We start from the raw sequence: 112,986 nt of genomic DNA, 5'->3' as shown, positions 1-112,986 counted from the left end.
TCATCAACCGGTACGCGCGCGACAAGAAGCTTCTGCGCGAGAAGGACGACAACCTCACGGGTGACGACATCCGCGAGGGTCTGACCGCGATCATCTCGGTCAAGCTGGGCGAGCCCCAGTTCGAGGGCCAGACCAAGACCAAGCTGGGCAACACGGAGGCGAAGACCTTCGTGCAGAAGGTCGCCCACGAGCACCTGAGCGACTGGCTGGACCGCAACCCGAACGAGGCCTCGGACATCATCCGCAAGTCGATCCAGGCGGCCACCGCGCGCGTGGCGGCCCGCAAGGCCCGCGACCTGACCCGCCGCAAGGGCCTCCTGGAGTCCGCGTCGCTGCCGGGCAAGCTCTCCGACTGCCAGTCGAACGACCCCACCCAGTGCGAGATCTTCATCGTCGAGGGTGACTCCGCCGGCGGCTCGGCCAAGTCGGGCCGCAACCCGCAGTACCAGGCGATCCTCCCGATCCGAGGCAAGATCCTCAACGTCGAGAAGGCACGGATCGACAAGATCCTGCAGAACCAGGAGATCCAGGCGCTGATCTCCGCGTTCGGCACCGGTGTGCACGAGGACTTCGACATCTCGAAGCTCCGCTATCACAAGATCATCCTGATGGCGGACGCCGACGTCGACGGCCAGCACATCAACACGCTGCTGCTGACGTTCCTGTTCCGCTTCATGCGGCCACTGGTCGAAGCGGGACACGTCTTCCTGTCGCGTCCGCCGCTGTACAAGATCAAGTGGGGTCGGGACGACTTCGAGTACGCGTACTCGGACCGTGAGCGCGACGCGCTGATCGAGCTGGGCCGCCGCAACGGCAAGCGGATCAAGGACGACTCGGTGCAGCGCTTCAAGGGTCTCGGCGAGATGAACGCGGAGGAACTGCGCATCACCACCATGGACGTGGACCACCGCGTCCTCGGCCAGGTCACCCTCGACGACGCCGCGCAGGCCGACGACCTCTTCTCGGTCCTCATGGGCGAGGACGTCGAGGCGCGCCGTGCGTTCATCCAGCGCAACGCCAAGGACGTCCGGTTCCTCGACATCTGAGTCGGTCTCAGCTGACCGCACCAGAAAGGATCTTCACCAGCAATGGCCGACGAGAACACCCCAGTAACTCCTGACGAGGGCGCCGAGGCCACCCTGCGTGTCGAGCCCGTCGGGCTCGAGACGGAGATGCAGCGCTCGTACCTCGACTACGCGATGTCCGTCATCGTCTCGCGTGCGCTCCCCGACGTGCGTGACGGCCTCAAGCCCGTGCACCGCCGCGTCCTGTACGCGATGTACGACGGCGGCTACCGGCCCGAGAAGGGCTTCTACAAGTGCGCCCGCGTCGTCGGCGACGTCATGGGCAACTACCACCCGCACGGCGACTCCTCGATCTACGACGCGCTGGTCCGCCTCGCGCAGCCGTGGTCGATGCGGATGCCGCTGGTGGACTCCAACGGCAACTTCGGCTCCCCGGGCAACGACCCCGCGGCCGCCATGCGCTACACCGAGTGCAAGATGGCGCCGCTGTCCATGGAGATGGTCCGCGACATCGACGAGGAGACCGTCGACTTCACGGACAACTACGACGGCCGCTCCCAGGAGCCGACGGTCCTGCCGTCCCGCTTCCCGAACCTGCTGATCAACGGTTCGGCCGGTATCGCGGTCGGCATGGCGACCAACATCCCGCCGCACAACCTCCGCGAGGTCGCGGCGGGCGCCCAGTGGTACCTGGAGAACCCCGAGGCCTCGCACGAGGAGCTGCTGGACGCCCTCATCGAGCGCATCAAGGGCCCCGACTTCCCGACGGGTGCCCTCGTGGTGGGCCGCAAGGGCATCGAGGAGGCCTACCGCACCGGCCGCGGCTCGATCACCATGCGGGCGGTCGTCGAGGTCGAGGAGATCCAGAACCGCCAGTGCCTGGTGGTCACCGAGCTGCCGTACCAGGTCAATCCCGACAACCTCGCGCAGAAGATCGCCGACCTGGTGAAGGACGGCAAGATCGGCGGCATCGCGGACGTCCGCGACGAGACGTCGTCCCGCACCGGCCAGCGCCTGGTCATCGTGCTCAAGCGGGACGCGGTCGCCAAGGTCGTCCTGAACAACCTGTACAAGCACACCGACCTGCAGACGAACTTCGGCGCCAACATGCTGGCGCTCGTCGACGGCGTGCCGCGCACCCTCTCGCTGGACGCGTTCATCCGCCACTGGGTGGCCCACCAGCTCGAGGTCATCGTCCGCCGTACGCGCTTCCGGCTGCGCAAGGCCGAGGAGCGTGCGCACATCCTGCGCGGTCTGCTCAAGGCCCTGGACGCCATCGACGAGGTCATCGCGCTGATCCGGCGCAGCGACACGGTCGAGATCGCGCGCGACGGTCTGATGAACCTCCTGGAGATCGACGAGATCCAGGCGAACGCCATCCTCGAGATGCAGCTGCGGCGTCTGGCCGCCCTGGAGCGCCAGAAGATCGTCCAGGAGCACGACGAACTCCAGACGAAGATCACCGAGTACAACGGGATCCTGGCTTCGCCGGTCCGCCAGCGCGGCATCATCAGCGAGGAACTCGCCGCGATCGTCGAGAAGTACGGCGACGACCGCCGCAGCCAACTGGTGCCCTTCGACGGTGACATGTCCATCGAGGACCTCATCGCCGAGGAGGACATCGTCGTCACCGTCACCCGCGGCGGTTACATCAAGCGCACGAAGACCGACGACTACCGCGCACAGAAGCGCGGCGGCAAGGGCGTGCGCGGCACGAAGCTCAAGGAAGACGACATCGTCGACCACTTCTTCGTGTCGACGACGCACCACTGGCTGCTGTTCTTCACCAACAAGGGCCGTGTCTACCGCGCCAAGGCCTATGAGCTGCCCGACGCCGGCCGGGACGCCCGCGGCCAGCACGTCGCGAACCTGCTCGCCTTCCAGCCGGACGAGTCGATCGCCGAGATCCTGGCGATCCGCGACTACGAGGCCGCGCCGTACCTGGTGCTCGCAACCAAGGGCGGTCTGGTCAAGAAGACGCCTCTGAAGGATTACGATTCGCCCCGCTCCGGCGGCGTCATCGCGATCAACCTTCGGGAGACCGAGAACGGTTCTGATGACGAACTGATCGGGGCCGAGCTCGTTTCGCCTGACGACGATCTGCTTCTGATCAGCAAGAAGGCACAGTCGATCCGGTTCACCGCGACCGACGAGTCCCTGCGCCCGATGGGGCGCGCCACCTCCGGTGTGAAGGGGATGAGTTTCCGCGGGGGAGACGAGCTTCTCTCGATGAATGTTGTTCGAACCGGTACGTTCGTGTTCACTGCCACAGACGGTGGGTACGCGAAGCGGACCGCCGTCGACGAGTACCGCGTCCAGGGTCGCGGTGGCCTCGGCATCAAGGCCGCCAAGATCGTTGAGGATCGCGGCTCGCTCGTCGGCGCGCTGGTGGTCGAGGAGAGCGACGAGATCCTCGCCATCACGCTGTCCGGCGGTGTGATTCGTACGCGAGTCAACGAGGTCAGGGAGACGGGCCGTGACACCATGGGCGTCCAACTGATCAACCTGGGCAAGCGCGATGCCGTGGTCGGCATCGCACGCAACGCCGAGGCGGGGCCCGAGGCGGAGGAGATCGACGGTGACGAAGCCGTGGACGAGACCGCCGAGGAAGCCACGACCAGCGGCACGGACGAGGGTGAGGCGCCCTCGGCCGAGTAGCACGAGGAGTGAGTCAGCGTGAGTGGAGCCACGGGCGCCGGATCGACCGGCACGGAAACGGACGGCGGCGGCCGTGGCTCCGCCACGGATGCGACCGGCTCGCACTCGCCTGACACCCATGGATCCCAGGGGGGAACTGTGACGGACACCCGAGGCCCGGGGACTCAGCAGCAGGCGGCTGAAGCGGGTCCGGCCGCTCAGGGCGCCGCGCAGCCCGACGCGGCGCCGGCGGCGACCGTGCCGCCCGCCTCCCCCCTGCCGGGGGAGCGCCGGCCGCAGCAGCCCGCGGCGCCCTATCACCCGCCGCAGGCATACCAGGCGCAGCCGTCGACCGGGGCCGTACGCCGTCCCCGGACCGGCGCACGCACCACCCCCCGCACCCGCAAGGCGCGCCTCAGAGTGGCGAAGGCCGACCCGTGGTCGGTGATGAAGGTCAGCTTCCTGCTCTCCATCGCGCTCGGCATCTGCACGATCGTGGCGTCGGCGGTGCTGTGGATGGTGATGGACGCGATGGGCGTCTTCTCGACGGTCGGAAGCACGATCCTGGAGGCCACCGGCTCGAACGAGTCCAACGGCTTCGACCTGCAGGCCTTCCTGTCCCTGCCGCACGTCCTGATCTTCGCGACGATCATCGCGGTCATCGATGTCGTCCTGGCGACCGCACTCGCGACCCTCGGCGCCTTCATCTACAACATCTCCGCGGCCTCCGTGGGCGGCATCGAGCTGACGCTGGCTGAGGACGAGTAAGCGGTTCCCGCACGTTTCGGCGGTCTCCGCCGTCCTGGGGGTTCGCGCATACGTCGGCGGTGTCCGCCGCTCTGACGGTTCCCGCATACGTCGGCGGTGTCCGCCGCTCTGACGGTTCCCGCATACGTCGGCGGTGTCCGCCGCTCTGACGGTTCCCGCATACGTCGGCGGTCTCCGCCGCCCTGACGGTTCCCGCACGGGTCGGCGATGGCTGCCGCCGTCCTCGCGGACCCGTGCGGAAGCACGCCGTCCGGCACCCGGGACTGACAGCCGGCCCCGGTGCCGGGCCGGGCGGGTGGGCTCGGGAGGGCCGAGGTGCCGGGCCGGGGCGGGCCGATGGTCGCCCGTGGTAACCGATTTTGGGACTTCCCACGTCGTGCGCTAATCTTCAGGAGTCAGCGCGCGGGACACGCACCGCAGAGCGCGGCGGGGCTATAGCTCAGTTGGTTAGAGCGCATCCCTGATAAGGATGAGGCCACAGGTTCAAATCCTGTTAGCCCCACACGGAAGAAGACCCCTGACCGATCACGGTTGGGGGTTTTCGGCGTTCTTGGCTCATGTCAACGACCCGGCACCTGGGGCAGGTGCCGGGCCGTTCGCCTTGGGCGGCTTTGTACGCAAGTTCGCCTGAGGTGTGAGGGTGCCTCTGGGAAGAAGAAGAGAGGGATCAGCGCTGGAGCCGTGCCGAGGGTTCGAGGGCCGCGGCGGGGTCGGCGCGGGACCGGAGGGCGGAGCGGGCCAGGGGGATCGTCGGGGCTTTCGCGGTGAGTGCCTGATGTCGGCAGGTCGGTGAGGAGCCGTGGGCCTCGGCGCTGATCCGTTGTTTCATCGTGGGGGGTAGGGACCGGTCGCGGGCCCAGCTCGTCCGGGCCGGTCCCGGCAGTGTCGCCTGTTCGTCGCTGTTGCGCGCCGGCTGGGTCTGCGGTAGTGGCGCCGCCGCGGCGGCGGTCGTGGTCGTGGCGATCAGTCCGAGCGCGGTGCACAGCGCCAGGAAGGCGGTGACGACCGCGGTCCAGAGCTTCATGACCTTGTTGCGGGCCATGACCCCTCACTTTCGGGTTGGGCGATTTGCGTACTTTCCTCATGATGTGTATGAGGGTCCCGAAGTGGTGGACCGACGCCCGCGGCGCGGCGTTCTTCTGATGAACACCACCCGGATGGACGCAAGAGGCCGGGAAGGTGAGGAAAAGGGTGGGGAGGGAGGTGAAAGGTCACAGTCCGTGAGATGCGATCACCCGGAGATCGGAGTGGAGCGGTCCGGTTGTACTGCGCTGTGCCGGGCCGGAGTTGAGGGCCCACTCAGGTCACCGATCGGTATCGATCGGTGTGTATAGTCGGGCGCCAGAGGTCCCCTACGTCAAGGAAAGACGAGGTCGCGCGGTGAAGAAGCTTCTCCTGGTCGTACTGGCCGCCATCGGCGGGCTCCTCGTGTACCGCCAGATCCAGGCGGATCGCGCCGAGCAGGATCTGTGGACGGAGGCGACCGACTCCGTGCCAACGGGTTCGTGAGGTCCGACAGACCATAGGTTCAGAGCGAACCCCGACCGCCGACGCGGTCGGGGTTCTGTGTTGCGTGGGGGAGGGCGTTTCAGTCGCTCGTACGCAATGCGCGGGTGCCGACGGGGTGTGCGGGGCAGGATGGGCGACGTTCCGGGCTGCATACACGGCGAGGGGGCGCGTGATGGGGTGGCGCACGGAGGCAGGGCGCGGCGCGTTCGGATGCGGACGGGCGCGGACGCGCGCGGCGGTGGTTCTGTGCGCGGCAGCCGCGCTCGGTCCGACCATGGCGCTCCCGGCGTGGCCCGCCACGGCCGCCGCGGAGTCCGTGGTCGCCTCGGCATCTACGGCCGGTTCGCCGACCCCGTACGCCTTCGCCCGCGACGCCGGAACGGTCGCGGGTGCCACGGGCACGGCGGACGCCGCCCGCCTGGATGCCGGCCGGACGTACAGGAGCACGCTGCCCGCCGGGAGCAAGCGCTACTACCGCCTGGAACTCGACGCCACCGCCGGCGCCTATGTCTCCGTGACCGCGATTCCCAGGGCCGGGGCCCAGGTCTCCTCCTCCGACGGTCTCAAGGTGTCCGTCGAGGACGCCGGTGGCACCATCTGTTCCTCCGGCGCCACCTACTTCGGCCCCACCCAGAGCCCCCACCCGATCGCCGCCTGGGCCGCGCGCGAGACCGGCCCCGGTACCTATGGGTGCAAGGGGGCGGGCGCGTACTACGTGGTGGTCGAACGCCGCGACCTGGCCACCTCCGCACCGGGCGTGTGGGACCTGGAGCTCGACCACGTGTCGGAGCCCGCCCTGCGGCAGCCCGGTGCGACGACTGCGCCCGGCGCCTGGGACTCCGCGACCCCCGAGGCCGTCCTGGGCGACCCCACGCGTCGCGCGGGCGGTGCGGGCTTCGCCACGGCCGGGGCCCTGGGGCAGGGCGTCTGGCGGGACGCGATCAGGCCCGGGCAGACCCTCTTCTACAAGGTGCCCGTCGACTGGGGCCAGCAGTTGTCCGCCACGGTCGAGATGGGCAGTTCCACCGTGGCCGACCGCTATGTCGGCACTGCCCTGGCGATGTCGCTGTACAACCCCGTCCGTGCCTACGTGGGCGACGCCGACGCGGGGTACAGCGGCGCCCAGACCTCGGCCGCGCTCGACCCGCTGCCGCCCGTCGACTACGCCAACCGCCATGCCGTCGGCAGCCGCGCTAGCGCGATGCGGTTCGCGGGCTGGTACTACCTCGCCGTGCACCTCGGCGCACCCGTGGCGGACAAGTTCGGCGCCGGGCCGTTCGCGCTGACGCTGCGTGTGCGGGTGAAGGGGACGCCGGCGGCAGGTCCGGCGTACGCGGGGCGCTCCGCGCCGCGTGACGTGTTCGAGGTCACGGCCGCCGACCGGAAGGAGGCGGCGGCACGGACGGGGACGGGCGGCGCGGGAGACGGTTCCGCCGGGCCGAAGGCCGAGGCGTCGGGCGGCGGCAGCCGGAGGGGAGGCACCGGCGGAGCGGGCGCGGCAGCCGGAGCGCGAGGGGGCGGCGGCTTCGCTGGGGACCCCCGCACGATGAAACTGGTCGCCGTGGGCGGGATCGGCACCGGGAGCGCCCTGGTCCTCTGGCTCGGGTTGTGGACGGCGGCCGGCCGACGGCGGGCCCGCAGGTGAGCCGGGCGACCACCGCTCAGATCCGGGTCAGGGCCCAGAACCCCACGGCGAAGCAGACGAGCGCCAGGAGCAGGACCGGTACGGCGACCTTCGCCGGTGGTCCGGGGCGCCGAACGGCCGCTCTCCTGCCGTGCCGCGCGATGCCCTGTGGGCGCGTGGGCGCGTGCGGGGACCCGACGACGTACGCGTGGGTGGACTGCCGTACCGCGGCCGTCGGGGCCGGGTGCGGATCGGGAGCGGGTAAGGGTATGTGCGCGGGGTGGTGGAGCCAGGCGGGGGCCGTGGGAGCCGTGTGGGCCGGGGCGGGCGGTTTCGCCGTGCCTGGTGGTGTGGGGGGCCGTTCGGGCGGGCGACGCACCGTATGGACCGGCTCCTGTGGCAGCGGGGGCGGGAGGTGGAAGCTGCCGGTGTCCGACATCGGTGAGGGCGGCGGGGGCGGCGTCGGGTCGACCGAGGGCATGGGCGGTACGACGGGGGGCGCGGCGCCGGGTCGTACGGCGGGGGGAGGGGTGCCGGGCGTGGCCGCGGGTGTTCGGGGGGCGTCGGCAGCTGCGGCGGACGCACCGGAGGCCGTGGGGGCCGTGGTGGGACGGGGAGGTACAGGACCGGCCGAGGGCCGAGCCGGTCCGCCGCCGGTGTGAGGCGTGTCGGGGAGCGGCGGCCGGGGAGCGGCCCCCTGCCGAGGGGGCGCGGTACCCGGTGAGGCCGGTGCGGCAGCCGGCGGGCCGGGTGATTCCGCGTCACTCCTGCCTGCACCGCTCCTGTCTGCGTCACTCCTGTCCGCGTCACTACGGCCCGTACCACTCCAGTCCGCGCCCATCCGGGCGGCGGACTGCGTCGCCCCTGCCCGGCCCGTCGTGGTGCCCGATGCGTGGGGCGGTGCCGGTGGGGAGCCCTTCGCGGACCCCGAGGCTCTGCGCAGCGGTCCCTGGGGTCCGAAGCCGGCCGGAAGCGGCCCGAGTTGGTCGAAGATCTCCACCTGCTCGTCGTCGGGCCCGGGCTCCGGCAGCAGCTCCATGGCCGTGGCCAGCGCCTTGCGGGCCCCCGTGGCGGTGCGGAACCGCGCGGCCGGGTCCGGCTGCAGCAGCGTCGCCACGACCTCCCACAAGGGCCCGGGGATGCCGCGCGGCGCCCCCGGAGTGCCGTTGGCGACGAAGTGCTCGACCAGCGCCCTGGTGTCCGGCTTGGCGCCCTCCAGCAGATACAGCGCGACCAGGCCCACGGCGAACAGATCGCCCGGGAAGTCCGGTTCCGCGCCCAGGAGTTGCTCGGGCGAGATGTAACCGGGCGTCCCCACCACATAGTCGGTCTCCGTCAGCCGCGGCTCACCCAGGCGCATGGCGATGCCGAAGTCCGACAGGCGCAGGCGGGGCCGGGCGGTGCCGGTGGCCTCGAGGAGCACGTTGGCGGGCTTGATGTCCCGGTGCACGACCCCTTCCGCGTGCACTGCCGCGAGCCCGGACAGCAGCTGGTCCAGCAGGGTGCAGACGAACGCGGGCGGCAGCGGGCCGTAGTCCCCGACGAGGTGGACCAGCGAGCCCCCGGCGACCAGGTCCATGGTGAACAGGACCTTGTCGTCGTCCGCGGCCCAGCTGGCGGGGGCGAGCACATGCGGGTGGTCGATCCGCAGCGCCTGCTCGCGCACGAACCGCAGCAGCGCATGGGCATCGCTCTGCTGCAGCACCTTGGCGGCCACGTAGCGGCGCCGCCGATGGTCCCAGGCGCGCCAGACCGCACCGACTCCCCCGCTTCCGACGGGGTCGACCAATTCGTACCGTCCGGCGAAGACCTCACCCATGGTCGTGCGTCGCTCCCCCTTCCGAACGGCGATGAGGACCCCCGCGCACCCTTCGGCGCGAGAGTCCCCGGTGGCCGAGGCATCGGCTCAGTTCTGGTGGGACTGATAGTGGGCGACCGCGTCGGAGGTGCGGCCGGCGCCGTAGACCCTGAGGAACTCTGCCAGTTCCGGGTGGGTCTGGGCGAGGGTCTCCGCCGCCTCGATGATGTCCCCGGCCGCCGCCACCGAGCGCAGCAGCGACTGGATCTCGCGGACCACCCGCTTGACCGTGGGGACTCCCGAACTGCTCGTCGTCTGCGTGGTGTTGCTGAGCACGGAGCCCCCCTGCGACTTCCTGATCTCGTCCATCCGGTCGGTCGCCTCGGCGGCGCTCACGCTCCCGTCCGCGACCTGCCCCGCCAGGTCCTGCAGCAGCTGCACCCGCTGGACCACCGCGGGGTTGCCGATCTTGGCGCGCTGACCGCTCATCAGCTGCGACAGCATCGGGGCGGACAGTCCCAGCACGCCGGCGAGCCGGGCCTGGTTGAGGCCGAGATCGTCGATGAGCTTGCGGAACAGCGCCCCCAACGGCTCCCCGTACCAGTTCCGCTGCAGCTCCCGCGCTCTTGCCGTGGCTTCCTGCTGTGCGGCGTCCATTGCGTCTCCCCATCGCTTCCCCATATACCGCGGTTCGCTGTAGCGAACCACGACGAGCATCTTACGGAGAGTGGTTGTCCACGGGGACCCCCCTCTTTTTGTGAGATACGGGGGGTGACCCGGTACGCTGGTCCGCAGCGCCCGCCGGTTGCTTGGTCACCGGCCGGACGCGACTCCTCCGGGGCCTTAGCTCAGTTGGTAGAGCGCTGTCTTTGCATGGCAGATGTCAGGGGTTCGACTCCCCTAGGCTCCACTTCTCGGACCGGTCAGGTGCCCTTCGTGGCGGCTGGCCGGTCTTTGTTTCCCCGTGACCCGTGTCACACGAAGAATTTGCACCCGTTGCATTTCTTTGCGCAAACAACCGGACATGGCCGGGTCCCTCGACGCGGATCCGGGTGACGGATGTGACCAGGGGGTGTTGTGGGGCGATCTGACCCGCCTTGTGTGAGTCGTTATGCCCGCAACTGTGTAAGCAGAAGAATGCGCTCCGTAAAAGAAGTCTCCACGGAACTTGCACACATGGTGCGTTGCAAACGTCATCGTGAAGGGAAGGTGTAAACCCTCCCATGACGTTCGACGTTCCACATTCGACGTTCCACATTCGTTGTTCCACGTGAAACATCACCGTGGGGCAGGAGACCCCCAAGTCTCCTGCCCCACGGCGTTGTTGGAGTCCGGGTTGGTGACCGGACGGGTTCACCGGCGGTCGTCGTTCTCCGTGGAGTCCTCGTCAGCCTGCTTCGCCTGCACCTCGGGGTCCAGCTCACTGCCGTCCACCGATGTCAGGCGGTCGCCTTGCGGGACCTCCGTGGCGGCGGGCGGCTCGACCAGCCAGTCGGGGTTCGCCTGCTTGTCCCACCACTTCCAGGCGGCGAAGGCGCCGCCGACCAGGGCGCCCAGCAGCGCCAGGCCCTTCGCGATGCGGCCGACTCGGGCCTTCCGCTGCTGTCGGCGCACCAGCTTCTGGACCTGCCGCGGCGAGACCTGGCCGCGCAGCGCGGCCAGTGCTGCGGCACCGCGCGCTGCGGCTTCCTCGCGGACCGGGCCCGCGGCGGCGACCGCGTGCTCGATCTTCGGGCGGGAGTAGTCGGCCGCCTGACGGGCTGCCTTGCGGGTGTAGACCGCGGCGTCGTGTGCGGCCTGGTCCACCTTGGGCGGCACATGGCTGCGGGCCTGTTCCAGGGCTTGTTCCAGGCGCGGGGCGAGGTGGGCGTCGTACTGGACGCGGGCCTGCTCGGCGGCCTGCGACACCTTGGGCGCGAGACGAACGCGCGCCTCGTGTGCGTAGTGCGCTGCCTTGTCCTTGGCCGTGTCGGCGTAGGGCGCCACCACTTCCGCGGCATGCAGCACGCTGTCCTTCGCCGAACCGGTCGCGGCGCGCACGCTGTCGATGCGGGTCACGGCTTCCTCCTCCTCGGTGGCGTACGGTATTTCGACTTTCCCGCCTTTTACGGATCATGCCTCCCGAAGAGCCCTTGGGCATGCGCGGGCAGGCATCCGGGTCATACGGCCCGGGGACGGCGACTGCGGTCCTCATCGGGACGGGCGACGATCGAGGTGATCATTTTCATCGGCTGATCGCATGCAATAGCGGATGAATACGGGACAACAGGAGCTTGTCGACGACAATGCCACGGATCGTCGCACCGCGCTCCCGCGACAGGGCGACTCGGCCGGTTTTCTGCATTCCCAGAGCCCCGGGCATCCCCTGGTCCGTCCGGAATCTGCTCCTGTGGCCCCTGAGGCGCCTGGGAACGGCTCTCCGATCTTCGCTCGGACGTGGTGGTCGGGCGACGCACGGCGCATACCGTGCGAGGATCGGGGGAGTCACAGAGGACAACGGAAGGCAGATCGTGGCTGAGCAGCTTTACGCCACCCTGAAGACCAACCACGGCGACATCGAGATCCGGCTTCTGCCGAACCACGCGCCCCAGACGGTCCGTAACTTCGTCGAGCTCGCCAAGGGCGAGCGTGAGTGGACCGACCCGGCGACCGGCAAGAAGTCCACGCAGAAGCTCTACGACGGCACGGTCTTCCACCGGGTGATCAGCGGCTTCATGATCCAGGGCGGTGACCCGCTGGGCAACGGCACCGGCGGCCCCGGGTACCAGTTCGCGGACGAGTTCCACCCGGACCTCGCCTTCGACAAGCCGTACCTGCTGGCCATGGCCAACGCCGGTCCGGGCACCAACGGCTCGCAGTTCTTCATCACGGTCGCGCCGACGGCCTGGCTGAACCGCAAGCACACCATCTTCGGTGAGGTCACCGACGCGGCGAGCCAGAAGGTCGTGGATTCCATCGCCACCGCCCAGACCAACCCGCGCACGGACCGTCCGGTCAACGACGTGGTCATCGAGTCGGTCGTCGTCGAGACCCGCGAGGGCTGAGCCCCACGGGGCACACCGCACGAGGGAACAAAAGCGCCCCGCCCATCCGTAGAAGGAAGGGCGGGGCACCCGCTCGTACGGAGAATTGAGGGGACCCATGGACCAGGCGCCAGGCAGCCCGCAGAACCAGGGACCGCACGGAGCGCGCGAGCTGCCGGTCTGTTACCGGCACTCGGACCGGGAGACAGGAATCCGCTGCACCCGCTGCGAGCGCCCCATCTGCCCGGAGTGCATGGTCAACGCCTCGGTCGGCTTCCAGTGCCCGGATTGCGTCCGCAGCGGCTCCGGCACCGGCCACGCGCCGGACGCCTCGCGACCGCGCACCCTCGCGGGCGGGGCGGTCTCCGCCGACCCCCGGCTGATCACCAAGCTGCTGATCGGCGTCAATCTGGCCGTCTTCCTGATCCAGCTGTCGCTCGGTGACCGCTTCACCGAACGGTTCGAACTCATCGGTCAGGCGATCGCCCCGGCGCTCCACTCGGTCGTGGGTGTCGCGGAGGGCCAGTGGTACCGGCTGCTGACCGCGATGTTCCTGCACGCCAACTACGTCCACATCCTGTTCAACATGCTCAGCCTGTGGTGGATCGGCGCCCCACTGGAAGCGGCCCTCGGCCGCGCCCGCTACCTCGCGCTCTACTTCGCCTCCGGGCTGGCCGGCAGCGCGCTCACCTATCTGATCGCCACCCCCGCCCAGCCTTCGCTCGGTGCCTCCGGAGCGATCTTCGGGCTGTTCGGCGCCACCGCCGTGCTCATGCGCCGGCTCAGGTACGACATGCGCCCCGTGATCGGTCTCCTGGTGGTCAACCTGATCATCACCTTCGGGTGGGGCAACATCGCCTGGCAGGCCCATATCGGGGGACTCGTCGGCGGTGTCGTGGTCGGCTATGCCATGGTCCACGCCCCGCGTGAGCGCCGGGCCCTCGTGCAGTACGGGGTGTGTGCTCTGGTGCTGGTCGCCGTGGTTCTCATGACCGCGATCAGGACCGCTCAGCTCACCTGAGCAGCAGATATGCACAGGCCGTAGCCCGAGGTTGTACCCAGCGTTGTCCACAGTCCCTGGCGGATCTTGTGCATGCGGTGGGGAACAAGCGTGCCCCCTGTCACCACCCGGAGTTTCCGCAGGTGGCGCAGGGGGCGAACATGTTTGCGGAGGCCGGTGATTCCGTCATACCGGCGTCAACGCTCGATGGGTTATCCACAGATCGTCGTTCTTTTTCCACTGATCGCTGCCTCTGTGGACAAGGCTGTGGATAACTCGGTGTGCAGCCGTGGGTAAAGCCGGCCGCCGACGAGCGGGCGGCGCGGCTACTTCCACTGCGTGGAGACGCCGAACCCGGCCGCGATGAACCCGAAGCCGACCACGATGTTCCAGTTGTGGAGCGCGTGGATCGGCAGCGAGCCGTCGGTCACGTAGAAGACGACGATCCAGGCCAGACCGATGAGGAACATGGCCAGCATGACCGGCGCGACCCAGCCGCGGCTGTCCAGCTTGATGGTTGTGGCCTGCTTGGACGGCGGCGGCGTGTAGTCGGCCTTCTTGCGGATACGTGACTTCGGCACGAGGGTTTCTCCTGTCGATGCGCTGCGTGGCCGCGCAGGGAACTGGGGCGGGCTCCGGTGAGCGTACAAGGGGGCACTGGGCGCTCCCCCGGGCGTCCGTTAGCGTAGTGCTTCCGCGGCGCCGAAGGAGATAAGGGTACGTTGAGCAATACTGCCGACTCTCCTCAGGCGGGTTCCGGTTCCCCGGAAACGGGAGCGGGACCCACGTCGTCATCCCGTACGCCACGGCTGCGGCCCGTGCGCGTGCTCACCGTGGGTGTCTTCGCCCTCGCCGGACTCCTCTTCATCACGAGCTTCAACACGGCCAAGGGCACCAATCTCCGCACGGACTCCTCTCTGCTGAAGCTGTCCGACCTGATTCATGAACGCAGCCACAAGAACGCCCGGCTCGACGAGTCCGAGGCCGCGCTGCGCGACGACGTCGAGGCCCTGGCCAAGCGCACCGGGGGTGGCATCAGCAAGGCCGAGGAGGCCCGGCTCGCCGCACTCGAGAAGAACGCCGGCACCCAGCAGCTCACCGGCAAGGCCGTCACGGTCACTCTCAACGACGCCCCGCCCAACGCCACCGCCAAGCTGCCCGGCTACCCCGAGCCGCAGCCCGACTACCTGGTCATCCACCAGCAGGACCTGCAGGCCGTGGTGAACGCCCTGTGGCAGGGCGGCGCCCAGGCCATCAAGGTCATGGACCAGCGGCTGATCTCCACCAGCGCAGTGCGCTGCGTCGGCAACACCCTGATCCTCCAGGGCCGCGTCTACTCGCCCCCGTACAAGATCACCGCGATCGGGGACCCGGGACAGCTCCAGAAGGCGCTCGCCGCCTCACCTGCGATCCAGAACTACATGGTCTACGTCAACGTCTACGGCCTCGGCTGGAAAGTCACCGAGGACGGGACGGTGACTCTTCCCGGCTACTCGGGCACAGTGGATCTGCACTACGCGAAGCCCGTGGAGTAGAGCCCGGGAACAGCTGCCGCGGGGGGACCTGTGTCGGTGCGCCTGATCGTCAGGACCGTCAGCGAACTGTGCATCACCGTGGGCGTGGTCATCATCCTCTTTGTGTCCTATGTCCTGTTCTGGACCGGTGTGACGGCCGACAGTGCGATGAACGACCAGATCGAGCAGCTTCAGAGGCAGTGGTCGCAGGCAGCCGTGGGAGCGACAGCCGCACCCGGCGGCTCGAGCCCGAAGAAGCCGGCACCGTACGTACCGGGCAGGCCGTTCGCCCTCATGTACATTCCGCGGCTCGGTTTCACGTGGAACAAGCCCGTGCTCGAGGACACCGCCGTCGACACCCTCAAGAAGGGGCTGGGCCACTACGCGGGCACCGCACAGCTCGGGCAGGAGGGCAACTTCGCGGTCGCCGGTCACCGGCGCACCTACGGCGATCCGTTCAAGGACTTCCCGACGCTGCGGCCCGGCGACGCGGTCGTCCTCACCGACGGGACCACCTGGTTCACGTATCGGATCGACAAAGGCCCTTACAAAACCGTGCCCACGGACATCGAGGTAATCGACCCTGTGCCACGTAAATCCGGGTATCAGGACCCGGGACGCTATTTGACGCTGACCACGTGTGATCCGGAATGGGGGCACAGTCACCGGCTGATCGTCTGGGCGCACCTGGATTCCACACAGCCTGTGGAGGCAGGCAAACCGGCGGCTCTGCGCCGTTAGTCTGGTGGCGTGCGGCGTGAGTCTGGTGCCGTGGTGAGACGGAAGGGACGGCATGTACGGCTGGATCTGGCGGCATCTGCCGGGCAATGCATGGGTGAAGGCACTGATCTCGCTCCTGCTGGCCCTGGCCGTGGTCTACGTCCTCTTCCAGTACGTCTTCCCGTGGGCCGAACCGCTGTTGCCCTTCAACGATGTGACGGTGAACAACCAGTGAGTGCGCGGATTCTCGTCGTCGACAACTACGACAGCTTCGTCTTCAACCTCGTCCAGTACCTCTACCAGCTGGGTGCAGAGTGCGAGGTGCTGCGCAACGACGAGGTGTCGACGGCACACGCCCAGGACGGCTTCTCCGGCGTGCTGCTGTCCCCCGGGCCCGGCACCCCCGAGGAGGCGGGCGTCTGCGTCGACATGGTGCGGCACTGCGCCACGACCGGTGTCCCCGTCTTCGGTGTCTGCCTGGGCATGCAGTCGATGCAGGTGGCGTACGGCGGTGTGGTCGACCGGGCGCCGGAGCTGCTGCACGGCAAGACCTCGCTGGTCGAGCACGAGGGCAAGGGCGTGTTCGCCGGACTGCCGACCCCCTTCACCGCCACGCGCTACCACTCCCTGGCGGCCGAGCCCGAGACGGTGCCGGCCGAACTGGAGGTCACCGCGCGGACCCAGGACGGGATCATCATGGGTCTCAGACACCGTGAACTCCCGGTCGAGGGCGTGCAGTTCCACCCTGAATCGGTCCTGACCGAGCATGGTCACCGGATGCTGGCCAACTGGCTGGCGGAGTGCGGTGACGACGGGGCCGTGGCGAGGTCGGCGGGGCTCGCCCCGGTGGTGGGCAGGGCCACGGCGTGACCGCGCTGCGCCCCGAGCGTGAGACCGGCGCCTCCTACGGGGGCGCCGCGGAGCACGGGTCCTCGTACGGGCAGCCGTACGAGGGCTCCGGTGTGTGGTCGGGGCAGGAGCAGGAGTGGTCTTCCTACCATCAGTACTCCGGGGACGGTGGCGCGGGCTACGGCGAGCGACCGTACGGGCACCAGATGCCCCAGCAGGCGTACGACGCGACGACGGTGCTTCCCTCGTACGAGGGATCCCCGGCGGCCCCTTCGTACGACGGGGGCGGCGCCGTGCCGCCGTACGACCGACCGGCGCCCCGGGGCGGCTCCGGGTTCCCGGACGCGCCCATGGACGACGAGACCGTCGCGCTGCGCTCCGCGGACGTAGGCCAGACGCGGAGGGCCACGGACCGCACCGGGGTCTCCGGACCCGCGCCCGGCGGCCGTGCCGCGCGGCGCAGGGCGGCCCGCAGGCACGGACGGCACGGAGGCGGGCAGACGGCCGGGAAGGCCACTGAAACGGCCGGGAAGCCCGCTGGGGCGGCCGTGCGGGCGCCCTTGTCCCGGGTGGAGGCCCGGCGGGCCGCAAGGGCGCAGAAGCCCGGTGCGGCGGTCCTCGTGAGCCGTGTGGTCGGTGAGCTTTTCATCACCACCGGTGTGGTGATGCTGCTGTTCGTGACCTACCAGCTGTGGTGGTCGAACATACGGGCGCGCGAGGAGGCGGGCAACGCCGCGCAGCACCTCCAGCAGGACTGGGCGAGCGGCAAGCGCGCGCCGGGACAGTTCGCGCCCGGACAGGGCTTCGCCATCCTGCACATCCCGAAGCTGGACGTGGTCGTGCCGATCGCGGAGGGCACCAGCAAGTCCCAGGTGCTCGACAAGGGCATGGTCGGGCACTACGGGGAGGGCAGCCTGAAGACGGCGATGCCGGACGCCAAGACGGGCAACTTCGGGCTCGCGGGGCACCGGAACACGCACGGTGAGCCGTTCCGGTACATCAACCGCCTCCAGCCGGGCGATGCGATCGTGGTGGAGACGCAGGACGAGTACTTCGTCTACAAGATGACATCTACCCTTCCGGTGACGTCCCCGGCGAACACGAGCGTCCTCGACCCCATTCCGAGGGGGTCGGGATTCACCCAGCCGGGCCGCTACATCACACTGACCACCTGTACGCCCGAGTTCACCAGCAAGTACCGGTTGATCGTCTGGGGCAAGATGGTCGAGGAACGGCCGCGCAGCAAGGGCAAGCCGGACGCGCTCATTTCGTAGGGCACGTGGACTCGCAGACACGTGGAACAGACGGGGCAGATGCAGTGGGAGTGACGACCGACCAGGACGAGCAGACCGAGGTGCCGGGCTCCGACTCCCCGTCCATGCCGCGGCGCCGCGGGCGCGGCCGGATCGCGACGGCGGTCAGTGTCTTCGGGGAACTGCTCATCACCGCGGGCCTGGTGCTCGGCCTGTTTGTCGTCTACTCCCTGTGGTGGACGAACGTCCTCGCGGACCGCAAGGCCGACCGGCAGGGCGCCCAGGTGCGCCACCACTGGGCCTCCGCGACACCCGACAGCGGGCCGGGCGCGCTGGACACCGGGGACGGGATCGGCTTCCTGCACGTACCGGCGATGGGGAACGGCGACGTACTGGTCGAGAAGGGCACGTCGACGGACGTCCTCAACGACGGCGTGGCCGGCTACTACACGGACCCCGTCAAGGCGACTCTGCCCATGACCGGCAAGACCGGCAACTTCGCGCTGGCCGCGCACCGCGACGGGCACGGGGCGAAGTTCCACAACATCGACAAGCTGCAGATGGGCGACCCGATCGTCTTCGAGACGAGGGACAACTGGTACGTCTACAAGGTCTTCGCGATCCTGCCGCAGACGTCCAAGTACAACGTGGACGTCCTCACCTCGGTCCCGAAGCAGGCAGGCGTGAGGAAGCGGGGCCACTACATCACCCTGACGACGTGCACCCCGGTCTTCACGTCGGAGTACCGCTACATCGTGTGGGGCGAGCTCGTACGGGTGGACAAGGTGGACAGCAAGCGGACTCCGCCGAAGGAACTGACCTGAGCGGCGGCCTTCGCGGCCCGCGGGTGCGAGACCCGCACGACCGAGCCCCGGCCCCCAGATGGGGTGCCGGGGCTCGGCCGTCGCGCCTGGCCGGTCAGCCTCTGCCGGTCACTCCGCCGAAGATGTTCGTGCCGCCGTTGTTTCCGCCGTTGTTGCCGCCTGCCTGGTCCACGGTGAACAGGTTCACCGCCGTGCCCCGGTTGACCGTCGAACCCTGGGGCGGGTTAGACGCCACGACGACGGAGTTGTCGTCCTGGGAGCCGGCGATGTTGCCGACCTGGAGCCCCGCCTGCTGCAGCAGCTGCTTGACGTCCTTGAGCTTCTGGCCCTGTATGTTCGGGACCTGGGTCTGCTGGTTGACCGCCTTGCCGACCTGGATGGTGACCGTCGAGCCCTTCCTGACCTGGCTGTTCGCCGCCGGCGAGGTCTGGATGACCTTGCCCGCCTGGTTCGGGTCGCTGTTGTCCACCTCGGTGCAGGTGCCGTTCAGGTTGTTGTCCTGCATCTGCTTCTTGGCGGCGTCACAGGTCTGGCCCGTCACGTCGGGCACGGTCACCGTCGCCGGTGCCGTGGCGACCGTGAGGGTGATCGTGGAACCCTTCTCCTGGTCCGTGTTGCCCGGGGGGTTCTCGTCGGTGACGACGCCCGGGGTCTGGTCGGACTCCACGGTCTTCTGCTCGACATGGAAGCCCTTGCCCTCGAGCTGGGACTTCGCGGTGTCGAACTGCAGCCCCTTGACGTCCGGCACCGTGACCTTCGGTGCCCCCGTCGACATCACCAGATTGACCGTGCTGCCCTTCTTGACCTCCGTCTTCGCGGTGGGGTTCTGGGAGCAGACGTTGCCCTTCGCCTGGTTGTCGCAGGGCTTGCCGGAGAAGGTCAGCTTCAGGTCGGAGTTCGTCGCCAGGCTCTGCGCGTCCTTCTGCGACTGCCCGACGAAGTTGGGCACGGAGACGGTGTCGTTGCCCGCGATGTTGCCGCTGAACATCCACTTGCCGATGAGGATCGCGCCGACCAGCACCAGCACACCGGCGACGACCAGCAGGATCGTCGACGTGTTCGACTTCTTCTGGCGGCGGCGGTCCGGGCGGTCGTCGTAGCCGAAGCCGCCGTCGTCCGGGCTCATCGGCGGCATCATCGTCGTGGCGCCCGCGCCGGCGTCGGCGCGCAGGGCCGTCGTCGGCTGGTGGTCGGAGTAGCCGCCGTAGCCGGCCGAGCCCATCGCCGCCGTCGCCGTGACCGGCTGGCCGTCGAGGCACGCCTCGATGTCCTGGCGCATCTCGTCGGCACTCTGGTAACGGTAGTCAGGGTCCTTGACCAGCGCCCTCAGCACGATCGCGTCCATCTCGGGCGTGATCTCCGGGTCGAAGACGCTCGGCGGCTGGGGCTCCTCGCGCACATGCTGGTAAGCGACCGCGACCGGGGAGTCGCCCACGAACGGCGGGCGGACGGTCAGCAGCTCGTACAGCAGGCAACCCGTCGAATACAGGTCCGACCGGGAGTCGACCTGCTCGCCCTTTGCCTGCTCCGGCGAGAGGTACTGGGCCGTGCCGATGACCGCCGCGGTCTGCGTCATCGTCATTCCGGAGTCGCCCATCGCCCGGGCGATGCCGAAGTCCATCACCTTGACCTGGCCGTTGCGCGTCAGCATGACGTTCGCGGGCTTGATGTCGCGGTGGACGATGCCGTTGCGGTGGGCGTACTCCAGGCCCTGGAGGATGCCGATGGTCATCTCCATGGCCCGCTCCGGCAGCAGCTTTCGGCCGCTGTGAAGAAGCTCACGGAGCGTGGAGCCGTCGACGTACTCCATCACGATGTACGGGATCGAGACCCCGTCGATGTAGTCCTCGCCCGTGTCGTACACCGCGACGATCGCGGGATGGTTGAGCGAGGCGGCCGACTGGGCCTCCCGGCGGAACCGGGCCTGGAACGACGGATCGCGTGCGAGATCCGCCCGCAGCGTCTTCACCGCCACAGTGCGGCCGAGCCGGGTGTCCTGCGCGAGGTATACCTCCGCCATGCCACCACGGCCGAGCACCTGGCCCAGCTCGTACCGGCCGCCGAGGCGACGCGGCTCTTCCATAGCTTCCTACCAGCCCTCTCCGTCGGTCCTGACCACACCCGCGTGTGGTCCGGCGGTGTGCTGTCCGGGCATACGGTACCCGGCTCGCTTTGTGTGACCTGGCCACATCCGCCACCCGATACAGGACCGGTATCGCAACGTGCACCGATGTGAAGGGGACGTGACGGGGGTCACTTCTTGCTGTTGATGACCGCCTCCATGACGTTCTTCGCAATCGGGGCAGCCAGGCCGCCACCGGAGATGTCGCCTCGGTTGGCCTCGCTGTCCTCGACGACCACGGCCACGGCCACCGGCGAGCTGCCGTCCTTGAGCTTGGCATACGAGATGAACCAGGCGTACGGCTTCCCGCTGTTGTTCAGACCGTGCTGGGCGGTACCGGTCTTGCCACCCACGGTGACGCCCGGGATCTGCGCGTTCTTGCCCGTACCGTCGGTGACGACCGTCTCCATCATCGACTGCAGGACCTGGGCGTTCTTCGAGGACAGCGGCTGGCTCAGCTGTTGCGGCTGGGTCTGGGTGATCACGTCCAGGCTGGGCGCCTGCAGCTTGTCCACCATGTACGGCTTCATCAGCTTGCCGTCGTTCGCGACCGCCGAGGCGACCATGGCCATCTGCAGCGGGGTCGCCGCCGTCTCGAACTGGCCGATCGAGCTGAGCGCGGTCGACGGCCTGTTCATGGTCTCGGGGAAGTTGGAGGTGACGGAGCGCACCGGCGTGAACTGCTCCGAGTCGAAGCCGAACTTCTTCGCCTCCTCCAGCATCTTGTCCTTGCCCAGGTCGGCGCCGATCTTGCCGAAGACGGTGTTGCAGGAGTACTGCAGCGCGACCCGCATGGGCGCGTTCTTGCAGGGGATGTCCCCCTCGTTCTTCAGCTCGGTCCTGGAGTCCGGGAGGATGTACGGCAGCGGGGAGTTGGTCGGCTGGTCGGCACCGTTGTACAGACCGTTCTCCAGCGCCGCGGCCGCGGTGACCACCTTGAAGGTGGAGCCCGGCGGGTAGGTGTCGCGCAGCGCCCGGTTCAGCATCGGGTCGTCGGGGTCGCTGCTCTTCTGCAGCTTGGTCCACGCCTTGCTGTCGGTGGACGTGGAGTTGCCCGCGAACGTCGACGGGTCGTACGACGGGTAGGAGGCCAGCGCCAGGATCGCGCCGGTCTGCGGGTTCAGCGCCACGGCCGCGCCCTTGCCGCCGACCTTCTGCAGACCGTCGTAGGCGGCCTTCTGCGCGCCGGCGTTGAGCGTCGTGACGACGTTGCCGCCCTGCTGCTGCTTGCCGGTCAGCATGTTCAGGGTGTTGCGGAAGAACAGCCGGTCGTCGGTGCCGGTGAGGATGCCGTCCTCGATGGACTCCAGCTGCGAGGCTCCGAACGCCTGCGAGGCGTAGCCGGTGACCGGCGCCCACATCGCGCCGTCCTTGTACGTGCGCTTGTAGGCGAAGTCGTTGAGGCTGTCCGTGGACGTCTTCTGGGACCCGGTGATCGGGTTGCCGTCGACGATGATGTCGCCGCGCGGCGTCGAGTACCGGGCGATCAGCACGCGGCGGTTCTTCGGGTCGGTGCGCAGGCTGTCGGCCTGGACGTACTGGAGCCAGTTGTCGCGGACGAGCAGCGCGAGGACGAGAAGCCCGCAGAAGATCGCGATCCGGCGCAGGGGCTTGTTCACGGGCGGACCACCTGGGTCATCTCGGCGTCGGGGTTGGGGGCGGGGGACGGGGCCGGGCGGCGCGCGGTGTCGCTGATGCGCAGCAGGATGCCGACCAGCGCCCAGTTGGCGATGACGGAGGAACCGCCGTACGCCAGGAACGGCATCGTCATACCGGTCAGCGGGATGAGGCCCATGACACCGCCGGCGACCACGAAAACCTGGAGCGCGAAGGCGCCGGAGAGACCGACGGCGAGCAGCTTGCCGAACGGGTCGCGGGCGGCGAGGGCGGTGCGCACGCCGCGCTCCACCATCAGACCGTAGATGAGCAGGATCGCCATGATGCCGGCCAGGCCCAGCTCCTCGCCGAACGTGGCGAGGATGAAGTCGGAGTTCGCGGCGAACCGGATGAGCTCGGAGTGGCCCTGACCGAGGCCGGTGCCGAGGGTGCCGCCGGAGCCGAAGGCCCACAGGGCCTGCATGGCCTGCTCGGAGTGGCCCGCGACCCCCTGGCGGCTGAGCGTGTACTCCTTCATCGGGTCGAGCCAGGCCTGGACGCGCTGCTGCACGTGCGGTTCGAAGGAGGCCACGCCGACGGCGCCGACCGCGGACATCAGCAGACCGAAGACGATCCAGCTGGTCCGCTCGGTGGCGACGTACAGCATGACGACGAACATGCCGAAGAACAGCAGCGACGTACCGAGGTCGGTTTCGAAGACCAGGATGAGGATCGACATCGCCCAGACGACGAGGATGGGACCGAGGTCGCGGCCACGCGGCAGATACAGACCCATGAAGCGGCGGCTGGCCAGGGCGAGCGCATCGCGCTTGACCATCAGATAGCCGGCGAAGAAGACAGCCAGCACGATCTTCGCGAACTCGCCGGGCTGGATGCTGAAGCTGCCGACGTGGATCCAGATCTTCGCGCCGTACACGTTCAGGCCGAGGCCCGGGACGAGCGGCAGGAGCAGCAGGACCAGCGCGCCGACCATGGAGATGTACGTGTAGCGCTGCAGGACCCGGTGATCCTTGAGGAAGACCAGAACGGCGACGAAGAGCGCGACGCCCATCGCCGTGTACATCAGCTGGTTGGGCGCCTTGTCGCCCGCCTGCTTGATGGACTGCAGCAGCTTGGACTGGTCCAGCCGCCAGATGACGACCAGTCCGAGTCCGTTGAGCAGCGTGGCCAGCGGCAGCAGCAACGGGTCCGCGTACGGGGCGAACTTCCGTACGGCGAGATGCCCCACGCCGGCCAGCAGACCGAGACCGAGGCCGTAGCTCAGCAGGCCGGGGGGCACCTTGCTGTCGATGGCGAGGCCCACATTGGCGTAGGCGAACACCGGAATGACGACGGCGAACACCAGAAGCGCCAGTTCGGTGTTGCGGCGACTCGGCGTGCCGATCGAGCCGATCGTGGACGTGTGGTGCGTCGTCGTGTTCGTACTGCTGCTCATGGTGTGACAGGGCCCCTCACGGCTTGCTTACTGCTTACCGCACAGTGAGACGACCTTCTGCTCTTCCTCCGAGAGGCTGGGGCCGGGTGTGGGAGTGGGTGCGGTCTGGGACTTGGACGCCGATGGGTTCGGCGAGGGTGTGGCCTTGGACGTCGGTGAGGTCTTTGTGGTTCCCGTGGTGCTCTTGGCCTGGCCCGCGCCGTTCTTGGCGTTCTGGCTCTCGGCCTGCTGGCGCTGGCTCTCCTTCTTGCACGCGGACGCCTGCACGGACAGCTCGGAGATCTTCGACTGGGCCGGAGTGAGGCCGCCCTCGGCGATGGTCGCCTTGACCTGCTTCTGCTGGTACGGAGGCAGGTACTTGAGTTCGATCTCCGGGTGGTCCGTCTGCACCTTCGACAGCGACACCCAGGCCAGGTCCTGGCTGATGCCCTGGTACAGCGCGACGTGCTCGCCGTTGGCACCGACGTAGTACTGCGTCTGCGTCCACTGGTAGGCGCCGTAGAGGCCGCCGCCGACGATGCCGAGCGCCAGGGCCGTGTAGAAGGATCTCTTCAGCCACCTGCGGCCCTTCTTCGGCTTGACGAAGTCCTCGTCGGTGTAGTCGCCGAAGCTGCCCGCCGGGACGTAGCCGGTGGTGTCGCCGCTGCCGGGTGGGCCGAACTCGCCCCCGCCGCCCTGTCCGGGCACCTGGCGGCCGAGGCCGGCGGCGCGTCCCGCGGGTGTCTGCATGATGCCGTTGTCGTGCAGGTGGTGCTGGTTCTCGGCGACCGCGCCCACCACGATCGGGGTGTCGGACAGCTGCCCTGCGAGGGTGTCCCCGGTGTCCAGGTCGAGGACGTCGGCCACGATGACCGTGATGTTGTCGGGGCCGCCGCCGCGCAGCGCGAGCTGGATCAGCTCCTGCACGGTCTCCTGCGGGCCCTGGTAGCTGGCGAGGGTCTCCTCCATCGTCTGGTGGGAGACGACCCCGGACAGACCGTCGGAGCAGATCAGATACCGGTCGCCGGCCCGGACCTCACGGATGGACAGGTCGGGTTCGACATGGTCGCCGCTGCCCAGCGCGCGCATCAGAAGGGCACGCTGCGGATGGGTGGTGGCCTCTTCCTCCGTGATACGGCCCTCGTCGACGAGCCGCTGCACCCAGGTGTGGTCCTGGGTGATCTGCGTCAGGACGCCGTCCCGCAGCAGATACGCGCGGGAGTCCCCGACGTGGACGAGCCCGAGCCGCTGACCGGTCCACAGCAGGGCGGTGAGCGTGGTCCCCATGCCCTCGAGCTGGGGGTCCTCCTCGACCATCGCCCGCAGCTGGTCGTTGGCGCGCTGCACCGCCGTGCCGAGCGAGGTGAGGATGTCCGAGCCGGGGACGTCGTCGTCGAGCGCGACGATGGTGGAGATCACCTCGGAGGAGGCGACCTCGCCGGCGGCCTGGCCGCCCATCCCGTCCGCGATCGCGAGCAGTCGGGGCCCGGCGTAACCGGAGTCCTCGTTGCCCTCGCGGATCATGCCTTTGTGCGATCCGGCGGCGAAGCGCAGTGACAGACTCATGCGCACCTCGCCCGTCGGCTCCGGGTACATCCGCACGGTGCCCACCCTCCGGTCGGGAGCGCGCCGGGGCCCGCGGTGTGGACCGCCGCTGCGTGCTCGCTCCGCTCGCTCATTGTCGTACTACTTCCGCAGCTCGATGACCGTCTTGCCGATGCGGATCGGCGCGCCCAACGGGATCGGTGTGGGGGTCGTCAGCCGGGTCCGGTCCAGGTACGTGCCGTTGGTGGAGCCGAGGTCCTCGACGATCCACTGGCCGTCCCGGTCGGGGTAGATCCTTGCGTGCCGGCTGGAGGCGTAGTCGTCGTCCAGCACGATAGTGCTGTCGTGGGCGCGGCCGAGCGTGATCGTCTGGCCCTGCAGCGCGACCGTCGTGCCCGTCAGGGAACCCTCGGAGACGACCAGCTTGCTGGGGGCGCCACGACGCTGACGGCCGCCGCTCGGCTGCTGGCGCTGCGCCGGGGGCGCCGCCGCCTGACGGGCGGCCTGCTGCGGCCGTCCGCTCTCCCGGCGCGAGCCGCGCTGGGTGACACGCGTACCGAACAGGTCGCTGCGGATGACCTGCACGGCCACGATCACGAACAGCCACAGTACGGCCAGGAAACCCAGCCGCATGACCGTGAGGGTCAGCTCTGACATTGCCCCCGCTTCACCCTTCGGCTTGCCGGTAAATGATGGTGGTGCTGCCCACGACGATCCGCGAGCCGTCGCGGAGCGTAGCGCGGGTGGTGTGCTGCCCGTCCACCACGATGCCGTTGGTGGACCCGAGATCCTGGATCGTCGAGGGCGTTCCGGTCCGGATCTCACAGTGCCGACGCGAGACGCCGGGGTCGTCGATCCGCACGTCGGCCTCCGTGCTGCGGCCCAGCACCAGCGTCGGACGGGAGATCTGGTGGCGGGTGCCGTTGATCTCGATCCAGTAGCGGGTGCGCCCGCCCGCCGTGGCCGCGGCCGTGGGCCGCTGGCCGTGGGGCGCGGCGCCGGGACCCCCACCGGGCGGTGGCGCGGACGGCATGGGCGGAGCCCCTGTGGGCCCGCCCGTCGGAGGATAGCCATAACCGCCGGGGGCCTGGCGCCCTGCCGCGTCCGGCGCGGGAGGCTGCTGGTTCGTGGAGGAGGCGAGAGTACGGCTGCGGACCCGGTACAGACCGGTGTCGAGATCGTCGGCCTTCTCCAGGTGGACCTTGATGGGGCCCATGAACGTGTAGCGCTGCTGCTTGGCGTAGTCGCGCACCATGGCGGCGAGCTCGTCGCCGAGCTGGCCGGAATAGGGGCTGAGGCGCTCGTAGTCCGGCGCGCTCAGCTCCACGATGAAGTCGTTGGGGACGACGGTCCGGTCGCGGTTCCAGATGGTCGCGTTGTTGTCGCACTCCCGCTGGAGCGCACCGGCGATCTCCACGGGCTGTACCTCGGACTTGAACACCTTGGCGAAGGTGCCGTTGACCAGACCTTCGAGACGCTGCTCGAACTTCTTCAGGACTCCCATGGGGCACCTCCTCCTTCGTTGCCGTCCTGTCTACTGCTTACCTGGTACTGCTTACTGATCGTATCCACGCGCCGGAAAATCGCCTGGTTCCCCCTGTCGGCCCTGTCGACGGGTGTCGACGCCTGCGGAGTTCCCTGCGAACAGCCTCTTCGAACTCCTCCCGGGCGTACTCCTCGGACGTACTCCTGACATGGATCGTAGAGGCGGCCGAAGACCAGTGTCCCGCACCTGGCTGTGGAGCCCGCCCGCCTACCGGAGAGATGAGTGGTACCGGTACGAGGTTGATACGTGAACAGGGACATGTTGAGACGTGAAGCGGGACACGTTTTGAGGCGTGAAGGCGGGACACGGCGGGTGCGCGAACCGGGACACGGGGGGAACGTGAGGCGGGACACGTCGAGAAGGTGAACCGGAACACGTCGAGAAGGTGAACCGGAACACAGGGCGAACGTGAGGCGGGACACGTCGAGAACGTGAACCTGGGCATGTTGCTTCAAGTGGGACATATTTGGACGTTTGTGGCGATCGGAGTCGGGGCCGGGGTCGGGGTCGCGGTCGGGGTCTGGGGCGGGGCCCGGATTTGGGGCAGTGCGGAGCGAGGGCCGGGTCGGGGGCGCGGGTGGGTGCCGGGGTCGGCGCCGGTCGGACCTCGGGACGGGGCCGGGCCCGGTGAGCCGGGGTGGGACGGGAGCGCCGCGGATGACGGGCGGGCCCGGTCCGCTCGTCGGGTGCCGGGGCAGGGCGCCGGGTTCCGGACGCCGCGGCCGGTCCGCCCGTCGTCGCTGGTCGTCCCGGGGTTGTCGCTGGTCGGGCGGGGGGTGTCCCGGGGCGGGCGGGGCCGCCCTGCGGGAAAGGGATGTGAACCCACCCTCTCCAGCGTGCTAATGTTCTGGATGTCGGAAGGCGCCAGCAACGAAAGAGGCCGGAGCCGGAGGACACACCCAATGCGCGGGTGGCGGAATAGGCAGACGCGCTGGATTCAGGTTCCAGTGCCCGCAAGGGCGTGGGGGTTCAACTCCCCCCTCGCGCACCACGAGGTACCGACGAAACGGGTCTCTCACAGTGACGAAAGTCCTGGAGGGGCCCTTTCTCGTTGTCCGTGCCGGATGTGAGGTATCGCACGGCCCGAGGCGAGGACGCGACAGGGCCCCGGCGCGTGACTTATCTCACGGCGGGGCCCTGCTTGTTGGGCGTGCGGATTGTTCTTCGAGTTGTACTTCGGCTGGGCCTGGTCGGCTCGGTCTGCGCGACTGGTGCCAGGTGGCCGGTCGGGGTCCAGGACCACCGCTGGCCGTGGACGGGCCGTCCCCGCTCGCGCATCCGGTTCAGGATCCAGGCCGGGGCCGGGTGTCAGAGTTCCTTGATGCGGATGTTCCGGAAGGCGACCTTTCAGGTGTGGCCCTGGAGTCCGACGAAGCCCGAGGCCGGGTCTGCGGTGGCAGGCTTGCGCCGCGGGGCAGGATGTGCTCCCCGGTTTTCCGGATCGGGCGATGTCTTGTCGCCGGTCATCTCGCCGATGCCGCGCAAGGTGACGACGACCCACTCGTCCGTCAGGTCGCGGAAGCTGTCGAGCGTGTCGATGTCGGGGATCTTCTTGAACAGCTCCGCCTCGGAGTCGGTGCCCAGCGCGCCGACGCCGGAGGCCGTGATCTGGAGATGGAAGTGTTCCGGACTGCCGTCGGTGTGGGTGTGAACGCCCTTGACGAACAGGGCTGAGACGGCGAGTTCCTCGACGCCGGCCAAGGCGTTGCCAAGTGCGGCGCGCGGCACGCGGATCGTGAGGTTGGAACGCAGGTGCGCCATGAGGTTGCGGCCGATCAGGCAGTGCGTGTTCGGCAGCGTCGCCAGGGCGACCCGGGTGTTCTCCACCGTGCCCAGGCCGAGGAAGACGTGGCCGCTCGCGGGGACGTCGATCGTGCCCCGGTTGGTGACCACTCGGGCGATACCGGCCGCCCTGCCGTTCCAGGCGGACGACCCTGGTGCGGTCGACGAGCATGAGCCGCTTCTTCACGTCCCACTCGGCGGGACCGCCCACGGTGCTCTGTTCCGCCTCGGCTTGGGCCAACCGAGCGGTCCTGATGAGCAGTTGCATGGCGTTGAACTTGTTGAACGAGAAGAAGCCGGGGCGTGGGGAGGCCGAGTGCACCGCGAGCGGGGTGTCGAGTTCGTCGGTCGGGCGGCGGTCATCGGCGTGCCCCGGTTGCCTACCAGGGCCCTCGATTCGTTCGCGCGCGCACCCAACCCGTCGAACAGGCGCTCTCGCAGTGCCTCGCGGAGCGGGCCCTCAGCACTTCTCAGCCCCGGGAATCGGGAGTTGCCCTGGCGCCCTCAGCTCCTTCAAAGGGGCGCAGGCGGTGGGCGTCGTCGAACAGGGCGCGTTCGGCCAGGCGGACGGCAGTGAGCGCGGCGAGTGCCGCCGCCGCGAGCAGCATGTACATCACGACGATCTGGTAGCGGATCGCCGTGAAGGGGCCGACTCCGGCGAGGATGAGGCCGGTCATGGCTCCGGGCAAGCTGATGACACCGACGGTCTTGGTGGAGTCGAGGGCGGGGATCAGGGCCGTACGGACGATGGTGCGCTGATGCGGGGCGAAGGCGTCAGTGGCGGCGAGGCCGAGGCTGAGACGGGCCTCGATGGCGGGACGGGCGGTGCGGACCTCGTCGTGGAGGCGGGTCAGGGCGAGGGCGGTGGCCTGCATGGCTCCGGAGACGACCATGCCGCCGACGGGGATGACGACGCGGGCCTGGGTGGCGATCACGGCCAGGGCCAGCAGAGTGCCCATGGTCGCCGCCGTGCCGAGGGTGATCGCGACGGTCGCGGTGGGCAGAGCCCTGGGCAGGGCCCGGGTGCGGCGGGCGGCGACCTGCCCCGCGATGAGAACCATGACGGCGAGCCAGCCGGTGGCTCCGGCGAGTCCGGCGTGGCGGAAGACCAGGAGCAGGAGGGCGCCGACGGCGGCGAGTTGGAGTGCCGCGCGGACTGCGGCGAGGGCAATGTCGCGAGCCAGGCGGAGGCGTCCGCGCCAGGCCACGGTGACAGTGAGGGCGACCAGGGCTGCGGAGGCGGCGACGCCCGCCCAGGTGGGGACGGCGGGGTTCACGCGTGCTCCCTGAGGTAGTCGACGTGGTGGGCTTCGCCCTGGTCGACGAGGTGGCCGCGGTCGAGTACGAGGACGTGGTCGGACCGGCGGCGAGCCTGGGCGATGTTGTGGCTGACCAGGACCACGGTCAGGCCGTCGGCGACCAGATCGTGTGCGACGTCCTCGACCGCCGCGGTGCCGACCGCGTCGAGGGCGGAGGTGGGTTCGTCCAGCAGCAGTGCCTTGGGGGTGACGGCCAGGGCGCGTGCCAGGCAGACGCGTTGTGCCTCGCCACCGGACAGGTTCGTGGTGGCGCGGTCGAGGTACGTGGTGGGCAGGTGGACGCGGTCCAGAAGCACCGCCGCTTCTGGCCGGCCGAGGTCGGGACGGCCGACGCGCAGGTCGTCCAGGACGCTGTCGGTGAGCAGGACAGGTTGCTGACCCACGAGGGTGACGTGGCGACGAAGGGCGAGGACGTTCCAGTCGGCCAGGGCGCGGTCCTGGAAGGCGACGGTCCCGGCCGTGGGTTCTTCAAGCCGGTTGAGAAGACGTAGGAAAGTCGTCTTGCCCGCGCCGCTCGGTCCGACCAGGGCAGTGCAGGCCGCGGCGGGAATGGAGCAGGTGATCTCCTCCAACAGGGTCGTGTCGCCGCGTCGCACCGTGACACGCTCCAGGGCGAACGCGCTCGTCTCCACGGGACTCACCTCACCGTTCAGCACCATGATGCAACCATGGTTACACCAGATGGTGGTCCCAGTAGAAGGGGTCACGGTCCAGGCCGGTACACGAGAAGCGCCGGGTGCCCGCCGGAGCCGTGCGGGACGGGGTAGTAGCTCAGATGGGTGGTGGAGTCGACGGCGACGACGTGAGCGCCGTCGGCGAGGTGAGCGCGGCCGGTGACGTTCAGATGCCCGCTGTTGTTGTCGGCGGTGGTGACCCAGCCGGTCTCCGAGGCGACGTAGAGGTGGCGGGCTGCGGGGTCGTAGGCGAGCACGTCGGGCTCCTCACCGACCCGGTCGGTGCCGGTGACGTGCCAGGTGGTGAGGTCCACGGTGAGCAGTCGTGCGTTGCCGTCGCAGGCGACGAAGGCCAGGCGGTCGGCGGGGGCGAGGGTGAGGCCGTGGTCGTGGTCGCAGCCGGGCAGCGCGACGCGGCGGCGGATGTGCAGGGTCGCCGGGTCGATGACGGCGAGTTGGTCGCGGGTCTGGACGTCGGCGAGCATCTGACGGCTGGTGGGGTCGTAGGCGACGTTTCCGGCCTCACCGCCGAGGGGGACGGTGCCGCGGACGGCTGCGGTGGCCGCGTCGACGACGGTTTCCGAGCCGCCGGACTCGTTGGTGGTCCACAGCGTGCCGTGTGCCGGGTCGTAGGCCAGGCCATCGGGGTAGTCGCCGGTGGGGGTGTGGTGAAGGACGGTGCCCGTGGCCTCGTCCATGGCCACGACCTGGTTGGCGTCGGTCGCGGTGGCGTACACCTCGTGCCGGTCGGGGACGACCAGGACGCCGTGGACGCCGGGCAGGCCGTCGATGGTCCGTACGACGCGTCCTGCGCGGACGTCGACCTCGATGACCTGGCTCGCGCCGAGGTGGGCGATGAACAGCAGCCCCCGGCTCGCGTCGAGGCTCGCGTAGTCGAAGCGGGAGCTGTCGCCCGGCAGGGCGATCTCCTTCACCGGGCGGAGCGGAAGCGCCACCTTGGACGGCTGGTTGCCGCCTCGGGTGAGCAGGACGCCGGTCACCGCGGCGGCGAGGGCGATGAGCACTCCGGCGGCGAGGGCCAGCAGTGCGCGGGGGCTGAGGCGACGGGGCATGTGCAGGCTTTCCCGGGTTGGAGGGTGAGGAGCCGTTATGGCGGCGAGCAGCGTAGGCACCCCGCCGATCTCATAGGGGATGGAGGGCTCGATGCCGGTGACGATGAGGCCGAAAGTGGTTCTGGGCAAGCCATGGGTGCGGCAGGCGGCGCCCTGACCGGCGCTTGCCCACCGGACGGATTGCCGCCCACCGCCCTGCACAGATCCCTGACGGCCGGACGGTCAGTACAGGTAGATGTCGACGAGCAGGGCCGCGACCGCGGCCAGGAGCGCGTAACGGATGGTGGTCCGGGTCGGCTGGGCGGCCAGCGGACCGAGGCCGTAACCGAGGGAGGCGGCGGCGAGGGTGAAGACGCCGGAGCCGGTGTCCTGCCAGCTGATGGGCAAGACGATGACGGGTGCGTCGGTGAAGAACTGTTGTGCGTGAGTGGCTCGCAGGATCGCGTTCCAGGCCAGGGGCCCGACGGCCGCGGCGAGCGCGCCGGTCGCGAGGGCGGCACGGCTGCGGTCTCGGGCGGCGGCGATGAGGACGGCTGCGAAGAGGGCCGACAGCGCGGCGCCGTAGCCGATCTGGCCCCAGCTGATCACGAGGCGGGAGCTGTCGCGGTCGCGCTGAGGGCCGGGCGCAGTGCCTTGGCCAGGGTGACTCCGTCACCGGTGGCCCAGAAGTGCATGTAGAACAGGCGCGGTTGGTCGTTCAGGGCGTGGTTGTGTAGTTCGACGATGTCGATGCCTCCCTTGCGCAGCGCACGGATGACCTTCTGTACCTCGGAGGCGGTCATGACGAAGTCGCCGTTGATCGCGGCCCTGTTGCCCCCCAGGGGCTGGAAGTTGATGCCGGTGGTGATGCCGACCGCGGGCGGCAGCACGTGGGTGCCGTCGGTAACCGTGTCCTTGCGGGAGATCGAGAACTTGTAGATGCCGCCGTCGGCGGTGCCCTTGCGGCCGAGCGCCTTGTCGATCCCGGCGGTGTCCAGGGCGATGGGCGGCTGGGTGGCCGGGGGCGGCGAGGCGGGCGGGATCGCGGTGGCGTCCAGGGCGGACTTCAGGCCCCTGGCCAGGGTGACCGGGTTGCCCATGGCGTCGATGTGGGTCCACCAGATGGCCGGGGACTGCTGGAGCAGGTGCTTGTGCAGGGCGGTCTGCTCGATACCGGCGGCCTGCAGCGCGTCGGTGACCTTGGGCAGTTCGTCCTCGGTGACGACCAGGTCGCCCATGAGCATGGTCTCGTGCTTGTACTTGGCGAAGGCCGCGTAGCCGCCGAGGGAGAGGCCGGGCTTGATGGTGACGCCCTGGGTGGTGACGGTGAGGTCCTTGCGGGGCAACGGGATCCGGTAGACGGTGCCCTTCATCAGGGTGCCGGTGCGGCCGAGGGTGTCGGCGACCGGCTTCCAGTCCGCCTCGGTCGTCTGCACGGGCGGCTGCGCAGGGCCGCGAGCGGCCATCGGGGCCGCGACCTCCTCCGTACCGCCTGACGCAGCGTCTTTCGTAGGGCTGCCGCAGCCTGTCAGCAGGCCGGAGCCCGCCACCAGAAGGAGCGCGGCCGCCGTTCCAGCGACCGGCTTGACATACGAACGGGGTGACATGACCACTCCTCGTCGAGATCGTCGTCGATGGTGCGTGTGTGGCCAGACAAACCGCCGCTGATGAAGGTGGCATGAAGAACACGCCCACCCGGGTGACTTCATGACAGCTTCATCAGCGCCCAGGATCGTGGGAGCCGAACGGCGCGGAGAAGTAAGAGGCGGAAGGAGAAGGAAGGCACCATGCGGATCCTCGTGGTCGAGGACGAACCCAAGATGCGGGACCTGCTGCACCGGGCCCTGGCCGAGGAGGGCTACGCCGTCGACACAGCCGCCGACGGGCTCCAGGCGATCACCCTGACCGACGTGGCCGCCTACGACGCGATGGTGCTGGACGTGATGCTGCCCGGCCTGGACGGATTCGAGGTCTGCTCCGCCCTCCGCCGGCGCGGAAACTGGCTGCCGGTGCTGATGCTGACCGCGAAGGACGCCGTCGCCGACCGCGTCCGCGGCCTGGACGGCGGCGCCGACGACTACCTGACCAAGCCCTTCAGCCTCGAGGAGCTGATGGCCCGGCTGCGGATGCTGATCCGCCGAGGCCCCTTTGAACGCCCCACCGTCCTCACCGCCGGGGACCTCACACTCGACCCGGCCACCCGGACCGTACGACGCGGCGCCGAGGAGATCCCCCTGACCGCCAAGGAATACGCACTCCTGGAGATACTGCTGCGCCGCCCCGGCACCGTCCTGACCCGCACCGTGCTCGTCGAACACTGCTGGGACCTGGGCACCAGTCCCGGCTCCAACGTGGTCGACGCCCACATCAAGGCCCTGCGCGCCAAGATCGACCGCCCCTACGGCACCCAGGCCGTCGAGACCGTCCGCGGCGCCGGATACCGCATCCGCCCCGACGGCGGCCGCATCACCACCCGCACGCCATGAACCGCATCCCACTCCGCATTCGCCTCACCGCGATCTTCGCCGCCGTAATGGCCCTGGTCCTGGCCGGGGCCGGATACGTCACTCTCAGCCGCTTCCGCGAGGCCCAGAGCGAGTACGGCACCGCCACCGGCGTCGCCCGCCAAGCACAGCAAGAGGCCACGGACGACTTGGTCCGGGAACTGGTCACCGCCCTGCCCATCGTGTTCGTGCTGGCGACCATCGGCGCCTACCTGCTGGCCGCCGCCGCGCTTCGCCCCGTCGAGCGCATGCGCACCCAGGCCGCCGCCGTCACCGAAGACACCCCCGGACACCGCCTCGACGTGCCGCCCAGCCGCGACGAGATCGCCCGCCTCGCCACCACCCTCAACGACATGCTGGCCCGCCTCCAGACGGCCCTGGAGCGCGAACGCCACTTCGTCGCCGACGCCGGCCACGAACTGCGCACCCCGCTCAGCCTCCTGCGCACCGAGATCGAACTCGCCCTGCGCCACCCCCGCGACGCCACCGAACTGCACGCCGCACTCGTCTCCGCCCTCGAAGAGACCGTACGGCTGGTCCAGCTCACCGAGGACCTGCTGCTCCTGGCTCGCACCGACCGCCGTCAGGGCACTGCGGCCCAGGCAGTCGTCGTTCTTGACCTCCAGCCGGTGCTGCGTCGTGTGACCGTCCGCCTCCGCAACGGCGCACCCGCCAGCGTGGTCACCGTCGACTGTCCCGTCGGCCTCACTGTCGCGATCCCCGAAGACCGGCTGGAACGCGCCGTCACGAACCTGATCCGCAACGCCCAGCAGCACGGCCACGGCCCCATCGACGTGACCGCCCGCCGCGACGGACAGATCCGCATTGAGGTACGCGACCACGGCCAGGGTTTCCCGCCCGACTTCCTCCCCCACGCCTTCGACCGCTTCACCCAGGCCGACCGCGCCCGCGCCACCACCGGCACCGGGCTCGGCCTGGCCATCACCGCCGCCATCGCCCGCGCCGGCGGCGGCAGCCACGGCGCCGCCAACCACCCCGACGGCGGCGCCGTCGTATGGATCACCCTCCCGGCACGTTGACATAACCACGCGCTCGATACGGAACCGCCCAGCCGCCCCGGGGATTGGAAGCGTTGAACAGCTCGGCGAAGTCCCGTTGTAGCTGCCGTGGGCACGTAATCCTGCGCAGTGGCCTCTCCCGAGCAGCGGTCGCTGGGTTGGCCGACGTAACCTGGGTTACGTTTCGGGTGGGAGTTGAAGACCGCCGTGTGCGGACGAGATGGAGGTGGCCGCCGTGACGGAGCAGGCGGCGGGCGCGTGGGTGCTGCTGTCGTACCGGCTGCCGCGTGAGCCTTCGACGCCGCGGATCACGGTGTGGCGCAAGCTGAAGCGGCTGGGCGTGGCGCAGATCTCGGATGGGCTGGTAGCGCTGCCGGCGGACGCGCGGACCCGGGAGCAGCTGGAGTGGATCGCCGAGGAGGTGGTCGAGGCCGACGGGTCGGCGGGGATCTGGCTGGCCCGGCCGGGCAGCGTGGCACAGGAGCGCGAGCTCGCGGCGTCCATGAGGCAGGCCCGCGCCGAGGAGTACCGGGTAGTCGCGCAGCAGGCCGCGGCTCTGGCTTCGGGCCCGGTCGGCGAGCGGGCACGTGGGGCCGCCAGGCTGCGCGCGGAGATGCGGCGCATCGGACGGCGGGACTTCTTCCCTCCGGTTGAACGGGAGGCAGCCGCCGTAGCGGTGGCGGAGCTGGCCGAGGGTTCCGGCCCGCGCAGCGGCACCCGGGGGGTGCGGGCGTGAAGTGGGCGACAAGGGCGGGCGTGCACATCGACCGGGCGGCGTGCGCATGGCTGATCCGCCGGTTCCTGGACGCGGACGCACAGTTCGTGTTCGTCACCGACCCGGCGCTGGTCCCTTCGGATGCGACCGCGTTCGACATGCGCGGGGTGGACCTGTCGCACCACGGCGCGGACTGTACGTTCGAGACCATCCTGCGCCGCTACGAGCTGAGTGACCCGGTGCTGTGGCGGATCGCCGAGATCGTCCACGAGGCGGACCTGGACGATCAGCGCTACGACGCCCCGGAGGCGCCCGGGTTCGACGTCGCCCTGCGTGGCCTGTCCATGGTGTGCACCGACGAGCGCACCCTGGAGGTGACCGGCCCGCTCTTCGACGGCCTGTACGAGTACCTCAAGCGCGGCCTGCTGCTCGGGCACGATCCCGCCTGAACCATCCCGGGAAACCTCCGAATTCACACCGCACCGCGGCCGGCCTCGCCCCCGTCCAGCGGAAGACGCCGGTATGGCCGAGCGAATAGCGGCCCGGCTGGGGATGGACCGCCAGGCCATGGAGCTCCCGGCCGACCTTGCGCGTCCTTGCCGGTGGGCAGCAGCGTCGGCAGGGTGAACCGGTCGCCGTCCAGGACCCACACCCCGTTGCGGGCCATGTCGGCGATGCACCAGGTACGCCCGTCGGGGGAGGACCAGCAGAAATGCCGCCGCCCCCACCCGCATTCACGTCCTCGACCGCTCATCCGCGCTCCCAAGCCGGGCCACGGTGCCCTTTCATTCCGCCGTTGATGAAAGGATGAAACCGTGGTTACAGTGAAACCATGGTTTCCCCGGACACGTCGCGGGGCACGTCCGACCAGCCGACACCCCCTGCCGACAGCACCGCAGCGGGGCCGGGCCCGGCGTTCGCGAGCGTGCTGCGGTACTTCCTGCGGCTGGGCACACTCGGCTTCGGCGGACCGATCGCCGTGGTCGGCTACATGCAGCGCAATCTGGTCGAGGAGCGCGGCTGGATCGCCAAGCAGGACTTCCTCGACGGCGTTGCCCTGGGCCAGACCATGCCCGGCCCGCTCGCTGCCCAGGTCGCCATGTGGGTCGGCTACCTGCGCCGCGGCGCCTGGGGGGCGGCGGCGACCGCGCTGGCGTTCATCGCCCCTTCGTTCCTGCTGGTCACGGTTGTCGCCGCCGCCTACGTCCACTACGCCGGGCTGCCGGTGGTGCAGTCGCTCTTCTACGGCATCGCCCCGGCCGTGATGGGCATCATCGCCATCGCCGCCTACAAGCTCGTCAAGCTCACCGACGGCAAGGACTGGCGCGCCTGGGCCATCAGCGCAGTCGTCTTCGCGGTCACCGCCGCCACCGGCCGCGAGCCGATCTACCTGATCGTCGGCGCCGGGGTGCTGATGATCCTTCTCGACGCCCGCCCCACCCACCGGTCCTGGCTCCGCCGCCGAATAGCCACCGGCCCGGACTCCAAGGCGCTCAGCCTGGTCGGGTGGCCGCTGGCCACGCCGTGGGCCGTGGCGGCCTCCGGTGGGACGCTGCTGTCCCTGGGCCTGTTCTTCCTCAAGACCGGCGCTCTGGTCTTCGGCTCGGGGCTGGCGATCGTCCCGCTGCTGCGCGACGGCGTGGTCGCCCAGCATCACTGGCTCACCCAGGCCCAGTTCCTCGATGCCGTCGCGATGGGCCTGATCACCCCGGGCCCGGTCGTGATCACCGCCGCGTTCATCGGCTACCTCGTCGCCGGCCCCGCCGGAGCCCTCGTCGCCACCTTCGCGATCTTCCTGCCCATCTACGTCGGCGTGGTCGTCCCCGGCCGCTGGTTCGTCAGGCACCGCGACAACCGGCAGGTCAAGGCGCTCGTGACCGGCGCCACCGCCGCAGCCGGCGGTGCACTGTGCGGGGCGGTCGTCGTGCTCACCCGGCAGGCCGTCACCGACGTAGCCACCGCCGTCATCGCGGTCGTCACGCTCGGTCTGCTGTGGCGGTTCAAGATCCAGGAACCCGTTGTCGTCATCGCGGCCGGAGCCCTCGGCCTCCTGCTCCACTGAGCCGCGCCCCGGACCGCTACCTGAACCCACAACCCGCCCACCGCACTTGGAAGCGCGATGACCCTCGCCTACACCTTCGCCACCAGCACCACCGTGTTCAGCCGCTCCCACATCGCCCTCACCGCCACCATCACCGCCGTCCTCGCCCTGGCCGCCGCCTGGTGGCGGCTCCCACGCGTCCCCCGCGCCCACCACGTCGTGGACCTCGGCGCCGTCACCGTTCTCGCCGGTCTGTCGGTGTTCCTGTGGCGGGCCTCGGCCAACATGCCCCAGCTCAACGACGACGGCCTGCCCGGCTTCTCCGCCAACGACTGGCTCGCCCCCGTCATCACCTACGTCAGCATCACCGTCTACGCCCGTCTGCGGCCTCCGGCCGACACCCGGCGCTTCGGCCAGGTGCAGGCACTGGCGACGATCGCATCCTTCGTCGTCAACGTGATCACCATCTAGCCGATGCGTGAGCGTGGCCCCGACCGCTGTTCAGTCGTGGGACGGCAGGTGCCTGATCCGGTGGTCGGCCACCTGCAGGGCCTCTTCGACCAGGCGGCGCAGGTGGCCGTGGCGCAGGGCGTAGACGACCCGGCGCCCTTCCTTGCGGGTGGTCACCAGCCCGGCCAGGCGCAGCCGCGACAGGTGCTGGCTGACCGACGTCCGCGTGGCGTCACAGGACCCGGTCAGTGTCGTGACGTCGGCCTCGCCCTCGCCCAAGCGTCGCAAGAGCGCCAGGCGGGTGCGGTCGGCGAGCAGCCCAAGCACCTCGACGGCCACCGCGAGGCGCTCGCGGTCGTCTGGCTCCTGCGAGGCATGTGCACCTGATAGATGCATGCGTGCGTTCATACGCACATAATGGAGGGGTAGCAGTGTCGGCGTCCAGTCCGACCCGGCCCCCGGCCCGCGAAAGGTGCGACCACCGTGACCGAGCAGTCCCACGCCCACGAGCCGCACGGCCACAGCCACGGCGAACACGGCCACCCGCGTCCCTACGCCGCCGACGGCCACCACGGGCACGGTAGCCACGACCACGACCATGGGGGCGGCCGGTGGCCGATGCTGCGGCACCAACTCGCCCACCTGGTCACCCCGCACAGCCACGAGGCGATGGACAAGGTCGACTCGGCGATGGAGACCTCCCGCGAGGGCATGCGCACGCTGTGGCTGTCACTGGGCATCCTCGGTCTGACCACGGTGATCCAGGCGGTGATCGTGGCGTTCTCCGGGTCGGTGGCGCTGCTGGGCGACACGATCCACAACGCGGCGGACGCACTGACCGCGGTCCCGCTGGGCATCGCGTTCGTCTTGGGCCGCCGGGCGGCCAACCGGCGCTACACCTACGGCTACGGCCGCGCGGAGGACCTGGCCGGCATCGTCATCGTGCTGACCATCACCGCCTCCTCGGCCCTGGCCGCCTACGAGGCCGTCGACCGCCTGCTGCACCCCCACGACATCACCCGTCTGTGGGCCGTCGCTCTCGCCGCGGTGGTCGGCTTCATCGGCAACGAGTGGGTCGCCCGCCACCGCATCACCACCGGCCGCAGGATCGGCTCCGCCGCCCTGGTCGCCGACGGCCTGCACGCTCGCACCGACGGCTTCACCTCTCTCGCCGTCCTCCTGGGCGTCGGCGGCGTCGCGATCGGATGGCGGTGGGCCGACCCCGCCGTCGGCCTGCTGATCACCGCGGCGATCCTGATGGTCCTCAAGGACGCCGCCCGCGAGGTGTACCGACGGCTGATGGACTCCGTCGACCCGGCCCTGGTCGACGCCGCCGAGCAGGCCCTGCACGACGTCGACGGCGTACTCGGCATCGGACAGGTCAGGATGCGGTGGATCGGCCACGCGCTGCGCGCCGAGGCGGACATCGTCGTCGACCCCTGCCTGACCGTGGTCCAGGCCCACTCCCTGGCCGTCGCCGCCGAGCACGCCCTCATCCATGCCGTTCCCCGGCTGACTGCCGCCACCGTCCACACAGACCACACTTCCCACGGAGGCGACCCGCACGCCGCCCTCGCCCACCACGTCGACGCCGGCTGACGCGCTCGGCAGTAGCGCTGACGCTCCAACCCCGGGATGTCGCTGCCGACCATCCCCATGCGCCCCGGTGGGACCAGCCGCCGCGCGGCAACCCGCCACCTGCGTCGCGTCGTCACCTTCCCGCGCGCGGTATCTCGCCGCTCATCGGCAGGCTCTGCCGCAGGGATGCACCTGAGGGCGTTCAGTACGTCGTCGTGGTGCGCCCTGCAGCGGAAAGCCGGCCGCCGTCCGTCCGCTTCCCCGGTCGCCGGCAGCCGGCTCGGCGGCGACGGCCGGGCCGGGCGGCCAACTGCCCCCGCAGCAGGGCCCATCCTCCTGTCGGATGGGCCACCCGGCCCCTGCCACGGGTCCCATCGGCAGGTGGATGCTGCGCCTGCGGCTGTGGCGGCGGCGCAAGGCCGCCTTGGCGACCGCCGCAGTGTTGCTGTTGGGCCTCATCGCTGTCACGGTCGAGGTTTGGGTGAACGCACCGGAAACATCGACGGCGGAAAGTCCGGAACCTTCACCGCCCCCTCCAAGAGCGGCAGCTACCCCTTCGTGTGCACCTACCACCCGGACATGAAGGGGACGCTGATCGTGCGCTGAGTTATCACTGTCCCACCGGGGGACAGCGGCTCCGCTCCGCCCGCTCCGCCCGTCCCGGACCAGGAGCGCCTGGCCGACGGGCCTCGCACATGCAGCGGGCTCACTCGGCCACCGAGCCATGCCTGCTCACGGGCTTTCGGTGTGCGGACTTGCGCCCCGCGATTTGTGAGGCACTGGGCCGCTGGGGCCGTTTCGAAGTGCTCACGAGTTTCGACAGCACGGGCCTTGCTCGTGGGCCCGAGTGCGGCGAAGGGACTGCGGACTCAGCGACGAGGGAAAGGGACGCAGGCAGGGAGGGCGATGAGTCCTACGGCCGGGGCCGGCGAACGCCGCGCTCGTTGCCGACCCGAACGGCAAGGACTGCGGTGGCGGTCAGGGCGCTGAGGGCGGCGAAGCCTGCGGTGAGGGTGATGGCCGCGGCCACGGAGGCGACGAGGAGTGGTCCGCCGGCGTCGCCGAGTTCGCGGCCGAGTTCGGCGGCGCCCATGGTCTGGCCGAGCCGCTCGGCCGGGCTGGCTTGGGCCAGGGCGGCGAAGCCGAGCGGAGTGGTCATTCCGGTGCCGGCCCCGATCAGGATCGCGGCGAGGAGGAGGCCTGCCAGGCCGGGCAGCATCGCTGCGGCGAGTCCGGCGGCGGTGACCGCGAGCCCGGTGCTGATGCCCGTCGCCGTGGTGATGCGCCCGTGGTCGAGGGCGGCTCCGGCCCGGGGCTGGACCAGGGCCGCGCAGGCCGCGAGCAGTGAGACGGCCGCCCCGGTGGCAACCGGCCCGAGGTGGGCGGCGGCTCCGGCGACTGGCAGGAAGCCCACGCCGACAGAGAGGGCCGCGGTGGCCAGTGCCAGTGCGGCGGTCGGGCGCAGGAAACTGCCTTGACCGAGCCGTTTGGCGAGGTCGACCACCGTCTGCCGGGGCTTGGGCAGTGGCGGTGCGGCTGGGACGGCAAGAACCGCCCAGGCGGCCACGGCGGTGGCCAGGGCGGTCATGGCGGTGAACAGCAGGGGCAGTCCACCGCCGGCAACCAGCGCGCCGCCGAGCAGGGGGCCGGCGGTGTAGCCGATGCTCTTGTAGAAGCCGTAGGAGCCGAACGCCCGGCCGTGCCTGGCGGCCGGGTTGAGCCGGGCGACCAGGGCCGAGGCGGCCGGGGAGAAGGCGGAGGCTGCCGCGCCCTGACCCAGGCGGGCCGCCCACAGCAGCGAGGTGTTGTCGGCGAAGGCGAACAGGGCCGAGGCGGCGGCGAATGCCAGCAGTCCGCCGAGCAGGACGGGGCGGGGGCCGATCTTGTCGGCCAGGCTGCCGAAGACGGGTTTGAGGAGGACCTCGGCGCCGTCGTACAGGGCGAGCAGGCCGCCCAGGACCAGGAGCGATTGGTGGTGGCCGGTGGTGAAGCGGCCCAGGTTCGCCGCGACGCTGTGGGCGCCGAACGCGGTGGTGAAGCCGGCCGCGTACAGGGGCCACAGCCGGGCGCGCTCCGAGTGTTGTTCGGGGCACGGGGCGGTGGTCGGCACGGGCGGGTCCTTCCTGGTCGTCTCGGGCATCGGGCGGCTTGGGGCTCTGGTTAGCCGCTGCCCGCGAGCTTGAGGACGAGGTGCAGGTCGTGGGCGGCGGCGAAGGCGCACAGGGCGCTGGCGCCGACCACGGCGGCGGCTGCGGCCAGGGGCAGGATCGGGTAGTTCAGTGGCGGGGAGTAGGTGTGCGGCTCGGCGAGCAGGGCGGCGACGCGGCGTGGCACAGGGCCGGCGCGGTGAAGCGCTGAGCCGCGGCGTCCGAGCACTCCGAGGACGGCCTCGGGGACGCGCCGGCGGGCCGGGTGGTGGGCGGTGGCCAGGGCAGCCTTGCCGACCGCGCGGGCGACCTGGCGGCGGTCGCCGCACGCGGTCGCGGCGCGTTCGTCCGCCCAGCGTTCCACGGTGTAGGCGACCGCGGCGGCCACGGGCCGCAGCAGCGGGTTGCAGGCGGCGGCCAGATGGGCGGCGGCGACGAAGGCGTAGTGGTGGCAGGCCAGATGGGCGCGTTCGTGCGCGAGCATGGCCTCGCGGTCGACATCGCTGAGAGCGTCCAGCATGCCGGTGGAGACCACCACACGACCGGGCAGGCCAGGCAGCGCGTAGGCGTCGGGAACCGTATCGTTCACGACCACCAGCTGGCCGTGCCCGGGCAGGCAGGCCGCCTCAAACGCGGCGGCGGCCAGCGCCCGCATCCGGCGCCACAGCATCCGCACCCCCGACAGCGCCGCGGCCGCGAGCAGGACGCCCGCGATGGCCGCCTCCACCTTCGAGACCGAATCTCCCGCGCGCACCGTGGCCAGCGACCAGTCGCCCACCAGCGCGGCCAGCGGCAGACGCACCACGCCCGCCACCACCAGCACCCCCAGGGCCGCGCAGCTCAGCGCGGCGAGCGCCAGGGCACAGGCGGCAAGCAACCACGTGGCCAGCCACGGCGCCAGACGTTCGGCCAGCGGCCGTGCGGCCAGCGCGGCCGGGACAGGGAAGAGGAGAGGCACGTAGACCAGCAGGTGCATCACCACGTGGCTCACCCCTGGTCCGGCAGGTCACCGAGCAGCTGCCGCAGCAGCTGCTCGTCCCGGGCAGGCAGGTCCTCAACGAACCGGGAGAGGACGGCCTCGCGGTCGGGGTCGGACTCCAGTACCTGGCGCATGCGCCGCGCGGTCAGTCCATGGGCGTCGGCGACCGGCACATACGCGTAGGCGCGGCCCTGCTTGCTGCGGGTCAGCAGCCCCTTGTCGAACATCCTCGACAGCACCGTCACCACCGTGCTGTAGGACAGACCGTCCCCCAGTTGCCGCAGCACCTCGCCCGGGGTCTGCGCCTGCCGGGATGCCTGCAGCAGGGCCAGGACCTCGGCCTCCAGCGCGCCACCCGCTCTGCGCTCACCCCGACCTTGGCCCGAGTTCATGACTTGGCTACCTTCCGTTCATCGTCTACAGTCCGGTAGAACTTCTACGTCACCGTAGAAGCATCCGCGCCGAGTCTGCCACCCCCTCCGGACGCAGCATGCGCGGCCAAGGCCCCTTCCCCGGGAGCGGCGCACGCCGCCCTGAAGTTTTACACACCTGTAGATGTCAGGGGTGCTGCCCGCCAGCAGGCCCCGACCTTGGGAGACCCCGCTTGATGACAGTGCACTCTGCGGTCCAGCTTGCCTTCGACGGCTCCACGGTCGACGGCTCGATGTTCACCACCGTCACCGACTTCGCCCGCGACACCCCGTGGCTCAACACCCCGATCGAGCTGTGGACCAACGCCGGCCTGGGGGTGTTCGCGGTGCTCATGCTGATGGGCTGGTGGAATGCCCGCCGCCGCGATACCCGGTCGATGAGCCTCGCCCTGACCGCGCCGGTCGCCGTGGTGGCCGCCTTCGCCGTCGCGGAGGTGGCCAAGAAGCTGGTTGCGGAGGTGCGGCCGTGCTACTCGCTGCCGCACGACTACTTCGTCGACGTCTGCCCCGCGCGCACCGACTACGCCTTCCCCAGCGGCCACAGCACCACCGCCTTCGCCACCGTGGCAGCCCTGTGGCTCCTCGACCGGCGCCTGTCCGCCTTCGCCGCCGTCTTCGCGCTATTGGAAGGCTTCACCCGCATCTACGTCGGCGCCCACTACCCCCACGACGTCATCGGCGCCGCCCTCCTCGCCCTGCCCGTCGCCTACCTGGCCAGCCTCCTCATGGGCCGCCTCGCCACCCCGCTCGTCGCCCACCTGCGCACCGGCGTACTGCACCCCCTGCTCACCGCTGCTCCCGCCGGCACCCACGCCGCCCGCTAAGCAGACGGCCGAACAGAACCGGCCGCCTCCCCTCCCGCCCTCGCCGTTGATTCACCGTTCTGCAACGGCTCTGCAGAAGCACTCCGCTGCCCGTCCACGGACTCAAGATCACTCCATGCTCCTTTGGGCTCACCCTGTTCAAACCCCGGCGCTGTCGAGCACCGTTGGGACGGACAGGGTCCGGCCCTCGATCAGGACGGACAGGGTCTGGTCCTCGATCAGGACGGACAGGGTCCGGTCCTCGATCGCGGGCACTTACGGCGGACATCTCACGACGTCCTCTCCGACCGCGCTGCCTGCACGTACCGCAACCAAGGCCGTACTTCCCCGCGCCCGCGCACCTCGAAGCCGGCGTCCGCGATCAGTCCGTCGAGCAGGTCCACGCGGTAGTTCGCCATGACGTGTCCGGCGCTCGCGGTGATGAGGTGCCGGACGGGCCGGGTACGTGGCGGTCGGAAGTCGGCGACGAGTAGCCGGCCGCCGGGGCGCAGCACCCGGTACATCTCCCGGAGCGCGACCGGCCGTAGGACTTCGGGCAGGTGGTGCATGGTCAGGGCGGTGACGACCACGTCGAACGAGCCGTCCGACGCGTCGAGCGCCTCGCCGACCCCGGTCTCGTAGCTGCAGTGCGGCTCGGGCGTCTTCCGGCGTGAGTAGGCGATGACCTCGGCGGACGGGTCGATGCCGAGCACCGATCCGCCGGGGCCGACGGCATTCGCCATGCGCCGGGTCAGGTATCCGGTGCCGCAGCCGACCTCCAGGACCCGGTCGCCGGGGCGGGCGCCGCTGAGGCGGGCCAGACGGACGTAGGCATGCGGGCGCAGGCCGCCGAAGAAGACGGCGCCGAAGAGTTCATAGCCCCGGGCGTGGGCGATGAGCCGGCCCTCGGTGTCGGGGTGCGGCTGACCGTGCTGGAGGAGTTGACCCAGATTCACGCGATGCTCCTTACTTAGTCACTACTAAGTACCTGAGGTCAGCTTAGTCGCGACTAAGTAATGGGCGCAAGAGACCGTACGATGGCGCATGTGAGCGACACGACGAAGCGGACGGAAGCGAGCACCAAGCGAGTACGGATGACCCCGGCCGAACGCCGTGAGTCGATCCTGAGGGCCGCTACGGAGGTCTTCGCGGAGACCGGGTACCAGCGCACCAAGGTCTCCGCGATCGCCGCCCGCATCGGCGTCAGCGAGCCGGTCGTCTTCCAGAATTTCGGCTCCAAGGCCGCGCTGTACCAGGCGGTCCTGGACCGGGCCGTGTCCCACGTCTGTGCGATGCTCACCGAAGCGGTCGAGACCGGACAGTCCGTGACCGGTCTACTGGCCGGCTTCCTGGAGCCGGACCACATGGCGCGCTTCCACGCCCGCGGCTCGCTCGGTTTCCTCTTCGCCGACGCGTTCACACTCAGCGGCGAACCCGAACTGCGAGAAGCGGTGCACGTCGCGCACCAGCGCTTCGCCGAGACATTCGCCGAGTTGGTCCGCCACGGCCAGCAGGCAGAGGTCATCCGCAAGGACCTCGATCCGCACGCGGCCGCCTGGTGGCTGATGTCCCTCCTGCATGCCCGCACCTTCCGGGCCGCGTTCATGCCTGAGCAGGCCGGACTTGAGGGCCAGTTGGTGGCGATGACGCTGGACACGCTTACCCGCCCCTGACGAGCCCGACGGGGTTCACGAACCTCCGGCAGTTGTCCACAGGGTCTGACGCCTCCCGGCGGCCCGCTGTACGGTCATGGCCAGTTGATGTTCGTACGGCTGCGTGGACAGTGGACGGCGGGGGAGGCGGTCGCAGTGACCGAGGTCGGTGCAGGGGTCGGTGCAGAGGTGGGGGCGGCGGTGCCGCCGCAGGCGGCCAGGATCTCCGCGGTGCGTGGCTTCGCTCGGTGGCCGGCCCAGGGCTCTCCCAAGGAGGAGGGCAAGGCGCTCCGCGCGCGCGTGCGCCGCCGCTCGCACGCCGAGCTGGTGGTGGACGTCGATCGCCCGGACGCGGTCACCGCGGTCGAGGAGTCCAACCGCGGCCGGATACCCGAGCTCACACCGATACGCGTCGGCAGGATGGCGGCCACGCCCTTCGCGTTCCTGCGCGGCTCGGCGGGCCTCATGGCCTACGACCTCGCCCGCACCCCCATGACCGGCATGAGCACCCAGATCTGCGGCGACGCGCACGCGGCGAACTTCGGTCTGTACGGGGACGCGCGCGGCGGCCTGGTCATCGACCTGAACGACTTCGACGAGACGGTGCACGGCCCCTGGGAGTGGGACCTCAAGCGGCTCGCCACCTCGCTGGTGCTCGCCGGCCGCGAGGCGGGGGCAGACGAGGACAAGTGCCGGGAGGCGGCGCAGGACGCGGTGGGCGCCTACCGGCGCACGATGCGCCTGCTGGCCAAGCTCCCGGTCCTGGACGCCTGGAACGCGATCGCGGACGAGGAACTGGTCTCCCACACGGACGCCCACGACCTGCTCGGCACCCTGGAGCGGGTCTCCGAGAAGGCACGGGCCAACACCAGCGGCCGGTTCGCGGCGAAGTCGACGGAACAGGTCGAGGACGGCGGCCGCCGCTTCGTGGACGCGTCGCCGGTGCTGCGCCGCATACCCGACGCGGAGGCGGCGACGGTCGCGGCGTCGCTGGAGCACTATCTGACGACGCTGTCCGAGGACCGCCTCCCGCTCCTGGCCCGGTACGCGGTGCACGACGTGGCATTCCGCGTGGTCGGCACGGGCAGCGTGGGCACGCGCTCGTATGTGGTGCTGCTCCTCGACCACCGCGGCGAACCGCTGGTCCTCCAGGTCAAGGAGGCCCGTCCGTCCGCTCTGCTCCCCCACCTGGCCACGGTGGGCCATGCGCTGCCGGAGGTGGAGCACGAGGGCCGCCGGGTCGTGCTCGGCCAGAAGCGGATGCAGGTCGTCAGCGACATTCTGCTGGGCTGGACTTCGGTCGACGGACGCCCTTACCAGGTAAGGCAGTTCCGCAACCGCAAGGGCAGCGTGGACCCCGCGGCCCTGGTCGCCGACCAGATCGACGACTACGCCCGTATGACCGGGGCGCTGCTGGCCCGCGCCCACAGCCACAGCGCCGACCCGCGCCTGATCTCCGGCTACTGCGGCAAGAACGAGGAACTGGACGAGGCGATGGCCACGTTCGCCGTGGCCTACGCGGACCGCACGGAGGCGGACCACGCGGAGCTGGTGGCTGCGGTGCAGGGAGGGCGGATTGCCGCGGAGATGGGGGTCTGAAGGGGCGGTCAGGCTCGGAAGTCGTCGGCGTGGTCCTCGGCCCAGGTGGCGAAGGCGCGGGCCGGGGTGCCGGTGATCTTCTCCACGGTGGTGGTGATCTCCGGCGGTACGCCCACGGCGGCCTCGTAGGTCTTCAGGAGAGCCTGCAGCACTGGCGGGGGGACGTGTGGGAAGAGCTCAGCGCTCGCCTCGTCCGGGGGCATCTCGACGAAGTGCAGGTCACGGCCGAGGGCCCGGCCGATCGCGGCGACCTGTCCGGCCGTGGTGATCGCCTCGGGTCCGGTGAGGCGGTGCACGGCGCCCTCGTGTCCGCCGTCGACCAGGACGCGTTGAGCCACGGCGGCGATGTCGTCCTCGTGGATGGGGGCGCTCTGCGAGTCCGCGAAGACGCCGCGAACGGTGTTCCCTGCGCGGATCTGCGGGGCCCATTGGAAGGCATTGGTCGCGAACGCGTTGGGTCGCAGGAAGGTCCACTGCAGGCCGCTGTCGCGGACCACCCGTTCGGTCGTCGCATGCATCACATGGATGGGGTGGGTCTCGTCGGCGCCCTCCCGGATGATCCCCGAGGAGAGCATGACGACGTGCCGCACTCCGGCCTGCCGGGCCGCCTCCAGAAAGGCGGCGGTCCGCTCGCCCGCGGCCTGAATGTAGAGGAACAGCTGTGAGGCACCCCGGAACAGGGTGGCGGGGTCGTCGAGTTGGAGCTGTACCACCTCCGCCGCGGCAGGCAGGGCGGCCCGTTGCGGGTCGCGTGTCAGTGCCCTTACCGGCCGGTCCTCGCTCACGAGGCGCTCGACGAGGGCACGTCCGACGTTGCCGGTGGCACCGGTCACCACGATCAAGGTTCTTCTCCTCGGGGCTTCGGGGCTGATCGATCCTGAACGTGCCGAGCCTAGGAAGGACGACCGGCCCGCCGCATCGTCGGAGAGGACCAGCCGAGCCCTACGTCCAGGGGTCTGCTTCTGCGGGTCTGGTCCCGCGGGTCTGGTTCTGAGGGTCTGGTCCCGCAGGTCTCGTTCTGCGCGTCTGGTTCAGGGGGCCTGATTCGGCGGGGCTGGGACGGCCGGGCTGGTTCCGCGGGTCCAGGCCGTGGGTCCGGTTCGTGGGTCCAGGCCGTGGGCCCAGTTCAGGAGTCTTCCGGGGTCAGGGTCGGCGGGTCTGGGGCATCGGGTCCGGGGCAGCACGGTGGTTCTCGGCCTTGACGTACCGGGGGAGGGGCCGCCGTCGTGTCTTAGGCTGGTCCGGTGATGACGCCCGAAGCCGAGCAGAGCGAGCCCGTGTCCGCTGCCGAGGAGCCGGTCGCCGAGGGCGCCGGTGCCCAGGGCGCCGAAGGCACCGGAGTGGACGGTGCCGCGGCGGGGGCGCGGCCCGAGGAGCGGCTGGAGCGGGCCGTGCGGGCCGCCGAGCAGGCGTTGATCGAGTACGAGATCGCGGTGGAGACCTTCCGCGTCGAGATCGAGAACTTCTCCCGGTTGCATCACCAGAAGCTGGGCCCGATGTACACGCGCCTCGACGAACTGGAGGCAGAGATCGCCGAGGCGCGGGCCGCTCTGAGCGGCGATCCGGAGGACATACGCCGCGCCCACGAGGCACGCGCCCGGGTCATGCCGATGCCGGGTGTCGAGGAGCTCTTCCACGGGTGGATGGACTCCGACGGGCTGTTCCCGGAGGCTCAGGCCATGCTGACGGACCGGCCCGTGCGGCCCCCGCAGCGCGTCCGCCCCAGCGAGGAGGCCCGCAGGCTCTACCGCGAGCTCGCCCGCAAGGCCCACCCCGACCTCGCCCAGGACGAGGAAGAGCGCAAGCGGCGCGACGAGTTCATCGCCCGGGTCAACGCCGCGTACGCCCGCGGCGACGAGGACCTGCTGCGGGAACTCGCCGAGGAGTGGGCGGCCGGGCCCGTCCCCGAGGAGCGCAGGCCGAGCCGGAGCGAGGAGCTCTACGCCCGTCTCGAATGGCTCGCGCAGCGCAAGGAACTGCTCACGCTGAGGGCGCGCGAGCTGGAGGAGAGCGCGATCGGCTCGATGCTGAGGCTCGCCCCCGACGACCCCGACCGCCTCCTCGAGGAGATCGCGGAGCAGCTGCTCGCCCAGGTCGCGGAGAAGGAGGACGAGCTGCGGGCACTGCGCGGCTGACCCGGTGGAGGCGGTTCGTGACGGAGGGTGCTCCGGGCTCGGCGGCCCCGCACGCTCCGATCGATCGGTCGAGGCGCGGCACCGCTCGGGTCCGGTAGCGTCGGAGTATGCATTTCGGAGCTGTTGTGCCCACGGTCGAGGTCGGTGACCTCAAGGACGGCGACTTCCTGCTGGACGTCCGCGAGGACGACGAGTGGCAGGCGGGTCACGCCGAGGGGGCGCTGCACATCCCCCTCAGTGAGTTCGTCGCACGGTACGGAGAGTTCACCGAGGCCGTGCCGCAGGACGGCCGGGTCCATGTGATCTGCCGCTCGGGTGGCCGTTCGGCCCAGGTCGCGATGTACCTGGTCCAGCAGGGCATCGACGCGGTGAACGTCGACGGCGGTATGCAGGTGTGGGCCGCCGCGGGCCGCCCCGTCGTGGATGCAAAGGGCGAGTCCGGCTTCGTGCTGTAGTCCGGGCCGGAGGCCGCCCGCCGCTACCCCAGCGGATGTGCCGCCAGCAGGTCGCCCAGGGCTTCCTCATGTGCCGCCGCAGGGCCGAGCGACAGTTCCAGGTGTTTGGCCCAGGCGTGGTACCGATGCAGGGGATAGTCGGTGTCGGCGCCGAACCCTCCGTGCAGATGCTGCGCGGTCTGCACCACGCGCCGCACCCCCTCCGAGGCCCAGACCTTCGCCACGGCCACATCGCCGGCCGCCAGCAGCGCGCCCGCCGCACCGGAGCTGACCCGCCACGCGGCCTGCCAGAGCGTGGCCTCCATGGCACGCAGGTCGATGTACCGGTCGGCGGCCTGTACGGCGACCGCCTGGAACGTGGCGATCGGGTGGCCGAACTGCTCCCGCTTGCCGGTGTACGCGCTCGTCATCCTCAGTACGGCCTCGCCGAGACCGAGCGCGAGCGCGCAGGTACCCGTGGTGAGCAGCAGACGAAGCCGTTCCCACGCGCCCTCGGTGTCCAGCACGTACCGCCCGGCGATCCGCGCCGACTCCAGACGAAGCTCCGCGAGCCGTTCCCCGGTGGTGGAGAACTGTTCGGCGGGCACTACGCCCTCGTGCACGCGCGGCACCAGCGCGAGGACAGCGCGGCCGGAGTCGTCCGTGTGCGCCGGTACGAGGACGAAGTCGGCGTTGTACGCCCATGGCACCGCCGTCTGCAGCCCGTCCAGTACCCAGGTGTCGTCGCTCTCCCGTCGTGCGACCACCGCCAGTTCGGCCGGGTCGTGTCCGGTCCGGCCGTGTGCGGCGACCGTGAGCACCAGCTCCCCGCGACCCGCCCGGGGGAGCAGCTCCTCCTTCACCTCACGGCCTCCGTAGGCACCCAGGGCAGCGGCGGCAGCGGTGTTCTCCAGCAGCGGCACGCGTGCCAGCACCTTGGCCGACTCCCGCAGCACCAGGCAGAGGGCGATCGCGTCGAGACCCGCACCGCCGTACTCCGGGTCCAGCAGCAGGCTCAGCAGGTCCGTGTCCGCCAGCCGTGCCCACAGCGCCCGGTCGAAGTCTTCGGCGACGGCGCCGGTGGTCAGCGCCGGACTGGGGACGCCGTCCGGCGCGACACCCGCGAACACGGCCTTCGCCGCCTCGACCGCCGCCTGTTGCTCCTCGCTGAAGGTGAAGTCCACGACCTGTCCTCCTGGCGGATCCGCTGATCTGACGGAGCGTCAAGATAGAACAAGTTCTACAAGAAGGGAACGGCCGGTCATGACGCGCCGGAACAGGGGGCCGTCAGTCATGGGAGTCGTCCCTCGGCAGCTGCGGGCCGAGGGTCCGCTCACCGGTCGAAGTCCAGCTCCACCTTCTCCGTGACCGGATGCGACTGGCATGCCAGTACGTACCCCACGTCCGTCTCCTCCGGCTCCAGCGCGAAGTTGCGGTCCATCCGCACCTCGCCGGAGACCAGGAAGGCCCGGCACGTACCGCACACCCCGCCCTTGCAGGCGTAGGGCGCGTCGGGCCGGTTGCGCAGCACCGTTTCCAGCAGCGACTCGCCGTCGCGGACCGGCCAGGTGCCGCCGCGTCCGTCCAGCCGGGCGGTCACCGTGCTGTGCACCGGGGCGGGTGTGGACGGTGTGGCCAGGGCCCCGTTGTCCACATGGAAGATCTCCTCGTGGATCCGTGTCCGTGGCACCCCGAGCTCGCGCAGCGCCCGCTCGGCCGACTGCACCAGTCCGAACGGTCCGCACAGGAACCAGCCCGCGACCCGCTCCACCGGCAGCAGCGCCGGCAACAGCCCGGTCAGCCGCTCCCCGTCGAGCCGCCCGGACGGCAGCCCCGCCTGCTGCTCCTCCCGGGAAAGCACCGTGACCAGCTGGAACCTGCCGGGATAGCGGTCCTTGAGGTCGGCGACCTCCTCCAGGAACATCGTCGAGGCGGACGTCCGGTCGCTGCGTATGAGGCAGAACGTCGCCCGGGGCTCGCGCGCCAGCAGCGTCGCCACGATCGACAACACCGGAGTGATTCCGCTGCCGCCCACCACGGCCGCGTACATCCCGGGCGCGGGCTCCAGCACGAACCGTCCCGCCGGTGTCATGACCTCAAGCTCGTCGCCGACGGCGATCTCCTTGAGGGCGTAGGTGGAGAAGGCTCCGCCTTCGACCAGCCGCACCCCGACCCGAAGTATGTGCGGGCCCTCGTCGTCCGGTGCCGGCGCGGGGGAGCAGATCGAGTACGTACGCCGGATCTCCGTGCCGTCGGCGGTGCGTCGCAGGGCCAGGTGCTGACCGGGCGCGTGCCGGTACTCCTCGCGCAGTGCGGGCGGCACGGCGAAGGTCAGGACCACGGAGTCGTCGGTGAGCCGCTCGACCGCGGCCACCGGGAGCGGGTGGAAACGGGCCATCACAGCTCCTTGAAGTGGTCGAAGGGCTCGCGGCAGACCAGGCAGCGGCGCAGCGCCTTGCACGCGGTGGAGGAGAAGCGGCTCAGCAGCTCGGTTTCGGCGGATCCGCAGAACGGGCAGCGCACCGGAGTGTCGGTCTCGGGGGAGTCGGCGGACGGGTGCGACGTCCTCGGTCCGCCGGAGCCGGTGACGGTGCGCGTCGGGCCCAGCTCGAGCGTCACCGGCCCGGACGCCTCCCGGTGCCGTACGCGGGGTGGCGCTATGCCGAACTCCCGCAGTTTGCGGCGGCCCTCGTCGGAGATGTCGTCGGTCGACCAGGCGGGGGCGAGCACCGTACGCACGACGACCTCGCGCACGCCGTGCTCGTGCAGCACCCGCTCGATGTCCACGGACATCGCCTCGATCGCGGGGCATCCCGTGTAGGTGGGGGTCAGCTCGACCTCCACCAAGTCCGTGCCGCGCACATGGACGGCCCGCAGGACGCCCAGCTCCTCCAGGGTGAGCACGGGCAGCTCCGGGTCGGGGACGGAGCCGGCGACCCGGCGCAGCTCCTCTTCAAGGGCTGTGGCGGTCACCATGACGCCCCCGGGTGGCTGCGGTGAAGGTGCTGCATTTCGGCGAGCATCCGCCCGAAGGGTTCGGTGTGCAGGCCCTGCCGTCCCGCGCCCGCGGTCCATGCCCCGGACTGCGGTCCCTCCGGCACCTCCAGAGTGGCCCGGCGCAGCAGGCCGCCCACCGACTCCCGCCAGGCCTCCTTCAGTTCGGCCCAGTCGACGTCCACGCCCTCGACCGGCTCGAACATCTCCCCCGTGAACCGCCACAGTGCGTCGCACCCGCGCTGCATCCGCTCATGGCTGACTTCCGTGCCGTCGCCGAGCCGCAGCGTCCATTGCTCGGCGTGGTCCTGGTGGTAGGCGACCTCCTTGACGGCTTTGGCTGCGAGGCCCGCGAACTCGCCCTCGCCCGCGGCGAGGTGTGCATAGAGCAGCCGCTGGTAGGTGGAGAAGTACAGCTGGCGGGCGATGGTGTGCGCGAAGTCGCCGTTGGGCTGCTCCACCAGCTGCAGATTGCGGAAGGCGCGCTCCTCTCGGAGGTACGCCAGCTCGTCCTCGTCGCCCGCCATGGACAGCAGGATCCGGGCCTGGCCCAGCAGGTCCAGGGCGATGTTGGCGAGGGCGACCTCTTCCTCGAGCACCGGCGCGTGCCCGGACCACTCCCCCAGACGGTGCGAGAGCACCAGGGCATCGTCGCCGAGGGCCAGCGCGGCCGCGGTGTGCACGGTGACGGTCACAGGTGCTTCACCCCCTCCGGGATCTCGTAGAAGGTCGGGTGCCGGTAGGGCTTGTCGGCGGCCGGTTCGAAGAACGGGTCCTTCTCGTCCGGCGAGGAGGCGGTGATGGCGGCAGAGGGTACGACCCAGATCGAGACGCCCTCGCCGCGTCGGGTGTACAGATCCCGCGCGTTGCGCAGGGCCAGCTCGGCGTCCGGGGCGTGCAGGCTGCCGGCGTGGGTGTGCGAGAGCCCGCGCCGCGAGCGTACGAACACCTCCCACAGAGGCCACTCTTCGGTCGTCATGCTCACGCCTCTCCGCTCTCGCCGGCCTGATCCGCCGACGGTCCACCGGCCGTGTGCGCGTGCCCGTCGGCCGCGCGTCCGGCGCCGTTGTGCTTCGCCGCGTAGGCCGCGGCCGCCTCGCGCACCCAAGCGCCCTCGTCGTGCGCCCGCCTGCGCTGGGTGATCCGCTGTTCGTTGCAAGGGCCGTTGCCCTTGAGGACTTCCCGGAATTCCGTCCAGTCGATGGGGCCGAAGTCGTAGTGCTTCCGCTCCTCGTTCCACCGCAGGTGCGGGTCGGGGAGGGTCAGGCCGAGCGACTCGGCCTGGGGGACGCAGATGTCCACGAAGCGCTGGCGCAGCTCGTCGTTCGAGTGGCGCTTGATCTTCCATTCCATCGACTGCGCGGAGTGCGCCGACTCGTCGTCGGGCGGGCCGAACATCATCAGGGACGGCCACCACCAGCGGTCCACCGCGTCCTGCGCCATGGCGTGCTGCTCCGGAGTGCCCCGGCCGAGGGTCAGCAGCAGCTCGTACCCCTGGCGCTGGTGGAAGGACTCCTCCTTGCAGATACGGACCATCGCGCGCGCGTACGGGCCGTAGGAACAGCGGCACAAGGGCACCTGGTTGGTGATCGCCGCGCCGTCCACCAGCCAGCCGATGGCGCCGACGTCCGCCCAGGTCAGCGTCGGGTAGTTGAAGATCGACGAGTACTTCTGGCGGCCCGTGTGGAGCTTGTCGAGCAGCTCCTCGCGGCTTGTGCCGAGCGTTTCGGCCGCGCTGTACAGATACAGCCCGTGGCCGGCCTCGTCCTGGACCTTGGCCATCAGAATCGCCTTGCGGCGCAGCGAGGGCGCGCGCGTGATCCAGTTGGCTTCCGGCTGCATGCCGATGATCTCGGAGTGCGCATGCTGGGCGATCTGCCGGACCAGCGTGGCGCGGTAGGCATCAGGCATCCAGTCGCGCGGCTCGATGCGCTCGTCGGCAGCGACCGCCGCGTCGAAGACGGCCTCGTACGCCGCCGCGTCCGTCTGTGTCATGCCGTCCGCGCGGGCCGTGTGGTGCGCTGCTGCTGTCGCCATGCGGTCCCCCTTGACCACTCACCTACCGACCGATCGTTCGGTTCGGTCGATTCAATGGTGGGACGAGGCGCCGTAGGGTGTCAACCGCTGTGGACAACCTCGGAGCCGTAGCCCGGCCGCTGTGACCATGGGGCTGTGCGGGGCGGGCGTGCCTGAGTACCGTTCCCGTGCGAACGCCGCGGCGTGGCGCGGACGGGTGATCCGGCCGATGCGCCCGTGGCTGAGGGCAGGTGGTGGACCGGGCGCGGCGGCACGGAACGGCACCGGCGCACGGAAAGCTCGGGAGACGGGGCGGGATGGACGCGTACGACGAGGGACCGGACGCCCGGCGGGAGCAGCCGGGCGGCTCCGGCGACCCGGTGTCCCGCCTGCCCGAAGGCCGGGCGAGGAACGGATCCGAGGAGACGGGCCCGGCAGCGGTCACGGACCCGCCGGGGTCGGACGAGCCTAGCCCGGTAGCGGCCACGGACCCGCTGGAGGCGGAGGACCCGGCTCCGGCTCCGGAGGACCCGGCTCCGGCTCCGGATGCCCCGGCTCCGGCTCCGGATGCCCCGGCTCCGCCTGCCGCCCCCGACCTCGTGGATGCGGGCGGCGCCGCGCAGCCCGCGTCCACGCGCACCGGCATAGCCGCGCTGTCCCTGCGCTACCAGATCGCCGCCGCACTGGCCCTCGCGGTCGTCACTGTCGTCGCCTGTGTGCACCTCGGCATGGTGTTTCTGCACGTCGCGCCCGCGAACATCGTCACCAAGAAGCACGGCAAGGCGATCGACGACTGGATCTACCCGGAGTTCGAGCAGAACTGGAAGCTGTTCGCGCCCAACCCGCTGCAGCAGAACATCGACGTCCAGGTGCGCGCCGACCTGCGCACCGGGGACGGCGCCGAGCGCACGACCGGGTGGTACGACCTGTCCGCGCTCGACGGCGCCGCCATCGACGGCAATCTGCTGCCGAGCCACACCCAGCAGAACGAACTGCGCCGCGCCTGGGACTTCTACGTCTCATCGCACGACGGCGACAACCGCCCCACGGGCCTGCGCGGGGCCCTCTCCGAAAGCTATCTGCGCCGGGTTGTCGTCCTGCGTCTCGCCCGCGAGCACGCGGCCGGCCGTGGTGAGAGCGTCGACCGCGTCCAGGTCCGCTCCCGCACCACCGATGTGCCGCCCCCCAGGTGGAGCGACGAGCAGGTCCCCGGCGCGCCCGTCTACCGCCAGCTGCCCTGGTGGTCGCTGACGGACGGCGAGCGGACGGGGGTGAGCGCCTGATGAACCGGATTGCCCCGTCCGTCTCGCGCGGCATCGTCCGCGTCACCGAGGCCGCCCTCGGCCCGTACCAGAGCGCGGTCGTCCGTATCGGCTTCGCCGCCACCTGGCTGCTCTTTCTGCTGCGCGAGTTCCCGCACCGCCAGGAGATGTACGGGCCCGGCGGTCCATGGAGCTGGGACCTTGCCCGGCAACTCGTCGCGAACAATCACGCCTTCACGATCCTGATGTGGTCCGGCAGCCAGGTGTGGTTCGAGGCGGTGTACGCCCTCGCCGCGGTGTCGAGCGCGCTGCTGCTGGTCGGCTGGCGCACCCGCACGATGTCCGTGCTGTTCATGGTGGGCGTGCTGTCGCTCCAGAACCGCAGTGTCTTCATGGGCGACGGCGGCGACAACGTCATCCATCTGATGGCGATCTACCTGGTGTTCACGCGCTGCGGGCAGGTGTGGTCGCTGGACGAGCGGCGCGCCCGGCTTGCCCGAGCGGCACGCGCGCGTGGAGAGCGGCCGGCGTCCGACCGGATGGGAATCGCGCTGTGGGGGGTACTGGGCTTCGCGCTCGCACTGGCCACGGGTGCGGGCCGGCTCAGCGACGGCTGGCTGACCGTGTTCTGGGGGCTGTGGGCCGTCCAGGCCCTGTGGTGGTACGTCGTCCGCCGCGCGCCCCACGGGGAGCCGCGCATCCTGCTGGACGTCGTCGCCAACCTCGTCCACAACGCCGCCCTGCTCGTGATCATGGCCGAGGCGTGTCTGATCTACTCGACCGCAGGCTGGTACAAGATCCAGGGCTCGCGCTGGCAGGACGGCACCGCCGTCTACTATCCGCTCCACCTCGACTACTTCTCGCCTTGGCCCGCCCTGTCGGACCTGCTGTCCGCGCACGGCACGGTGGTGCTGCTGGTGACCTACGGGACCGTCGCCGCACAGATCGCGTTCCCGTTCACCCTGTTCAACCGGAGGGCGAAGAACGTCCTGCTGGCGCTCATGATGACCGAGCACGCGGTGATCGCCGTGGTCCTCGGGCTGCCGTTCTTCTCGCTGGCGATGATCGCCGCCGACGCCGTGTTCCTGCCGACGTCCTTCCTGCGGCGGCTGGGCGGCTGGGTGGCACGCGCGCGTGGAGGGCTGGTCACGAACGGCGCCCGCCGGGCACTGCCCGGCCAGCGGCGGCCCAGCGACGAGTCCGCCGGGCACACACGCGTGAGTTCCACCGCGTGAGCTCCACCGCGTGAGTTCCACCGCGTGAGTTCCACCGCGTGAGTTCCACCGCGTGAGCTCCACCGCGTGAGCTCCACCGCGTGAGCTCCACCGCGTGAGCTCCACCGCGTGAGCTCCACCGCGTGAGCTCGTAGGAGCCGGGCGGTCGGGACCGCACGTAGGCTGCTCGGCATGACGGACCCGTCCCGCAGCACCACCGACCCGCTGAGCACCTGGCGCGGGCTCGCCGACAGCTGCGTCCTGCTCGACGGCTTCCACGCGCTCAAGCACGCGGTGCGCTTCCACGCACGGGTGCCGGTCGCCGTCACCACCGACCGGCGGACGGCGCTTGCTTTGGCCGAGGAACTTGCCCCCGACGTGCGGGACATCCTGGAGGCGCTCCTGACGGAGGTCCCCGAGGCCGCCTACCAGGCCCTCGTGCCGCGCCCGCACCCCACCGGGGTCGCCGCCCTCGCCGTGCGCCCCTCGCGGGAGGCCAACCTGGAAGCACTCCGGCGTACGCACCGCGGCGCGCCCATCGTCGTCCTCGACAACCCGCGCAACCTGGGCAACGCGGGGGCGGTGATCCGGCTCGCGGCCGGCTTCGGTGCGACCGGGGTCGTCACGACCGGCACGCTCGACCCCTGGCATCCCACGGTCGTCCGGGGCGGGGCGGGGCTCCACTTCGCGACCGCCGTGGAACGGCTGTCGGTCGCCGAGCTCCCCCCGGGCCCGCTCTTCGCGCTGGACCCGGAGGGCGACGACATCCGTGGGCTGAAGCTTCCGGACGACGCGGTGCTCGCGTTCGGCTCCGAGCGCTCCGGCCTGTCCGCCGAACTGCGCGCCCGCACCGACCACCTGGTGTCACTGCCGATGCGCCCCCAGGTCTCCAGCTACAACCTCGCCACCAGCGTGGCCATGACGCTGTACCACTGGAGCGCCACCGGGGGCGCACCCGACTGAGCGGGCCTATGCCTCCCGGCGGACCTCCACCACACGGAAGCGGTTCGCCACGAACGCCCCGTCACACAGGGCCGAGTTGGCCGCCGCGTTGCCGCCCGAGCCGTGGAAGTCGGAGAAGGCGGCCGTCTGGTTGACGTACACCCCGCCGGTCAGATTGAGCGAGAGCTGGGCGCACTCTTCCAGGCAGGCGTCCTCGACCGCCTGCTCGACCTCCGCGGAGGTGGTGTACGCGCCGACGGTCATCGCTCCCTTGTCCCGGATCGTGCGCCGCAGCAGATCCACCGCGTCCGCGGCCGAGTCGACCGCGACGGCGAAGGAGACCGGGCCGAAGCACTCGCTCATGTAGGCCGCCTCCGCGTCCGGCTTGGCGCCGTCGAGCTTCACGATCAGCGGGGTGCGCACGACCGACTGCGGGAACTCGGGGTTGGTGATCTCCCGGGAGGCAAGGGCGACTTCACCGAGGCCGGCCGCCGCCTCCAGACGGGCCTTGACGTCCGGGTTCACGATCGCGCCGAGCAGCGCGTTCGCGCGGGCGTCGTCGCCCAGGAGGCCGCCCACCGACTTCGCGAGATCGGTGACCACTTCGTCGTACGACTTCGGGCCCTCGTCGGTGGCGATGCCGTCCCGTGGGATCAGCAGGTTCTGCGGGGTGGTGCACATCTGGCCGCTGTACAGAGACAGGGAGAATGCCAGGTTCGACAGCATCCCCTTGTAGTTGTCGGTGGACTCCACGATCACCGTGTTGACGCCGGCCTTCTCCGTGTAGACCTGCGCCTGGCGCGCGTTGGCCTCCAGCCAGTCGCCGAACGCCGTCGAGCCCGTGTAGTCGATGATCCGGATCTCCGGGCGCACGGCCAGCGTCTTGGCGATGCCCTCGCCGGGGCGTTCGGCGGCCAGCGCCACGAGGTTCGGGTCGAAGCCCGCCTCTTCGAGCACCTGGCGGGCCACCTGCACGGTGAGCGCGAGGGGCAGCACCGCGCGGGGGTGGGGCTTGACCAGGACCGCGTTGCCGGTGGCCAGGGACGCGAACAGGCCCGGGTAGCCGTTCCACGTCGGGAAGGTGTTGCAGCCGATGACCAGGGCGATGCCGCGCGGGACGGCCTTGAAGGTCTTGGCCAGCACCAGCGGGTCGCGCTTGCCCTGGGGCTTGGTCCACTCCGCGGTGTCCGGCGTGCGGACCTGCTCCGCGTACGCGTACGCCACGGCCTCCAGGCCGCGGTCCTGCGCGTGCGGGCCGCCCGCCTGGAACGCCATCATGAAGGCCTGGCCGCTGGTGTGCATGACCGCGTGCGCGAACTCGTGCGTCCGGTCACTGATGCGCTTGAGGATCTCCAGACACACCACCGCGCGTGCCTCCGCGCCCGCGTCGCGCCAGGCGGGCTGGCCCGCGCGCATGGCGGGCAGCAGCACGTCGATGTCCGCGTGGGGATAGGTGATCCCCAGCGCGATCCCGTACGGCGAGACTTCGTCGCCCGTCCAGTCGTCGGTGCCGGGCTGGCCGAGGTCGAGACGGGCGCCCAGGAGGGCGTCGAAGGCGGCCTTGCCCGCCGCAGCGTCCAGGCTGCCGCTCTCGCCGTACGCCTTGGGGTGCTCGGGGTGCGGGGACCAGTACGCCCGCGTGCGGATCGCTTCCAGCGCCTGGTCAAGGGTGGGCCGGTGCTGGGCGATCAGCTGGTGCGCGGTGAGTTCGGCGGCCATGCGGGACCAACCTCCTCGTCTTGTGAGCTCTTCCTTGAGCTCGTGACCTGGGCAGGAACAGCCGGACAGAGTTAGAGTAACCGAACGATCGGTCGGGACAAGGGGGTCCGCCGCATCTGTGGAAAACCCCGTGCGGGAGGATCGCGCACATGACAGCACTCGACCTCAGCAGCCCCGTGGCCGTCGTGGGCACCGGCACCATGGGCCAGGGCATCGCCCAGGTCGCGCTGGTCGCGGGCCACCCCGTGCGGCTGTACGACGCCGTTCCCGGCCGGGCCCACGAGGCGGCCGCCGCGATCGGTGCCCGCCTCGACCGGCTCGTGGAGAAGGACCGGCTCACCGGGGCCGAGCGGGACGCGGCCCGCGCGCGCCTCCAGCCGGCCGAGAGCCTGGCCGGACTCGCGGACTGCTCGCTCGTCGTCGAGGCGGTCCTCGAGCGCCTCGAGGTCAAGCAGCAGCTACTGCGGGAGCTCGAGGCCGTCGTCGACGACGACTGCCTGCTCGCCACCAACACCTCGTCCCTGTCCGTGACCGCCATCGGCGGCGCCCTGCGCAACGCCGGCCGTTTCGTCGGCCTGCACTTCTTCAACCCCGCGCCGCTGATGCCGCTCGTGGAGGTCGTCTCCGGGTTCGCCACCGACGTCACTTCGGCCACGCGCGCGTACGAGACGGCGCGTGCCTGGGGCAAGACGCCGGTCGCCTGCGCCGACACCCCCGGCTTCATCGTCAACCGCATCGCGCGGCCCTTCTACGCCGAGGCGTTCGCGGTGTACGAGGCGCAGGCCGCCGACCCCGTCACCATCGACGCGGTGCTGCGCGAGTCGGGCGGGTTCAGGATGGGCGCCTTCGAGCTGACCGACCTCATCGGGCAGGACGTCAACGAATCCGTCACCCGCTCGGTCTGGGAGTCCTTCTTCCAGGACGTGCGCTTCACGCCCTCGCTGGCCCAGCGCCGTCTGGTCGAGTCGGGCCGGCTCGGCCGCAAGAGCGGACAGGGCTGGTACGAGTACGGCGACGGTGCCGAGCGGCCCGAGCCGCACACCGCGGAGAAGGCACAGCCGCCCGCGTACGTCGTCGCCGAGGGCGACCTGGGTCCCGCCTCCGAGTTGCTCCCGCTGATCCGCGAGGCGGGCATCCCCGTCCGCGAGGACGAGGAGGACCACGGCACCCGTCTGGTGCTGCCCGGCGGCGGCCAGCTGGTCCTCGCCGACGGGCAGACCTCCGTGGAGTTCCGTGACGTCGTCTACTTCGACCTTGCGCTCGACTACCGCAGGGCGACCCGCATCGCCCTGTCCGCCTCCCAGGACACCTCTCCGGGGACACTCGCCGAGGCCACCGGGCTCTTCCAGGCGCTCGGCAAGGACGTCAGCGTCATCGGGGACGTACCCGGCATGATCGTCGCCCGTACGGTGGCCCGGATCGTCGACCTGGCGCACGACGCCGTCGCCAAGGGCGTGGCCACCGAGGGGGACATCGACACCGCGATGCGCCTGGGCGTCAACTACCCCCGCGGCCCCTTCGAATGGAGCCGGGTGCTCGGCCGCACCTGGGCCTACGGCCTTCTGGACGACCTGCATCTGCGCGACCCCTCCGGACGGTACGCGCCGTCCCTCGCGCTCTACCGCCACGCGTACGCCTCCGAGAAGCGGGAGGGCACCTCATGACGACCGTCAAGCGCGACACGTACACCCCCGAGAGCCTGCTCTCGGTGGCGGTGCAGGTCTTCAACGAGCGTGGCTACGACGGCACGTCCATGGAGCATCTCTCCAAGGCGGCCGGAATCTCCAAGTCGTCGATCTACCACCATGTCGCGGGCAAGGAGGAGCTGCTGCGGCGTGCCGTCAGCCGGGCGCTGGACGGTCTCTTCGGGATCCTGGACGAGGAGCACGCGCGCGTGGGGTGTGCGGTGGAGCGGCTGGAACACGTCGTACGGCGCATGGTCGAGGTGCTCATAGCCGAACTGCCCTATGTGACGCTGCTGCTGCGGGTGCGCGGCAACACCGACACCGAGCGGTGGGCGCTGGAGCGGCGCCGCGAGTTCGACCACCGGGTCGCCGAGCTGCTCAAGGCGGCGGCGGCCGACGGGGACGTGCGCGGTGACGTGGAGGTTCGGCTCGCGACACGGCTCGTCTTCGGGATGATCAACTCGATCGCGGAGTGGTACCGGCCCGACGGGCGCGGCATGGACGAGCGGGAAGTCGCCGACGCGGTCGTGCAGGTGGCCTTCTCGGGACTGCGCCAGGAACACTGAGGCGGGGACGCCCGCGCCGTCGAGTCAGCTCTCCGGCTCCAGGTCCTCTTCCTCGAACACCAGCAACGTGCGCGTGCTGAGCACCTCGGGGATCGCCTGGAGCCGGGTGAGGACCAGCTCGCGCAGCGACCTGTTGTCCGGCGTGTGCACCAGAAGCAGCACGTCGAAGTCGCCGCCCACCAGGGCGATGTGGGAGGCGCCGGGGAGCACCCGCAGCTGCTCGCGGACCGTGCGCCAGGAGTTCTGCACGATCTTCAGCGTGATGTACGCGGATGTCCCCTGACCGGCGCGTTCGTGGTTCACCCGCGCCCCGAATCCGCGGATCACCCCGTCCTCGATGAGCCGGTTGATCCGTGCGTAGGCGTTGGCGCGCGAGACGTGGACCCGTTCGGCGACCGAGCGTATGGAGGCACGGCCGTCCGCCTGGAGCATCTGCAGGATGTCCCGGTCGATGGCGTCGAGAGGGCGTGGGGGCGATGGGGGCGATGGAGGCACCTCCCTGCTCGAACGAAGTGGAGAGCTGGGAGGAGCGGGACCGGACTCCTGCGGCTCGGCCATTTGTTCAGGTGCCATGCGCCCCCGCCTCTCTACCATGGACGTACTGCGTCCATCTCAGGTTGTGGAGAACCGTTTGTCCACAGCCTTGAGGCGCCTGTAGCCAAAATGTGCCGTCGACCGAACAATCGGTAGGTGAGGCGCATCACTCCCGTGGCGCGCCTGAAGCCGCTCCCACGAGGAGGTGCCGTCATGACGGTCATGGAGCAGCGAGGTGCCTACCGGCCTACGCCGCCGCCCGCCTGGCAGCCCCGCACCGACCCCGCTCCGCTGCTGCCCGACGAGCGTCCGTACCGCGTTCTCGGCACCGAGGCGGCCGCCAAGGCCGATCCCGAGCTGCTGCGCCGGCTGTACGCCCAGCTGGTGCGCGGCCGCCGGTACAACGCGCAGGCGACGACGCTCACCAAGCAGGGCCGTCTGGCTGTCTACCCCTCCAGCACCGGGCAGGAGGCCTGCCAGGTCGCCGCCGCGCTCGTCCTTCAGGAGCGCGACTGGCTCTTCCCCAGCTACCGCGACACGCTCGCCGCCGTCGCCCGCGGCGTCGACCCGGTCGAGGCCCTGACCCTGCTGCGCGGCGACTGGCACACCGGTTACGACCCGTACACGCACCGGGTGGCCCCCCTGTGCACCCCGCTCGCCACCCAGTTGCCGCATGCCGTGGGCCTCGCTCACGCCGCACGCCTGAGGGGCGACGACGTGGTCGCGCTCGCGATGGTCGGCGACGGCGGCACCAGCGAGGGTGACTTCCACGAGGCCATGAACTTCGCCGCGGTCTGGCAGGCACCCGTCGTCTTCTTCGTCCAGAACAACGGCTTCGCGATCTCCGTCCCGCTGGCCAAGCAGACCGCCGCGCCCTCACTGGCCCACAAGGCCGTCGGCTACGGCATGCCGGGCCGCCTGGTCGACGGCAATGACGCGGCGGCCGTGCACGAGGTCCTCGCCGAAGCCGTCCGGCACGCGCGCGCGGGTGGCGGTCCCACACTCGTCGAGGCAGTGACGTACCGGATCGAGGCCCACACGAACGCCGACGACGCGACCCGCTACCGCGGCGACGCCGAGGTGGAGGCCTGGCGCGACCACGACCCGATCCTGCTGCTGGAGCGGGAGCTGACCGAGCGCGGGCTGCTCGACGAGGACGGGATACGAGCCGCGCGCGAGGACGCCGAGACGCTGGCGGGGGACCTGCGGGCGCGCATGAACCAGGACCCCGTGCTCGACCCGATGGACCTCTTCGCCCACGTGTACGACCGGCCCACCACCCAACTCCTCGAGCAGGAGAACCAGTTGCGGGCCGAGCTGGACGCGGAGGCCGACGGACCGGAAGGAGCCGGGCGATGACGACCGTTGCCCTCAAGCCGGCCACCATGGCGCAGGCTCTCACGCGCGCGTTGCGCGACGCCATGGCTGCCGACCCGTCCGTGCACGTCATGGGCGAGGACGTCGGCACGCTCGGCGGTGTCTTCCGGGTCACGGACGGGCTCGCCAAGGAGTTCGGCGACGACCGCTGCACGGACACGCCGCTCGCCGAGGCGGGCATTCTCGGCACGGCCGTCGGCATGGCGATGTACGGCCTGAGGCCGGTCGTGGAGATGCAGTTCGACGCGTTCGCCTACCCCGCGTTCGAGCAGTTGGTGAGCCATGTCGCGCGGATGCGCAACCGCACGCGTGGCGCCATGCCGCTGCCGCTCACGATCCGCGTCCCCTACGGGGGAGGCATCGGCGGTGTCGAGCACCACAGCGACTCCTCCGAGGCGTACTACATGGCAACCCCGGGCCTGCACGTCGTCATGCCCGCGACGGTCGCCGACGCGTACGGACTGCTGCGCGCCGCCATCGCGTCCGACGACCCGGTCGTCTTCCTCGAGCCCAAGCGGCTGTACTGGTCGAAGGACTCCTGGAACCCCGATGAGCCCGAGACGGTTGAACCGATAGGCCGTGCGGTGGTGCGGCGCCCTGGCCGAAGTGCCACGCTCATCACCTACGGCCCGTCGGTGCCCGTCTGCCTGGAGGCGGCCGAGGCGGCGCGTGCCGAGGGCTGGGACCTGGAAGTCGTCGACCTGCGCTCCCTGGTGCCGTTCGACGACGAGACGGTGACCGCGTCCGTGCGCCGCACGGGCCGGGCGGTGGTGGTGCACGAGTCGAACGGCTTCGGCGGCCCGGGTGGCGAGATCGCAGCGCGCGTGACCGAGCGCTGCTTCCACTACCTGGAGGCACCGGTGCTGCGGGTGGCCGGGTTCGACATCCCGTATCCGCCGCCGATGCTGGAGCGGCACCATTTGCCGGGTGTCGACCGGATCCTGGACGCCGTGGGGCGCCTGCAGTGGGAGGCGGAGAGCTGATGGCCCAGGTGCTGGAGTTCAGGCTGCCGGACCTCGGGGAGGGGCTGACCGAGGCGGAGATCGTCCGCTGGCTGGTACAGGTCGGGGACGTCGTCGCGGTCGACCAGCCGGTCGTCGAGGTCGAGACGGCGAAGGCGATGGTGGAGGTGCCGTGCCCCTACGGGGGTGTGGTCACGGCCCGCTTCGGCGATGAGGGCACGGAACTGCCCGTCGGCGCACCCCTGTTGACGGTCGCCGTCGGCACTCCCGCGGAGTCCGCCGAGGAGTCGTCCGGGAACGTGCTGGTCGGGTACGGCACGTCGGCGGCTCCCGCCCGCCGCCGCAGGGTACGACCGCCCCAGCCCGGCGCACGGCCCACGGCCGGAGTCTCCCGGGCGGCCGAACCCGTCGGCGCGGAGGCATCGGCCGCCCCGGACCCCGCGCCCGCCCGCGAGACACCGCGGTCCGCCGCCGAAGTCCCGGCAGCCGTGGCCCTGGACCGGTCGCACCGCCCCGGCGCCACGGAGCGCCCCGACGGCCCCATCCCCGTGATCTCCCCGCTCGTGCGCAGGCTTGCCCGCGAGAACGGCGTGGATCTGCGGCAGCTGGCGGGCTCAGGTCCCGACGGGCTGATCCTGCGAGCGGATGTGGAGGGGGCCCTGAGGGTCGCGTCGGCCCATGGAGGGTCGGCGGGCACCGCGGCGGGCGTGGCGGCTCCGGCCGCTGCCGCGACAGCCGCGGCACCGGGAGGAGCGGGCGCCGCCAGGTTCGATGCCGCCTCCTCCGTGACCTCCGCGCGCGCAGGGACCACCGGCACCCGCATCCCGCTCAAGGGCGTCCGTGGCGCCGTCGCCGACAAGCTGTCCCGGAGCCGGCGCGAGATCCCCGACGCCACCTGCTGGGTTGATGCCGACGCCACCGAGCTCATGCGCGCGCGGGCCGCCATGAACGCGGCCGGAGGCACCAAGGTCTCTCTCCTGGCCCTGCTGGCCCGTATCTGCACCGCCGCGCTCGCCCGTCACCCGGAGCTCAACTCCACCGTCGACACGGAGGCCCGGGAGGTCGTCCGGCTCGACCAGGTGCACCTCGGGTTCGCCGCGCAGACCGAGCGGGGGCTCGTCGTCCCCGTCGTACGGGACGCGCACACACGGGACGCCGAGTCGCTGACCGCCGAGTTCGCGCGGCTGACCGAGGCCGCCCGCGCCGGCACCCTCACGCCCGGGGAGCTCACCGGCGGGACCTTCACGCTGAACAACTACGGGGTGTTCGGCGTCGACGGCTCCACGCCGATCATCAACCACCCCGAGGCGGCCATGCTCGGCGTCGGCCGCATCGTCCCCAAACCCTGGGTGCACGAGGGTGAGCTGTCGGTGCGGCAGGTCGTGCAGCTCTCGCTCACCTTCGACCACCGGGTGTGCGACGGAGGCACGGCGGGCGGCTTCCTGAGGTACGTGGCGGACTGCGTGGAACAGCCGGCGGTGCTGCTGCGCACCCTCTGAGCCGGGGGCGCGACCGGAGCCCGGCACCAGGGTGAGAAGGCCCACGTGCCCGGCTGACGTGCGCGGGGTGGCAATGATCGACGCTGTGCCCATACTCGGGGGCATGACCGCGTACCAGTCCCCGGGCGTCACCGGCGCCGATGTGTACGACGCCGTCGTGCTCGCCGGAGGTGCGGCGCGACGGCTCGGAGGGATCGACAAACCCGGCGTGCGGGTCGGCGGGCGGGCGCTGCTCGACCGTGTACTGGCGGCCTGCTCCGGTGCGGCCACCACGGTGGTCGTCGCCGACCCCAGGCCCACCGCGCGCCCCGTGGTCTGGGCTCGCGAGGAGCCGCGCGGCGCCGGACCTGTCGCCGCGCTCGACGCGGGCCTGCGGCAGACGTCGGCCGCGTACGTCGTCGTGCTCTCCGCCGATCTGCCGTTCCTGGAAGAAGGGACGGTACGACGGCTGCTGGACGCTCTGCGGCAGAGCGGCGCCGAAGGGGCCGTGCTCACCGACCCCGAGGGCCGCGACCAGCCCCTGGTCGCCGCGTATCGCAGCGAGGCCCTGCGCCGTGGGCTCGAGGGCCTGGCCGCCGGGCCTGCCGGTTCCTCCGGCCGGGGCGAGCACACCATTGCCTTCGGTCAGCCCGAGCACACCGCTACCTCTCATACCTCTCATCAGGCTGAACTCAGCCGGCCCGAGCCCGAGTTCGCGGGAGGCGCCCGGCGTCCTCCTGGCCGGGGTCTCACCGGCCTCCCGCTGCGGCGGCTGGTCGCGCGGCTCGGCATCACCCGTATCTCCGACCCCGTCGCGTCCTTCGACTGCGACACCTGGGACGACATCGCCGCCGCCCGTTCACGCATCAGGGAGCATGGGCACGTGTTGGATGAATGGATTTCCGCAGTCAAGGACGAACTGGGCATCGATCTGGATGTCGACACCGGCGTTCTGCTCGATCTTGCCCGGGACGCCGCGCACGGCGTCGCCCGCCCCGCGGCCCCGCTGACGACGTTCCTCGTCGGATATGCGGCCGCGCAGGCGAAGGGCGGCCCCGAGGCGGTTGCCGAGGCCGCCCGCAAGGCCGCCGCGCTGGCACTGCGCTGGTCGGACGAGGACGCAGCCCAGGCCAAGCCGGACGCCGGATGACCGCGCGGGGCAACCAGGGACGCCCGGACGGCGAGGAACGCTTCGAGGAGGAGGCCCTGGCCGTGGTCGACGACAGCCGCGGGAGCTGCCGTCACGGGGAGACCAGTGCCGCCTCCAGCTCGGACGAGCGCCACGGGCCGGAGCAGCACGACCTGGACTTGGAAGAGGCCCTCGCCCTCGTGCGGGAGCCGGGGCCGGGCGCCGCCCGGTCTGGCACTCGTACGTCCGGGACCGAGCTCCGCGCCCCGCGTCACCCCGGCAGCGGGGACGAGGACCAGGACGGCCCGGCGAGCGCCGAGCCCTCCACGCCCCTGTCCAGGCGCCACCCACACCACCGGGCCACGTCCTGGCCCGAAGCCCGTGCCGTCGCCGAGCGCGCCGCCCGTTCGGTGCCGTGTCAGGACGTCGTCGACGTCCCCCTCGACGCGGCGCTCGGCCTGGTGCTCGCCGAGCCCCTCACCGCCCTCACCGACCTGCCCTCCTTCGACACCTCGGCCATGGACGGCTGGGCGGTCGCGGGCCCCGGTCCCTGGGACGTACGGGAGGAAGGGGTGCTCGCCGGGCACGCGAAGCCGGAGCCGCTCCAGGACGGCGAGGCCACGCGGATCGCCACCGGCGCGCGCATCCCGCCCGACACCACCGCGGTACTGCGCAGTGAACACGGACGTATCGACGCAAGGGGGCGGCTGCATACGACTCTCCCCCAGGCTGTCGGTTCCGCTAGAGCAGTAGGGACCCCCATGCTCGCGCACGGGCAGGACATCCGGCCGCGCGGCCAGGAGTGCCGCAGTGGCGACCAACTGCTTCCGCCGGGCACCGTGATCACCGCGGCCGTGCTCGGGCTCGCCGCGGCCGCCGGGTACGACACCCTCGCCGCAGTGCCGCAGCCGCGCGCCGACATCCTGGTCCTGGGCGACGAGCTGCTCACCGAGGGCCTGCCCCGGGACGGGTTGATCCGGGACGCGCTCGGCCCGATGCTGCCGCCCTGGCTGCGCGCGCTCGGAGCGGACGTGGTGGCCGTGCGCAGGATCGGGGACGACCCCGAGGCCCTGCACCGGGCGGTCATGTCCTCGACGGCCGACCTGATTGTCACCACCGGCGGCACGGCCGCGGGCCCCGTCGATCATGTGCACCCCGTCCTGCGTAGGGTCGGCGCCGAACTCCTCGTCGACGGGGTGAAGGTGCGTCCGGGCCATCCCATGCTCCTGGCCCGCGTCCGTGAGGGCCGGCATCTCGTCGGTCTGCCCGGCAACCCCCTCGCCGCCGTCTCCGGCCTGCTCACGCTCGCCGAGCCGCTGCTGCGCACCCTGGCGGGCCGCGTGACTCGGGAGCCGTACACGCTGCCGCTGAGGGATCCCGTCCACGGCCACCCGCATGACACCCGGCTCATCCCCGTCGTAGTACGCGGCGGCCGTGCAGTTCCGCTGCACTACAACGGCCCGGCCATGCTGCGCGGTATCGCCGCCGCGGACGCCCTCGCGGTCGTACCGCCCGGTGGTTCCCACCCCGGCGAGGAATTGGAACTCCTCCACCTGCCCTGGCCGTTGGCGGGGTGAGCTCGGCGGGGTCGGTCAGATCGCGGAGTGTTTCACGTGAAACGTCCGCTACGGGACGCGATGGCGCGTCGGCCTGACGAACATCTCGTCACCCATGGGGTGAAAATTCCGTCCGCTGCCCGGTGTCCGTCCGCTGCCCGGTGTCCGAGGAGGCTTTGCCCCCGGGTCTCCATTCGCCGTCCTCTGGTACGCCTCACGGTCTTCTCCGGTACGCGTCGCCGTCTCGTCGGGTACGTGTCGCCGTCTCCGCGGTACCCGTGCCGACAGGGTCACCCGGGGGAGTAGCGTCCCCTTCATGTACGCGATCACGATTCCCGAACCCGGTGGGCCCGAGGCGCTGGTGTGGACCGAGGTCCCCGATCCCGTACCCGCCGAGGGCGAAGTGCTGGTCGATGTGGCGGCCGGCGCCGTCAACCGCGCCGACATCCTCCAGCGGCAGGGCTTCTACAATCCGCCGCCGGGCGCGCCTCCGTACCCCGGGCTCGAGTGCTCGGGACGGATCTCCGCGCTCGGACCCGGTGTCTCGGGCTGGGCCGTGGGCGACGAGGTGTGCGCGCTGCTCGCGGGCGGGGGATATGCCGAGAAGGTTGCCGTCCCGGCCGGGCAGCTGCTGCCCGTGCCCGAGGGGCTCGACGTGCGCCACGCCGCCGCGCTGCCCGAGGTGGCCTGCACGGTCTGGTCGAACGTGTTCATGATCGCCCATCTCCGTCCGGGTGAGACGCTGCTCGTGCACGGCGGCTCCAGCGGCATCGGCACGATGGCGATCCAGCTCGCCAAGGCGGTGGGCGCGAAGGTCGCGGTCACGGCGGGCACCAAGGAGAAGCTGGAACGCTGCGCCGAACTGGGTGCGGACGTGCTGATCAACTACCGTGAGCAGGACTTCGTGGAGGAGCTCCGGGAGACCACGGCCGGGGCGGGCGCCGACGTCATCCTCGACAACATGGGCGCAAAGTACCTGGGCCGAAACGTCCAGGCGCTCGCGGTGAGCGGCCGCCTGGCGATCATCGGTATGCAGGGCGGAACGAAGGGCGAGCTGGACCTCAATGCCCTGATGCGGAAGCAGGCGGCGATCACCACGACCTCGCTGCGGGCACGGCCGCTGAGTGAGAAGGCGGCGATCGTGGCGGCGGTGCGCGAGCACGTCTGGCCGCTGATCGCCTCCGGTCATGTCCGCCCGATCGTCGACCGGGAGATCCCGATGCGCGAGGCGGCCACGGCCCACCGGGTGGTGGAAGAGAGCGGGCACATCGGGAAGGTGCTGCTGGTCGTGGAGTGAGCAGGCGCGTCGGTCATTCCCGCCGCAGGCGCAGGGCGAGCAGCGCGAGCGCCAGTCCGAGACCGACGAGGACCAGGCCGCTGCCGAGGGGCAGGATCTCCGCCACCGGTTCCGAGGCGGCGGCCTGCCGGGCCGAGAGGGCGGAGTCCTGCGACGGGGTGGCCGAGGCGGTGCTCCGAGAGGGCGTGGGGGAGGCTGCCGCGAGGTCGGTGGCGTCGGCCGAGGGCTCGATGCCCGAGCCTGCGTCCTCGGTGTCATCGTCCGACGGTGTCGGCGTCCGGTCCGCCGGTGAGGCCGGGTCGTGGGCCGTGTAGCCCGGTTCGTTCGACTCGTCCTCGTCCTCGGGGTCCGGCCGTCCTGGCCGTATCCGGCCCTCGCCGGGAAAACTGCCGGCCAGGGAGGAGTCGGGCGAGGGTCGAGCGGTGGAGTGCCCGGGGGAGGTTGGACGCGTGGGGCCGCGGGACGCCGAGTGCCCGCGGGCGGACGCGTGGCGGGAGGGGGCTGCCGGGCCGGGACCGGGTGCCTGCGTGGCCATGGAGGGCGTCGAGTGCCCGGCGGCGGAGGGCGCGGGGGCGGGCGGGGCCGAAGCCGTGTGCTCGGCGGGTGGGTGCGTGGGTATGCGGGAAGCCGCGGGCCTGGCGGGTGTGTGCGTCGATGTGCTGGAAGCCGCGGGCCTGGCGGGTGGGTCCCTCGGTATGAGGGACGCCGTGTGCCCGGCTGCTGGTGGGTGCGTGGACCGGGCGGCAGAGCCGGGCCCGGGAGCGGACGTGCGGGCCGGTGCGCTGGACGCCTTGGGCCCGGAGGCGTGCGTGGGGGCCGTGGGCGACGCCATGGAGAGATCGGCGGGGTGGACGAGTCGGGTGACGTGCCTCTGCTGGACGGCCGGGCGCGACGCGAGCGGCGCGGGCCGTGTGTCGGCTATGGGCTGAGCGGCGTACGAGGCGGACCGGCTGCCCAAGACGGGCCTGTTGCTCTGCCCGGGCGGGATGCCGTACGCGGGCGATATGCCGTATCCGAGGACGGCCGTCGTCGTGAGGACCGGCGGCAGGACGGCCGCGCGGAGCATGCGGAATCCGGACGGCCTACGCAGACATGGAGTCACGTGAGTGACCCCCTCCCGGGTGCGGGCGGCAAGATCAACAGCCTCAGCGTCACACGGACCCCGGCGCGCGGCATCTCGACTGCGGGGGTCGTGCGGCCAAGTGGAGGAGCCCTCGCCGGGTGGCACTCCCCCACACCAGGGACTACAGATACGGCCATGTCGATATGGCACGGCCTGCTGGCGCTGCTGGAGCGCGGACCCGGGTACGGTGCCTGGCTGCGCGCGGAGCCGACGGCGGGGACCGGGGCCGTATGGGGGCTGAACGTCGAGCAGGTGCACACGACACTGGCGCGCCTGGAGCGGGACGGGCTGATCATGCAGCAGGGCCGGGACGCGCGGGGGCGCCCGTTGTACGCGCTCACCGCGGCGGGCCGCACCGAACTGCACGACTGGTACACCCGCCCGGTGGAGTGGACGAGTCCGCCGCACGACGAGCTGGCGATCAAGCTGACCATGGCCGTGGGCGCGCCCGGCGTCGACGTACGGACCGTCCTCGAGGTGCAGCGCCGGCATCTGAGGGAGGCACTGCGGGAGTACACCCGGCAGCGTTGCGAGATCCTCGCCGAGCCGCCCGTCCACCGGGACGAGGTCACCCGTCTGCTCGGGCTGGAACAGCGGGTGCTGCACACCGAGGCCGAACTCCTCTGGCTCGACCACTGTGAAATCAGACTGCAGCGCCTTGCCTCGGCGGCGGCCACGGAGCCCCCGGCGGCCACGGAATCCCCCGATGCTCCGCTCTGACGGGCGGGATGCGACAGGGTGGATCACTCCCCGTCGAGGGCACGTGGGTGATGAGGAGTACAGGTGCGAGAGAATGGCGGCATGGAGATGCCGAGGAACGACAGGTCGTCGGAGAACGCCCAGAAGATCCTGGTCGTGGGCCAGGACGGAATGGCTCTCGGCGGCACCGGAGACGACGACTTCCGCGAGGTCCCGGTGACGGAACAGGTGGAGCAGCCGGCGAAGGTCATGCGCATTGGCAGCATGATCAAGCAGTTGCTGGAGGAGGTGCGTGCCGCTCCTCTTGACGAGGCGAGTCGACAGCGCCTGAAGGAGATCCATGCCAGCTCGGTGAAGGAACTGGAGGACGGTCTCGCCCCCGAACTCGTCGAGGAACTCGAGCGGCTCTCCCTGCCCTTCACGGACGAGGCGATCCCGAGCGATGCGGAACTGCGCATCGCGCAGGCCCAGTTGGTGGGCTGGCTGGAGGGCCTCTTCCACGGGATCCAGACGACGCTGTTCGCCCAGCAGATGGCGGCGCGGGCCCAGTTGGAGCAGATGCGCCGAGCCCTCCCGCCGGGCGTCGGCTCCGCCGACGGCGAGGAGGACCGCCACACGGGCGGCCGCGCGGGCGGCCCTTACCTGTAAACCCCAGGTCATGCGAGGGGACCGGCACCATGCAGGTGCCGGGCCCCTCGCACTGCGTTGCGCCCGGCACCTGCACGGTGCCGGGCGCAACGCACAGCGTCAGCGGCGAGTCACGACGGATTGCCCGTGGACACGCTGAGCTCGATCTCCGGCACGTTCTTCGGGTCGACGTCCGTACCGGCGGAGGGGAACTGGTCCATGACCGTGCCCTCGCCGTAGGTGTTCTCGTCGACGTTCTTGATCTTCATCTGCCAACCCGCGGCCTGGAAACAGGACTTGACGGACTGGATGTACTTGAAGGAGAAGTCCGGCACCCGGATCTTCTTCGGGTCGTTGTACGACTCCTCGGGCTCCGTGCACTTCGTCGTCTCGATCGTCTTGGTCGTGTCCGGGCCCTTGTGACCCGCGACCGCCGACGAGGACGCGCTCGGGCTGTTGCTGCCGCCCCCGCCGTTGGCGTTGTTGCCGCCGCCGTTGCTCAGGGTCAGCGCTGTGATCAGGCCGCCGATCGCTACCAGGGCGACCACGATCGAGCCGATGACCACGGCCCGGTTGCCCTTCTGCCCGCGCGAGCCGCCCGCGGCGGGCGTCGAGGGCCCCGGGGTGATGTTGTACGGCGGAGGGGTCGCCGGGGACTGCTGGGGGGCGTACGCGGCCGCCTGCGGCGGCGCCTGGTAGCCGCCCTGCTGTGGGTAGCCGTACGCGGGGGCCGGGGTCCCGTACGGGCCGGGCTGGTACGGCGTCTGCACGGGGCCCGTCGGCGCCGGGGCCGACTGGTCGACCGGCGGGAAGACTGCGGAGCTCACGCCGGCGCCGTTCGACGTCTGCGCGCCGGGCACGATGCTCGGCGCGGCGGCCGTGAGCGACGCGGCCACACGCAGGCACTCGCCGCGCATCGCCTCGGCGTTCGGGAAGCGTTCGTTGGGATTCTTCTTCAGCGCGCGGGTGATCAGCGCGTCCACCGCGGGAGGCAGCGAGCGGTTGATCGACGAAGGAGCCACGGGCTCCTCCTGCACGTGTGCGTACGCGATCGCCAGTGGGGAGTCGGCCTCGAACGGCAGCCGTCCGGTGACCAGTTGGAACAGCATGATGCCGACCGAGTACAGGTCTGAGCGCGCGTCCACGCCTCTGCCGAGGGCCTGCTCCGGCGACAGGTACTGCGGTGTGCCCACCACCATCCCCGTCTGCGTCATCGACGTGACGCCGGACTGCATGGCGCGGGCGATGCCGAAGTCCATCACCTTGACGACGTTCCGCTTCGTCATCATCACGTTGCCCGGCTTGATGTCCCGGTGGACCAGGCCCATTTCGTGGCTGATCTCCAGGGCCGCCAGTACGTCCGCGGTGACCTTCAGCGCCTTGTCGGCCGGCATGGCACCGTACTGCTGGATGTCCGCGTCGAGGACCGAACCGAGCGGCTGTCCCTCGATGTACTCCATGACGATGTACGGGGTCGGCGTCCCGGAGCTCGCGTCGGAGCCGCCGTCGAAGAGAGTGTCCTCGCCGGTGTCGAACACCGAGACGATGTTCGTGTGCGTGAGTTTCGCCACGGACTGGGCCTCGCGGCGGAACCGCTCACGGAAGGCCTGTTCGCGACCGAGCTCGGTGTGAAGTGTCTTGATCGCGACCTGGCGGTCCAGCACCGTGTCGTAGGCGAGATGAACCGAGGCCATGCCACCCTCGCCGAGCAAGTCGCGCAGCTGGTAACGGCCGCCGGCGACCGATCGCCCCGCATACCGGCCCTGTGCGCCGTCCTGGCTCATGTTCTGCGTCCCCCATCGGCGCGGCGGCAGCGGCTGGTTCGTGCTCCCGCGGTCCGTGATCGAAGTCCCTGTCGGTGACGATCGACAGCGATTGTTCCGTGATCGACTGGCCTATTCCCGGCCAAGTCTGCCCCAGGGCAGTGACACGTCAAGCTCGGTGCCCGTTCCGTGACCGTACGCGAAAGAAGCGTCGCGGAAGCGTTACAGGTGCCGTACGGGCAGTACACGGGATTTGCATGTGGAACCCCGTGCAGGGTTTGATGGTCGGTCCATCTCGAATCCATCTCGGACCGGCGTCTTGCGCGGAGCCTGTAGCGTGGCCCGACGGAGACCCGTAACAACCACCGCGCAGACCGCGGGCAGAAACGACGGCGAGGACTGATGGCACAGACGCAGCGCGCCCAGGGCCCGTCCGACCCCGAGGCGACTGGCGGCGGGATGTCAGACGCGCCGGAGATGTGGGGCAACGGCGGACTTGTCGGCGACGGCCGGTACCGGCTGACCCGCAGACTCGGCCGGGGCGGCATGGCCGAGGTGTTCGCGGCCGAGGACGTGCGCCTCGGCCGGACGGTCGCGGTCAAGCTGCTTCGCTCGGACCTCGCCGAGGACCCGGTGTCCAAGGCGCGCTTCACGCGTGAGGCCCAGTCGGTGGCCGGGCTCAACCACCATGCGATCGTCGCCGTGTACGACTCGGGCGAGGACCACGTGGGTGGCCAGTCGGTGCCGTACATCGTGATGGAACTGGTCGAGGGCCGCACGATCCGCGACCTGCTGTTGAACGCCGAGGCACCCGGCCCCGAGCAGGCTCTGATCATCGTCTCGGGCGTCCTGGAGGCGCTGGCGTACTCGCACCAGCACGGCATCGTGCACCGCGACATCAAGCCGGCCAACGTCATCATCACCCACAACGGCGCCGTGAAGGTGATGGACTTCGGCATCGCGCGCGCCCTGCACGGGGCGTCCACGACGATGACGCAGACCGGCATGGTCATGGGCACGCCGCAGTACCTCTCCCCGGAGCAGGCGCTCGGCAAGGCCGTCGACCACCGCTCCGACCTGTACGCGACGGGCTGCCTGCTGTACGAACTGCTGGCGCTGCGGCCCCCGTTCGTGGGCGAGACGCCGCTGTCCGTGGTCTACCAGCACGTCCAGGACATCCCCGTGCCGCCGTCCCAGGTCTCCGAGGGGGCGTCGCCGCCGGAGCTGGACGGGCTCGTCATGCGCTCGCTCGCGAAGGACCCGGACGACCGGTTCCAGACCGCCGAGGAGATGCGCGGGCTGGTCCAGTACGGGCTGCAGATGCTGTACGACCAGGGCGGACACACCGGCACCTGGAACACCGGCCCGGTGGAGGTGCACGACGGCCGGCACACCCCGGCTGCGGGCTTCGCCGGCACGGCAGTGCTGCCCCACCCCGGCGAGCCGGGCACCACGCAGATCCCGCAGCCGATCCTGCCTTCGGGCTACGGCGGTGGGGACGACGGCGGCTTCGAGGGGAACAGCACCAGGGGCAGCGGCCGAGGCAAGCTGTGGATCCTCGCGGTTCTCGCGGTCATCGCCATCGCCGCGGGCGTGGCGCTGGCGATGAACCACACGAACACCGGCGGCGGGAACGACAGCCCGCAGTCGCCGGCCGTCACGCACTCGCAGGAGGACAAGCAGTCCAGCTCGACGCCGTCGGACTCCGCGACGGACAACACGTCCACGGGCACAGGCTCGGACACGGGAAACGGCTCGGACTACACGCCTTCGTACTCGCCGTCGCACAGCTACGACCAGTCGCCGCCGAACGAGCCGTCGACCACGCCGGACCAGCCGAGCGAGCACCCCTCGCAGTCGGCGCCTTCGAGCCAGCCGTCGAACACGCCCTCGGGCGGCAGTGACGCCTCTCCTTCGCAGGCGCCGGGCGGGGGCGGTGACATCACTCCCTCAGGGCTCTGAGGGACCCTGACGGGCGACCGGTCCGCAGTACGACGGCGGGGCGGGCCCCGCAGGATGACGGCGGGGCGGGCGCTCCGCGGGGAAAGACGGCCTCCACGCGCGCGTGCGGCCCGGAAACGGGCTCCACGCGCGCGTGGCGTTATCCCGGCCCGCTCCGGCCCGCGGCGGCTTCCGGCGCGCGAGGGGCCTTTCGGTGCCCTCTCGTGCGCGGGCGGCACCCATACGGCCGTACCCGGCCGGGCGCGCGGGCGGCCAGGCGGGTGCCCTTCAGCCGGTGAACGCCTCGCACACGGTGTCGTACGCGCGCGTCCACCACACCGCGAGGGCCGAGGCCGCCGGGAACTGCGCGTCCGCGCGGGTGTCGCCCCGCTCGTAGTGCCAGCGCAGCATCCAGAAGTCGTTGAGCCGCTCCCACCACACGCGGTGCACGGCGGAGGCGAGCTCCGAGGGCGGCGCGCCGGCGGCGCGGCGGTACGCGCGCGCGTAGGCCCGTACCTTCGGAAGGTCGAGCGCGCCCACGGGGTGTACGAAGAAGATCGCCGCGGCCCGTACCGCCTCCTCCGCACGCGGCTGCACGCCGAGCCGGTCCCAGTCGACGATCGCGGCGGGGGTGTCCCCCTGGTAGAGCAGGTTGAACGGGTGGAAGTCGCCGTGCACCCAGCCCACCGAGCCGGCACACGGCGGCCGCCGGTCCGCGTGCTGCTCCAACAGCGTCCGCCGCTCCAGCAGGCGGTGCCGGGCGAGCTCGTCGAAGGCGTCCCGGGGCCGGTGCCTGCGCACCCGGCGCAGCAGGTCGTCGATGAGCGCGAAGGTGTCGGCGGGGTTGGCGCTCTCGGGGCGCGGACCGGGCGCAGAGGCTGCCCGGGAGGGCGCTTCGGGGCCATGGGCCGCGCGGGGGAGCCCCCGCCGCGCGCGGGCCCCGGTCCGGGGTGCGGTGCTGTCTGCCGCGTGCCCCTGCGCCGCGGCCCCGCCCGTGTGCCCCTCGGTGGGCATCACCCGCTCCAGGCTGGCGTGCACCACCCCGAGGAGCGCCCCCAGCCGTCCGCACTGCTCCGCCGTCAGCTGGCTGCCGTGCCGATGCCGTCCGTCGATCCACGGGTGCAGGGCGTAGGCGTGGCCGCCGATGACCGCGAAGGTACGTCCGTCGTGACCGGCCAGCGGCGGTGCCACCGGGACCCCGAGGTCCGCCAGGCGCTGGGTGGCGCGGTGCTGGCGGGCGATCGCCGTCAGATCGGCGGTCTCGGGGTCGAAGTGGTGCTTGAGGAAATACCGGCCCCGTGTCGTGCACAGCCGGTAGCCGCGGTTGAGCAGCCCTTGCTCGACGGGGTCGCAGGCCAGCGCGGAACCGGCGGCGTACTGGCGCAGGAGGACGCCCAGAGGGGGCGCGGATAACTCAGGGTGTGGTGCAGATGAGCGCGGCACGCGCCAGATGTTAGGGCACGAACCAGGGCCGTGAGCTGGGGTTCGTCACAGACAGTCGCAATCGGTCGCATCGAGTCCGCAAAGGTGATCTAGGTATGCGTGCCGATCACGGCCTCGTGACGGATTGTGCCGACGCCGCCACCCCAAATGATGTCTTCCCGTGCTCCAGGTGAGCGGGATAACGTGCCGTTGTTCCGGCCCCCTGCAAGGCCCTGACCAGCACCTGTTCCCGACTTTCACGATTTACTTGGAAATCCAAGCAAAATCCCAGGTCAGGAGGGGTTTCACAGAATTGTGGAGCACTGGGTAACGTGCCTATTGCAGGGCGCTCGCCGGGGCACCTGTCACGTCTGCTTCGAACGAGCCGCACCCACCCTGTGCGTCCGTGAGCTGCAGGCGAGCCGCTCCCCCCAGCCTCAAGCGGGCCGAGGGGACCCCCAGGCACCCGGCGAACCCGGGGGCCGGACCGACGGAGGAGCACACGTGACCGTGGAGAGCACTGCCGCGCGTAAGCCGCGACGCAGCGCCGGGAGCAAGGCCGGCACCACCGGCACCAAGCGCACCACCAGCACCACGCCCGGGAAGGGCGGCGACCCCGACCTCGTTCAGCTGCTGACGCCCGAGGGCAAGCGGGTCAAGAACGCCGAGTACGACGCGTACGTCGAGGACATCACGCCCGAACAGCTGCGCGGTCTGTACCGGGACATGGTGCTCACCCGCCGCTTCGATGCCGAGGCCACCTCCCTGCAGCGCCAGGGCGAGCTGGGCCTGTGGGCCTCTCTGCTCGGCCAGGAGGCCGCCCAGATCGGCTCCGGCCGGGCGCTGGACGACGAGGACTACGTCTTCCCGACCTACCGCGAGCACGGCGTCGCCTGGTGCCGTGGGGTCGACCCCACCAATCTGCTCGGCATGTTCCGCGGCGTGAACAACGGCGGCTGGGACCCGAACGGCAACAACTTCCACCTCTACACGATCGTGATCGGCTCCCAGACGCTGCACGCCACCGGCTACGCCATGGGCGTCGCCAAGGACGGCGCCGACTCGGCCGTGATCGCCTACTTCGGCGACGGTGCCTCCAGCCAGGGCGACGTCGCGGAGTCGTTCACCTTCGCCGCGGTCTACAACGCGCCGGTCGTGTTCTTCTGCCAGAACAACCAATGGGCGATCTCCGAGCCCACCGAGAAGCAGACCCGCGTGCCGCTCTACCAGCGCGCACAGGGCTTCGGCTTCCCGGGCGTGCGCGTCGACGGCAACGACGTCCTGGCGTGCCTCGCCGTGACCAAGTGGGCGCTGGAGCGGGCGCGCAACGGTGAGGGCCCGACCCTGGTCGAGGCCTTCACCTACCGCATGGGCGCGCACACGACCTCCGACGACCCGACCCGCTACCGCCATGACGACGAGCGGGCCGCCTGGGAGGCGAAGGACCCGATCGCCCGCCTGCGCGCCTACCTCGAGGCCTCAAACCACGCGGACGAGGGATTCTTCGCGGAACTCGAGGCGGAGAGCGAAGCGTTGGGAAGGCGAGTGCGCGAAGCGGTCCGTGCCATGCCGGACCCGGACCACTTCGCGATCTTCGAGAACGTGTACGCGGACGGGCATGCGCTCGTCGACGAGGAGCGAGCCCAGTTCGCCGCCTACCAGGCGTCGTTCGCGGACGCAGAAGGGGGCAGGTGACATGGCGGAGAAGATGGCGCTCGCCAAGGCGATCAACGAGTCGCTGCGCAAGGCCCTGGAGTCGGACCCCAAGGTCCTGGTGATGGGCGAGGACGTCGGCAAGCTGGGCGGTGTCTTCCGGGTCACCGACGGTCTGCAGAAGGACTTCGGCGAGGAGCGGGTCATCGACACGCCGCTCGCCGAGTCGGGCATCGTCGGCACGGCGATCGGCCTCGCCCTGCGCGGGTACCGGCCGGTGGTGGAGATCCAGTTCGACGGCTTCGTCTTCCCGGCGTACGACCAGATCGTCACCCAGCTGGCGAAGATGCACGCCCGCTCGCTGGGCAAGGTCAAGCTCCCGGTCGTCGTCCGCATTCCGTACGGCGGCGGCATCGGCGCGGTCGAGCACCACAGCGAGTCCCCCGAGGCGCTGTTCGCGCACGTGGCGGGTCTGAAGATCGTGTCTCCGTCGAACGCGTCGGACGCGTACTGGATGATGCAGCAGGCGATCCAGAGCGACGACCCGGTGATCTTCTTCGAGCCCAAGCGGCGGTACTGGGACAAGGCCGAGGTCGACCCCGAGGCGATCCCAGGGCCCCTGCACAAGGCCCGTGTGGTGCGCGAGGGCACGGATTTGACGCTCGCCGCCTACGGCCCGATGGTGAAGGTGTGCCAGGAGGCCGCGGCCGCCGCCCAGGAGGAGGGCAAGTCCCTCGAGGTGCTGGACCTGCGCTCGGTGTCCCCGCTCGACTTCGACTCCGTTCAGGCGTCGGTGGAGAAGACCCGCCGTCTGGTCGTGGTGCACGAGGCGCCGGTGTTCTTCGGTTCGGGTGCGGAGATCGCCGCCCGCATCACGGAGCGGTGCTTCTACCACCTGGAGGCCCCCGTGCTGCGGGTCGGCGGCTATCACGCCCCGTATCCGCCGGCGCGGCTGGAGGAGGAGTACCTGCCGGGCCTGGACCGGGTGCTCGACGCAGTCGACCGCGCCCTGGCGTACTGAGGAGAGGGTCGTGACGACGATGACTGACGCGTCCGTGCGCGAGTTCAAGATGCCCGACGTGGGCGAGGGACTCACCGAGGCCGAGATCCTCAAGTGGTATGTGCAGCCGGGTGACACCGTCACCGACGGACAGGTCGTCTGCGAGGTCGAGACGGCCAAGGCGGCCGTGGAGCTGCCGATCCCGTACGACGGAGTGGTCCGCGAGCTCCACTTCCCCGAGGGCACCACGGTGGACGTCGGCACCTCGATCATCGCGGTCGACGTGGCCGGGGGCGCCCCCGCCGCGGAGGCCTCCGCGCCCGTCGAGACGGTTCCGGCCCCGACGCCGGCGTCCGACGAGCCCAAGCAGGAGGGTCGCAAGCCGGTCCTCGTCGGCTACGGCGTCGCCGAGTCCTCCACCCGGCGCCGCCCTCGCAAGACGGCTCCGGCGGCCGCGGCGGGCACTCCGCAGGCGGCCACGGCACTCCAGGGCGAGCTGAACGGGCACGGCGGGGGGACCCGTCCGCTGGCGAAGCCGCCGGTGCGCAAGCTCGCCAAGGACCTGGGTGTCGATCTGGCGACGGTGACGCCGTCCGGCCCGGACGGGATCATCACCCGCGAGGACGTGCACGCGGCGGTGGCCCCCGCGCCGGCCCCCGCGGCACCGACGGTCCCCGCTGCCGTCGAGGCACCGGCGCCCGTGGTGTCGTACGACGGCGTTCGCGAGACCCGGATCCCGGTCAAGGGCGTCCGCAAGGCCACCGCACTGGCGATGGTCGGCTCGGCGTTCACGGCGCCACACGTCACCGAGTTCGTGACGGTGGACGTGACGCGCACCATGAAGCTGATCGAGGAGCTCAAGCAGGACAAGGACCTGCAGGGCCTGCGCGTCAACCCGCTTCTTCTCATCGCCAAGGCGCTGCTGGTGGCGATCAAGCGGAACCCGGACATCAACGCGTCCTGGGACGAGGCGAACCAGGAGATCGTCCGCAAGCACTATGTGAACCTGGGCATCGCGGCGGCCACCCCGCGCGGTCTGATCGTGCCGAACATCAAGGACGCGCACGACAAGACCCTTCCGCAGCTGGCCGAGGCGCTCGGCGAGTTGGTGGCCACGGCCCGTGAGGGCAAGACGTCTCCGGCTGCGATGCAGGGCGGCACCGTCACGATCACCAATGTGGGTGTGTTCGGTGTCGACACGGGAACGCCGATCCTCAACCCGGGCGAGTCGGCGATCCTCGCAGTCGGTGCGATCAAGCTGCAGCCGTGGGTCCACAAGGGCAAGGTGAAGCCGCGTCAGGTCACCACCCTGGCGCTCAGCTTCGACCACCGCCTGGTCGACGGCGAACTGGGCTCCAAGGTCCTGGCGGACGTGGCGGCGATCCTGGAGCAGCCGAAGCGGCTGATCACCTGGGCGTAGCGTCCGACAGCGCACATCGCACATCGACGAAGGGGCCGGCCGCGGACGAGCGGCCGGCCCCTTCGTGCCGTATGCGATCGGGCTCAGACGGCGAAGCCGTAGTTCAGCAGCTTCCTCGCGTCCGCCGCACGGTTGTCGATCGTCGTGGATGCCAGGATCGTGCCGATGAGGGTCTTGCCGTTCCGGGTCGCGGCGAAGACCAGGCAGTACTTGGCCTCCGGGCCGGAGCCCGTCTTCACCCCGATGGCGCCGCTGTAGGTGCCGAGCAGCGGGTTGGTGTTGGTCCAGGTGTAGTAGCGGTAGCCGCCGCTCTTGGTGGTCACCTTCTGCTGCGTGGACTTCGTGTTCACGACCGTACGGAAGGTGGAGTTCTTCATCGCGCTGCTGGCGATCTTCGTCAGGTCGCGCGGCGTCGAGTAGTTGTTGCCGTTGCCGATGCCGTCGAAGGAATCGAAGTGCGTGTTCTTCAGGCCGAGGCTCGTGGCGGCGCTGTTCATCTTGCCGATGAACGACTTCACGCGCGTGGCGCGGGTCGAGCCGGAGCCGAACTTGTCCGCGAGTGCGTAGGCCGCGTCGCAGCCGGACGGCAGCATCAGCCCGTACAGCAACTGGCGGACGGTGACCTTGTCGCCGACGATCAGGTGTGCCTGGGAGGCGTTGTTGGCGACCACGTAGTCGCTGTACGCCTTGTCGACGGTGACCTTGGCGTCCAGATTCAGGTTCGGCTGTGCCAGCACCACCTTGGCCGTCATGATCTTGGTGGTGGAGCCGGTGGACAGCCTGCCGTCCGCGGCCTTGGTGTAGAGGCTCTGGCCGGTGCCGTTGTTCATCACGAACCCGCCCTTGGCGGTGATCGAGGGTGCCGTGACGGCCTGCGCGGGCGCCGCGGTGAGGGCTCCGGTGGTGAGCACGGCTCCCGTGGTGACCACTGCCGCTACTGTCCTGCGAACTCGCGCGCCCTTAATGCCGGTAATCAAGTTGAACGCTCCGATTGCGTCTCTGATGCAGCTGTATGCATCCAAATGCCCCTGGAGAGCGGCCGGATGAAAAGGCCACCTTCTCGTGAGACACGTAAGTAGCACAAAAAGATGCGCGGTTGCCCGTGTGAATTCCGGGACCGATTCACCGGTCCATATCGTGGACGTCCATCGGCATGCGTACGTGTTGTATCTATGATGTGCCCATGCCTTCCGCGCCCTCCGCCGTCCCCGCACCCGAGAAGCCGTCCCTCAAACAGCCGCCCGCCGCCGACCGTGTGTACACACATGTCAAACGGGGCGTCCTGGAGCGTCGTTACGAGGGCGGGACGCTGCTCACCGAGGGCGAGCTGGCCGAGGAGGTCGGGGTGTCGCGGACGCCGGTTCGCGAGGCGCTGCTCCGGCTGGAGGTCGAAGGGCTGATCAGGCTCTACCCGAAGAAGGGGGCGCTCGTCCTGCCCGTCTCCGCCCAGGAGATCGCGGACGTGGTCGAGACGCGTCAGCTCGTCGAGGAACACGCGGCCCGCAAGGCCGTCCCCGCCCCGGCGGGGCTGATCGCCCGTCTCGAGGACCTGCTCGCACGGCAGAAGGAGCAGGCCGCCGCCGGTGACCTCGCCGCGGCGGCGGTCACCGACCGCACCTTCCACGCCGAGATCGTGCGCAGCGGCGGCAACGAGATCCTCGCGCGTCTGTACGACCAACTCCGCGACCGCCAGCTGCGGATGGGGGTCGCCGTCATGCACTCGCACCCCGACCGGATCGCCAAGACACTCACCGAGCACGAGGAGATCCTTCAGGCCCTGCGGTCCGGCGACGCGGAGGCGGCCGTCGACCTCGTCCACCGGCACGTCAGCTGGTTCTCCCACCTGGCGCGGGGCGAGGTGCGATGAGCTCTCCGTCCATGAGCTCCCGCTCCGTGTCGCTGCCCGGTGATCCGCCGGGCGGCCGCCGTGCCGTGGCCGTGTGGGCCATAGGTGTCTCGGTCTACTTCGTCGCCGTCATCTTCCGTACTTCGCTGGGCGTGGCCGGGCTGGACGCCGCGGACCGCTTCCACGTCAACGCGTCGGCCCTGTCGACCTTTTCCATCCTCCAGCTCCTCGTGTACGCGGGCATGCAGATACCCGTCGGCCTGCTGGTGGACCGGCTCGGCACCAAAAAGGTGCTGGCCATCGGCGCCGTCCTGTTCACGGCCGGTCAGCTCGGGTTCGCATTCTCCCCTTCGTACGCCATGGCGCTCGCCTCGCGCGCGCTGCTCGGCTGCGGCGACGCGATGACGTTCATCAGCGTGCTGCGGCTCGGCACCCGCTGGTTCCCGGCCCGCCGCGGTCCGCTGGTGGCGCAGCTCGCCGGTCTGGTGGGCATGGCCGGAAACCTGGTCTCGACGCTCGTGCTGGCGCGGCTGCTGCACGGGCTGGGCTGGACGGCGGCCTTCGCCGGCAGCGCCCTCGCGGGAGTCCTCGTCCTTGTCCTGCTCGTCCTCTTCCTGAAGGACCATCCCGAGGGGTACGAGCCGGAGCCGTTCCCGCACCACGGATCGGCCTATGTCCGACGGCAGATCGTGGCGTCGTGGAAGGAGCCCGGAACTCGTCTCGGTATGTGGGTGCACTTCACCACGCAGTTCCCGGCGATGGTGTTCCTGCTGCTGTGGGGCCTTCCGTTCCTGGTACAGGCGCAGGGCTTGTCGCGGGCGACCGCCGGTGAACTCCTCACGCTGGTTGTGCTGTCGAACATGGTGGTCGGCCTGGTGTACGGGCAGATCGTCGCCCGGCACCACGCGGCGCGGCTGCCGCTCGCGCTGGGGACGGTCGGGGCGACGGCGTCGGTGTGGGCGGCCACGCTCGCCTACCCGGGTGCGCACGCGCCGATGTGGCTGCTGATCGTGCTGTGCGCGGTGCTCGGTGCCTGCGGCCCCGCCTCGATGCTCGGCTTCGACTTCGCCCGCCCGGCGAACCCGCCGGAGCGTCAGGGCACGGCCTCCGGCATCACCAACATGGGCGGTTTCATCGCCTCCATGACGACCCTGCTGGCGATCGGGGTGTTGCTGGATGCGACCGGCGACGACTACTCCCTGGCGTTCTCCGCGGTGTTCGTCCTCCAGGCGCTGGGCCTGAGCCAGATCCTGCGGCTGCGCAGGCAGGCGGCGCTGAGGGAGCGGGAGCGACTGGTGGCGAGCCGGGTGGAGACGGTGCACGTCCCCGCTTAGGCGGCCGGCGCCAGGCTCACGGAGGAGCGTGGTCCGCTTCCCCTGCGCCCGAGCCGGGCGCGGGCGCAGGGCGGCGGTGGGCGAGCCTCGGAGCCTACGGACGACGGCGCGGCGGCTCCAGACCCAGCACCCGGTCCTTCAGCGCCGGGAACTGCTCCCTCGTCGTCGCGACCTTCGCCGGATCGAGATCCACCGTGAGGACCTCCTCGTCGGCGCCCGCCTCGGCGAGGACCTCGCCCCAGGGATCCACCACGATCGAGTGACCCGCCTGCGGAACTCCCGCGTGCGTGCCGGCCGTTCCACAGGCAAGGACGTACGCCTGGTTCTCGACCGCCCGCGCCTGGGCCAGCAGTGTCCAGTGGGACCGGCGGCGCTCCGGCCAGCCCGCCGGGATCACGAGCGTCTCGGCCCCCGCGGCCACGAGTGAGCGGAACAGCTCGGGGAAGCGGAGGTCGTAGCAGGTGGCCACGCCGACGGTCGTCTCCGGCAGGCGTACCGTCACCAGCTCGGTGCCCGCGCCCATCAGCACGGCCTCGCCCTCGTCGAAGCCGAAGCGATGGATCTTGCGGTAGGCGGCGGCCAGCTCACCGGAAGGGGAGAAGATGAGAGACGTGTTGTAGAGGGGGCCATCGGGGTCGCGTTCCGGGATCGAGCCGGCGTGCAGCCACACGCCCGCGTCGCTCGCCGCCTTGGACATCGCCTCGTACGTCGGCCCTTCGAGCGGCTCGGCCTCGGTGCCGAACTCCTCGTAGGCGAACGCGCCGGTCGTCCAGAGTTCCGGCAGTACCACCAGGTCGACTCCGGCTTGATCCCGTACGAGGGAGGCGGCTCGCTGCCTACGCGAGTCGACCGATTCGTCCTCGTCCACCCGGATCTGGATGAGGGAGGCGCGCACAGTACCACCGTCCTGGCATTCGATGCATTCTCTTCAGGCCTACGATCGTCACACGAAAGCACTGCCGGGGTGCCTCACAGCAGCGTAACTTAACGTTCCAAGACACCCGCCGACAGCCGCCGCCCGTCGACAATGCCGTCACAACAGCCCGTGCACCGATCGCCCGAGGGGTCCCGTTCCGTGAGTCTGCATCCCACTCTTCAGCCCTACGCCGACGCCTGGACTCATTCGATCGAAGCGATATCCGAGTTGGTGCAGCCGCTCGTGGAGGGCGAGTGGAACCGGCGGACGCCCTGCCCCGCCTGGTCGGTACGCGACGTGGTCTCCCATGTCATCGGCATGGACTGCGAGATGCTCGGCGACCCGCGCCCGATCCACACGCTGCCGCGCGACCTGTTCCACGTGACGAACGAGCACCAGCGCTACACGGAGATGCAGGTCGACGTCCGCCGCCACCACACGGCCCCGGAGATGACGTCCGAGCTGGAATACACCGTCATCCGCCGCAACCGCCAGCTGCGGAACGAGTCGCGCGATCCGGACACCAAGGTGCGCGGCCCGCTCGGCAGTGAGCAGACCCTCGAAGAAGCCATGCGCTATCGCGCGTTCGATCTGTGGGTGCACGAGCAGGACCTGCGCGCAACACTGGGACGTCCGGGGAACCTGGACTCGCCGGGCGCGTACGTGACACGGGACGAATTGCTGGCCGCGCTGCCGAAGGTCGTGGCCGAGGACGCGGGGGCGCCCCCCGGTTCGGCGGTCGTATTCGACGTCCACGGCCCGGTCGAGTTCCTGCGCACGGTCCGTGTGGATGCGGAGGGGCGCGGTTCGATCGACGGCACGCCTTCGCTGGGCCCGGCGGTGTCACTCACACTGGACTGGGAGACCTATGTGCGTATCGCCTGCGGCCGGGTCACCGCGGACATGGTGGCGGACCGCATCAAGGCGGAGGGCGACCCGGAACTGACGGCAGCGATCCTGCTGGCGTTCGCGGTGACGAAGTAGGCGACGGAGCAGCGGAGTCCGGGGCCGAAGGAGCCTGACGGCCCGCGGGTAGGCGGGGTACGCGACCTTGCGGGTACGGGGGTACACGGCGGACCGCAGGGGGCACACGGGTATGCCACCGGAGCGGCCCCGGGGCAACGGCGGTGGCGGACGACAGGCGCGGTCATGGCCGCGCACGACCGGCTCTCCGCGCGGTCGAGTGTGCGGGATCTCGGTGGGCACGGGCACGGCGGACCGGGCTCGTCGTAGGCGCTTGTGTCGTGCGCTTGCTGTAGAGGGCGTCGGGCCGGCTCCGGGGACGCCGGGTCTCTCGGGCCCGGCGCCGCCCCGACGTGTCGCCGCTCAGTCCTCCCCCCGTTCCTTCTCCGCCAGGTGGATGACGCACACCGCGACCGCGATCAGCAACGCCGCGTCCGCGTCGTCGCGCACGATGTCGACTCCGTAGGTCTCGCGGATGGTCAGCCAGCGGCGGGAGATCTGCGCCAGCAGCTCCCCGTCGTAGTCGATGGCGAACTCGCGGTCGAGGATCTTGCCGCTGACGTCGAGTTCCGTGCCGTCCACGAGTGAGACCCGGTAGTGGTTGCGCAGTAGGGACAGGCGCTTGCGCTTGATCGTGGCCAGCGTGTCACCGTCGCGCTGGATGATCATGGTGTCGCGCAGCGCGAACATCTTCTGGTGGATGTCGATCAGGACGCGCCCCTGCGTGTCCTTCAGCTCGAATGTGTCCCGCAGCCGCATCGCCTTGCCGTCGACCAGGAACACCTTGTTGCCGTGCTGGTCCTCGATCCAGTAGTCGTCACCGAAGCCGAGGAGCCTGTCGCGTACGAGGAATCTCATACGATGAGAGCTTCCCCCGTGGCCGGCCCGAAACGCCGCCGGTAGGCCGACGGGCTGAGTCCGGTCTCGCGCCGCAGCCGCGCCCGCAGATTGGCGGCGGTACCGAGTCCGCTGCGTTCGGCGACCACGTCCAGCCGCTCCTCCCCGCGCTCGATCAGCCGGCAGGCGAGGGTGACCCGCTCCCCGGTCAGCCAGGCCAGTGGGGTGGTGCCGAGCTGCGCGCGGAAGCGGCGGTGCAGCGTGGCGGGGCTCACCGCGGCGCGCGCCGCGAGGCCGGCGACCGTGAGGGGCTCGCCCAGGCGCTCCTGGGCCCAGGCCAGCAGCGGGGCGAGCGACTCGTCCGGCACGTCGGGCACGGGCCGCTCCACGAACTGCCGCTGCCCACCGTCGCGGTGCGCCGCGAAGACCAGCCGCCGGGAGACGGCGTTGGCGATCTCGGCGCCGTGGTCGCGGCGGACGACGTGCAGTCCGAGGTCGAGCGCAGAGGCGCTGCCGGAGGCGGTGAGGATGTCGCCGTCGTCCACGAACAGCACATCCGGGTCCAGATTGACCTGTGGAAACCGCGCCCGGAACGACTCTGCCCACATCCAGTGGCAGGCCGCCCGCCGCCCGTCGAGCAGTCCCGCCTCGGCGATGGTGAACGCGCCCGAGCAGAAGCCGATCAGCCGTGCGCCCCGCGCGTACGCCCGGCGGACTGCGTCCAGGACCTCCGGGGAGCGCGGCATGCCGGTGTCCGGCCGGTTCGGCACGATCAGGGTGTCCGCGTCGTCGGCCGCGTCGAGCCCCGCGACGTCGGTGAGCGTGAAGAAGCCGTCCCGCATCCGGGTCGAGGACGAGGCCGCGCACAGCCGGAACTCGTACAGCTCCCGGCCGAGTTCGGGTCGTCGCAGGCCGAACACCTCGATGGCGCAGCTCATCTCGAAGGGGTTGGAGTTCTCATCGACGACGAGCACGACGCGGTGAGGGGGTGACACCTGAGAGGATCCTTGCGGCATATGCGATTTCTAGCACTCGTACGACCGGGTGGGCACCCCGCACGATGGCCGCATGGAACCCAAGGAACCCATCTCCCTCGCCACCGCCCTCGACTCGTTCTCCGAGCTGTGGAGCCCGCGCATCGTCACGGCCGTCAACGACTACGACGTACGGGTCGCCAAGGTCGAGGGCGAGCACCTCTGGCACACGCACGACCACACCGACGAGTTCTTCCTCGTCCTGGACGGCGAACTGCGCATCGCGCTGCGCGAGGCGGGCGGTGAGCGCACGGTCACGCTTCCCAGGGGCTCGGTCTTCACGGTCCCGCGCGGCACGGAGCACAAGCCGTCCGCCCCCGCCGGGGCGTCGATCCTGGTGTTCGAGCCGACCGGCACGATGACGGTCGGAGACCGCCACGAGGAGGTTCCGGGCCACGTGGACGCGACGACGGGGCACGCGCTGACCTGAGCCGCACCACGGGCGGGAGCGTCGCCGCCATTGCCCGGGGCGTCGCTCTCGGTGTCCGGAACGCGGGGCCGCGCCCGGAACGCCGGGCCGCGCCCGGAACGCCGGGCCGCGCCCGGAACGCCGGGCCGCGCCCGGAACGTCGTCCTCGGTGTCCGGAGGGTCGTGCTCACCGCCGGGAGGTTCGGCTTCACGGCCCCGGGGCCCGCTCCCGTCGGCCGATGCGTCGTTCTCACCGCCCGGAGGTTCGTCTCCGCCGCCCACCTCATCGTGCAGGGTGCGCCGGGCGCCAGGCCCGGGCCTGCCCGAACGTGGCTGAAAGCCGATGAACGCGGACGAGTCCCCCGCCGACGCGGACGAGTCCCCCGCCGACGCGGACGAGTCCCCCGCCGACGCGGACGAGTCCCACGCCGACGCGGACGAGTCCCCCGCCGACGCGGACGAGTCCCCCGCCGACGCGGGCGGGGGACTCGCACGCGGACCGCGAAGGGACCGTCGGTGGACTGCCGAGGACCGGCTCTACCGGTAGCCCTCCTGCATGTCGTCCTCGTCGTCGTCCCACGACGAACGCCGGTCGCTGCCGTTACGGCGCGTGTCGGGGTCCGACACGTCGGACCCGCTCATGTCCGGGTCCTGCCGGTCCCGGTCGCGGATCTCCTCCCCGGTGATCTCACCGTGCTCGCGGTCGCGGTCGCGGCGGCGCATCTGGTGGTCGTCGATGTCTCGTGGCATTGGAACTGCTCCCTTGCGCTGGCCCCCCTGTATGCGACGAGCATCTCTCCGTGACGGCATGTGCGCATCCGGTAAGACTCCGTGTGCGCACCGTCACCACGTTGTCCACAGGCTCACCGGCGCCACCGTCGCGGATGGCACCCTTGACCCATGAACGACTCCACACCGCGTCGCGTCCGTGTCCGCGCCCCCGAGCTGATCGGCCAGGGTGGCTGGCTGAACACGGGCGGAGAGCAGTACACCCTCGCCGATCTGCGAGGACGTATCGTCATCCTCGATTTCTGGACGTTCTGCTGCATCAACTGTCTGCATGTCCTGGACGAGCTGCGCGAGCTGGAGGAGAAACACCGTGACACCGTGGTGATCATCGGCGTGCACTCTCCGAAGTTCGTCCACGAGGCGGACCACCGGGCGGTGGTGGACGCGGTCGAGCGGTACGGGGTGGAGCACCCGGTCCTCGACGACCCGCAGCTCGCCACCTGGAAGCAGTACGCCGTGCGGGCCTGGCCCACGCTCGTCGTCATCGACCCCGAGGGGTACGTGGTGGCCCAGCACGCGGGCGAGGGCCACGCCCATGCGATAGCGCGGCTCGTCGAGGAGCTGGAGCAGGAGCACGCGGCGAAGGGCACCCTGCGTCGCGGCGACGGCCCGTACGTGGCACCGGACCCCGAGCCCACCACCCTTCGCTTCCCGGGCAAGGCGCTCCTGCTGCCGTCGGGGACCTTCCTGGTCAGCGACACCACCCGGCATCAGTTGGTGGAACTGGCGGCGGACGGGGAGACGGTCGTGCGCCGCATCGGTTCGGGTGATCGGGGCTTCGCGGACGGCCCGGCGGAGGTGGCGGGCTTCAGCGAGCCGCAGGGCCTGGCGCTGCTGGACGAGGACGCGGTGGTCGTCGCGGACACGGTGAACCACGCGCTGCGCCGCCTGGACCTGGCGACGGGCGAGGTCACCACACTCGCGGGCACCGGCAGGCAGTGGTGGCAGGGTTCGCCGACAGCGGGTCCGGCGCGGGAGGTGGACCTCTCGTCCCCGTGGGACGTGGCGGTCTTCGGCGGCCGGGTCTGGACGGCCATGGCGGGCGTGCACCAGCTGTGGACGTACGACCCGCGGACGGCCACGGTCGCGGTGGCTGCCGGCACCACCAACGAGGGACTGGTGGACGGTCCGGGTGCCGAGGCATGGTTCGCGCAGCCCTCGGGGCTCGCGGTGTCCGCCGACGGGGAGCGACTGTGGCTCGCGGACTCGGAGACGAGCGCCCTGCGCTGGGTGGACCGGGACGGCGCGGTCCACACGGCGGTCGGCACGGGGCTGTTCGACTTCGGGCACCGCGACGGCGCGGCCGAACAGGCACTGCTGCAGCATCCGTTGGGCGTGACCGCCCTGCCGGACGGCTCGGTCGCGGTCAGCGACACCTACAACCACGCGCTGCGCCGCTACGACCCGGTGACCGGTGAGGTGACCACGCTGGCGACGGACCTGCGGGAGCCCTCGGACGCGGTGCTCGTGGGTGAGGACATCGTGGTCGTGGAGTCGGCGCGGCACCGGCTGACCCGGCTGCGGCTGCCGGAGGAGGCGGTGCAGGTCGCCTCGGTCGCCCATCGGACTCAGCGCGCGGCGACCGAAGTGGCGCCGGGCGGGCTCCGGTTGGACGTGATCTTCCAGGCTCCGGCCGGCCAGAAGCTGGACACGCGCTACGGCCCGTCGACCCGTCTGCTGGTCTCCTCGACCCCGCCCGAGCTGCTGCTCAAGGGCGAGGGCGCGGACACGGACCTCACCCGCGAGCTGGAGCTGGACCCTTCCATACCGGAGGGTGTCCTGCACGTCTCGGCGATGGCCGCGTCCTGCGACGACGATCCGGCGAACGAGTACCCGGCGTGCCACGTCCACCAGCAGGACTGGGGCGTTCCGGTCCGCCTCGCGGAGGGTGGGGCGACCCGGCTTCCGCTGGTGCTGGCGGGCATGGTCGACACGGAGTAGGGCCGGGCGGGCGCCGCGACCGGGCTAGATCCCGTACCCGTCGCCGTACCCGTCCCGGTGATGGTGCCGCTCCTCCTCCACCACCGGTGTGGGCGGCATCACGACCCGCCTCCGGCGGGCGATACTGCTGAACGTTGCCACCCCGATCAGACCGACGACCATGAGGATGAAGCCGACCAGGTGCAGGTCGACACCGTTCATGTGCCAGTCGGTCGCGAACGCGAGAATGGCCCCCGCGGCTATCAGGATGATGCATCCACCCAGGCCCATGAGTACTGCCCTCCCTTGGGGGCCGGTCCTTCCGGCCCCGATCCGGGTACCCCGGAGATCGGGAGGCATGCGGAGGGGGTGGCGCCGCTCCTTCGGCCACCTGGGCGGCGGTTGGGCAGCTAGCCCTCCAGGAACGCCACCATCGCGTTCGCCAGCAGGTAGGGGTCGTCCGCGCCGCACATTTCACGGGCACTGTGCATAGACAGGATCGCCGCGCCGATGTCGACCGTCTTGATGCCGTGACGGGCGGCCGTGATGGGGCCGATGGTCGTGCCGCAGGGCATCGCGTTGTTCGAGACGAATGACTGGAAGGGGATGCCGGCCTTCTCGCAGGCAGCCGCGAAGACGGCACGGCCCGAACCGTCCGTGGCGTAGCGGTTGTTGACGTTCACCTTGAGGATCGGGCCGCCGTTCGCCCGCGGGTGGTGCGTCGGGTCGTGCCGCTCCGCGTAGTTGGGGTGGACGGCGTGCCCGGTGTCCGAGGACAGACAGATCGTGCCGGCGAAGGCACGCGCCCGGTCCTCGTACGAGCCGCCGCGGGCGAACACCGAGCGCTCCAGGACCGATCCGAGCAGCGGGCCGTCGGCGCCGGTGTCCGACTGGGAGCCGTTCTCCTCGTGGTCGAAGGCCGCGAGCACGGGAATGAAGGAGAGACCGGCGCCGGAGGCGGCCACGGCCGCCAGCGCCGCGGTGGCCGCGTGCACGGACAGCAGGTTGTCCATCCGCGGGCCCGCCACCAGCTCCTTGTCCCGGCCCAGATAGGACGGCGGCTCGACGGAGTGGGTCATCAGGTCCCAGCCCGTCACCTCGCCCGCGGCCAGGCCGAGCTCCTCCTGAAGGAACGCGATCAGATCGCCGTCGCGCACATCGTCGCCCAGGCCCCAGACCGGCTGAAGGTGACGCTGCTTGTCGAGCTTCAGCCCCTCGGACGACACGGAGCGGTCCAGATGGATGGCGAGCTGCGGCACGCGCAGCAGCGGTCTCTCGACGTTCACCAGGCGGGTCGAGCCGTCGCGCAGGGTCAGCCGGCCAGCGAGACCCAGGTCACGGTCCAGCCAGGAGTTGAGCAGCGGGCCGCCGTAGACCTCCACCGCGATCTGCCGCCAGCCGTGCGCACCGGCGTCCGGCCGCGGCTTGACCCGCAGATTCGGGGAGTCGGTGTGGGCTCCCAGGATCCGGAACGGTGTGTGCGGATCGGCGCCCCCGGGGACGTACCACGCGATGATCGCGCCCCCGCGCAGCACGTACCTTCCGCCGCTCGTCCCGTCCCACGCGTCCGTCTCCGCGACCTGTCGGAAACCGGCCTTCTCCAGCCGCTCGGCGGCGTTCGCCACGGCGTGGTAGGGCGTCGGGCTCGCTGCCAGGAAGGACATGAGGTCGTCGGTGTGGCCGCGGTCGAAGCGGGGACTTGTGCTCATGGGTTCACCTTAACGACGGACGAGGGCCCGCTCCCGATGATGGGAAGCGGGCCCTCGTAAGGGGGATGTGGAGGTTGGAGGGCTGATCGGACGGACAGGGTCCGGTCAGCCCCGCCACGGACGTCGGTGACGACGGGATCCCACGGCCGGGCGTGTCCTAGAACGCGGCCTCGTCCAGCTCCATGAGGTCCAGGTCCACACCCTCGGCCACCTTGCGGGCCAGGGTCACGCCCGGCAGGACGTTGGCAGCGAAGAACTTCGCCGCCGCGATCTTGCCGGTGTAGAACGCCTTGTCCTTCGCGGAGGCCGTCTGCAGCTTCTCGGCGGCGATCGCCGCGCCCCGCAGCAGCAGGTAGCCGACGATGACGTCACCGGAGGCCAGCAGCAGGCGGGTGGTGTTCAGGCCCACCTTGTAGATGTTCTTGACGTCCTGCTCGGTGGCCGCGAGGTCGGTCAGCATCAGGCCGACGATCGCCTCCAGCTCCACGGCCGCCTTGGCCAGGTGCTCGCGGGCGCCCGCCAGCTCCTCGCCGCCGGTACCGAGCGCCAGGAACTTCTTGATGTCCTCGGCGATCGAGTTCAGTGCGGTGCCCTGGTTGCGGACGATCTTCCGGAAGAAGAAGTCCTGGCCCTGGATCGCGGTGGTGCCCTCGTACAGGGTGTCGATCTTGGCGTCGCGGATGTACTGCTCGATCGGGTATTCCTGCAGGAAGCCGGAGCCGCCGAAGGTCTGCAGCGACTGGGCGAGCTGCTCGTAGCCCTTCTCGGAGCCGTAGCCCTTGACGATCGGCAGGAGCAGGTCGTTGAGGGCGTTCTCGGCGGAGGCGTCCTCGCCGTTCGCCTCCTTGACCGCGATCGCGTCCTGGATGGAGGCGGTGTGGAGGACGAGGGCACGCATGCCCTCGGCGTAGGCCTTCTGCGTCATCAGCGAGCGGCGCACGTCCGGGTGGTGCGTGATGGTGACCTTGGGCGCGGTCTTGTCCATGAAGTTGGCCAGGTCCGGACCCTGGACGCGCTCCTTGGCGTACTCCAGCGCGTTCAGGTAGCCGGTGGACAGCGTGGAGATCGCCTTCGTGCCGACCATCATGCGGGCGAACTCGATGATGCGGAACATCTGGCGGATGCCGTCGTGCTTGTCGCCGATCAGCCAGCCCTTGGCCGGGTGGCGGTCGCCGAAGGTCATCTCGCAGGTGTTGGAGGCCTTCAGGCCCATCTTGTGCTCGACGTTCGTGGCGTAGACGCCGTTGCGCTCGCCCAGCTCGCCGGTCTCGAAGTCGAAGAGGTACTTCGGGACGAGGAAGAGGGAAAGACCCTTGGTGCCGGGGCCGGCGCCCTCGGGGCGGGCGAGGACGTAGTGGAGGATGTTCTCCTCCATGTCGTGCTCACCGGAGGTGATGAAGCGCTTCACACCCTCGATGTGCCAGGAACCGTCCTCCTGCTGGATCGCCTTGGTGCGGCCGGCGCCGACGTCCGAGCCCGCGTCGGGCTCGGTGAGGACCATGGTGGAGCCCCAGGTCTTCTCGACGGCTATCTCCGCGATCTTCTTCTGCGCCTCGGTGCCCTCCTCGAAGAGGATGCGGGCGAACGCCGGGCCGGACGAGTACATCCAGATCGCCGGGTTCGAGCCGAGGATCAGCTCCGCGTAGGCCCAGATCAGGGACGGCGGGGCGGTGGTGCCGCCGATCTCCTCGGGCAGGCCGAGGCGCCAGTACTCCGAGTCCATGAAGGCCTTGTAGCTCTTCTTGAAGGACTCCGGGACCGGAGCGGTGTTCGTCTCGGGGTCGAAGACCGGCGGGTTGCGGTCGGCGTCCGCGAAGGACTCCGCCAGCTCGTTCTCCGACAGGCGGGTGAGCTCCTCGAGGATGCTCTTGGCGGTGTCCGTGTCCATCTCCGCGAACGGGCCGGTGCCGTACAGCTTGTCGCGCCCGAGCACCTCGAAGAGGTTGAACTCGATGTCGCGGAGATTCGACTTGTAGTGCCCCATGGCGACGGCTCCGTTAGAGGGATCGGCGAGGCACTGGCTCCTCGCATCTTGGTTCAGCTACCAACAAGTAGCTCCGATGATGCTACCCGTCGGTAATAAGAATCAACCCCTGATGGCCCATATGTGGCCCACTACTCTTTGAGGCATGTACGGCTACCAGAACGCGGGCGCGCAGCAGCAGTACGCCTCGGCCCAGCAGCAGATGCCCGGGCAGATGCCGGGCGGGCAGATGCCCGGCGGATACGGCCAGCAGCCGCCGCTCTACCCCGAGCCGTCGCCGCCGTCGCTCGCGGACGCGGTGCGCGCGTTCACCACGGGGTCGATGTCCGCCGAGGACTTCCAGCAGATCTTCGCGACGTCCAAGGTGTACTGCCCGCGCGGCGACAACCCCGGCTTCCTCGCGCTGCACAACACGCAGCAGCCCGTGATTCCGATGTTCACCTCGCTCAAGGAGCTGCGGCGGTACGCGGGCAAGGAGTCGAAGTACTTCGTGATCACGGGGGCGGAGGTCATCGACCTGCTGCCGACGGGGTACGGCTTCGTCCTCGACATGGAGGGCGAGCATCGGATGGTGTTCGACGCGAAGGCGGTCGAGCAGATGGTGGAGTTCGCCATGCGTCGTATGTACGGCTGAGGTGGTCGTTTGTACGGCTGAGGTGACGTTCGTATGTGCGGCTGAGGTGGTCGTCCGCACGGCTGAGGTGGTCGTCCGGCCGCGGGCCGCGTGTGGCCGGTCGCGCCCGCGGGCCGCGTGTGGCCGGTCGCGCCCGCGGGGCGGAGCGGCATGTGTCACGGCCCCGCGCCCCTGGTGCTGATGCCCCTGAGGGGGTGCACCCAGAGCCCGGAGGGAATTCCCTCCGGGCTTTCTCTGTTGCGAGGTGCAGAAAGTTCAACCGTCAACTAAAGTGGGATCACAAGGAGGTACCGACATGCCTGCAGTGACCGTCGAGAACCCGCTGACCCTGCCCCGTGTGGCCGCCCCGGCCGATGCGGTGTCCCGTCCCGTGCTCGGTGTCACGACCGCGCCCAGCGGCTTCGAGGGCGAGGGCTTCCCGGTCCGCCGCGCGTTCGCCGGGATCCACTACCGCCACCTCGACCCGTTCATCATGATGGACCAGATGGGCGAGGTGGAGTACGCGCCGGGCGAGCCCAAGGGCACCCCGTGGCACCCCCACCGTGGCTTCGAAACCGTCACCTACATCATCGACGGCGTCTTCGACCACCAGGACTCCCACGGCGGTGGCGGCACCATCACCAACGGTGACACCCAGTGGATGACCGCGGGCTCGGGCCTCCTGCACATCGAGGCGCCGCCGGAGTCGCTGGTCGTGTCCGGCGGCCTGTTCCACGGCGTCCAGCTCTGGGTCAACCTCCCCGCCAAGGACAAGATGATGGCTCCGCGCTACCAGGACATCCGTGGCGGCCAGGTCCAGCTGCTGACGACCCCCGACGGCGGCGCGCTGCTGCGGGTCATCGCCGGTGAGCTGGACGGCCACCAGGGCCCCGGCATCACGCACACGCCGATCACCCTGGTCCATGCGACCGTGGCGCCGGGCGCGGAGATCACCCTGCCCTGGCGCGAGGACTTCAACGGCCTCGCGTACGTCCTGGCCGGGCGCGGCGGCGTGGGGGCGGAGCGGCGGCCGGTCCGCCTCGGCCAGACGGCCGTGTTCGGCGCCGGCTCCTCGCTGACCGTCCGCGCGGACGAGAAGCAGGACTCCCACACGCCGGACCTGGAGGTCGTCCTGCTGGGCGGACGGCCGATCCGTGAGCCGATGGCGCACTACGGGCCGTTCGTGATGAACACCCGCGAGGAGCTCCAGCAGGCCTTCGAGGACTTCCAGAAGGGGCGCCTCGGCACGGTCCCGGCGGTGCACGGGATGGACGGGAGCGGCCCGCTGGGCGCCTGACCAAGGCCCTCCCGGCCACAGGATCCTGACGCCGCGTCACCCGGGCGGGCCGTCCGCACAGGACAGCCCGCCCTGCGCGTGATCGGCTGGGGGCGTGCAGCTCCTCCCCGACCCCGTACGCCGGTTCGCCGCCTGGTGTGTCGTCTTCCTGCTGGTCGCCGGGGTCGGCTGGGTCGGGGTCCGGCTGTGCGGGGTGCTCCGTACGGCCGTGGTGCCCGTGCTGCTCGCGCTGCTCGGAACCGCCCTCCTCGGCCCACTGCACCGGCGGCTCGTGCGGGCCGGTGTGCACCGGTCGCTCGCCGCCGGGATCACCTGTGTCGCCGTCGTGGCCGTGGTCGGCGGCGCGGCGTACATCGTCGTCGCCGCGCTCATCGACAGCGGCGACCAGATCATCTCCTCGCTGAAGCGGGCCGCGACGTCGGTGTCACAGCTCTTCGGGGCGGCCGGCACCTCGCTGGACGACCTGGCCTCCCATTCCAGGCAATGGCTCGAGAAGTTCGGCGGGACGGCCGCCTCCAACGTGATCAGCGGGGTCAGCGTCGTCGCCGAGACCATCGCCATGGCCGTCCTGGCGCTGCTGCTCGTCTTCTTCTTCCTGCGTGACTCCCACCGGGTCGCGGACGCGCTGCGCTCGCTCGCCCCGCGCGGCACAGCCGACACCGTGGAGGCCGTGGCGCGGCGTGCCTTCGGCTCCATCGAGGGATTCATGCGGGGGACCACGGTCATCGCACTGATCGACGCGTTCTTGATCACCGTGGGGCTGCTCATCCTGCGCGTTCCGGGCGCCCTTGGCCTCGGCGCGCTCGTCTTCGTCGGCGCGTACATCCCCTATCTGGGCGCCTTCATCTCCGGTGCGCTCGCGATTCTGGTGGCGCTCGCCGACCGCGGGTTCGTCATCGCGCTGTGGGCGCTCGGCGTGGTCGTCGCCGTGCAACTGCTGGACGGCCATGTGCTCCAGCCGATGGTCCAGAGCCGGACCGTGCGGATGCATCCGGCGGCGGTGCTGCTGGCGCTCACCGCGGGCGCGTCGGTGGCCGGGATCCTGGGGATGCTGCTGGCCGTGCCGTTGACGGCGGCGGCGTTCGGGGTGGCACACGAACTGCGGACGCGGTACGGCGGCGCGGAGCCGGGCGAGGCAGGGCCGGAGGCGCCGGGGCAGGTACCGCCACCGCGTCCGTGACGGGAGCCGGAGAGGGACGGGAGCCGGAGAGGGACGGGAGCCGGAGAGGGACGGGAGCCGCGGACGGACGGGAGCCGCGGACGGACGGAGGCCGCCGGAGGCGCTGCGGGTTCGCCGGGGGCGTGCAGCCTGCGCCCCGGCCTCGTGAAGAGGCGGGACTTCCCGGACGGGCCAGGGCCGGGTGTCCTAGGCCGCCGCGTCCTCCTCGACGGGCTCCTCGTACAGTTCGAACCAGGTGCTCTTGCCCTCGCCCCGGGGGTCCACCCCCCAGGCGTCCGCGAGCAGTTCCGTGAGGACCAGACCGCGGCCGGAGGAGGCGAGTTCGCCGGGGTCGCGTCGGTGCGGGAGGTCGTCGCTGGCGTCCGTGACCTCCACACGCAGCCGGCGTCCGCCCCCGCGGGCCGTCCCGTTCGCGGAGACCTCGGCGACGAGGAGCGCGTCCGTGTCGGTGTGGACGAGGACGTTCGTGAGAATCTCCGAGACCAGGAGCACCGCCGAGTCGACCTGTTCCTCGGAGGACCAGTCGTGCAGCAGCTCGCGCACCTGCTGCCGGGCTCCCGCGACCCGCTGGGGCTCGGCCTGCGCGACCGTCAGCATCGTGCGGCGCACGGTCGGGCGCGGACGACCGGCCATGCCTTCGCAGCCGCTCCCCTCGGCCGTCCGGCACAGCAGCACCATGGCGATGTCGTCCTCGCGTCGGTCGGTCAGCGGCCCCGTCGCGTGGTGCGAGGAGGGCCCGTGCACGGCCTGGACCAGCGCGTCGGCCAGTTCCTCCATGTCACCGTCGTGATCCTCGAGGATCCGCCGGATTCGCCGCCAGCCGGTGTCCAGATCGTGCCCGCCGGTCTCGATCAGCCCGTCCGTGCACAGCAGCATGGTCTCGCCGGGCTCCAGGACCAGCCGCGTGGTGGGGTAGTCCGCGTCCGGGTCGATACCGAGCGGCAGCCCGCCCGCGGTCGGCCGCATCAGCACGGTCCCGTCGGCCATGCGGATCGCGGGGTCGGGATGACCGGCGCGGGCGATCTCCAGCGTTCCCGTCGCCGGGTCCACCTCGATGTAGAGGCAGGTCGCGAAGCGCAGATCGGCGCCGTCCGCGCCGTACGTCATCCCGTGCAGGAAGCGTGAGGCGCGGGAGAGCACCGCGTCCGGGCGGTGGCCCTCGGAGGCGTAGGCGCGCAGCGCTATCCGCAGCTGGCCCATGAGCCCCGCGGCGCGTACGTCATGGCCCTGGACGTCGCCGATGGCGAGCGCGAAGCGGCCTGAGCCGGACTTCGTCCCGGGGGTGCCCCCGGGCAGCTGGATCATGTCGTACCAGTCGCCGCCGACCTGGAGTCCCCCGCCGGTCGGGATGTAGCGCGCGGCCACGGCCATGCCGGGTATCTCCGGGCCCAGCGTGGGCAGCATCGAGCGCTGCAGTCCGTCCGTCAGCTCCCGCTCCGTCTCGGCGGTGCCCGCGCGGGAGAGGGCCTGGGCGAGCATGCGCGCGACCGTGGTGAGCACCGACCGCTCGTCGGGCGTGAAAGCCACCGGGTACTTGAACGCCGCCATCCACGCACCCATCGTGCGCCCCGCCACGGTCAGCGGCAGGAACGCCCAGGACTGGCGGCCGAAGCGCCGGGCGAGCGGCCAGGAGACCGGGTAGCGGGCCTTGTACTCCTCGGGCGAGGAGAGGTAGACGGCGCGGCCGGTGCGGACGACCTCGGCGGCCGGGTAGTCCGTGTCCAGCGACATCTGTGTGAAGGGGCCCTCGTCGCCCGGCTTCTGCCCGTAGTGGCCGACCACGGTCAGCCGCTCGCCCTCGGCCCCGAAGACTGCGAGCCCGTCCGGCGAGAACCCGGGCATCGACAGTCCGGCCGCGACCCGCAGCACCTCCTCCGTGGAGCGCGCCTCGGCGAGCGCACGCCCCGCGTCGAGCAGGAACGCCTCGCGCGAGCGGCGCCAGTCGCCGGTGACGGGGGAGCGCGCGGCGGCACCCGGGGAGGGCTCGGTGACCTCCTGAAGGGTGCCGACCAGCTCGTACTTCCCGGTTTCCGGGTCGAGCGAGGGTTTGGAGCGGCTCCGTACGGTGCGCACGACGCGTCCCTGCTCGTCCATGACCCGCATCCGGACCTCGGCGATGGTGCCTTCGGCGAGCGCGAGCTGGACGATCCCGTCCACCTCGTTCCAGTCGACCGGGTGGAAGCGCGCCCGGATCCCCGCCTCGGTGAGCGTCGTCGGCTCCGCGGGCAGCCCGACCAGCCGTGCGGCCTCGGCGTCCAGGGTGACCACCCCAGCGGCGGCGTCGTAGCGCCACAGACCGGTCGCGAGATCGGCCAGGACGTCCCCCACGGAGGGCAGGGGCTCACCAGTGCGCATTGCCCCACTGTAAGAAGAGGTGATCGAGGGGTGCCACCGAAGTAGGAAAAGCCCGATCTTGAACATGTTCGAGGTGATCTTGAAGTCCTTCCCGTGCGTCCGGCCCAGGCGCCGTCCGACGACCGCCCTCAATAAGGGGGAGGCGATCTTGGGGCGGCCGGTACCCTTGGTAGGTCCGGGCCGTGCCCGCCCGGAGGCGCCGGGGTGAGCGACCTCGGCAAGACCCCGATCCGCGAAGACTGGATGAACGACGATGCATCGGTACAGGTCCCACACCTGCGGCGAGCTCCGCGCCTCTGACGTCGGCAGCGACGTCCGGCTGAGCGGCTGGCTGCACAATCGGCGCGACCTGGGCGGCATCCTCTTCATCGATCTGCGCGATCACTACGGCATCACGCAGCTCGTCGCCCGCCCCGGCACGCCCGCGTACGAGGCCCTGGACAAGCTCTCCAAGGAGACGGTCGTCCGCGTCGACGGCAAGGTCGTCTCCCGCGGCACGGACAACGTGAACCCGGACCTGCCGACCGGCGAGATCGAGATCGAGGTCGGCGAGGTGGAGGTGCTGGGCGCCGCCGCCCCGCTCCCCTTCACGATCAACACCGAGGACGGGGTGAACGAGGAGCGGCGCCTGGAGTACCGCTTCCTGGACCTGCGCCGCGAGCGGATGCACCGCAACATCTTGCTGCGTACGGCCGTGATCTCGGCCATCCGCCACAAGATGGCGGCGATGGGCTTCAACGAGATGGCGACGCCGATCCTCAGCGCCACGTCCCCGGAGGGTGCCCGCGACTTCGTCGTCCCGTCCCGCCTGCACCCGGGCAAGTTCTACGCGCTGCCGCAGGCTCCGCAGCAGTTCAAGCAGCTGCTGATGATCTCCGGCTTCGACCGCTACTTCCAGATCGCGCCCTGCTTCCGTGACGAGGACGCCCGCGCGGACCGCTCGCCGGGCGAGTTCTACCAGCTCGACGTCGAGATGAGCTTCGTCGAGCAGGAGGACGTCTTCCAGCCGATCGAGAAGCTGATGACGGAGATCTTCGAGGAGTTCGGCGGAGGACGTCATGTCACCTCCCCGTTCCCGCGGATTCCGTTCCGCGAGGCGATGCTGAAGTACGGCTCCGACAAGCCGGATCTTCGCGCCAAGCTGGAGCTGGTGGACATCACCGACGTCTTCGAGGGCTCGGAGTTCAAGGCCTTCGCGGGCAAGCACGTACGCGCCCTGCCGGTGCCGGACGTCTCGTCGCAGCCCCGGAAGTTCTTCGACCAGCTCGGTGAGTACGCCGTGTCGCTGGGCGCCAAGGGCCTGGCCTGGGTGCGCGTCGCCGACGACGGCTCGCTGACGGGCCCGATCGCGAAGTTCCTGACCGAGGAGAACGTCGGGGAGCTGACGAAGCGGCTGTCGCTGGCGCCGGGCCACGCGGTGTTCTTCGGCGCGGGCGAGTTCGACGAGGTCTCGAAGATCATGGGCGCGGTGCGGGTGGAGGCCGCCAAGCGTTCCGGCCACTTCGAGGAGGGTGTGTTCCGCTTCTGCTGGATCGTCGACTTCCCGATGTACGAGAAGGACGAGGAGACCGGCAAGATCGACTTCTCGCACAACCCGTTCTCGATGCCGCAGGGCGGCCTGGAGGCGCTGGAGACCCAGGACCCGCTGGACATCCTGGGCTGGCAGTACGACATCGTCTGCAACGGCGTCGAGCTGTCCTCCGGCGCCATCCGGAACCACGAGCCGGAGATCATGCTCAAGGCCTTCGAGATCGCGGGCTACGACCGCGAGACCGTCGAGGAGCAGTTCGCGGGCATGCTCCGCGCCTTCCGCTTCGGCGCCCCGCCGCACGGTGGCATCGCGCCGGGCGTCGACCGCATCGTGATGCTGCTGGCCGACGAGCCGAACATCCGCGAGACGATCGCGTTCCCGCTCAACGGCAACGCGCAGGACCTGATGATGGGCGCCCCGACGGAGCTGCCTCAGGAGCGGCTGAGGGAGCTGCACCTCTCGGTGCGCAAGCCGCAGCCGAAGTAACCGCACGCGCGCAACGGGTGGCTCGGAACCGACGGTCGGTTCCGAGCCACCTCTGTCTGAACCCAGTGCCTAACCGTGACGGGCCACGGTCACCGGGATGACGACCGGTACGACGAGCTCAGTCACCCCCTGACCCAGCCGAGAGCGTGCTCGCGCGTACGACACAGGGCCCGGGAACCAACACGGTTCCCGGGCCCTCTCGTCGTCCGGAGTCAGGCGTGTGGCGGTGTCAGGGGTGTCTTACTCCGACTCGCCGCCGAAGCGCTCCTTGTAGTTCTCCAGGTCCTCTTCCGTGAGCTTGGCGAAGAGGACCGGCGGGACCGTGAACGGGGTGCCCGGGGCGACGGTGTCGAGGGCCTTCGCCTCCTCCTGGGTGACCCACGTCGCCGTGTCGTCCTTGAGGTCGAAGGCCGCGCGCATCGTCGCCGACGTCGTCGGGATGAACGGTTCCGAGACCACCGCGTAGAGGTGGATCAGGTTCATCGCCGTGCGCAGGGTGAGGGCGGCGCCCTCCTTGTTCGTCTTGATCTCCAGCCAGGGGGCCTTCTCCTCGAGGTACGAGTTGCCGGCCGACCACAGGGCGCGCAGCGAGGCCGCCGCCTTGCGGAACTGGATGGCCTCCATGTGCTCCTCGTACTCCGCGAGGAGTCGTGCGATCTCCTCACCGAGCCTCGCCTCGGCCTCGCCCGGCTCGCCGCCCTCCGGGACCGCGTCGCCGAAGCGCTTGCGGGAGAAGGACAGCACCCGGTTGACGAAGTTGCCCAGCGTGTCCGCCAGGTCCTTGTTCACCGTGGCCGTGAAGTGCTCCCAGGTGAACGAGGAGTCGTCGGACTCCGGTGCGTTCGCCATCATGAAGTAGCGCCAGTAGTCGGCCGGGAGGATGTCCAGCGCGTCGTGCGTGAAGACGCCGCGCTTCTGGGACGTGGAGAACTTGCCGCCGTAGTAGTTGAGCCAGTTGAAGGCCTTGATGACGTCGACCTTCTTCCACGGCGCGCGGGTGCCCAGCAGGGTCGCCGGGAACATCACGCTGTGGAAGGGCACGTTGTCCTTGCCCATGAACTGCGTGTAGTGGACGTCCGCGTCCGACTCCCACCACCACGAACGCCAGTCCCGGTTCTCCGGGTCCTGGTCCGCCCACTCCTTGGTCGCGCCGATGTACTCGATCGGGGCGTCGAACCAGACGTAGAAGACCTTGCCCTCGGCGGCCAGATCCGGCCAGGTGTCGGCCGGGACCGGGACGCCCCAGTCCAGGTCACGGGTGATCGCACGGTCGTGCAGGCCCTCGGTGAGCCACTTGCGGGCGATCGAGGAAGCCAGCACCGGCCAGTTGTCGGCGCGCTCGTCGACCCACGCCTCGACCTCGCCCGCCAGCGCCGACTGGAGGAGGAAGAGGTGCTTGGTCTCGCGGATCTCCAGGTCGCTGCTGCCGCTGATCGCGGAGCGCGGCTCGATCAGGTCGGTCGGGTCGAGCACCCGGGTGCAGTTCTCGCACTGGTCGCCGCGCGCCTTGTCGTAGCCGCAGTGCGGGCAGGTGCCGATGATGTACCGGTCGGGCAGGAAGCGGCCGTCGGCGTTGGAGTACACCTGGCGGATGGCCCGCTCCTCGATGAACCCGTTCGCCTTGAGCTCGCGGGCGATCTCCTGCGTGATCTCGTGGTTCTCCGGGGAGGAGCTGCGGCCGAAGTAGTCGAACGCCAGGTTGAAGCCGTCGTAGACCGCCTTCTGGGCCTCGTGGGCCTGGGCGCAGAACTCGTCGACCGGAAGACCCAGCTCCTTGGCCGCCAGCTCGGCGGGGGTGCCGTGCTCGTCCGTCGCGCAGATGTAGAGCACGTCGTGGCCGCGCTGGCGCAGGTACCGGGAGTACACGTCCGCCGGGAGCATGGACCCCACCATGTTGCCCAGGTGCTTGATCCCGTTGATGTACGGAAGGGCGCTGGTGATGAGGTGTCGAGCCATCGCGGGCTGCTCCCAAGTCGCTACGTGGGGTGACGATCGGCGGTCTTCTGGGTCGTCCCTATCGTCTACGAACCTTGAAATCGTAGCCGACGTGGGCAGGCCGCCCGCTTCCCGTTTTAAGGGGTGGGAAGGGGCGGCCTGGTGTCGTCCCAGGGGGACGGGTGGGGACAGGTGGGGGTTTCCGAGTGGTTATGTGTAGGTTTGTGCGCGTGGGCGGTCGGCCATGTGCGGCTACGGGCGCCAGGACATCAGTACGCCCTCGTAGACCTCGGTGTCCGTGAGCTCGCGCGGGGTCTCGCCGGCCAGGAAGCAGGACGTGTTGTCCGTCTTGAGCTTGCGGAGGTAGTCGAAGGCCTTGTTCTCCGGGTCGCCGAAGGCGACGAAGGAGAAGAAGAGGCCGGGGTGGCTCTTCGCGGCGTCCGTGAGGGACTGGGTGGCGGGGGTCTTCGCGTCGGGAGCGCCGTCCGTCTGGAAGATCACCAGGGCGGGGAGGGCGGGGTCCGGGGACTTCTCGTGGTGGGCGATGACCGCTTCCACGGCCGCGTGGTAGCTGGTACGGCCCATGCGGCCGAGGCCCGCGTGCAGTTCGTCGATCTTGTTCTCGTGGTCGGTGAGGGTCAGTTCCCCGGTGCCGTCCAGTTCGGTGGAGAAGAAGACGACGTGGACCGTGGCCTCGGGGTCCAGATGGGCGGCCAGGGCGAGGGCCTGCTCGCCGAGGGCCTGCGCGGAGCCGTCCTTGTAGTACGGGCGCATGGAGGCCGAACGGTCCAGGACGAGGTAGACCTGGGCGCGGGTGCCGGTGAGGTCGTGCTTCTTGAGTGCGTCGGCGGCGGCCTTGTAGGCGGTGGTCAGGCCGGGAGCGCTGGACTTCACTCGGGCGAGTGCGAGGGCGGGGGTGGCTTTGGCGGGGGGTGCCGCCTCGGCTTCGCCTTCGGCGGGGTCGTTCCCGCCCGCACCACCAGTGCGGCTTTCGCCGTCGGCCGCGGGTGCCTCCTGTGGGGCTTCCTGTGGGGCTTCCTCGCCGTCGGCGGCTGCCGGGACGTCGTCGGCCCGGTCGGTCGCGGCCTCCGCCACAGAGACCGGCTCCGGCTCTCGCTTCGACTCCGGTTCCGACTCCGGCTCTCGCTTCGACTCCGGTTCCGACTCCGGCTCTCGCTTCGACTCCGGTTCCGACTCCGGTTCTCGCTTCGACTCCGGCTCCGCCGTCGCCTCTGCGGGCGTCTCGGCCTCGGTCTTCGGCGCCTCGGGCTTCGGCTCTTCAGCGTTCGACTGCTCCGGCTTCGAGTGCTCTTGCGGCTTCGGCTTCTCGTCGGCCGCCTCGGCCTCCGGCTTCGTAGCCTCCCGCTCGTCCGCGGCCTCCGGCTCCGGTTCCTCGGTCGTCGGCTTCTCCGCGACCGCGGGCTCCGGCGTGATGCCGGGCTCCTCCGAGCCCTCCGGCTCCGGTTCCTCGGCCGTCGGCTTCTCCGCGACCGCGGGCTCCGGCGTGATGCCGGGCTCCTCCGAGCCCTCCGGCTCCGCGGCGGTCTCCGTCGACTCCGCCTCAATCGTCGGCTCCGGCGTCGATTCCGCCGCAGCCGTCGGTTCCGCCTCGACCGTCGGTTCCGGCGTGACGTTCGGCTCCTGCGTCCTCGACGCCTGCCTCGGGACCGTCACGCTGTCGAACGCCGCCGCCACCAGTTCGTGTTCGTCCGAGAGGCCCGACGACTGGGCCGGGATCTCGGCGGGCGCCGACTCCGATTGCAGGTCCGAAGCCTTCGGTTCCGTGGTCCTCGGAGTCTCCCGCGAGGGCTCCTCCTCGGCGGAGCGACCCTTGCGTGAGCGGCCGAACGCGTTCCGCAGGAGAGTGAGAATGCCCATGTGCGCAACCCTTCGCGTGAGTTGATGCCCGTCAATCCCTGGCCAGGACGGACACGTAAGGTTAGCGGTCGTAGACGGTGATCTTGGGTAGGGTCCAGCGGTTGAAAGCGCCCGTTGTCAATACCGAGATCCCGCCGTTGCCCACGCCCGGGGCGGGTCGGCCGGGCCCGCGGGCCGGGTCGTGCCAACGCATGCCACAACCCCCTTACGCCGCCTCCCGTTTCACCAACCGTTCACCCGCCCGGCCCACTCACGCACATCCACCGCTCGTGTCATGTTCGCACCAAGCTGGGTGGCCGCGACCGGCGTCGTCGTCTCAGTGCGGCGATGCGATCGCCCTGGCCGCCGCGACCTCCTGGCGCAGTGGCTCCAGGATGCTGTCCGCCGGGCCGGTGAGGTCGGTGCGCCTCGCGACCAGGACGTCCGACTCCCGCAGGCCCTCCGACAACTCACGCAGCTGCAGGGTGACCTGTGTGATCTCGGCGGCCGACGGCGGCCGTGCGCCCTGTTTGACCCGCACCCGCGCGGCCGTCGTCGCGTCCACGATCCGCTCGACCGCGACGACCAGCGGCCACCAGGCAGCGGCCCGGCGTCCCGTCGGGGGCGGTTCGGTCAGCGCCCGCTGGAATTCCGTACGGATCGTGGACAGGTCGCGGTACAGATGGCGCCGCATCCGGGTGCGGGCCGCCGGATCCGTCGAGTCACCGAACGCCGCCTCCACGTACTCCGCCGTGTCGGCGACCGCGTTCGCGAGCCGGTCACCCACGCGGGTGTGCCAGCTCTCCGGCCACAGCAGGTATCCGGCGACGAGGGCGATCGCGCAGCCGATCAGCGAGTCGACCAGACGGGGGACCAGCAGCGCCGTGCCCAGATGGTTCAGGACGTCCGACAGCACCAGGATCACCGGGGTGATGGCGGCCGTCTGATAGCCGTATCCGCGGGGTGTCAGGAGGGGAATGAGCGGGCCGAGGACCATGAGCGCGGGCACGTCCCACCAGCCGAGCGGCACCGCGGCGAGCACCACGGCCGCCACCAGAAGGCCCGCCACCGTACCGAGGGCGCGCAGCAGCGCCCGGGAGAAGACCGAACCGAGGTCCGGCTTCAGGACGAAGGTGACGGTGAGGGCGATCCAGTACGAGCGCGGGACCGGGACCAGGGACACCAGGGCCTGGGCGATGCCGATGCACAGGGCCAGGCGCAGCCCGTAGCGCCAGGAGGCTCCGGACAGGACGACGTTGCGGGTCGCACGGTAGGCGCGGACGCGCAGGGAGGCCGGGCGGCCGAGACGGTCGACGATGGTGCGCGAGTCGACGCTCCGGGCCGTGACGACCTCGGCGGCGTGGCGCAACGCGTGGTCGACGGCGTGTCCCGTCTCGTCGTGCGGCTGCGGCAGGTCGAGGGCTATGGACCCCTCGTGGCCGACATCGACGGCGTCGGCGAGGCGGCGTACGGCGGCGGGGACCTCGTCCGGCAGCGGCCTGCCGTACCGATGGACCGCCGGGGCGGCCTCCACGATCGGGGTGATCGCGTTCAACTGGGCGAGCAGCAGGACCAGTTCCGGGCTGCGGCCGTGGTGACGGGCACGGCGGGCGAGGACGAGGTCGTACGACAGGTCGAGCGATCGGGTGACCGCGTGCCGGACGGCGTCGTACCGGTCCGATCCACAGGCGGCGAGCAGGTCGGCGACCGCGCGGTAGGTGTCCCCGACCGAGGCCCGCTCCGGGACGCCCGAGCGCAGCGGCCATGTGAGCAGGGCGAGGACGAGGACGAGCAGTCCCCCGCCGGACAGCAGCAGCGGCGCCGCCCACCAGGGGCCGGGCAGGGGGAGTCCCGCCGCGATCACGCAGTTGAGGAGGAGCAGCAGGGCGGAGACGGAGGCGATCGCGCCGATCGAGGAGAGCATCCCGGAGACCAGTGCCACCCCGGTCACGGCGGCGACGGTGGTCCAGCCCCGCCCGTGCGTCAGCACGCCGACGGTGACGCCGACAGCGCCGACGAGCTGCGGGATCGCGATGTTGAGGATCCGCATCCGGTACGCGTCCGCGGTGTCGCCGAGGACGCCCGACACGGCGCCCATGGAGGCGAGTGCGCCGTAGGCCGGTTCCCCGAAGGCCAGTCCCACCGCGAGCGGCAGGGACATCGCGACGGCGGCGCGGACGACGGCGGGCCAGTTGACGGGTTCCTGCTTCGGCCGAAGATTCCCGACCAGCCAGTCGGGAGGGGTGTGGCCGATGCGGAACTCGCGGGACATGCCCTCATTATCGCCATTTGGCGAGAGGGGCCCCGCGCCTAGGACCGCTGGTGGAGCGTGATGTCGACGAGCAGGGCGCGATGATCGGTGTCGGCGATGTGCAGGAATCGGGCCGTGTTCGCGGAGAAGTCCCGGGAGACCAGGACATGGTCGATCTGGGTGCCGAACGGCGGGGCGGTCCGGGTGGGCCAGGAGGGCGTACGGGCATCGCCGGCGAGGTCGGCGCCGTCGCGCAGGCCGGTGGCGAGGATGCGGCGGAAGACGGCGTGGTCCTGGGAGGCGTTGAAGTCGCCGGCGAGGACGGTGGGGGCGTCGCCGCCGCCGGCCGCGTAGGTCCGCAGCGCCCCCAGCTCGCGGCGCCAGACGGCGAGCCGGCCGGGGAGCGGGGGCATGGGGTGGGCGAGCTGGAGGCGTACGGCGTGGCCGTGGACGTCGGCGACCGCACCGGGCATGCCCATGGTGCCGGAGACGCCGGGCGCGGCCCTGAGCGGGAAACGGCTGAGGATGACGGATCCGTCGGAGCCGGCGCCCTCGACGGCCTGGCGGTAGGGGTAGGTGCCCTGCGCGCCGCCGAAGGTGCGCTGCAGGACGGCGGAGCAGTGGTACTCGCACTCCTCGACGAACACGACGTCGGGGTGCACGCGGCGGATCGCGGGAACGAGGGAGGAGATGCCACGGCCGAACTCCACGTTGGAGGTCAGCACCCGGAACTCGGCGAGCGCGGTGCCCGTGGGCTCGTCGGTCCTTCCGTACGGCTCCGCGTACCAGGCGAGGGCGGCGAGCGCGAGGACGCCCCAGACCATGCCGGTGCGCCAGCGGGCGAGCAGGGCGAGCAGGAGGGCGACGGCCGCGGGGGCGAGCAGCCAGGGCAGGAAGGCGAGCAGCTGAGGGACGGGCGTGACCGCGTCGGTGTCGGCGGCACGGCAGCCGACGACGACGCTCACCCCGGCGAGCAGCAGCCCGGACAGCCAGGCCCCGGCGGTCCGCCCCCGGGACCGTCGCCGGATCCCGGCCGTTCCGGTCCACTCCACGGTCGCAGTCTCCACGTATCGGCCGCCTTCCCCTCGATGGGTGAGTGCCCGAATCCTCCCCCGAAGACGGGGGAGGGCGGAGGAACGGTTGCCGATGGAGCGCCGCGCGCTGTGAAGGCCTCGGTGGCCCCTTGTGCCGACGGGTCGGCGTAGAACGCCCGTACGACCTCGATCCGCCAGTCCGTGACGTGGCCCGAGCCGGACGCGGGAACGTTTCGGTCCCCGGCAATGCGGCTCGCGTCCCCGCGGAGCGCTAGCGAGTCGTCTCCGTACTGCCCGCCGTCACCAGGGACCAGATCACGAACCCGCCGATCGCGATGGCGATCACCGACCAGACCGGTGCGTACGGCAGGAACATGAAGTAGAGGATCATGTACACGGCCGCCAGCCCCACACCCACCCCGCGGGCCCACGACCTGCCCTGCAGGACGCCCCAGCCCGTGACTGCCACCAGGACGCCGATGACCAGGTGGATCCAGCCCCAGGCGGTGAGGTTGAACTGGTACACGTAGTTGCCGACGGCGAAGTAGACGCCGCGCGTGACGATGCCCGCGATGCCGTTCAGCACCCCGATGACTCCCGCGACCAGCATCAGGACGCCGGCGAACATCGTGCCGCCGGTGACCCACTCCGTGTGCTTCGTGTGTGTGGTGCGTGCGGTGGGCTGGACCATGGGGGTCGCCTCCTCGGGACCGTTCGTCCGTTTCAGTCCGTTTCATCCGCAGGTTCGCGCGGCGGGCGGGGGGTCGCCCGGTGGACCGGGCCGAACGGGTGACGGCGGGGCGGCACGCACGTGTGGATGGGGTGGCCCGCACGTGTGGATGGGGTGGCCCGCACGCGTGGGTGGGGTGGCCCGCACGCGTGGGTGGGGTGGCCCGCACGCGTGGGTGGGGCGGCGCGCACGTGTGGGTGGGGCGGCGCGCACGTGTGGGTGGGGCGGCGCGCACGTGTGGGTGGGGCGGCGCGCACGCGTGGGTGGGGCGGCGCGCACGCGTGGATGCGGTCAGGCGTCCACCCGTTCCAGGAACTCCGCCAGCGCCTTGTTGAACTCCTCGGGCCGCTCCAGGTTCGGCAGGTGCGCCGCACCCGCCACGACGTGCAGCGTGGCGTCGGGAAGGGCCGCGTGCAGGGCCCGCGCGTCGGCGACCGGTGTGTATGTGTCCTCCTCGCCCACCACGACCAGGGCCGGGACCGTGACGTGGGTGAGCAGGCCGCGGTAGTCGGGGCGCTCCGCCCGGCCGCGCAGGGCCGCCGCCGCCCCCTCGGGGGGCGTCGCCGTCATCATGCGGTGCACGTGCGCGGCCACGTCCGCGTCCGCGTGGGGCGCGACCATCCGGTGGAGCACCTCGTCGGCGTAGCCGCGCATGCCCTCGCGCAGCAGTCGGTCCGCCATCGCGTACCGGCCGCGCCTGCCCTCCTCGGTCTCCGCGGCCGCGAAGGTGTCCGCGAGGACCAGCGCGGCGATCCGCTCCGGGAACCGGGCCCAGCACTCCATGGCGATCTGGCCGCCCATGGAGAGCCCGGCGAGGACGAAGCGGTCCACGTCCAGATCGTCGAGGAGTGCGGCGATGTCGTCGGCGAACACCGACAGCGGGGTCACGCCCGGGACGACCGGCGAGGCACCGTAGCCGCGCAGGTCGGGGGCGATCACGCGGCGTGTGCGTGCGAACTCCGTGAGCTGCGGGGTCCACATGGTGCGGTCGAAGGGGTGGCCGTGGACGAGGACGAGCGGCAGCCGGTCCGTACGGGTGCCTATGTCCTCGTATGCGGGGAAGAGTGCCATGGACATGACCCTAGAAGCGTCAACTCGTCGGCGCAATAAGATCTTTGCTCTCGGTGCAATCCAAGGGGGGTCGATGGAGGACTACCGGCGCATAGCCGACCGGATCGCCGCGGACATCGCCGCGGGACGGCTCGGGCCGGGTGAACGGCTGCCGCCGCAACGGGTGTTTGCGCGGCGATGCGGGATCGCGGCGTCCACCGCGGGTCGGGTGTACGGCGAACTCGTGCGGCGCGGCCTCGTGGCCGGAGAGGTCGGCCGGGGCACCTTCGTCCGGGCCTCGCCGGTGCCGTCGGGCCGTGCGCTCGCCGAACCGGCGACGACGGCGCCCGTCAACCTGGAGCTCAACTACCCGTCCGCACCCGGCCAGTCGGAGCTGCTGGCGGCCGGGCTCGCGCCGCTGCTGCGGCCCGACGTCCTCGCCGAG

The 112,986-nt window shown here is 70.7% G+C and carries 104 protein-coding genes, 3 tRNA genes and 1 pseudogene (1 of these 108 only partly in view); 58 read left to right on the top strand and 50 right to left on the bottom strand.

Annotation, left to right across the window (positions count from 1 at the left end):
• From gyrB to AAW14_RS07575, 4 genes are all read left to right on the top strand, one after another.
• Positions 1-1,046, top strand: the 3' portion of a protein-coding gene (gene gyrB, locus AAW14_RS07590) for a DNA topoisomerase (ATP-hydrolyzing) subunit B (protein WP_322741018.1). The gene continues 1,039 nt to the left of window position 1, outside the view; only the last 1,046 of its 2,085 coding nucleotides appear in the window; its start codon lies beyond the left edge, outside the window; it ends in the stop codon at positions 1,044-1,046.
• Between the two features lie 42 nt (positions 1,047-1,088).
• The gene (gene gyrA / locus AAW14_RS07585; RefSeq protein ID WP_265561224.1) at positions 1,089-3,683 is read left to right on the top strand and encodes a DNA gyrase subunit A; all 2,595 of its coding nucleotides are present in this window, start codon (positions 1,089-1,091) and stop codon (positions 3,681-3,683) included.
• An 18-nt stretch (positions 3,684-3,701) separates the two neighbouring features.
• On the top strand, positions 3,702-4,430 hold the full coding sequence (locus tag AAW14_RS07580) for a DUF3566 domain-containing protein (RefSeq protein ID WP_265561222.1): 729 nt from the start codon (positions 3,702-3,704) through the stop codon (positions 4,428-4,430).
• 428 nt (positions 4,431-4,858) lie between these two features.
• Positions 4,859-4,932 (top strand) — tRNA-Ile (locus tag AAW14_RS07575).
• 165 nt (positions 4,933-5,097) lie between these two features.
• On the opposite strand, the gene AAW14_RS07570 is transcribed toward AAW14_RS07575, so the two are convergent.
• Positions 5,098-5,472 carry a DUF6344 domain-containing protein gene (locus tag AAW14_RS07570; RefSeq protein WP_265561220.1) on the bottom strand — a complete coding sequence of 125 codons (375 nt, stop codon included), beginning with the start codon at positions 5,470-5,472 and terminating at the stop codon, positions 5,098-5,100.
• A gap of 338 nt (positions 5,473-5,810) precedes the next feature.
• On the opposite strand from AAW14_RS07570, the gene AAW14_RS07565 reads away from it, so the two are divergent.
• Positions 5,811-5,939, top strand: coding sequence for a DLW-39 family protein (locus tag AAW14_RS07565; protein WP_217788237.1), 129 nt, complete (start codon positions 5,811-5,813; stop codon positions 5,937-5,939).
• Positions 5,940-6,111: 172 nt separating this feature from the next.
• Complete coding sequence (locus AAW14_RS07560) at positions 6,112-7,584, top strand: hypothetical protein (protein ID WP_265561218.1); 1,473 nt, start codon at positions 6,112-6,114, stop codon at positions 7,582-7,584.
• 16 nt (positions 7,585-7,600) lie between these two features.
• On the opposite strand, the gene AAW14_RS07555 is transcribed toward AAW14_RS07560, so the two are convergent.
• Positions 7,601-9,382: a serine/threonine protein kinase gene (locus AAW14_RS07555; RefSeq protein ID WP_265561216.1), complete on the bottom strand. Its 1,782-nt coding sequence runs from the start codon at positions 9,380-9,382 to the stop codon at positions 7,601-7,603.
• Between the two features lie 87 nt (positions 9,383-9,469).
• A complete protein-coding gene (locus AAW14_RS07550) occupies positions 9,470-10,018 on the bottom strand; it encodes a helix-turn-helix domain-containing protein (RefSeq protein WP_265561214.1) in 549 nt (182 codons plus the stop codon).
• Positions 10,019-10,198: 180 nt separating this feature from the next.
• On the opposite strand from AAW14_RS07550, the gene AAW14_RS07545 reads away from it, so the two are divergent.
• A tRNA-Ala gene (locus AAW14_RS07545) sits at positions 10,199-10,271 on the top strand.
• A gap of 443 nt (positions 10,272-10,714) precedes the next feature.
• On the opposite strand, the gene AAW14_RS07540 is transcribed toward AAW14_RS07545, so the two are convergent.
• Positions 10,715-11,419: a DUF5324 family protein gene (locus tag AAW14_RS07540; RefSeq protein WP_265561212.1), complete on the bottom strand. Its 705-nt coding sequence runs from the start codon at positions 11,417-11,419 to the stop codon at positions 10,715-10,717.
• A gap of 452 nt (positions 11,420-11,871) precedes the next feature.
• On the opposite strand from AAW14_RS07540, the gene AAW14_RS07535 reads away from it, so the two are divergent.
• Positions 11,872-12,405 (top strand): peptidylprolyl isomerase, encoded by a 534-nt coding sequence (locus tag AAW14_RS07535; RefSeq protein ID WP_265561211.1) that lies wholly within the window; start codon positions 11,872-11,874, stop codon positions 12,403-12,405.
• Between the two features lie 97 nt (positions 12,406-12,502).
• On the top strand, positions 12,503-13,405 hold the full coding sequence (locus AAW14_RS07530; protein WP_265561209.1) for a rhomboid family intramembrane serine protease: 903 nt from the start codon (positions 12,503-12,505) through the stop codon (positions 13,403-13,405).
• Between the two features lie 305 nt (positions 13,406-13,710).
• Here AAW14_RS07530 and crgA read toward each other — a convergent pair whose 3' ends face one another.
• On the bottom strand, positions 13,711-13,965 hold the full coding sequence (gene crgA / locus AAW14_RS07525) for a cell division protein CrgA (protein ID WP_265561207.1): 255 nt from the start codon (positions 13,963-13,965) through the stop codon (positions 13,711-13,713).
• 141 nt (positions 13,966-14,106) lie between these two features.
• Between crgA and AAW14_RS07520 the strand changes: the two genes are divergently transcribed.
• Genes AAW14_RS07520 through AAW14_RS07495 form a run of 6 tightly spaced genes read left to right on the top strand, consistent with a single transcriptional unit; the run spans position 14,107 to position 18,544 of the window.
• Complete coding sequence (locus tag AAW14_RS07520) at positions 14,107-14,919, top strand: DUF881 domain-containing protein (RefSeq protein WP_265561205.1); 813 nt, start codon at positions 14,107-14,109, stop codon at positions 14,917-14,919.
• A 36-nt stretch (positions 14,920-14,955) separates the two neighbouring features.
• Positions 14,956-15,639 carry a class E sortase gene (locus AAW14_RS07515; RefSeq protein ID WP_265561203.1) on the top strand — a complete coding sequence of 228 codons (684 nt, stop codon included), beginning with the start codon at positions 14,956-14,958 and terminating at the stop codon, positions 15,637-15,639.
• Between the two features lie 52 nt (positions 15,640-15,691).
• Positions 15,692-15,853: a hypothetical protein gene (locus AAW14_RS07510; RefSeq protein WP_265561201.1), complete on the top strand. Its 162-nt coding sequence runs from the start codon at positions 15,692-15,694 to the stop codon at positions 15,851-15,853.
• Positions 15,850-16,488, top strand: coding sequence for an aminodeoxychorismate/anthranilate synthase component II (locus tag AAW14_RS07505; protein ID WP_265561199.1), 639 nt, complete (start codon positions 15,850-15,852; stop codon positions 16,486-16,488). The genes AAW14_RS07510 and AAW14_RS07505 overlap by 4 nt, the downstream gene beginning before the upstream one ends.
• Positions 16,485-17,741, top strand: coding sequence for a class E sortase (locus AAW14_RS07500; protein WP_265561197.1), 1,257 nt, complete (start codon positions 16,485-16,487; stop codon positions 17,739-17,741). Before AAW14_RS07505 ends, AAW14_RS07500 begins: the two co-directional genes overlap by 4 nt.
• Before the next feature lie 44 nt (positions 17,742-17,785).
• On the top strand, positions 17,786-18,544 hold the full coding sequence (locus AAW14_RS07495) for a class E sortase (RefSeq protein ID WP_416223265.1): 759 nt from the start codon (positions 17,786-17,788) through the stop codon (positions 18,542-18,544).
• A gap of 94 nt (positions 18,545-18,638) precedes the next feature.
• Here the strand turns inward: AAW14_RS07495 and pknB are convergent, their stop codons facing one another.
• The 6 genes from pknB to AAW14_RS07465 form a co-directional block, all read right to left on the bottom strand.
• Complete coding sequence (pknB, locus tag AAW14_RS07490; protein ID WP_265561195.1) at positions 18,639-20,627, bottom strand: Stk1 family PASTA domain-containing Ser/Thr kinase; 1,989 nt, start codon at positions 20,625-20,627, stop codon at positions 18,639-18,641.
• Between the two features lie 170 nt (positions 20,628-20,797).
• Positions 20,798-22,285 carry a peptidoglycan D,D-transpeptidase FtsI family protein gene (locus tag AAW14_RS07485; RefSeq protein WP_265561193.1) on the bottom strand — a complete coding sequence of 496 codons (1,488 nt, stop codon included), beginning with the start codon at positions 22,283-22,285 and terminating at the stop codon, positions 20,798-20,800.
• Positions 22,282-23,718 carry an FtsW/RodA/SpoVE family cell cycle protein gene (locus AAW14_RS07480; RefSeq protein ID WP_265561191.1) on the bottom strand — a complete coding sequence of 479 codons (1,437 nt, stop codon included), beginning with the start codon at positions 23,716-23,718 and terminating at the stop codon, positions 22,282-22,284. Before AAW14_RS07480 ends, AAW14_RS07485 begins: the two co-directional genes overlap by 4 nt.
• Before the next feature lie 27 nt (positions 23,719-23,745).
• Entirely contained in the window at positions 23,746-25,293 is a 1,548-nt protein-coding gene (locus AAW14_RS07475; RefSeq protein WP_265561475.1) for a Stp1/IreP family PP2C-type Ser/Thr phosphatase, read from the bottom strand.
• A 90-nt stretch (positions 25,294-25,383) separates the two neighbouring features.
• A complete protein-coding gene (locus AAW14_RS07470) occupies positions 25,384-25,899 on the bottom strand; it encodes an FHA domain-containing protein (protein WP_265561190.1) in 516 nt (171 codons plus the stop codon).
• Between the two features lie 10 nt (positions 25,900-25,909).
• Entirely contained in the window at positions 25,910-26,746 is an 837-nt protein-coding gene (locus tag AAW14_RS07465) for an FhaA domain-containing protein (protein ID WP_265561188.1), read from the bottom strand.
• 946 nt (positions 26,747-27,692) lie between these two features.
• On the opposite strand from AAW14_RS07465, the gene AAW14_RS07460 reads away from it, so the two are divergent.
• Positions 27,693-27,779: transfer RNA gene (locus tag AAW14_RS07460), tRNA-Leu, on the top strand.
• A 356-nt stretch (positions 27,780-28,135) separates the two neighbouring features.
• On the opposite strand, the gene AAW14_RS07455 is transcribed toward AAW14_RS07460, so the two are convergent.
• The 6 genes from AAW14_RS07455 to AAW14_RS07430 form a co-directional block, all read right to left on the bottom strand.
• Positions 28,136-28,681 carry a hypothetical protein gene (locus tag AAW14_RS07455; protein ID WP_265561186.1) on the bottom strand — a complete coding sequence of 182 codons (546 nt, stop codon included), beginning with the start codon at positions 28,679-28,681 and terminating at the stop codon, positions 28,136-28,138.
• 359 nt (positions 28,682-29,040) lie between these two features.
• Positions 29,041-29,847, bottom strand: a complete 807-nt coding sequence (locus AAW14_RS07450) for an ABC transporter permease (RefSeq protein ID WP_265561184.1) — start codon at positions 29,845-29,847, stop codon at positions 29,041-29,043.
• A complete protein-coding gene (locus AAW14_RS07445; protein ID WP_265561182.1) occupies positions 29,844-30,548 on the bottom strand; it encodes an ABC transporter ATP-binding protein in 705 nt (234 codons plus the stop codon). Before AAW14_RS07445 ends, AAW14_RS07450 begins: the two co-directional genes overlap by 4 nt.
• 44 nt (positions 30,549-30,592) lie before the next feature.
• Positions 30,593-31,765, bottom strand: coding sequence for a YncE family protein (locus AAW14_RS07440; RefSeq protein WP_265561181.1), 1,173 nt, complete (start codon positions 31,763-31,765; stop codon positions 30,593-30,595).
• A 93-nt stretch (positions 31,766-31,858) separates the two neighbouring features.
• Positions 31,859-32,224 (bottom strand): hypothetical protein, encoded by a 366-nt coding sequence (locus AAW14_RS07435; protein ID WP_265561179.1) that lies wholly within the window; start codon positions 32,222-32,224, stop codon positions 31,859-31,861.
• Complete coding sequence (locus AAW14_RS07430) at positions 32,221-33,222, bottom strand: DUF1259 domain-containing protein (protein WP_265561178.1); 1,002 nt, start codon at positions 33,220-33,222, stop codon at positions 32,221-32,223. Before AAW14_RS07430 ends, AAW14_RS07435 begins: the two co-directional genes overlap by 4 nt.
• Positions 33,223-33,402: 180 nt before the next feature.
• Here AAW14_RS07430 and AAW14_RS07425 point away from each other — a divergent pair, with 180 nt between their 5' ends.
• The 4 genes from AAW14_RS07425 to AAW14_RS07405 all read left to right on the top strand — a co-directional run bounded on the left by AAW14_RS07425 (position 33,403) and on the right by AAW14_RS07405 (position 36,302).
• The gene (locus AAW14_RS07425) at positions 33,403-34,101 is read left to right on the top strand and encodes a response regulator transcription factor (protein WP_265561176.1); all 699 of its coding nucleotides are present in this window, start codon (positions 33,403-33,405) and stop codon (positions 34,099-34,101) included.
• Entirely contained in the window at positions 34,098-35,159 is a 1,062-nt protein-coding gene (locus tag AAW14_RS39440; protein WP_322741017.1) for a sensor histidine kinase, read from the top strand. Before AAW14_RS07425 ends, AAW14_RS39440 begins: the two co-directional genes overlap by 4 nt.
• 214 nt (positions 35,160-35,373) lie before the next feature.
• Positions 35,374-35,874, top strand: coding sequence for a Chromate resistance protein ChrB (locus AAW14_RS07410; protein ID WP_265561174.1), 501 nt, complete (start codon positions 35,374-35,376; stop codon positions 35,872-35,874).
• Positions 35,871-36,302: a chromate resistance protein ChrB domain-containing protein gene (locus AAW14_RS07405; protein WP_265561172.1), complete on the top strand. Its 432-nt coding sequence runs from the start codon at positions 35,871-35,873 to the stop codon at positions 36,300-36,302. Before AAW14_RS07410 ends, AAW14_RS07405 begins: the two co-directional genes overlap by 4 nt.
• Positions 36,303-36,360: 58 nt before the next feature.
• Here the strand turns inward: AAW14_RS07405 and AAW14_RS07400 are convergent.
• Positions 36,361-36,553 (bottom strand): annotated as a pseudogene (locus AAW14_RS07400) (hypothetical protein); the annotation flags it as partial.
• A 132-nt stretch (positions 36,554-36,685) separates the two neighbouring features.
• Between AAW14_RS07400 and chrA the strand changes: the two are divergent.
• The gene (gene chrA / locus AAW14_RS07395) at positions 36,686-37,915 is read left to right on the top strand and encodes a chromate efflux transporter (protein WP_265561170.1); all 1,230 of its coding nucleotides are present in this window, start codon (positions 36,686-36,688) and stop codon (positions 37,913-37,915) included.
• Between the two features lie 57 nt (positions 37,916-37,972).
• Positions 37,973-38,365 carry a hypothetical protein gene (locus AAW14_RS07390; protein ID WP_265561167.1) on the top strand — a complete coding sequence of 131 codons (393 nt, stop codon included), beginning with the start codon at positions 37,973-37,975 and terminating at the stop codon, positions 38,363-38,365.
• A gap of 30 nt (positions 38,366-38,395) precedes the next feature.
• Here the strand turns inward: AAW14_RS07390 and AAW14_RS07385 are convergent, their stop codons facing one another.
• Entirely contained in the window at positions 38,396-38,752 is a 357-nt protein-coding gene (locus tag AAW14_RS07385; RefSeq protein ID WP_265561164.1) for an ArsR/SmtB family transcription factor, read from the bottom strand.
• 213 nt (positions 38,753-38,965) lie between these two features.
• Between AAW14_RS07385 and AAW14_RS07380 the strand changes: the two genes are divergently transcribed.
• Positions 38,966-39,943, top strand: coding sequence for a cation diffusion facilitator family transporter (locus tag AAW14_RS07380; RefSeq protein WP_416223271.1), 978 nt, complete (start codon positions 38,966-38,968; stop codon positions 39,941-39,943).
• A gap of 456 nt (positions 39,944-40,399) precedes the next feature.
• On the top strand, positions 40,400-40,528 hold the full coding sequence (locus AAW14_RS07375; protein WP_265561161.1) for a cupredoxin domain-containing protein: 129 nt from the start codon (positions 40,400-40,402) through the stop codon (positions 40,526-40,528).
• Positions 40,529-40,835: 307 nt separating this feature from the next.
• Here AAW14_RS07375 and AAW14_RS07370 read toward each other — a convergent pair whose 3' ends face one another.
• The 3 genes from AAW14_RS07370 to AAW14_RS07360 are packed head-to-tail and all read right to left on the bottom strand — an operon-like array spanning position 40,836 to position 43,440.
• Positions 40,836-42,032 carry an MFS transporter gene (locus tag AAW14_RS07370; RefSeq protein ID WP_416223264.1) on the bottom strand — a complete coding sequence of 399 codons (1,197 nt, stop codon included), beginning with the start codon at positions 42,030-42,032 and terminating at the stop codon, positions 40,836-40,838.
• Between the two features lie 50 nt (positions 42,033-42,082).
• Complete coding sequence (locus tag AAW14_RS07365) at positions 42,083-43,045, bottom strand: M56 family metallopeptidase (RefSeq protein WP_265561467.1); 963 nt, start codon at positions 43,043-43,045, stop codon at positions 42,083-42,085.
• An 11-nt stretch (positions 43,046-43,056) separates the two neighbouring features.
• The gene (locus AAW14_RS07360; protein WP_265561158.1) at positions 43,057-43,440 is read right to left on the bottom strand and encodes a BlaI/MecI/CopY family transcriptional regulator; all 384 of its coding nucleotides are present in this window, start codon (positions 43,438-43,440) and stop codon (positions 43,057-43,059) included.
• Positions 43,441-43,655: 215 nt separating this feature from the next.
• Here AAW14_RS07360 and AAW14_RS07355 point away from each other — a divergent pair, with 215 nt between their 5' ends.
• Complete coding sequence (locus AAW14_RS07355; RefSeq protein ID WP_265561157.1) at positions 43,656-44,303, top strand: phosphatase PAP2 family protein; 648 nt, start codon at positions 43,656-43,658, stop codon at positions 44,301-44,303.
• A gap of 269 nt (positions 44,304-44,572) precedes the next feature.
• Here AAW14_RS07355 and AAW14_RS07350 read toward each other — a convergent pair whose 3' ends face one another.
• On the bottom strand, positions 44,573-45,238 hold the full coding sequence (locus AAW14_RS07350; protein WP_265561155.1) for a class I SAM-dependent methyltransferase: 666 nt from the start codon (positions 45,236-45,238) through the stop codon (positions 44,573-44,575).
• Between the two features lie 90 nt (positions 45,239-45,328).
• Between AAW14_RS07350 and AAW14_RS07345 the strand changes: the two genes are divergently transcribed.
• Together AAW14_RS07345 and AAW14_RS07340 are read left to right on the top strand one after the other, a co-directional pair.
• On the top strand, positions 45,329-45,955 hold the full coding sequence (locus tag AAW14_RS07345; RefSeq protein WP_265561153.1) for a TetR/AcrR family transcriptional regulator: 627 nt from the start codon (positions 45,329-45,331) through the stop codon (positions 45,953-45,955).
• Positions 45,956-46,042: 87 nt separating this feature from the next.
• Positions 46,043-47,533, top strand: coding sequence for a DUF2252 domain-containing protein (locus AAW14_RS07340; protein WP_265561151.1), 1,491 nt, complete (start codon positions 46,043-46,045; stop codon positions 47,531-47,533).
• 8 nt (positions 47,534-47,541) lie between these two features.
• On the opposite strand, the gene AAW14_RS07335 is transcribed toward AAW14_RS07340, so the two are convergent.
• Positions 47,542-48,369, bottom strand: a complete 828-nt coding sequence (locus AAW14_RS07335; RefSeq protein ID WP_322741022.1) for an NAD(P)H-binding protein — start codon at positions 48,367-48,369, stop codon at positions 47,542-47,544.
• 411 nt (positions 48,370-48,780) lie between these two features.
• On the opposite strand from AAW14_RS07335, the gene AAW14_RS07330 reads away from it, so the two are divergent.
• The gene (locus AAW14_RS07330) at positions 48,781-49,668 is read left to right on the top strand and encodes a hypothetical protein (protein WP_416223270.1); all 888 of its coding nucleotides are present in this window, start codon (positions 48,781-48,783) and stop codon (positions 49,666-49,668) included.
• 125 nt (positions 49,669-49,793) lie between these two features.
• Positions 49,794-50,123 (top strand): rhodanese-like domain-containing protein, encoded by a 330-nt coding sequence (locus AAW14_RS07325; protein ID WP_265561466.1) that lies wholly within the window; start codon positions 49,794-49,796, stop codon positions 50,121-50,123.
• A 23-nt stretch (positions 50,124-50,146) separates the two neighbouring features.
• Here AAW14_RS07325 and AAW14_RS07320 read toward each other — a convergent pair whose 3' ends face one another.
• The 6 genes from AAW14_RS07320 to paaA all read right to left on the bottom strand — a co-directional run bounded on the left by AAW14_RS07320 (position 50,147) and on the right by paaA (position 55,133).
• Positions 50,147-51,286 carry an acyl-CoA dehydrogenase family protein gene (locus AAW14_RS07320; RefSeq protein ID WP_265561146.1) on the bottom strand — a complete coding sequence of 380 codons (1,140 nt, stop codon included), beginning with the start codon at positions 51,284-51,286 and terminating at the stop codon, positions 50,147-50,149.
• A gap of 149 nt (positions 51,287-51,435) precedes the next feature.
• Positions 51,436-52,500, bottom strand: coding sequence for a 2Fe-2S iron-sulfur cluster-binding protein (locus AAW14_RS07315; protein ID WP_265561144.1), 1,065 nt, complete (start codon positions 52,498-52,500; stop codon positions 51,436-51,438).
• On the bottom strand, positions 52,500-53,078 hold the full coding sequence (paaD, locus tag AAW14_RS07310) for a 1,2-phenylacetyl-CoA epoxidase subunit PaaD (RefSeq protein WP_265561142.1): 579 nt from the start codon (positions 53,076-53,078) through the stop codon (positions 52,500-52,502). Before paaD ends, AAW14_RS07315 begins: the two co-directional genes overlap by 1 nt.
• On the bottom strand, positions 53,072-53,791 hold the full coding sequence (gene paaC, locus AAW14_RS07305; protein WP_265561139.1) for a 1,2-phenylacetyl-CoA epoxidase subunit PaaC: 720 nt from the start codon (positions 53,789-53,791) through the stop codon (positions 53,072-53,074). The genes paaD and paaC overlap by 7 nt, the downstream gene beginning before the upstream one ends.
• Entirely contained in the window at positions 53,788-54,075 is a 288-nt protein-coding gene (gene paaB / locus AAW14_RS07300) for a 1,2-phenylacetyl-CoA epoxidase subunit PaaB (RefSeq protein WP_265561137.1), read from the bottom strand. Before paaB ends, paaC begins: the two co-directional genes overlap by 4 nt.
• A 2-nt stretch (positions 54,076-54,077) precedes the next feature.
• Positions 54,078-55,133: a 1,2-phenylacetyl-CoA epoxidase subunit PaaA gene (paaA, locus tag AAW14_RS07295; protein WP_265561135.1), complete on the bottom strand. Its 1,056-nt coding sequence runs from the start codon at positions 55,131-55,133 to the stop codon at positions 54,078-54,080.
• Between the two features lie 296 nt (positions 55,134-55,429).
• Here paaA and AAW14_RS07290 point away from each other — a divergent pair, with 296 nt between their 5' ends.
• The 3 genes from AAW14_RS07290 (at position 55,430) to AAW14_RS07280 (ending at position 58,551) form a co-directional block, all read left to right on the top strand.
• The gene (locus tag AAW14_RS07290; protein ID WP_265561133.1) at positions 55,430-56,395 is read left to right on the top strand and encodes a DUF5819 family protein; all 966 of its coding nucleotides are present in this window, start codon (positions 55,430-55,432) and stop codon (positions 56,393-56,395) included.
• A complete protein-coding gene (locus AAW14_RS07285) occupies positions 56,395-57,609 on the top strand; it encodes an HTTM domain-containing protein (protein WP_265561131.1) in 1,215 nt (404 codons plus the stop codon). Before AAW14_RS07290 ends, AAW14_RS07285 begins: the two co-directional genes overlap by 1 nt.
• Before the next feature lie 171 nt (positions 57,610-57,780).
• The gene (locus tag AAW14_RS07280) at positions 57,781-58,551 is read left to right on the top strand and encodes a TrmH family RNA methyltransferase (RefSeq protein ID WP_265561128.1); all 771 of its coding nucleotides are present in this window, start codon (positions 57,781-57,783) and stop codon (positions 58,549-58,551) included.
• 6 nt (positions 58,552-58,557) lie between these two features.
• On the opposite strand, the gene paaN is transcribed toward AAW14_RS07280, so the two are convergent.
• Positions 58,558-60,249, bottom strand: a complete 1,692-nt coding sequence (gene paaN / locus AAW14_RS07275) for a phenylacetic acid degradation protein PaaN (RefSeq protein WP_265561126.1) — start codon at positions 60,247-60,249, stop codon at positions 58,558-58,560.
• A gap of 149 nt (positions 60,250-60,398) precedes the next feature.
• On the opposite strand from paaN, the gene AAW14_RS07270 reads away from it, so the two are divergent.
• Together AAW14_RS07270 and AAW14_RS07265 are read left to right on the top strand one after the other, a co-directional pair.
• On the top strand, positions 60,399-61,913 hold the full coding sequence (locus tag AAW14_RS07270) for a 3-hydroxyacyl-CoA dehydrogenase (protein ID WP_265561124.1): 1,515 nt from the start codon (positions 60,399-60,401) through the stop codon (positions 61,911-61,913).
• Positions 61,910-62,500 carry a TetR/AcrR family transcriptional regulator gene (locus AAW14_RS07265; protein ID WP_265561122.1) on the top strand — a complete coding sequence of 197 codons (591 nt, stop codon included), beginning with the start codon at positions 61,910-61,912 and terminating at the stop codon, positions 62,498-62,500. Before AAW14_RS07270 ends, AAW14_RS07265 begins: the two co-directional genes overlap by 4 nt.
• A 24-nt stretch (positions 62,501-62,524) precedes the next feature.
• Here AAW14_RS07265 and AAW14_RS07260 read toward each other — a convergent pair whose 3' ends face one another.
• The gene (locus AAW14_RS07260) at positions 62,525-63,058 is read right to left on the bottom strand and encodes an Lrp/AsnC family transcriptional regulator (RefSeq protein WP_265561464.1); all 534 of its coding nucleotides are present in this window, start codon (positions 63,056-63,058) and stop codon (positions 62,525-62,527) included.
• A gap of 189 nt (positions 63,059-63,247) precedes the next feature.
• Between AAW14_RS07260 and pdhA (AAW14_RS07255) the strand changes: the two genes are divergently transcribed.
• The 6 genes from pdhA (AAW14_RS07255) (at position 63,248) to AAW14_RS07230 (ending at position 70,833) form a co-directional block, all read left to right on the top strand.
• Positions 63,248-64,393 carry a pyruvate dehydrogenase (acetyl-transferring) E1 component subunit alpha gene (gene pdhA, locus AAW14_RS07255; RefSeq protein ID WP_265561120.1) on the top strand — a complete coding sequence of 382 codons (1,146 nt, stop codon included), beginning with the start codon at positions 63,248-63,250 and terminating at the stop codon, positions 64,391-64,393.
• Positions 64,390-65,394, top strand: a complete 1,005-nt coding sequence (locus AAW14_RS07250) for an alpha-ketoacid dehydrogenase subunit beta (protein ID WP_265561117.1) — start codon at positions 64,390-64,392, stop codon at positions 65,392-65,394. Before pdhA (AAW14_RS07255) ends, AAW14_RS07250 begins: the two co-directional genes overlap by 4 nt.
• Entirely contained in the window at positions 65,394-66,872 is a 1,479-nt protein-coding gene (locus AAW14_RS07245; protein WP_265561115.1) for a dihydrolipoamide acetyltransferase family protein, read from the top strand. Before AAW14_RS07250 ends, AAW14_RS07245 begins: the two co-directional genes overlap by 1 nt.
• Positions 66,873-66,975: 103 nt before the next feature.
• Entirely contained in the window at positions 66,976-68,001 is a 1,026-nt protein-coding gene (locus tag AAW14_RS07240) for an NTP transferase domain-containing protein (RefSeq protein ID WP_265561113.1), read from the top strand.
• Positions 67,998-69,557, top strand: a complete 1,560-nt coding sequence (locus AAW14_RS07235; protein ID WP_265561112.1) for a molybdopterin molybdotransferase MoeA — start codon at positions 67,998-68,000, stop codon at positions 69,555-69,557. Before AAW14_RS07240 ends, AAW14_RS07235 begins: the two co-directional genes overlap by 4 nt.
• 295 nt (positions 69,558-69,852) lie before the next feature.
• Positions 69,853-70,833: an NAD(P)H-quinone oxidoreductase gene (locus AAW14_RS07230; RefSeq protein ID WP_265561110.1), complete on the top strand. Its 981-nt coding sequence runs from the start codon at positions 69,853-69,855 to the stop codon at positions 70,831-70,833.
• 13 nt (positions 70,834-70,846) lie between these two features.
• Here AAW14_RS07230 and AAW14_RS07225 read toward each other — a convergent pair whose 3' ends face one another.
• Positions 70,847-71,368: a hypothetical protein gene (locus AAW14_RS07225; RefSeq protein WP_265561109.1), complete on the bottom strand. Its 522-nt coding sequence runs from the start codon at positions 71,366-71,368 to the stop codon at positions 70,847-70,849.
• Between AAW14_RS07225 and AAW14_RS07220 the strand changes: the two genes are divergently transcribed.
• The 3 genes from AAW14_RS07220 to AAW14_RS07210 all read left to right on the top strand — a co-directional run bounded on the left by AAW14_RS07220 (position 71,361) and on the right by AAW14_RS07210 (position 73,303).
• Positions 71,361-71,762, top strand: a complete 402-nt coding sequence (locus AAW14_RS07220; RefSeq protein WP_265561107.1) for a hypothetical protein — start codon at positions 71,361-71,363, stop codon at positions 71,760-71,762. The genes AAW14_RS07225 and AAW14_RS07220 overlap by 8 nt on opposite strands.
• Positions 71,763-72,091: 329 nt before the next feature.
• Positions 72,092-72,676 carry a PadR family transcriptional regulator gene (locus AAW14_RS07215; protein ID WP_265561105.1) on the top strand — a complete coding sequence of 195 codons (585 nt, stop codon included), beginning with the start codon at positions 72,092-72,094 and terminating at the stop codon, positions 72,674-72,676.
• Between the two features lie 81 nt (positions 72,677-72,757).
• Positions 72,758-73,303, top strand: a complete 546-nt coding sequence (locus AAW14_RS07210; protein ID WP_265561104.1) for a bacterial proteasome activator family protein — start codon at positions 72,758-72,760, stop codon at positions 73,301-73,303.
• Positions 73,304-73,413: 110 nt separating this feature from the next.
• On the opposite strand, the gene AAW14_RS07205 is transcribed toward AAW14_RS07210, so the two are convergent.
• Positions 73,414-75,066, bottom strand: a complete 1,653-nt coding sequence (locus tag AAW14_RS07205) for a protein kinase domain-containing protein (protein ID WP_265561102.1) — start codon at positions 75,064-75,066, stop codon at positions 73,414-73,416.
• Positions 75,067-75,447: 381 nt separating this feature from the next.
• Here AAW14_RS07205 and AAW14_RS07200 point away from each other — a divergent pair, with 381 nt between their 5' ends.
• Positions 75,448-77,007, top strand: coding sequence for a protein kinase domain-containing protein (locus tag AAW14_RS07200; protein ID WP_265561099.1), 1,560 nt, complete (start codon positions 75,448-75,450; stop codon positions 77,005-77,007).
• Positions 77,008-77,274: 267 nt separating this feature from the next.
• Here AAW14_RS07200 and AAW14_RS07195 read toward each other — a convergent pair whose 3' ends face one another.
• The gene (locus AAW14_RS07195) at positions 77,275-78,429 is read right to left on the bottom strand and encodes a phosphotransferase (protein ID WP_265561097.1); all 1,155 of its coding nucleotides are present in this window, start codon (positions 78,427-78,429) and stop codon (positions 77,275-77,277) included.
• 483 nt (positions 78,430-78,912) lie between these two features.
• On the opposite strand from AAW14_RS07195, the gene pdhA (AAW14_RS07190) reads away from it, so the two are divergent.
• The 3 genes from pdhA (AAW14_RS07190) to AAW14_RS07180 are packed head-to-tail and all read left to right on the top strand — an operon-like array spanning position 78,913 to position 82,481.
• Positions 78,913-80,103: a pyruvate dehydrogenase (acetyl-transferring) E1 component subunit alpha gene (pdhA, locus tag AAW14_RS07190; RefSeq protein ID WP_265561095.1), complete on the top strand. Its 1,191-nt coding sequence runs from the start codon at positions 78,913-78,915 to the stop codon at positions 80,101-80,103.
• A 1-nt stretch (position 80,104) separates the two neighbouring features.
• On the top strand, positions 80,105-81,082 hold the full coding sequence (locus AAW14_RS07185) for an alpha-ketoacid dehydrogenase subunit beta (RefSeq protein ID WP_265561094.1): 978 nt from the start codon (positions 80,105-80,107) through the stop codon (positions 81,080-81,082).
• A 10-nt stretch (positions 81,083-81,092) separates the two neighbouring features.
• Complete coding sequence (locus AAW14_RS07180; RefSeq protein ID WP_265561092.1) at positions 81,093-82,481, top strand: dihydrolipoamide acetyltransferase family protein; 1,389 nt, start codon at positions 81,093-81,095, stop codon at positions 82,479-82,481.
• Positions 82,482-82,564: 83 nt separating this feature from the next.
• Here the strand turns inward: AAW14_RS07180 and AAW14_RS07175 are convergent, their stop codons facing one another.
• Positions 82,565-83,458: a D-alanyl-D-alanine carboxypeptidase family protein gene (locus AAW14_RS07175; protein WP_265561090.1), complete on the bottom strand. Its 894-nt coding sequence runs from the start codon at positions 83,456-83,458 to the stop codon at positions 82,565-82,567.
• Positions 83,459-83,664: 206 nt separating this feature from the next.
• Between AAW14_RS07175 and AAW14_RS07170 the strand changes: the two genes are divergently transcribed.
• Both AAW14_RS07170 and AAW14_RS07165 read left to right on the top strand, forming a co-directional pair.
• Positions 83,665-84,348 carry a GntR family transcriptional regulator gene (locus AAW14_RS07170; protein ID WP_265561087.1) on the top strand — a complete coding sequence of 228 codons (684 nt, stop codon included), beginning with the start codon at positions 83,665-83,667 and terminating at the stop codon, positions 84,346-84,348.
• A complete protein-coding gene (locus tag AAW14_RS07165) occupies positions 84,345-85,661 on the top strand; it encodes an MFS transporter (RefSeq protein ID WP_265561085.1) in 1,317 nt (438 codons plus the stop codon). The genes AAW14_RS07170 and AAW14_RS07165 overlap by 4 nt, the downstream gene beginning before the upstream one ends.
• A gap of 94 nt (positions 85,662-85,755) precedes the next feature.
• On the opposite strand, the gene AAW14_RS07160 is transcribed toward AAW14_RS07165, so the two are convergent.
• Positions 85,756-86,556 carry a carbon-nitrogen family hydrolase gene (locus AAW14_RS07160; RefSeq protein ID WP_265561083.1) on the bottom strand — a complete coding sequence of 267 codons (801 nt, stop codon included), beginning with the start codon at positions 86,554-86,556 and terminating at the stop codon, positions 85,756-85,758.
• Between the two features lie 180 nt (positions 86,557-86,736).
• Here AAW14_RS07160 and AAW14_RS07155 point away from each other — a divergent pair, with 180 nt between their 5' ends.
• Positions 86,737-87,561 (top strand): maleylpyruvate isomerase family mycothiol-dependent enzyme, encoded by an 825-nt coding sequence (locus tag AAW14_RS07155; protein WP_265561081.1) that lies wholly within the window; start codon positions 86,737-86,739, stop codon positions 87,559-87,561.
• 342 nt (positions 87,562-87,903) lie between these two features.
• Here the strand turns inward: AAW14_RS07155 and AAW14_RS07150 are convergent, their stop codons facing one another.
• Positions 87,904-88,398: an LURP-one-related/scramblase family protein gene (locus AAW14_RS07150; protein WP_265561078.1), complete on the bottom strand. Its 495-nt coding sequence runs from the start codon at positions 88,396-88,398 to the stop codon at positions 87,904-87,906.
• Positions 88,395-89,393 (bottom strand): GlxA family transcriptional regulator, encoded by a 999-nt coding sequence (locus tag AAW14_RS07145; RefSeq protein ID WP_265561076.1) that lies wholly within the window; start codon positions 89,391-89,393, stop codon positions 88,395-88,397. The genes AAW14_RS07150 and AAW14_RS07145 overlap by 4 nt, the downstream gene beginning before the upstream one ends.
• A gap of 52 nt (positions 89,394-89,445) precedes the next feature.
• Here AAW14_RS07145 and AAW14_RS07140 point away from each other — a divergent pair, with 52 nt between their 5' ends.
• Together AAW14_RS07140 and AAW14_RS07135 are read left to right on the top strand one after the other, a co-directional pair.
• A complete protein-coding gene (locus tag AAW14_RS07140; RefSeq protein ID WP_265561074.1) occupies positions 89,446-89,841 on the top strand; it encodes a cupin domain-containing protein in 396 nt (131 codons plus the stop codon).
• Positions 89,842-90,163: 322 nt separating this feature from the next.
• Positions 90,164-90,367, top strand: coding sequence for a hypothetical protein (locus tag AAW14_RS07135; RefSeq protein ID WP_265561072.1), 204 nt, complete (start codon positions 90,164-90,166; stop codon positions 90,365-90,367).
• Here AAW14_RS07135 and AAW14_RS07130 read toward each other — a convergent pair.
• Positions 90,358-90,570, bottom strand: a complete 213-nt coding sequence (locus tag AAW14_RS07130) for a hypothetical protein (protein ID WP_265561070.1) — start codon at positions 90,568-90,570, stop codon at positions 90,358-90,360. The two genes, AAW14_RS07135 and AAW14_RS07130, sit on opposite strands and share 10 nt — an antisense overlap.
• Before the next feature lie 150 nt (positions 90,571-90,720).
• On the opposite strand from AAW14_RS07130, the gene AAW14_RS07125 reads away from it, so the two are divergent.
• On the top strand, positions 90,721-92,550 hold the full coding sequence (locus AAW14_RS07125) for an NHL domain-containing thioredoxin family protein (RefSeq protein ID WP_265561068.1): 1,830 nt from the start codon (positions 90,721-90,723) through the stop codon (positions 92,548-92,550).
• 24 nt (positions 92,551-92,574) lie between these two features.
• On the opposite strand, the gene AAW14_RS07120 is transcribed toward AAW14_RS07125, so the two are convergent.
• From AAW14_RS07120 to AAW14_RS07110, 3 genes are all read right to left on the bottom strand, one after another.
• Positions 92,575-92,820 carry a DUF6458 family protein gene (locus AAW14_RS07120; RefSeq protein ID WP_265561067.1) on the bottom strand — a complete coding sequence of 82 codons (246 nt, stop codon included), beginning with the start codon at positions 92,818-92,820 and terminating at the stop codon, positions 92,575-92,577.
• A 119-nt stretch (positions 92,821-92,939) separates the two neighbouring features.
• Positions 92,940-94,238, bottom strand: a complete 1,299-nt coding sequence (locus tag AAW14_RS07115) for a M18 family aminopeptidase (protein ID WP_265561064.1) — start codon at positions 94,236-94,238, stop codon at positions 92,940-92,942.
• Between the two features lie 157 nt (positions 94,239-94,395).
• Entirely contained in the window at positions 94,396-96,222 is a 1,827-nt protein-coding gene (locus tag AAW14_RS07110; protein ID WP_265561063.1) for an acyl-CoA dehydrogenase, read from the bottom strand.
• Between the two features lie 145 nt (positions 96,223-96,367).
• Here AAW14_RS07110 and AAW14_RS07105 point away from each other — a divergent pair, with 145 nt between their 5' ends.
• The 3 genes from AAW14_RS07105 (at position 96,368) to AAW14_RS07095 (ending at position 99,312) form a co-directional block, all read left to right on the top strand.
• Positions 96,368-96,856, top strand: coding sequence for an SseB family protein (locus AAW14_RS07105; RefSeq protein WP_055492223.1), 489 nt, complete (start codon positions 96,368-96,370; stop codon positions 96,854-96,856).
• A 295-nt stretch (positions 96,857-97,151) separates the two neighbouring features.
• Positions 97,152-98,132 (top strand): pirin family protein, encoded by a 981-nt coding sequence (locus AAW14_RS07100; RefSeq protein WP_265561060.1) that lies wholly within the window; start codon positions 97,152-97,154, stop codon positions 98,130-98,132.
• Positions 98,133-98,226: 94 nt separating this feature from the next.
• Complete coding sequence (locus AAW14_RS07095) at positions 98,227-99,312, top strand: AI-2E family transporter (protein ID WP_265561057.1); 1,086 nt, start codon at positions 98,227-98,229, stop codon at positions 99,310-99,312.
• Positions 99,313-99,498: 186 nt separating this feature from the next.
• On the opposite strand, the gene AAW14_RS07090 is transcribed toward AAW14_RS07095, so the two are convergent.
• Complete coding sequence (locus AAW14_RS07090; protein WP_265561055.1) at positions 99,499-101,667, bottom strand: SpoIIE family protein phosphatase; 2,169 nt, start codon at positions 101,665-101,667, stop codon at positions 99,499-99,501.
• Positions 101,668-101,920: 253 nt separating this feature from the next.
• Between AAW14_RS07090 and aspS the strand changes: the two genes are divergently transcribed.
• Positions 101,921-103,684, top strand: coding sequence for an aspartate--tRNA ligase (gene aspS / locus AAW14_RS07085; RefSeq protein WP_265561054.1), 1,764 nt, complete (start codon positions 101,921-101,923; stop codon positions 103,682-103,684).
• 240 nt (positions 103,685-103,924) lie between these two features.
• Here the strand turns inward: aspS and metG are convergent, their stop codons facing one another.
• The 6 genes from metG to AAW14_RS07055 all read right to left on the bottom strand — a co-directional run bounded on the left by metG (position 103,925) and on the right by AAW14_RS07055 (position 112,562).
• Positions 103,925-105,640 carry a methionine--tRNA ligase gene (gene metG, locus AAW14_RS07080; protein WP_265561052.1) on the bottom strand — a complete coding sequence of 572 codons (1,716 nt, stop codon included), beginning with the start codon at positions 105,638-105,640 and terminating at the stop codon, positions 103,925-103,927.
• A 231-nt stretch (positions 105,641-105,871) separates the two neighbouring features.
• Entirely contained in the window at positions 105,872-107,497 is a 1,626-nt protein-coding gene (locus tag AAW14_RS07075) for a VWA domain-containing protein (RefSeq protein WP_265561050.1), read from the bottom strand.
• Between the two features lie 316 nt (positions 107,498-107,813).
• Positions 107,814-109,748 (bottom strand): FUSC family protein, encoded by a 1,935-nt coding sequence (locus AAW14_RS07070; protein WP_265561048.1) that lies wholly within the window; start codon positions 109,746-109,748, stop codon positions 107,814-107,816.
• Between the two features lie 38 nt (positions 109,749-109,786).
• On the bottom strand, positions 109,787-110,794 hold the full coding sequence (locus AAW14_RS07065; protein WP_265561046.1) for an endonuclease/exonuclease/phosphatase family protein: 1,008 nt from the start codon (positions 110,792-110,794) through the stop codon (positions 109,787-109,789).
• A gap of 238 nt (positions 110,795-111,032) precedes the next feature.
• Positions 111,033-111,452, bottom strand: coding sequence for a hypothetical protein (locus tag AAW14_RS07060; protein WP_265561044.1), 420 nt, complete (start codon positions 111,450-111,452; stop codon positions 111,033-111,035).
• 330 nt (positions 111,453-111,782) lie between these two features.
• Entirely contained in the window at positions 111,783-112,562 is a 780-nt protein-coding gene (locus tag AAW14_RS07055; RefSeq protein ID WP_265561042.1) for an alpha/beta fold hydrolase, read from the bottom strand.
• Between the two features lie 73 nt (positions 112,563-112,635).
• Here AAW14_RS07055 and AAW14_RS07050 point away from each other — a divergent pair.
• Positions 112,636-112,986 (top strand): GntR family transcriptional regulator (locus AAW14_RS07050; protein WP_265561040.1); only part of this gene is annotated, 351 nt, incomplete at its 3' end.

The sequence above is a fragment of the Streptomyces hygroscopicus genome (assembly GCF_026168105.1).
Classification (GTDB): domain Bacteria; phylum Actinomycetota; class Actinomycetes; order Streptomycetales; family Streptomycetaceae; genus Streptomyces; species Streptomyces hygroscopicus_D.
The sequence above is the reverse complement of the archived record's forward strand: the minus strand, read 5'-3'. Positions and strand labels throughout refer to the sequence as shown.

Coding starts and splice junctions, on each gene's coding strand:
- gyrA (WP_265561224.1), top strand. CDS start 1,089: ATGGCCGACGAGAACACCCCAGTAACTCCTGACGAGGGCGCCGAGGCC.
- AAW14_RS07570 (WP_265561220.1), bottom strand. CDS start 5,472: ATGGCCCGCAACAAGGTCATGAAGCTCTGGACCGCGGTCGTCACCGCC.
- AAW14_RS07560 (WP_265561218.1), top strand. CDS start 6,112: ATGGGGTGGCGCACGGAGGCAGGGCGCGGCGCGTTCGGATGCGGACGG.
- AAW14_RS07555 (WP_265561216.1), bottom strand. CDS start 9,382: ATGGGTGAGGTCTTCGCCGGACGGTACGAATTGGTCGACCCCGTCGGA.
- AAW14_RS07550 (WP_265561214.1), bottom strand. CDS start 10,018: ATGGACGCCGCACAGCAGGAAGCCACGGCAAGAGCGCGGGAGCTGCAG.
- AAW14_RS07530 (WP_265561209.1), top strand. CDS start 12,503: ATGGACCAGGCGCCAGGCAGCCCGCAGAACCAGGGACCGCACGGAGCG.
- AAW14_RS07510 (WP_265561201.1), top strand. CDS start 15,692: ATGTACGGCTGGATCTGGCGGCATCTGCCGGGCAATGCATGGGTGAAG.
- pknB (WP_265561195.1), bottom strand. CDS start 20,627: ATGGAAGAGCCGCGTCGCCTCGGCGGCCGGTACGAGCTGGGCCAGGTG.
- AAW14_RS07480 (WP_265561191.1), bottom strand. CDS start 23,718: ATGAGCAGCAGTACGAACACGACGACGCACCACACGTCCACGATCGGC.
- AAW14_RS07475 (WP_265561475.1), bottom strand. CDS start 25,293: ATGTACCCGGAGCCGACGGGCGAGGTGCGCATGAGTCTGTCACTGCGC.
- AAW14_RS07470 (WP_265561190.1), bottom strand. CDS start 25,899: ATGTCAGAGCTGACCCTCACGGTCATGCGGCTGGGTTTCCTGGCCGTA.
- AAW14_RS07465 (WP_265561188.1), bottom strand. CDS start 26,746: ATGGGAGTCCTGAAGAAGTTCGAGCAGCGTCTCGAAGGTCTGGTCAAC.
- AAW14_RS07445 (WP_265561182.1), bottom strand. CDS start 30,548: ATGGTGCTGAACGGTGAGGTGAGTCCCGTGGAGACGAGCGCGTTCGCC.
- AAW14_RS07430 (WP_265561178.1), bottom strand. CDS start 33,222: ATGTCACCCCGTTCGTATGTCAAGCCGGTCGCTGGAACGGCGGCCGCG.
- AAW14_RS07425 (WP_265561176.1), top strand. CDS start 33,403: ATGCGGATCCTCGTGGTCGAGGACGAACCCAAGATGCGGGACCTGCTG.
- AAW14_RS39440 (WP_322741017.1), top strand. CDS start 34,098: ATGAACCGCATCCCACTCCGCATTCGCCTCACCGCGATCTTCGCCGCC.
- chrA (WP_265561170.1), top strand. CDS start 36,686: ATGGTTTCCCCGGACACGTCGCGGGGCACGTCCGACCAGCCGACACCC.
- AAW14_RS07390 (WP_265561167.1), top strand. CDS start 37,973: ATGACCCTCGCCTACACCTTCGCCACCAGCACCACCGTGTTCAGCCGC.
- AAW14_RS07385 (WP_265561164.1), bottom strand. CDS start 38,752: ATGAACGCACGCATGCATCTATCAGGTGCACATGCCTCGCAGGAGCCA.
- AAW14_RS07365 (WP_265561467.1), bottom strand. CDS start 43,045: ATGCACCTGCTGGTCTACGTGCCTCTCCTCTTCCCTGTCCCGGCCGCG.
- AAW14_RS07360 (WP_265561158.1), bottom strand. CDS start 43,440: ATGAACTCGGGCCAAGGTCGGGGTGAGCGCAGAGCGGGTGGCGCGCTG.
- AAW14_RS07355 (WP_265561157.1), top strand. CDS start 43,656: ATGACAGTGCACTCTGCGGTCCAGCTTGCCTTCGACGGCTCCACGGTC.
- AAW14_RS07340 (WP_265561151.1), top strand. CDS start 46,043: ATGTTCGTACGGCTGCGTGGACAGTGGACGGCGGGGGAGGCGGTCGCA.
- AAW14_RS07330 (WP_416223270.1), top strand. CDS start 48,781: ATGACGCCCGAAGCCGAGCAGAGCGAGCCCGTGTCCGCTGCCGAGGAG.
- AAW14_RS07315 (WP_265561144.1), bottom strand. CDS start 52,500: ATGGCCCGTTTCCACCCGCTCCCGGTGGCCGCGGTCGAGCGGCTCACC.
- paaD (WP_265561142.1), bottom strand. CDS start 53,078: ATGGTGACCGCCACAGCCCTTGAAGAGGAGCTGCGCCGGGTCGCCGGC.
- paaB (WP_265561137.1), bottom strand. CDS start 54,075: ATGACGACCGAAGAGTGGCCTCTGTGGGAGGTGTTCGTACGCTCGCGG.
- paaA (WP_265561135.1), bottom strand. CDS start 55,133: ATGGCGACAGCAGCAGCGCACCACACGGCCCGCGCGGACGGCATGACA.
- AAW14_RS07290 (WP_265561133.1), top strand. CDS start 55,430: ATGGACGCGTACGACGAGGGACCGGACGCCCGGCGGGAGCAGCCGGGC.
- AAW14_RS07285 (WP_265561131.1), top strand. CDS start 56,395: ATGAACCGGATTGCCCCGTCCGTCTCGCGCGGCATCGTCCGCGTCACC.
- AAW14_RS07280 (WP_265561128.1), top strand. CDS start 57,781: ATGACGGACCCGTCCCGCAGCACCACCGACCCGCTGAGCACCTGGCGC.
- paaN (WP_265561126.1), bottom strand. CDS start 60,249: ATGGCCGCCGAACTCACCGCGCACCAGCTGATCGCCCAGCACCGGCCC.
- AAW14_RS07270 (WP_265561124.1), top strand. CDS start 60,399: ATGACAGCACTCGACCTCAGCAGCCCCGTGGCCGTCGTGGGCACCGGC.
- AAW14_RS07265 (WP_265561122.1), top strand. CDS start 61,910: ATGACGACCGTCAAGCGCGACACGTACACCCCCGAGAGCCTGCTCTCG.
- AAW14_RS07260 (WP_265561464.1), bottom strand. CDS start 63,058: ATGGCCGAGCCGCAGGAGTCCGGTCCCGCTCCTCCCAGCTCTCCACTT.
- pdhA (WP_265561120.1), top strand. CDS start 63,248: ATGACGGTCATGGAGCAGCGAGGTGCCTACCGGCCTACGCCGCCGCCC.
- AAW14_RS07250 (WP_265561117.1), top strand. CDS start 64,390: ATGACGACCGTTGCCCTCAAGCCGGCCACCATGGCGCAGGCTCTCACG.
- AAW14_RS07245 (WP_265561115.1), top strand. CDS start 65,394: ATGGCCCAGGTGCTGGAGTTCAGGCTGCCGGACCTCGGGGAGGGGCTG.
- AAW14_RS07240 (WP_265561113.1), top strand. CDS start 66,976: ATGACCGCGTACCAGTCCCCGGGCGTCACCGGCGCCGATGTGTACGAC.
- AAW14_RS07235 (WP_265561112.1), top strand. CDS start 67,998: ATGACCGCGCGGGGCAACCAGGGACGCCCGGACGGCGAGGAACGCTTC.
- AAW14_RS07230 (WP_265561110.1), top strand. CDS start 69,853: ATGTACGCGATCACGATTCCCGAACCCGGTGGGCCCGAGGCGCTGGTG.
- AAW14_RS07225 (WP_265561109.1), bottom strand. CDS start 71,368: ATGGCCACGCAGGCACCCGGTCCCGGCCCGGCAGCCCCCTCCCGCCAC.
- AAW14_RS07215 (WP_265561105.1), top strand. CDS start 72,092: ATGTCGATATGGCACGGCCTGCTGGCGCTGCTGGAGCGCGGACCCGGG.
- AAW14_RS07210 (WP_265561104.1), top strand. CDS start 72,758: ATGGAGATGCCGAGGAACGACAGGTCGTCGGAGAACGCCCAGAAGATC.
- AAW14_RS07205 (WP_265561102.1), bottom strand. CDS start 75,066: ATGAGCCAGGACGGCGCACAGGGCCGGTATGCGGGGCGATCGGTCGCC.
- AAW14_RS07200 (WP_265561099.1), top strand. CDS start 75,448: ATGGCACAGACGCAGCGCGCCCAGGGCCCGTCCGACCCCGAGGCGACT.
- AAW14_RS07185 (WP_265561094.1), top strand. CDS start 80,105: ATGGCGGAGAAGATGGCGCTCGCCAAGGCGATCAACGAGTCGCTGCGC.
- AAW14_RS07170 (WP_265561087.1), top strand. CDS start 83,665: ATGCCTTCCGCGCCCTCCGCCGTCCCCGCACCCGAGAAGCCGTCCCTC.
- AAW14_RS07165 (WP_265561085.1), top strand. CDS start 84,345: ATGAGCTCTCCGTCCATGAGCTCCCGCTCCGTGTCGCTGCCCGGTGAT.
- AAW14_RS07150 (WP_265561078.1), bottom strand. CDS start 88,398: ATGAGATTCCTCGTACGCGACAGGCTCCTCGGCTTCGGTGACGACTAC.
- AAW14_RS07145 (WP_265561076.1), bottom strand. CDS start 89,393: ATGCCGCAAGGATCCTCTCAGGTGTCACCCCCTCACCGCGTCGTGCTC.
- AAW14_RS07140 (WP_265561074.1), top strand. CDS start 89,446: ATGGAACCCAAGGAACCCATCTCCCTCGCCACCGCCCTCGACTCGTTC.
- AAW14_RS07135 (WP_265561072.1), top strand. CDS start 90,164: ATGAACGCGGACGAGTCCCCCGCCGACGCGGACGAGTCCCCCGCCGAC.
- AAW14_RS07130 (WP_265561070.1), bottom strand. CDS start 90,570: ATGCCACGAGACATCGACGACCACCAGATGCGCCGCCGCGACCGCGAC.
- AAW14_RS07125 (WP_265561068.1), top strand. CDS start 90,721: ATGAACGACTCCACACCGCGTCGCGTCCGTGTCCGCGCCCCCGAGCTG.
- AAW14_RS07120 (WP_265561067.1), bottom strand. CDS start 92,820: ATGGGCCTGGGTGGATGCATCATCCTGATAGCCGCGGGGGCCATTCTC.
- AAW14_RS07115 (WP_265561064.1), bottom strand. CDS start 94,238: ATGAGCACAAGTCCCCGCTTCGACCGCGGCCACACCGACGACCTCATG.
- AAW14_RS07110 (WP_265561063.1), bottom strand. CDS start 96,222: ATGGGGCACTACAAGTCGAATCTCCGCGACATCGAGTTCAACCTCTTC.
- AAW14_RS07105 (WP_055492223.1), top strand. CDS start 96,368: ATGTACGGCTACCAGAACGCGGGCGCGCAGCAGCAGTACGCCTCGGCC.
- AAW14_RS07100 (WP_265561060.1), top strand. CDS start 97,152: ATGCCTGCAGTGACCGTCGAGAACCCGCTGACCCTGCCCCGTGTGGCC.
- AAW14_RS07090 (WP_265561055.1), bottom strand. CDS start 101,667: ATGCGCACTGGTGAGCCCCTGCCCTCCGTGGGGGACGTCCTGGCCGAT.
- aspS (WP_265561054.1), top strand. CDS start 101,921: ATGCATCGGTACAGGTCCCACACCTGCGGCGAGCTCCGCGCCTCTGAC.
- metG (WP_265561052.1), bottom strand. CDS start 105,640: ATGGCTCGACACCTCATCACCAGCGCCCTTCCGTACATCAACGGGATC.
- AAW14_RS07075 (WP_265561050.1), bottom strand. CDS start 107,497: ATGGGCATTCTCACTCTCCTGCGGAACGCGTTCGGCCGCTCACGCAAG.
- AAW14_RS07070 (WP_265561048.1), bottom strand. CDS start 109,748: ATGTCCCGCGAGTTCCGCATCGGCCACACCCCTCCCGACTGGCTGGTC.
- AAW14_RS07060 (WP_265561044.1), bottom strand. CDS start 111,452: ATGGTCCAGCCCACCGCACGCACCACACACACGAAGCACACGGAGTGG.
- AAW14_RS07055 (WP_265561042.1), bottom strand. CDS start 112,562: ATGGCACTCTTCCCCGCATACGAGGACATAGGCACCCGTACGGACCGG.